This window comes from Pseudoclavibacter terrae (assembly GCF_008831075.1).
Classification (GTDB): domain Bacteria; phylum Actinomycetota; class Actinomycetes; order Actinomycetales; family Microbacteriaceae; genus Pseudoclavibacter; species Pseudoclavibacter terrae.
The window spans coordinates 448,046-563,388 of the sequence record NZ_WBJX01000002.1 but is presented as its reverse complement, the minus strand read 5'-3'; the positions used below and the strand labels follow the sequence as shown (position 1 = coordinate 563,388).

At 68.4% G+C, this 115,343-nt stretch carries 99 protein-coding genes and 1 tRNA gene (2 of these 100 running past the window's edge); 78 read left to right on the top strand and 22 right to left on the bottom strand.

Going from position 1 to position 115,343, the window contains the following annotated elements:
- The 6 genes from ruvA to F8O03_RS08815 form a co-directional block, all read left to right on the top strand.
- Nucleotides 1–454, top strand: partial view of a Holliday junction branch migration protein RuvA gene (gene ruvA, locus F8O03_RS08840; RefSeq protein ID WP_151423516.1) — the 3' portion only. The gene continues 170 nt to the left of window position 1, outside the view; the window shows 454 of its 624 coding nt (coding positions 171–624); its start codon lies beyond the left edge, outside the window; its stop codon occupies nucleotides 452–454.
- Nucleotides 451–1,485: a Holliday junction branch migration DNA helicase RuvB gene (ruvB, locus tag F8O03_RS08835; RefSeq protein WP_151423515.1), complete on the top strand. Its 1,035-nt coding sequence runs from the start codon at nucleotides 451–453 to the stop codon at nucleotides 1,483–1,485. Before ruvA ends, ruvB begins: the two co-directional genes overlap by 4 nt.
- A gap of 125 nt (nucleotides 1,486–1,610) precedes the next feature.
- Nucleotides 1,611–2,018, top strand: a complete 408-nt coding sequence (gene yajC / locus F8O03_RS08830) for a preprotein translocase subunit YajC (RefSeq protein WP_151423514.1) — start codon at nucleotides 1,611–1,613, stop codon at nucleotides 2,016–2,018.
- Nucleotides 2,019–2,076: 58 nt separating this feature from the next.
- Nucleotides 2,077–3,840: a protein translocase subunit SecD gene (gene secD / locus F8O03_RS08825; RefSeq protein ID WP_244296095.1), complete on the top strand. Its 1,764-nt coding sequence runs from the start codon at nucleotides 2,077–2,079 to the stop codon at nucleotides 3,838–3,840.
- Nucleotides 3,840–4,910: a protein translocase subunit SecF gene (gene secF, locus F8O03_RS08820; RefSeq protein ID WP_151423513.1), complete on the top strand. Its 1,071-nt coding sequence runs from the start codon at nucleotides 3,840–3,842 to the stop codon at nucleotides 4,908–4,910. The genes secD and secF overlap by 1 nt, the downstream gene beginning before the upstream one ends.
- Before the next feature lie 85 nt (nucleotides 4,911–4,995).
- Nucleotides 4,996–7,230, top strand: coding sequence for a RelA/SpoT family protein (locus F8O03_RS08815; protein ID WP_151423512.1), 2,235 nt, complete (start codon nucleotides 4,996–4,998; stop codon nucleotides 7,228–7,230).
- On the opposite strand, the gene F8O03_RS08810 is transcribed toward F8O03_RS08815, so the two are convergent.
- From F8O03_RS08810 to F8O03_RS08800, 3 genes are all read right to left on the bottom strand, one after another.
- Entirely contained in the window at nucleotides 7,217–7,756 is a 540-nt protein-coding gene (locus F8O03_RS08810) for a hypothetical protein (protein WP_151423511.1), read from the bottom strand. The genes F8O03_RS08815 and F8O03_RS08810 overlap by 14 nt on opposite strands.
- A gap of 71 nt (nucleotides 7,757–7,827) precedes the next feature.
- Nucleotides 7,828–9,060: a DUF349 domain-containing protein gene (locus F8O03_RS08805; protein WP_104253279.1), complete on the bottom strand. Its 1,233-nt coding sequence runs from the start codon at nucleotides 9,058–9,060 to the stop codon at nucleotides 7,828–7,830.
- A gap of 148 nt (nucleotides 9,061–9,208) precedes the next feature.
- Nucleotides 9,209–9,988: a peptidylprolyl isomerase gene (locus tag F8O03_RS08800; RefSeq protein ID WP_104253278.1), complete on the bottom strand. Its 780-nt coding sequence runs from the start codon at nucleotides 9,986–9,988 to the stop codon at nucleotides 9,209–9,211.
- Nucleotides 9,989–10,057: 69 nt separating this feature from the next.
- On the opposite strand from F8O03_RS08800, the gene F8O03_RS08795 reads away from it, so the two are divergent.
- The 11 genes from F8O03_RS08795 (at nucleotide 10,058) to aroB (ending at nucleotide 21,208) form a co-directional block, all read left to right on the top strand.
- Complete coding sequence (locus F8O03_RS08795; protein WP_104253277.1) at nucleotides 10,058–11,383, top strand: replication-associated recombination protein A; 1,326 nt, start codon at nucleotides 10,058–10,060, stop codon at nucleotides 11,381–11,383.
- Between the two features lie 198 nt (nucleotides 11,384–11,581).
- Entirely contained in the window at nucleotides 11,582–12,211 is a 630-nt protein-coding gene (rpsD, locus tag F8O03_RS08790; RefSeq protein ID WP_068484404.1) for a 30S ribosomal protein S4, read from the top strand.
- Nucleotides 12,212–12,383: 172 nt separating this feature from the next.
- Entirely contained in the window at nucleotides 12,384–12,797 is a 414-nt protein-coding gene (locus F8O03_RS08785) for a DUF948 domain-containing protein (protein ID WP_104253276.1), read from the top strand.
- A 38-nt stretch (nucleotides 12,798–12,835) separates the two neighbouring features.
- Nucleotides 12,836–13,030, top strand: coding sequence for a Na+ dependent nucleoside transporter N-terminal domain-containing protein (locus F8O03_RS08780; RefSeq protein WP_104253275.1), 195 nt, complete (start codon nucleotides 12,836–12,838; stop codon nucleotides 13,028–13,030).
- A gap of 74 nt (nucleotides 13,031–13,104) precedes the next feature.
- Nucleotides 13,105–15,774, top strand: a complete 2,670-nt coding sequence (gene alaS / locus F8O03_RS08775; protein ID WP_151423510.1) for an alanine--tRNA ligase — start codon at nucleotides 13,105–13,107, stop codon at nucleotides 15,772–15,774.
- Nucleotides 15,767–16,273: a Holliday junction resolvase RuvX gene (gene ruvX, locus F8O03_RS08770; RefSeq protein WP_151423509.1), complete on the top strand. Its 507-nt coding sequence runs from the start codon at nucleotides 15,767–15,769 to the stop codon at nucleotides 16,271–16,273. Before alaS ends, ruvX begins: the two co-directional genes overlap by 8 nt.
- Nucleotides 16,218–17,471 carry an endolytic transglycosylase MltG gene (mltG, locus tag F8O03_RS08765; protein WP_244296093.1) on the top strand — a complete coding sequence of 418 codons (1,254 nt, stop codon included), beginning with the start codon at nucleotides 16,218–16,220 and terminating at the stop codon, nucleotides 17,469–17,471. Before ruvX ends, mltG begins: the two co-directional genes overlap by 56 nt.
- Nucleotides 17,464–18,345: a shikimate dehydrogenase gene (locus F8O03_RS08760; RefSeq protein ID WP_151423507.1), complete on the top strand. Its 882-nt coding sequence runs from the start codon at nucleotides 17,464–17,466 to the stop codon at nucleotides 18,343–18,345. The genes mltG and F8O03_RS08760 overlap by 8 nt, the downstream gene beginning before the upstream one ends.
- Before the next feature lie 4 nt (nucleotides 18,346–18,349).
- A complete protein-coding gene (gene aroC, locus F8O03_RS08755) occupies nucleotides 18,350–19,621 on the top strand; it encodes a chorismate synthase (RefSeq protein ID WP_151423506.1) in 1,272 nt (423 codons plus the stop codon).
- Entirely contained in the window at nucleotides 19,618–20,133 is a 516-nt protein-coding gene (locus F8O03_RS08750; protein WP_151423505.1) for a shikimate kinase, read from the top strand. Before aroC ends, F8O03_RS08750 begins: the two co-directional genes overlap by 4 nt.
- Entirely contained in the window at nucleotides 20,126–21,208 is a 1,083-nt protein-coding gene (gene aroB / locus F8O03_RS08745) for a 3-dehydroquinate synthase (protein WP_151423504.1), read from the top strand. The genes F8O03_RS08750 and aroB overlap by 8 nt, the downstream gene beginning before the upstream one ends.
- Here aroB and F8O03_RS08740 read toward each other — a convergent pair.
- The gene (locus F8O03_RS08740; protein WP_151423503.1) at nucleotides 21,205–21,789 is read right to left on the bottom strand and encodes a dihydrofolate reductase family protein; all 585 of its coding nucleotides are present in this window, start codon (nucleotides 21,787–21,789) and stop codon (nucleotides 21,205–21,207) included. The two genes, aroB and F8O03_RS08740, sit on opposite strands and share 4 nt — an antisense overlap.
- A gap of 73 nt (nucleotides 21,790–21,862) precedes the next feature.
- Nucleotides 21,863–22,681, bottom strand: a complete 819-nt coding sequence (locus F8O03_RS08735; RefSeq protein ID WP_151423502.1) for a GNAT family N-acetyltransferase — start codon at nucleotides 22,679–22,681, stop codon at nucleotides 21,863–21,865.
- A 155-nt stretch (nucleotides 22,682–22,836) separates the two neighbouring features.
- On the opposite strand from F8O03_RS08735, the gene F8O03_RS08730 reads away from it, so the two are divergent.
- The 34 genes from F8O03_RS08730 to F8O03_RS08565 all read left to right on the top strand — a co-directional run bounded on the left by F8O03_RS08730 (nucleotide 22,837) and on the right by F8O03_RS08565 (nucleotide 60,520).
- Entirely contained in the window at nucleotides 22,837–23,706 is an 870-nt protein-coding gene (locus F8O03_RS08730; protein WP_167516525.1) for a Cof-type HAD-IIB family hydrolase, read from the top strand.
- Nucleotides 23,707–23,728: 22 nt separating this feature from the next.
- Nucleotides 23,729–24,196 (top strand): type II 3-dehydroquinate dehydratase, encoded by a 468-nt coding sequence (gene aroQ, locus F8O03_RS08725; protein WP_208851825.1) that lies wholly within the window; start codon nucleotides 23,729–23,731, stop codon nucleotides 24,194–24,196.
- A gap of 116 nt (nucleotides 24,197–24,312) precedes the next feature.
- On the top strand, nucleotides 24,313–24,876 hold the full coding sequence (efp, locus tag F8O03_RS08720) for an elongation factor P (RefSeq protein ID WP_104253263.1): 564 nt from the start codon (nucleotides 24,313–24,315) through the stop codon (nucleotides 24,874–24,876).
- Nucleotides 24,876–25,283, top strand: a complete 408-nt coding sequence (nusB, locus tag F8O03_RS08715) for a transcription antitermination factor NusB (RefSeq protein ID WP_151423499.1) — start codon at nucleotides 24,876–24,878, stop codon at nucleotides 25,281–25,283. The genes efp and nusB overlap by 1 nt, the downstream gene beginning before the upstream one ends.
- A gap of 109 nt (nucleotides 25,284–25,392) precedes the next feature.
- Nucleotides 25,393–25,956, top strand: a complete 564-nt coding sequence (pyrR, locus tag F8O03_RS08710) for a bifunctional pyr operon transcriptional regulator/uracil phosphoribosyltransferase PyrR (protein WP_104253262.1) — start codon at nucleotides 25,393–25,395, stop codon at nucleotides 25,954–25,956.
- Nucleotides 25,953–26,912 (top strand): aspartate carbamoyltransferase catalytic subunit, encoded by a 960-nt coding sequence (locus F8O03_RS08705; protein ID WP_151423498.1) that lies wholly within the window; start codon nucleotides 25,953–25,955, stop codon nucleotides 26,910–26,912. Before pyrR ends, F8O03_RS08705 begins: the two co-directional genes overlap by 4 nt.
- 29 nt (nucleotides 26,913–26,941) lie before the next feature.
- On the top strand, nucleotides 26,942–28,285 hold the full coding sequence (locus tag F8O03_RS08700) for a dihydroorotase (RefSeq protein WP_151423497.1): 1,344 nt from the start codon (nucleotides 26,942–26,944) through the stop codon (nucleotides 28,283–28,285).
- A complete protein-coding gene (locus F8O03_RS08695) occupies nucleotides 28,285–28,827 on the top strand; it encodes a PH-like domain-containing protein (protein ID WP_151423496.1) in 543 nt (180 codons plus the stop codon). Before F8O03_RS08700 ends, F8O03_RS08695 begins: the two co-directional genes overlap by 1 nt.
- Entirely contained in the window at nucleotides 28,824–29,996 is a 1,173-nt protein-coding gene (gene carA, locus F8O03_RS08690; RefSeq protein WP_151423495.1) for a glutamine-hydrolyzing carbamoyl-phosphate synthase small subunit, read from the top strand. The genes F8O03_RS08695 and carA overlap by 4 nt, the downstream gene beginning before the upstream one ends.
- A 2-nt stretch (nucleotides 29,997–29,998) precedes the next feature.
- Nucleotides 29,999–33,298, top strand: coding sequence for a carbamoyl-phosphate synthase large subunit (gene carB / locus F8O03_RS08685; protein ID WP_151423494.1), 3,300 nt, complete (start codon nucleotides 29,999–30,001; stop codon nucleotides 33,296–33,298).
- Nucleotides 33,299–34,189, top strand: a complete 891-nt coding sequence (gene pyrF, locus F8O03_RS08680) for an orotidine-5'-phosphate decarboxylase (RefSeq protein ID WP_244296091.1) — start codon at nucleotides 33,299–33,301, stop codon at nucleotides 34,187–34,189.
- A complete protein-coding gene (gene gmk, locus F8O03_RS08675; RefSeq protein ID WP_151423493.1) occupies nucleotides 34,186–35,085 on the top strand; it encodes a guanylate kinase in 900 nt (299 codons plus the stop codon). Before pyrF ends, gmk begins: the two co-directional genes overlap by 4 nt.
- Nucleotides 35,082–35,408, top strand: coding sequence for a DNA-directed RNA polymerase subunit omega (rpoZ, locus tag F8O03_RS08670; protein WP_068484449.1), 327 nt, complete (start codon nucleotides 35,082–35,084; stop codon nucleotides 35,406–35,408). Before gmk ends, rpoZ begins: the two co-directional genes overlap by 4 nt.
- A gap of 70 nt (nucleotides 35,409–35,478) precedes the next feature.
- The gene (gene coaBC / locus F8O03_RS08665; protein WP_151423644.1) at nucleotides 35,479–36,696 is read left to right on the top strand and encodes a bifunctional phosphopantothenoylcysteine decarboxylase/phosphopantothenate--cysteine ligase CoaBC; all 1,218 of its coding nucleotides are present in this window, start codon (nucleotides 35,479–35,481) and stop codon (nucleotides 36,694–36,696) included.
- A 54-nt stretch (nucleotides 36,697–36,750) separates the two neighbouring features.
- Nucleotides 36,751–37,944 (top strand): methionine adenosyltransferase, encoded by a 1,194-nt coding sequence (gene metK, locus F8O03_RS08660; protein WP_151423492.1) that lies wholly within the window; start codon nucleotides 36,751–36,753, stop codon nucleotides 37,942–37,944.
- Between the two features lie 14 nt (nucleotides 37,945–37,958).
- A complete protein-coding gene (locus tag F8O03_RS08655) occupies nucleotides 37,959–39,968 on the top strand; it encodes a primosomal protein N' family DNA-binding protein (RefSeq protein WP_151423491.1) in 2,010 nt (669 codons plus the stop codon).
- 47 nt (nucleotides 39,969–40,015) lie between these two features.
- Complete coding sequence (gene fmt, locus F8O03_RS08650) at nucleotides 40,016–40,945, top strand: methionyl-tRNA formyltransferase (protein ID WP_151423490.1); 930 nt, start codon at nucleotides 40,016–40,018, stop codon at nucleotides 40,943–40,945.
- Nucleotides 40,942–42,435, top strand: coding sequence for an RsmB/NOP family class I SAM-dependent RNA methyltransferase (locus F8O03_RS08645; protein ID WP_151423489.1), 1,494 nt, complete (start codon nucleotides 40,942–40,944; stop codon nucleotides 42,433–42,435). Before fmt ends, F8O03_RS08645 begins: the two co-directional genes overlap by 4 nt.
- A 9-nt stretch (nucleotides 42,436–42,444) precedes the next feature.
- On the top strand, nucleotides 42,445–43,110 hold the full coding sequence (rpe, locus tag F8O03_RS08640; protein WP_151423488.1) for a ribulose-phosphate 3-epimerase: 666 nt from the start codon (nucleotides 42,445–42,447) through the stop codon (nucleotides 43,108–43,110).
- A 24-nt stretch (nucleotides 43,111–43,134) separates the two neighbouring features.
- Nucleotides 43,135–43,398 (top strand): phosphoribosyl-ATP diphosphatase, encoded by a 264-nt coding sequence (locus F8O03_RS08635; RefSeq protein ID WP_068484501.1) that lies wholly within the window; start codon nucleotides 43,135–43,137, stop codon nucleotides 43,396–43,398.
- Nucleotides 43,399–43,540: 142 nt separating this feature from the next.
- On the top strand, nucleotides 43,541–44,380 hold the full coding sequence (hisG, locus tag F8O03_RS08630) for an ATP phosphoribosyltransferase (RefSeq protein WP_151423487.1): 840 nt from the start codon (nucleotides 43,541–43,543) through the stop codon (nucleotides 44,378–44,380).
- Nucleotides 44,381–44,385: 5 nt separating this feature from the next.
- Entirely contained in the window at nucleotides 44,386–45,189 is an 804-nt protein-coding gene (gene hisF, locus F8O03_RS08625; RefSeq protein ID WP_151423486.1) for an imidazole glycerol phosphate synthase subunit HisF, read from the top strand.
- Complete coding sequence (hisI, locus tag F8O03_RS08620) at nucleotides 45,186–45,575, top strand: phosphoribosyl-AMP cyclohydrolase (RefSeq protein ID WP_151423485.1); 390 nt, start codon at nucleotides 45,186–45,188, stop codon at nucleotides 45,573–45,575. Before hisF ends, hisI begins: the two co-directional genes overlap by 4 nt.
- Nucleotides 45,562–46,242 carry a Trp biosynthesis-associated membrane protein gene (locus F8O03_RS08615; protein WP_167516524.1) on the top strand — a complete coding sequence of 227 codons (681 nt, stop codon included), beginning with the start codon at nucleotides 45,562–45,564 and terminating at the stop codon, nucleotides 46,240–46,242. The genes hisI and F8O03_RS08615 overlap by 14 nt, the downstream gene beginning before the upstream one ends.
- A gap of 34 nt (nucleotides 46,243–46,276) precedes the next feature.
- Nucleotides 46,277–46,555 carry an HGxxPAAW family protein gene (locus F8O03_RS08610; protein ID WP_151423483.1) on the top strand — a complete coding sequence of 93 codons (279 nt, stop codon included), beginning with the start codon at nucleotides 46,277–46,279 and terminating at the stop codon, nucleotides 46,553–46,555.
- A gap of 1 nt (nucleotide 46,556) precedes the next feature.
- Nucleotides 46,557–47,330 (top strand): indole-3-glycerol phosphate synthase TrpC, encoded by a 774-nt coding sequence (gene trpC / locus F8O03_RS08605; RefSeq protein ID WP_151423482.1) that lies wholly within the window; start codon nucleotides 46,557–46,559, stop codon nucleotides 47,328–47,330.
- On the top strand, nucleotides 47,327–48,589 hold the full coding sequence (gene trpB / locus F8O03_RS08600) for a tryptophan synthase subunit beta (RefSeq protein WP_151423481.1): 1,263 nt from the start codon (nucleotides 47,327–47,329) through the stop codon (nucleotides 48,587–48,589). The genes trpC and trpB overlap by 4 nt, the downstream gene beginning before the upstream one ends.
- Nucleotides 48,586–49,407 carry a tryptophan synthase subunit alpha gene (gene trpA, locus F8O03_RS08595; RefSeq protein ID WP_151423480.1) on the top strand — a complete coding sequence of 274 codons (822 nt, stop codon included), beginning with the start codon at nucleotides 48,586–48,588 and terminating at the stop codon, nucleotides 49,405–49,407. The genes trpB and trpA overlap by 4 nt, the downstream gene beginning before the upstream one ends.
- Entirely contained in the window at nucleotides 49,404–50,462 is a 1,059-nt protein-coding gene (gene lgt / locus F8O03_RS08590) for a prolipoprotein diacylglyceryl transferase (protein WP_151423479.1), read from the top strand. Before trpA ends, lgt begins: the two co-directional genes overlap by 4 nt.
- A 187-nt stretch (nucleotides 50,463–50,649) precedes the next feature.
- The gene (gltB, locus tag F8O03_RS08585; RefSeq protein WP_208851824.1) at nucleotides 50,650–55,218 is read left to right on the top strand and encodes a glutamate synthase large subunit; all 4,569 of its coding nucleotides are present in this window, start codon (nucleotides 50,650–50,652) and stop codon (nucleotides 55,216–55,218) included.
- Entirely contained in the window at nucleotides 55,211–56,671 is a 1,461-nt protein-coding gene (locus F8O03_RS08580) for a glutamate synthase subunit beta (protein WP_104253241.1), read from the top strand. The genes gltB and F8O03_RS08580 overlap by 8 nt, the downstream gene beginning before the upstream one ends.
- Before the next feature lie 55 nt (nucleotides 56,672–56,726).
- Nucleotides 56,727–58,184: a pyruvate kinase gene (gene pyk, locus F8O03_RS08575; RefSeq protein WP_104253240.1), complete on the top strand. Its 1,458-nt coding sequence runs from the start codon at nucleotides 56,727–56,729 to the stop codon at nucleotides 58,182–58,184.
- Nucleotides 58,185–58,314: 130 nt separating this feature from the next.
- Complete coding sequence (locus F8O03_RS08570) at nucleotides 58,315–59,349, top strand: alpha/beta hydrolase (protein ID WP_341872791.1); 1,035 nt, start codon at nucleotides 58,315–58,317, stop codon at nucleotides 59,347–59,349.
- A gap of 67 nt (nucleotides 59,350–59,416) precedes the next feature.
- Nucleotides 59,417–60,520 (top strand): NADH:flavin oxidoreductase/NADH oxidase, encoded by a 1,104-nt coding sequence (locus F8O03_RS08565; protein ID WP_151423476.1) that lies wholly within the window; start codon nucleotides 59,417–59,419, stop codon nucleotides 60,518–60,520.
- A 46-nt stretch (nucleotides 60,521–60,566) separates the two neighbouring features.
- Here F8O03_RS08565 and F8O03_RS08560 read toward each other — a convergent pair whose 3' ends face one another.
- A complete protein-coding gene (locus F8O03_RS08560) occupies nucleotides 60,567–61,031 on the bottom strand; it encodes a MarR family winged helix-turn-helix transcriptional regulator (protein WP_151423475.1) in 465 nt (154 codons plus the stop codon).
- Between the two features lie 53 nt (nucleotides 61,032–61,084).
- Between F8O03_RS08560 and F8O03_RS08555 the strand changes: the two genes are divergently transcribed.
- Nucleotides 61,085–61,339, top strand: coding sequence for a hypothetical protein (locus F8O03_RS08555; protein ID WP_151423474.1), 255 nt, complete (start codon nucleotides 61,085–61,087; stop codon nucleotides 61,337–61,339).
- Here the strand turns inward: F8O03_RS08555 and F8O03_RS08550 are convergent.
- Both F8O03_RS08550 and F8O03_RS08545 read right to left on the bottom strand, forming a co-directional pair.
- Nucleotides 61,336–61,689: a DoxX family protein gene (locus F8O03_RS08550; RefSeq protein ID WP_151423473.1), complete on the bottom strand. Its 354-nt coding sequence runs from the start codon at nucleotides 61,687–61,689 to the stop codon at nucleotides 61,336–61,338. The genes F8O03_RS08555 and F8O03_RS08550 overlap by 4 nt on opposite strands.
- Before the next feature lie 2 nt (nucleotides 61,690–61,691).
- On the bottom strand, nucleotides 61,692–62,330 hold the full coding sequence (locus tag F8O03_RS08545) for a TetR/AcrR family transcriptional regulator (RefSeq protein ID WP_151423472.1): 639 nt from the start codon (nucleotides 62,328–62,330) through the stop codon (nucleotides 61,692–61,694).
- A gap of 27 nt (nucleotides 62,331–62,357) precedes the next feature.
- Here F8O03_RS08545 and F8O03_RS08540 point away from each other — a divergent pair, with 27 nt between their 5' ends.
- A complete protein-coding gene (locus tag F8O03_RS08540) occupies nucleotides 62,358–64,133 on the top strand; it encodes an HNH endonuclease signature motif containing protein (RefSeq protein ID WP_151423471.1) in 1,776 nt (591 codons plus the stop codon).
- Between the two features lie 47 nt (nucleotides 64,134–64,180).
- On the opposite strand, the gene F8O03_RS08535 is transcribed toward F8O03_RS08540, so the two are convergent.
- The 3 genes from F8O03_RS08535 to F8O03_RS08525 all read right to left on the bottom strand — a co-directional run bounded on the left by F8O03_RS08535 (nucleotide 64,181) and on the right by F8O03_RS08525 (nucleotide 72,660).
- A complete protein-coding gene (locus tag F8O03_RS08535) occupies nucleotides 64,181–65,167 on the bottom strand; it encodes a ChuX/HutX family heme-like substrate-binding protein (RefSeq protein ID WP_151423470.1) in 987 nt (328 codons plus the stop codon).
- A 153-nt stretch (nucleotides 65,168–65,320) separates the two neighbouring features.
- Complete coding sequence (locus F8O03_RS08530) at nucleotides 65,321–67,057, bottom strand: diflavin oxidoreductase (protein WP_151423469.1); 1,737 nt, start codon at nucleotides 67,055–67,057, stop codon at nucleotides 65,321–65,323.
- Nucleotides 67,054–72,660: a glutamate synthase-related protein gene (locus F8O03_RS08525; protein WP_244296088.1), complete on the bottom strand. Its 5,607-nt coding sequence runs from the start codon at nucleotides 72,658–72,660 to the stop codon at nucleotides 67,054–67,056. Before F8O03_RS08525 ends, F8O03_RS08530 begins: the two co-directional genes overlap by 4 nt.
- A 313-nt stretch (nucleotides 72,661–72,973) precedes the next feature.
- On the opposite strand from F8O03_RS08525, the gene F8O03_RS08520 reads away from it, so the two are divergent.
- Nucleotides 72,974–73,234 carry a hypothetical protein gene (locus tag F8O03_RS08520; RefSeq protein WP_151423468.1) on the top strand — a complete coding sequence of 87 codons (261 nt, stop codon included), beginning with the start codon at nucleotides 72,974–72,976 and terminating at the stop codon, nucleotides 73,232–73,234.
- A 77-nt stretch (nucleotides 73,235–73,311) separates the two neighbouring features.
- On the opposite strand, the gene F8O03_RS08515 is transcribed toward F8O03_RS08520, so the two are convergent.
- Nucleotides 73,312–73,397 (bottom strand) — tRNA-Leu (locus F8O03_RS08515).
- Between the two features lie 35 nt (nucleotides 73,398–73,432).
- Between F8O03_RS08515 and F8O03_RS08510 the strand changes: the two genes are divergently transcribed.
- Complete coding sequence (locus F8O03_RS08510; RefSeq protein WP_104241240.1) at nucleotides 73,433–74,035, top strand: ANTAR domain-containing response regulator; 603 nt, start codon at nucleotides 73,433–73,435, stop codon at nucleotides 74,033–74,035.
- Nucleotides 74,036–74,103: 68 nt separating this feature from the next.
- On the opposite strand, the gene F8O03_RS08505 is transcribed toward F8O03_RS08510, so the two are convergent.
- Complete coding sequence (locus F8O03_RS08505; protein ID WP_151423467.1) at nucleotides 74,104–74,553, bottom strand: PaaI family thioesterase; 450 nt, start codon at nucleotides 74,551–74,553, stop codon at nucleotides 74,104–74,106.
- 104 nt (nucleotides 74,554–74,657) lie between these two features.
- On the opposite strand from F8O03_RS08505, the gene polA reads away from it, so the two are divergent.
- The 6 genes from polA to rpsA all read left to right on the top strand — a co-directional run bounded on the left by polA (nucleotide 74,658) and on the right by rpsA (nucleotide 84,410).
- Entirely contained in the window at nucleotides 74,658–77,288 is a 2,631-nt protein-coding gene (gene polA, locus F8O03_RS08500; protein WP_151423642.1) for a DNA polymerase I, read from the top strand.
- Between the two features lie 74 nt (nucleotides 77,289–77,362).
- Nucleotides 77,363–79,060 carry a DUF885 domain-containing protein gene (locus tag F8O03_RS08495; protein WP_151423466.1) on the top strand — a complete coding sequence of 566 codons (1,698 nt, stop codon included), beginning with the start codon at nucleotides 77,363–77,365 and terminating at the stop codon, nucleotides 79,058–79,060.
- Nucleotides 79,061–79,191: 131 nt separating this feature from the next.
- The gene (locus F8O03_RS08490) at nucleotides 79,192–80,511 is read left to right on the top strand and encodes a sigma-54-dependent transcriptional regulator family protein (protein ID WP_151423465.1); all 1,320 of its coding nucleotides are present in this window, start codon (nucleotides 79,192–79,194) and stop codon (nucleotides 80,509–80,511) included.
- Between the two features lie 97 nt (nucleotides 80,512–80,608).
- Nucleotides 80,609–82,132 carry an acetaldehyde dehydrogenase ExaC gene (gene exaC, locus F8O03_RS08485; protein ID WP_151423464.1) on the top strand — a complete coding sequence of 508 codons (1,524 nt, stop codon included), beginning with the start codon at nucleotides 80,609–80,611 and terminating at the stop codon, nucleotides 82,130–82,132.
- Nucleotides 82,133–82,270: 138 nt separating this feature from the next.
- Nucleotides 82,271–82,732 carry a DUF779 domain-containing protein gene (locus tag F8O03_RS08480; protein WP_104252920.1) on the top strand — a complete coding sequence of 154 codons (462 nt, stop codon included), beginning with the start codon at nucleotides 82,271–82,273 and terminating at the stop codon, nucleotides 82,730–82,732.
- A 220-nt stretch (nucleotides 82,733–82,952) separates the two neighbouring features.
- Nucleotides 82,953–84,410, top strand: a complete 1,458-nt coding sequence (rpsA, locus tag F8O03_RS08475) for a 30S ribosomal protein S1 (protein ID WP_104252919.1) — start codon at nucleotides 82,953–82,955, stop codon at nucleotides 84,408–84,410.
- Between the two features lie 286 nt (nucleotides 84,411–84,696).
- On the opposite strand, the gene F8O03_RS08470 is transcribed toward rpsA, so the two are convergent.
- Nucleotides 84,697–85,341, bottom strand: a complete 645-nt coding sequence (locus tag F8O03_RS08470) for a DUF4126 domain-containing protein (protein ID WP_151423463.1) — start codon at nucleotides 85,339–85,341, stop codon at nucleotides 84,697–84,699.
- 153 nt (nucleotides 85,342–85,494) lie between these two features.
- On the opposite strand from F8O03_RS08470, the gene coaE reads away from it, so the two are divergent.
- The gene (gene coaE, locus F8O03_RS08465; protein ID WP_151423462.1) at nucleotides 85,495–86,130 is read left to right on the top strand and encodes a dephospho-CoA kinase; all 636 of its coding nucleotides are present in this window, start codon (nucleotides 85,495–85,497) and stop codon (nucleotides 86,128–86,130) included.
- A gap of 331 nt (nucleotides 86,131–86,461) precedes the next feature.
- Here the strand turns inward: coaE and F8O03_RS08460 are convergent, their stop codons facing one another.
- Entirely contained in the window at nucleotides 86,462–87,214 is a 753-nt protein-coding gene (locus F8O03_RS08460; protein WP_151423461.1) for an IMPACT family protein, read from the bottom strand.
- Nucleotides 87,215–87,359: 145 nt separating this feature from the next.
- Between F8O03_RS08460 and F8O03_RS08455 the strand changes: the two genes are divergently transcribed.
- The 11 genes from F8O03_RS08455 to F8O03_RS08405 all read left to right on the top strand — a co-directional run bounded on the left by F8O03_RS08455 (nucleotide 87,360) and on the right by F8O03_RS08405 (nucleotide 100,838).
- Nucleotides 87,360–87,896, top strand: coding sequence for a Dps family protein (locus F8O03_RS08455; protein WP_104252915.1), 537 nt, complete (start codon nucleotides 87,360–87,362; stop codon nucleotides 87,894–87,896).
- Nucleotides 87,897–87,987: 91 nt separating this feature from the next.
- Nucleotides 87,988–90,066 carry an excinuclease ABC subunit UvrB gene (uvrB, locus tag F8O03_RS08450; protein WP_151423460.1) on the top strand — a complete coding sequence of 693 codons (2,079 nt, stop codon included), beginning with the start codon at nucleotides 87,988–87,990 and terminating at the stop codon, nucleotides 90,064–90,066.
- Nucleotides 90,067–90,128: 62 nt separating this feature from the next.
- A complete protein-coding gene (uvrA, locus tag F8O03_RS08445) occupies nucleotides 90,129–93,002 on the top strand; it encodes an excinuclease ABC subunit UvrA (RefSeq protein WP_151423459.1) in 2,874 nt (957 codons plus the stop codon).
- A complete protein-coding gene (uvrC, locus tag F8O03_RS08440) occupies nucleotides 93,002–94,924 on the top strand; it encodes an excinuclease ABC subunit UvrC (protein ID WP_151423458.1) in 1,923 nt (640 codons plus the stop codon). The genes uvrA and uvrC overlap by 1 nt, the downstream gene beginning before the upstream one ends.
- 58 nt (nucleotides 94,925–94,982) lie before the next feature.
- Nucleotides 94,983–95,870, top strand: coding sequence for an RNase adapter RapZ (gene rapZ / locus F8O03_RS08435; RefSeq protein ID WP_068481863.1), 888 nt, complete (start codon nucleotides 94,983–94,985; stop codon nucleotides 95,868–95,870).
- A 71-nt stretch (nucleotides 95,871–95,941) separates the two neighbouring features.
- Entirely contained in the window at nucleotides 95,942–96,919 is a 978-nt protein-coding gene (gene whiA / locus F8O03_RS08430; RefSeq protein ID WP_068481866.1) for a DNA-binding protein WhiA, read from the top strand.
- 184 nt (nucleotides 96,920–97,103) lie between these two features.
- Complete coding sequence (gene gap, locus F8O03_RS08425; protein WP_244296085.1) at nucleotides 97,104–98,105, top strand: type I glyceraldehyde-3-phosphate dehydrogenase; 1,002 nt, start codon at nucleotides 97,104–97,106, stop codon at nucleotides 98,103–98,105.
- 31 nt (nucleotides 98,106–98,136) lie between these two features.
- A complete protein-coding gene (locus F8O03_RS08420) occupies nucleotides 98,137–99,348 on the top strand; it encodes a phosphoglycerate kinase (RefSeq protein WP_151423457.1) in 1,212 nt (403 codons plus the stop codon).
- Nucleotides 99,342–100,130 (top strand): triose-phosphate isomerase, encoded by a 789-nt coding sequence (tpiA, locus tag F8O03_RS08415; protein ID WP_151423456.1) that lies wholly within the window; start codon nucleotides 99,342–99,344, stop codon nucleotides 100,128–100,130. The genes F8O03_RS08420 and tpiA overlap by 7 nt, the downstream gene beginning before the upstream one ends.
- Before the next feature lie 81 nt (nucleotides 100,131–100,211).
- On the top strand, nucleotides 100,212–100,469 hold the full coding sequence (secG, locus tag F8O03_RS08410; protein ID WP_104241218.1) for a preprotein translocase subunit SecG: 258 nt from the start codon (nucleotides 100,212–100,214) through the stop codon (nucleotides 100,467–100,469).
- The gene (locus F8O03_RS08405; RefSeq protein ID WP_104252908.1) at nucleotides 100,470–100,838 is read left to right on the top strand and encodes an RNA polymerase-binding protein RbpA; all 369 of its coding nucleotides are present in this window, start codon (nucleotides 100,470–100,472) and stop codon (nucleotides 100,836–100,838) included.
- A 115-nt stretch (nucleotides 100,839–100,953) separates the two neighbouring features.
- Here the strand turns inward: F8O03_RS08405 and pgl are convergent, their stop codons facing one another.
- From pgl to tkt, 6 genes are all read right to left on the bottom strand, one after another.
- Nucleotides 100,954–101,709 (bottom strand): 6-phosphogluconolactonase, encoded by a 756-nt coding sequence (gene pgl / locus F8O03_RS08400; RefSeq protein ID WP_151423455.1) that lies wholly within the window; start codon nucleotides 101,707–101,709, stop codon nucleotides 100,954–100,956.
- Nucleotides 101,706–102,674: a glucose-6-phosphate dehydrogenase assembly protein OpcA gene (locus tag F8O03_RS08395; protein ID WP_151423454.1), complete on the bottom strand. Its 969-nt coding sequence runs from the start codon at nucleotides 102,672–102,674 to the stop codon at nucleotides 101,706–101,708. The genes pgl and F8O03_RS08395 overlap by 4 nt, the downstream gene beginning before the upstream one ends.
- Complete coding sequence (zwf, locus tag F8O03_RS08390; protein WP_104311910.1) at nucleotides 102,671–104,212, bottom strand: glucose-6-phosphate dehydrogenase; 1,542 nt, start codon at nucleotides 104,210–104,212, stop codon at nucleotides 102,671–102,673. Before zwf ends, F8O03_RS08395 begins: the two co-directional genes overlap by 4 nt.
- A gap of 108 nt (nucleotides 104,213–104,320) precedes the next feature.
- Nucleotides 104,321–105,907 carry a glucose-6-phosphate isomerase gene (locus F8O03_RS08385; protein WP_151423453.1) on the bottom strand — a complete coding sequence of 529 codons (1,587 nt, stop codon included), beginning with the start codon at nucleotides 105,905–105,907 and terminating at the stop codon, nucleotides 104,321–104,323.
- 10 nt (nucleotides 105,908–105,917) lie between these two features.
- Nucleotides 105,918–107,036 carry a transaldolase gene (tal, locus tag F8O03_RS08380; RefSeq protein WP_151423452.1) on the bottom strand — a complete coding sequence of 373 codons (1,119 nt, stop codon included), beginning with the start codon at nucleotides 107,034–107,036 and terminating at the stop codon, nucleotides 105,918–105,920.
- A gap of 55 nt (nucleotides 107,037–107,091) precedes the next feature.
- Nucleotides 107,092–109,182, bottom strand: a complete 2,091-nt coding sequence (gene tkt, locus F8O03_RS08375; protein ID WP_151423451.1) for a transketolase — start codon at nucleotides 109,180–109,182, stop codon at nucleotides 107,092–107,094.
- 244 nt (nucleotides 109,183–109,426) lie between these two features.
- On the opposite strand from tkt, the gene F8O03_RS08370 reads away from it, so the two are divergent.
- A complete protein-coding gene (locus F8O03_RS08370; protein ID WP_244296082.1) occupies nucleotides 109,427–110,329 on the top strand; it encodes a heme o synthase in 903 nt (300 codons plus the stop codon).
- 178 nt (nucleotides 110,330–110,507) lie between these two features.
- Here F8O03_RS08370 and F8O03_RS08365 read toward each other — a convergent pair whose 3' ends face one another.
- Entirely contained in the window at nucleotides 110,508–111,473 is a 966-nt protein-coding gene (locus tag F8O03_RS08365) for a COX15/CtaA family protein (RefSeq protein ID WP_244296080.1), read from the bottom strand.
- 260 nt (nucleotides 111,474–111,733) lie between these two features.
- On the opposite strand from F8O03_RS08365, the gene sufB reads away from it, so the two are divergent.
- The 4 genes in view from sufB to sufC are tightly spaced (at most 3 nt apart) and all read left to right on the top strand, a layout consistent with a single transcriptional unit that may run on beyond the window.
- Nucleotides 111,734–113,152, top strand: a complete 1,419-nt coding sequence (gene sufB, locus F8O03_RS08360) for a Fe-S cluster assembly protein SufB (protein WP_104252980.1) — start codon at nucleotides 111,734–111,736, stop codon at nucleotides 113,150–113,152.
- Entirely contained in the window at nucleotides 113,153–114,358 is a 1,206-nt protein-coding gene (sufD, locus tag F8O03_RS08355; protein WP_151423450.1) for a Fe-S cluster assembly protein SufD, read from the top strand. It begins immediately after the preceding gene.
- On the top strand, nucleotides 114,355–114,687 hold the full coding sequence (locus F8O03_RS08350) for a non-heme iron oxygenase ferredoxin subunit (RefSeq protein ID WP_151423449.1): 333 nt from the start codon (nucleotides 114,355–114,357) through the stop codon (nucleotides 114,685–114,687). The genes sufD and F8O03_RS08350 overlap by 4 nt, the downstream gene beginning before the upstream one ends.
- Before the next feature lie 3 nt (nucleotides 114,688–114,690).
- Nucleotides 114,691–115,343, top strand: partial view of a Fe-S cluster assembly ATPase SufC gene (gene sufC, locus F8O03_RS08345; protein ID WP_104252897.1) — the 5' portion only. It continues 112 nt past the right edge of the window; only the first 653 of its 765 coding nucleotides appear in the window; its start codon is at nucleotides 114,691–114,693; its stop codon lies beyond the right edge, outside the window.

Genomic DNA, 115,343 nt, shown 5'->3' with positions numbered 1-115,343 from the left:
GACCCTGTACGGCTTCCAGCGACCCGAGGAGCTCGAGATCTTCGAGCACCTCATCACGGTGACCGGCGTCGGACCGAAGTCGGCGCTCGGAGTGCTCGCGCACCTCGAGCCGGAGCAGGTCGCACGCGCCGTCGCCGAGGAGGACGTCAAAGCCTTCACCGCAGTGAGCGGCATCGGCCCCAAGACAGCCAAGCTCATCATCCTCTCCCTCGCCGGCAAGATCGCTCTCGCCCTCTCCCCGAGTCCTGCGGCTGGCGAGCCAGTCGGCCAGAACGGTTCCGCGGCACTGCGCCGCGACGTCGTCGAGGCGCTGCTCGGCCTCGGCTACGCGGAACGCCAGGCGGCTCCCGCGGTCGAAGACGCCGCGAAGGCGCTCGACGGCGAGGACCCTGACGTCGCAGCGCTGCTACGCGCGACACTGAAGCTCCTCGGACCCGCGGGGAGCCGCTCGTGACCGACGTCTCGCGCATCCCCGAGTCACCGGAATCGGAGGCGGAGATCGCCTTCGAGGGGGCGCTTCGTCCCGCGAACCTCGCCGAGTTCGTCGGCCAGGCGAAGGTTCGCCTGCAGCTCGAGCTCCTGCTCAAGGCAGCGGCCATGCAGAGCCGGACGCCCGACCACATCCTGCTGGCCGGCCCCCCGGGACTCGGAAAGACGACGCTCGCCCTCATCGTCGCGGAGGAAACGGGGCAGCCCATCCGCCTCACGAGCGGCCCGGCCCTCCAGCACGCTGGCGACCTCGCGGCCGTGCTCTCGAGCCTCGTGCCCGGCGAGCTGCTCTTCATCGACGAGATCCATCGGATGGCGCGCACCGCCGAGGAGATGCTGTACCTCGCGATGGAGGACTTCCGGATCGACATCATGGTCGGCAAGGGGGCCGGGGCGACCAGCGTGCCCCTCGAGCTCGCCCCGTTCACCGTCATCGGCGCCACCACCCGCGCCGGACTCCTGCCGAACCCGCTCCGAGACCGCTTCGGCTTCACCGCCCACCTCGAGTTCTACGAGGACGGGGAACTCGAGCGTGTCCTCGCGCGCGCCGCTCGGCTCCTCGATCTCCGGGTCGACGACGCGGCGCTCGCCGAGATCGCGACCCGCAGTCGGGGAACACCCCGAATCGCGAACCGTCTCCTGCGGAGAGTCCGCGACTACGCGCTGGTCCACGAGACCGATGCAGACGAGCAGGCCGTGCAGCACGCGCTGCTCGTCTACGACGTGGATGCGCTCGGCCTCGACAGGCTCGACCGGGCCGTCCTGCAGGCGCTCATCGATCGGTTCGCCGGGGGACCGGTCGGCGTCAGGTCCCTCGCCGTCTCCGTCGGCGAGGAAGCAGAAACGGTCGAGAGCGTCGTCGAGCCGTTCCTCGTCCGCACCGGACTCGTCACGCGAACGCAGCGGGGCCGCGTCGCCACGCAGCAGGCCTACGCGCACCTCGGCCGGGCGCTGCCAGGCGGCGCCGTGCCGCAAGGCCCCCGCCTCGATATCTAGCCCTCCCGCCAACCTTCGATCACTGGCTGAGCGACATCCGCACGACCGCGACGTACACTAGATGCGTTTGCCGTCGTTCCGGGCGTGCATAGTCGTAGTACGGACTGCCAGAAAGGCACCCACATATGGATCTCACGCTCCTCCTTCCCCTCGTCCTCCTCGGCGTCATGATCTTCTTCATGTGGCGCAGCAACAAGAAGAGGACCCAGCAGCAGCAGGAGATGCGCAGCAGCGCCGTCATCGGTGCGGACGTCATGACGCAGAGCGGCGTGTACGGCACCATCGTCGACATCGACGACGACAACAACATCACGACGATCGAGTCCGAGCCGGGCACGCGACTCCGCGTGCACTCGATGACGATCGCGAACATCCTCACCCCGTCCGTCCCGGACGACGCATCCGCGCTCTCCGTCGAGGAGACCGTGGAGGAGTTCCCCACCACCGAGCCCGAGCACCGCGACGCCGCGGACGCAGACCGTCGCGACGGCGACAACGGCTCCGAGTCCGGACCGAACACCAACAAGGCGTAGGCGACTCCCTCACCTCTCACGCACGGGCCTCGTCTTGAGGTCAGAAGGCAGAACTCTCTTGGCGAAGTCGACAACGTCATCGGCGCGTCGTGGTCGGGGTGCTGGCATCGTCCAGCGCGCCTGGCGCACGCTCACGTGGCTCCTGATCCTCATCCTTGCCCTCGTGGGCCTCAACTGGCTGGCCGTCGCCACACAGGGCGGCCAGTGGACCCCGCGCCTCGCGCTCGACCTCGAGGGCGGCACCCAGGTCGTGCTCGCCGCCCAGCTTCCAGAGGGGCAGGCCGACCCGTCATCTGAGCAGATGCAGCAGGCGGTCTCCATCATCCGCCAGCGCATCGACGCCTCCGGTGTCTCCGAGGCCGAGATCACCACGCAGGGCGGACGCAACATCGTCGTCTCCGTGCCCGGCGAGATGGACCAGCTCACCCGGGACCGCATCGAGAACTCGGCCAAGCTCGAGTTCCGCGCCGTGCTCGTCGCCGACCAGGCCGCGAACACCCAGGCCATCCCGGCAGACCAGCTGCCTGAAGAGCTGTCGACCACGCCCACCGCCGAGCCGACCGACGCAAGTGACCTCAACTGGGTCACCGAGCAGATGTACGTCGACTTCCTGCAGTTCAACTGCGCCGACCTCGCTCCGGCCGCCGACATCGACCCGACCCAGCCGCTCATCACGTGCGACGACACGGGCACGGAGAAGTACGTCCTCGGCCCCGTGGAGGTCACCGGAGAGCGGATCGCCGACGCCACGAGCGGTCTCACCACGACGAGCACGGGCGCGACCACGAACCAGTGGGCAGTCAACATCGAGTTCGACGCGCAGGGCACCCAGGAGTTCGCTGCGGTGACCGAGCGACTCGTCGGCCTCACGGAGAACCAGAACAGGTTCGCTGTGACGCTCGACAACCAGGTCATCGTCGCACCGACCACCAACGCCGCGATCACCGACGGCAAGCCGCAGATCTCCGGCAACTTCAACGAGGAGAGCGCGAAGGCCCTCGCCGACCAGCTGAAGTTCGGCGCGCTGCCGTTCAACTTCGTCGCGCAGTCGACCTCCACCATCTCGGCCACGCTGGGAAGCTCGCAGCTCGTGAACGGCCTCATCGCGGGCCTCATCGGACTCGCCGCCGTCGTGGTCTACTCGCTCTTCCAGTACCGGACGCTCGGGCTCGTCACCGTGGCATCGCTGGTCATCGCCGCGGCCTTGACCTACATCGTGGTCACCTACCTCTCCAACCAAGAGGGGTACCGGCTGTCACTCGCGGGTGTCGCGGGCCTCATCGTCGCCATCGGCATCACGGCGGACTCGTTCATCGTGTACTTCGAGCGAATCAAGGATGAGCTGAGAGACGGCAAGGGACTCGTCTCCGCCGTCGAAGGCGGATGGACGCGCGCGATCCGCACGATCCTCGCATCCGACGCCGTCAACTTCCTCGTCGCGATCGTCCTCCTGTTCGTCGCCGTCGGCAACGTGCGCGGCTTCGCGCTGACCCTCGGCATCACGACCATCATCGACATCATCGTCGTGACCCTCTTCACGCACCCGCTCATGCGACTCCTCGCACGGACGTCGTTCTTCGCAGACGGCCATCCGGCATCCGGCCTCGACCCGCGCTCGCTCGGAGCCGTCTACCGCGGTCGCGGGACGTTCCGCACCCCCGAGCAGAAGAAGCGCGGCGCGTCGCGTGAGGCGACGAAGCGCCAGACCCTCGCCGAGCGCAAGGCGGAAGCCGCCAAGAAGGGCGGAGTCGACGACCTCGTGAGCGCAGGAACGCCTGCGGCGGAGCAGACGTCGACGACAAGCAAGGGGGAGAAGGCCTGATGAGCAAGTTCCAGACGCTCGGCAACGACCTGTACACCGGTGAACGCTCGATCGACTTCGTCGGCAGGCGGAAGATCTGGTTCTCCATCGCGGGAATCGCCGTCCTCATCTCCATCCTCGTCCCGATCCTCCGGGGTGGCCTCGAACTCGGCATCGAGTTCACCGGCGGTTCGGAGTTCCTCGTCTCGCAGCCGGCGACCGACGAGCAGGAGCCCGCCATCGCCGCGGCGGCCGAGTTCACGCCCACGCCCGCCAAGGTCGCCGTCCTCGGCGACGGCGGCATCCGAGTCCAGACCGACTCCCTGTCCGAAGAGGCCAACACCGAGCTGCGCGCGCAGCTCGCTGAGGCCTACTCCGTTCCCGTCGAGGACGTCAACCTGTCGACGATCGGGCCATCCTGGGGCCAGGACATCACCAGGCAGATGGTGATCGGCCTCGCGGTCTTCGTCGCGATCGCCGCCATCCTCATGTCGCTGTACTTCCGCACCTGGAAGATGTCCATCGCGGCGCTCGTCGCCCTCGCCCACGACCTCGTCGTCACGGCGGGCGTCTACGCCATCACCGGCGTCGAAGTCACCCCGGCGGCCGTGATCGGCTTCCTCACCATCCTCGGCTACTCGCTGTACGACACCGTCGTGGTGTTCGACAAGATCCGCGAGAACGCCGAGGACTACAACGCGGAGTCCTCCCGGACCTTCGGCGAACTCGTCAACCTCGCGATCAACCAGACGCTGGTGCGCTCGATCAACACGTCGGTCGTCGCGCTCCTCCCGGTCGGCGGCATCCTCTTCATCGGCGCCTTCCTCATGGGAGCCGGCACGCTCCGCGACATCGCGCTCGCACTGTTCATCGGCATCTTCGTCGGGGCCCTCTCGACGATCTTCGTCGCCGGCCCGCTCTACGCGGCGCTCCGCTCGCGAGAGCCGGAGATCGCACGCACCGACAAGCGCATTCTGGCAGCGCGCGCTCGCACGCAGAAGGATGGCGGCGACGTGGAGGGCGACGCTCTCGACGACGACGCGGAGACCCCGGAGGCATCCGAGTCGGCGTCGAAGGCATCGGCGTCCTGACGACCGTCCGCACGGTGATAACTTGTCATCACCCTGGTCCGCGTATTCACGCAGGCCAGGGTGATGATGCATATGGAGGTGCTGCATGAGCGAAGTTTCCTCGCTGCGCTGGCGAATGCCGAGAATGTTCGCGAAGCAGCCTGTGCACGTTCTCGAGCCGATTCTCAAATCGCTCAGGAAGCACGACCCCCGCGCCAACACCGCGCTCGTGCAGCGCGCCTACGAGGTCGCGAAGGATGCGCACGAGGGGCAGTTCCGACGCAGCGGTGAGCCGTACATCACCCACCCGGTCGCGGTCGCCAAGATCCTCGCCGACCTCGGCATCGGCTCGATCACCGTGGCAGCGGCCCTCCTCCACGACACGGTCGAGGACACGGAGTACACGCTCGACGAGCTCCGCTCAGATTTTGGTGACGAGATCGCGATGCTCGTCGACGGCGTCACCAAGCTCGACAAGGTCAAATACGGCGACAACGCGCAGGCGGAGACCGTGCGGAAGATGGTCGTCGCGATGTCCAAGGACATCCGCGTCCTCGTGATCAAGCTGGCCGACCGTCTCCACAACGCCCGAACGTGGGGCTTCATGTCGCCGGAGAAGGCGAAGAGCAAGGCCAAGGAGACCCTGGAGATCTACGCCCCGCTCGCGCACCGGATGGGCATCCAGGCGATGAAGAACGAGCTCGAGGATCTCTCGTTCGCCGTCATCAACCCCAAGATCTACTCAGAGATCAAGAACCTCGTCGCTCACCGTCAGCCGGAGCGCGAGAAGTACGTCCAGCGCGTCATCGCCGAGGTGCAGTCCGACCTCCGCCAGCTGAAGATGCGCGGCGACGTCTACGGGCGCCCCAAGGAGCTCTACTCGATCTACCAGAAGATGATCGTCCGCGGGCGGGACTTCGACGAGATCTACGACCTCACCGCCATCCGGCTCATCGTCGACTCGGTCCGCGACTGCTACGGCGTCCTCGGAGCGATCCACGCAAGGTGGACCCCGATGCCCGGCAGGTTCAAGGACTACATCGCGACGCCCAAGTTCAACCTCTACCAGTCGCTGCACACGACGGTCATCGGGCCGGACGGCAAGCCGGTCGAGATCCAGATCCGCACCGTCGAGATGCACCGTCGCGCCGAGTTCGGTGTCGCGGCGCACTGGATGTACAAGCAGAACGCCCAGTCGGGCAAGCAGGACAAGGCCGATGAGACCCGGACCGAGATGGCCTGGCTCAAGCACCTCAGCGACTGGCAGCAGGAGACGACGGACCCGGGGGAGTTCCTCGACTCGCTGCGCTTCGACCTGGGCGCGAAGGAGGTCTACGTCTTCACTCCGCAGGGAAAGGTCATCGGTCTCAGCGCCGGAGCGACACCCGTGGACTTCGCGTACGCCATCCACACCGACGTCGGCCACCGGACGATGGGCGCGAAGGTCAACGGGCGGCTCCTCCCGCTCGACTCCAAGCTGCAGAACGGTGACGTCGTCGAGGTGTTCACCTCGAAGAACCCGGACGCGGGACCGAAGCAGGACTGGCTGACCTTCGTCGCCAGCGCCAGGGCGAAGAACAAGATCAGGCAGTGGTTCTCGAAGGAGCGCCGCGACGAGGCGATCGAGCAGGGCAAGGACTCCGTCGCGAAGGCACTGCGCAAAGCGGGGCTCCCGCTCAACAAGGACCACGTCCAGGAGGCGTTCTCGTCCGTCGCCTCCAACCTGCGCTACCTCGACGTGACCGCCCTCTACGCGGCGGTCGGCGATGGACACGTCTCCACGCAGTCCGTCATGGAGAAGCTGCAGGCCGCGCTCCGTCAGGAGCAGGATGTCCCGGCCGCCGACGAGGCGCCGCAGTTCACGCCAGGCACGACCATCCCCACGACGAGCGACTCCGGAGTGCTCGTGCGCGGCGCGCCCGACATCCTCGTCAAGGTCGCCAAGTGCTGCACTCCCGTTCCGGGTGATGAGATCCTCGGCTTCGTCACCCGCGGGCAGGGCGTCTCCGTGCACCGGGCCGACTGCAACAACGTGGCGAGCCTCCTCCGCGAGCCGGAGCGCATGATCGAAGTCCAGTGGGCGCCGAGCTCGTCGAGCGTGTTCCTCGTCAACATCCAGGTCGAGGCGCTCGACCGGTCTGGCCTGCTGAGCGACGTCACACGGGTGCTGAGCGAGCACCACGTCAACATCCTCTCGGCGACCGTGCACACCTCGAAGGCGCGCCTCGCGATCAGCAAGTTCTCCTTCCAGATGGGCGACACGACGCACCTGGACCGCGTGCTCAACGCGGTGCGTCGTATCGACGGCGTCTACGACGTGTACCGCGTCAAGACCCAGTAGCGGCCGTCGCCAACGTCGCACGCCTCCTCGCCAGGGCGGCGAACGGCCGACGCAGCGTGACGCGGGCCGCGAGCAGTTCGACGGGATCCAGGTCGAGCCGCCGCACGGCGACATCGATGGTCGCCTGCTCGGTTCCCGGGTCGTGCAGCAGGTCGAGCAGAGCCAGCCACGGCACGACGACGCGCACGCCGCCAACGAGCCGGACCGCCGCGTCCGGGGGCGCGGTGGACCGATAGCGCACGCCGACGAGATGCTGCTTGGGTGGACGCGCTCCGCGCTGCGTGGAGATGGTCAGCGCTGACGGTGCAGGTCCGCCTGTGTGCACCCAGACAGCTGAGGCCCCGCCCACGGCAGCGCTTCCCGTCACCAGCGGCACGACCGACGCCGCTCGGTGTGCCGGCGTGAGGCGGTCTGCCACGGACGCGTACGCGAGTGCGCAGTCGTGCCCGAAGCGCACGACGACGCCGTCGCGCAACATGACCTGCAGCTCTGCATCGGGCAGCAGACGAAGTGGGGCAGGATGCACTCTCGCATCCTGCCTCACATGGTGGCCGTATCGCCGGTCAGCTCGGTGAGCTGTGGACAGCGTTCGACGTTCTAGCTGCCGATGGCTCCGAGCCACACGCGGCGGGCTTCGAGCGCCTCCTCGGCTTCCTTCACGGCACGCGTGTCGCCGCGGGCCTCCGCGGCGGCACGCTCGGCCTCGAGCTTCTCGATCGCCTCGGTGAGCTGGCTGTGCATGCCCTGGCTCCGCGCCTGACGCTCCGGGTTGGACTTCTGCCAGTGGTCGTCGTCGAGCTTGCGGACGTGCTGCTCGATCGCGCGGAGACGGTCCTCCGTCGCCTTGAAGTTCTCGCGGGGGACACGACCGATCTCATCCCAGCGTCGCTGGATGTCGGCGAGCTTCTCGCGTGCCGCGCGACGGTCGGTGATCTGGAGGATCGGCGTGGCCTCCTCGAGCAGCGCGGCTTTCGCCTCGTAGTTCGCGGCGTACTCGACGTTCTCGGCCGCGTCGACCTCGCCCTTCGCCTGGAAGAGCACGTCTCCGGCCGCCTTGAACTGGTTCCACAGCGCATCGTCGTACTTGCGACCCGCGCGGCCAGCGGCCTTCCACTCGTCGAGCAGGCGGCGGTACTCGGCAACGCCGTCCGCGCCGCGAGGGGCGAGCGCCTCGGCGCGCTCGAGGATCTTCGTCTTCGCATCCCGCGCGGTCTTGTGGCTGGCATCCAGCTCGGCGAAGAAGGCACGACGCTCGCGCTCGAGCGTGCTCCTGGCACCACGGAAGCGCTTCCAGAGTGCATTGGCCTCTGCCTTGGGCAGACGCGGCCCATCCTGCTGGTGCGCCTTCCACTTCGTGAAGAGCTCGTCGATGCTCGCCGTCGTCTGCTTCCACTGGATGGAGGCTGGGGGCTGAGCGGCAAGGCGCTCAGCCTCGACGACGATCGCCTCGCGTTCCGCGAGAGCCCCGGCGATCTCCTCCTGCTGCGCTTCACGCTGCTGCTCGGTGAGCTCGCTGACCGTCCCACCGAGCGCCTCGAGGCGCGACCGGAGCGCCGCGAGGTCGCCGACGGCGTTCGCGTCGCTCAGCTGCGCGCTGAGGTGCTTGGCCGACTTCGCGATGTCGGAGGCCGGGGCGCCGTTCTTGACGCGCTGCTCGAGCAGCGAGACCTGACCCTCGAGGTCAGAGAACTTGCGGACGAAGTACGCGAGAGCCTCCTCAGCCGTGCCGTCCGGGTACTGGCCGACCTTGCGCTCAGTCCCTTCTTCGATCACGTACACGGTGCCGTCTTCTTCGACGCGGCCCCACGGGTTCTGGGGGAGTGCAGACATGGCGGGTATTCCCTCACGGTAGGCGTTTGCGCAGCTTGCGCGACTGACTCCCCATGCTAGGACACTGCGGACGCTTCGTTCACCAGCGCATGCCCAGTCTCCGGAGGCGGCGGGGAGCCCTGTCGCCGCGTCCGGGCGGTCCGACCCGCTACTCGAGGGTGAGCGACGTGATCACCGCAGGTGCGACGGGCGCACCATCGCCGCCCCCTGAAGCGGGGTCCACGCCAGCATCCACGATGCCCGAGATGAGCTGGTCGAGTCCGTCCGTGACCTGACCCATGACGGTGTACCCACCAGCCGCGTCACCGGGGAGGGTCGTGTCCTCGTAGACGATGAAGAACTGGCTCCCCATGCTCTCGGCGTTGCCGCCCTGGCGGGCCATGGCGATGGTGCCGGCCGGGTAGACCCCGTCCTCCGGTGCGTTCTCGATCGGGCCCCAGCTGTAGCCGGGCCCACCCGTCCCGCTGCCGGTCGGATCGCCGCACTGGAGCACGAAGAGCCCCTCGGTCGTGAGGCGGTGGCAGGACGTGTCGGTGAAGTAGTTCTCACCGCTGAGGGAGACCATGTTCGCGACCGCCTGGGGAGCCGCCGCACCGTCGAGCTCGATGCCGAGCGTGAGGTCGTCGTTGAAGGTCAGCTCGCCCGTCCAGGTACGCGCCTCGGCGATGGCGGGGTCCGGTACCTCTCCGGCGGGCGTGGCGGCGGGCGTCGAGGTCGCGTCCGCTGCGGGGGCCGGGGCACCGGGGCCACCCGTGAAGTAGAAGACCTGCAGGGCGCCGACGACAAGCGCGACGACGACGAGCGCGACGGTCCAGACGCGGTTGTCTCGACTCCGACGTCGGACACCCCGTTCGTGGACGGCGACGCGCGCCTCGTACTCGCGGGTACGCCGGCGCTGTTCACGCGTGTTCTTCTCCGAAGTTGCCACTGTGCCTCATTCGCTTGTCCTCAGCATGCCGTGCAGGCACCAGAGGGGAGTTTACTAACATCGGGCCTCATGACCGGTGACGCGCCAAGCCTGGCGGGGACAACCGCGCCCCTCGCGGTGCGGATGCGCCCGCGATCTCTCGACGAGGTCGTCGGCCAGCGGCACCTCCTGCGGCCGGGCTCGCCCCTCCGCGCGCTCGCATCCCCCGAGCAGGACGCACGAGCCGGCACCTCCGTGATCCTCTGGGGTCCGCCGGGAACGGGCAAGACGACACTCGCGCAGGCGATCGCGCACACCTCCGGCAAGCGGTTCACCCAGCTCTCCGCGATCTCGGCCGGCGTCAAGGACGTCCGCCAGGTGATGGATGAGGCGCTCACGCAACGCGACCTCTACGGCATCCAGTCGGTGCTGTTCCTCGACGAGATCCACCGGTTCACGAAGGCGCAGCAGGACGCGCTCCTGCCAGGCGTTGAGAACGGCTGGGTGACGCTCGTCGCAGCCACGACGGAGAATCCGTCGTTCTCGGTGATCAGCCCGCTGCTCTCCAGGAGCCTGCTGCTCACGCTGCAACCGCTCGACGAGGCGGATCTGATCGAGCTCATCGACCGCGCCGCAACCGACAAGCGAGGACTCTCCGGGGTCTTCGAGGTCGCAGACGACGCCAAACGGGCTATCGTCCAGTTCTCCTCCGGCGATGCGCGACGCGCGCTGACCACACTCGAGGCGGCGGCCGCCGCAGCGCAGGCCTCCGAGCAGACGACCATCGACGCCGAGCTCGTCGCGAGCGCCTCCGACCAGGCGCTCCTGCGCTACGACAGGGACGGCGACGAGCACTACGACGTCATCAGCGCGTTCATCAAATCCGTCAGAGGGAGCGACCCGGACGCTGCGCTCCACTACCTGGCGCGGATGATCGTCGCGGGGGAGGACCCGCGCTTCATCGCCCGGCGCCTCATCGTGCTGGCAAGCGAGGACATCGGACTCGCGGAACCGCGCGGACTCGAGATGGCAGTCGCCGCGGCGGATGCCGTGCAGCTCATCGGAATGCCAGAAGGGCGGATCCCGCTCGCCCAGGCCACGGTGTTCCTCGCCACGGCCCCGAAGTCCAACGCCGCCTACTCCGGCATCAACGCCGCCATCGCCGATGTCAAGGCGGGCGGCATCGGCCGCGTTCCCAAGCACCTTCGGGACGCGCACTACGCAGGAGCGAAGCGCCTCGGTCACGGCAAGGGGTACAAGTACCCGCACGACGACGCGCGCGGTGTCTCCGAGCAGCAGTACCTCCCCGACGAGCTGAGCCAGCGCGAGTACTACTCGCCCACCCGCTTCGGCGAGGAGCGCGAGATCGCTGCCAGGCTCGAGAAGCTCCGCGCCATCACCAAGCCGGGTACCTGACGGCACGCCGCACTGTGCTAGTCTTTCTCGGTCTACGTCCCGGGACCGCGTGCGGCTGCGCGTCCGAGAGTAAGGCGTGCAGTCTGTAGCCGACGCACGCGCGACACTGCTCAAGTTTGACGCCGGGGCATGGCCTTGGCGGAGAGCAACTTCATTTCTGCGCGCTCACGCGCGCCAAACTTCGCTCGAAAGGCAATTGTGTCCAAGACCTCACGTTCACGCAGCAAGGTGCGCCTCAGCCGCGCACTCGGCATCGCACTCACTCCGAAGGCAGAGCGCGCGCTCGAGAAGCGCCCGTACGCACCGGGCGAGCACGGCCGCACGCGTCGCAAAACCGACAGCGACTACGCCGTCCGTCTGCGCGAGAAGCAGCGCCTGCGCGCCCAGTACGGGCTCCGCGAGAAGCAGCTTCGCATCGTCTTCGAAGAGTCGCGTCGCGCGGCAGGCCTGACGGGTGAGAACCTCGTCGAGCTGCTCGAGATGCGCCTCGACGCGCTCGTCCTGCGTTCGGGCTTCGCCCGCACGACGGCTCAGGCTCGTCAGCTCGTGGTGCACCGCCACATCCTCGTCGACGGCAAGCTCGTCGACCGCCCCAGCTTCCGCGTGAAGCCGGGACAGCTCATCCAGGTCAAGCAGCGCTCGGAGGCCCTCGAGGTCTTCCAGGTCGCCGCAGCCGGTGGCCACGCGGACGTCCTCCCGAAGCTCCCCGCGTACCTCGATGTCGACCTCGCAACGCTCCAGGCGCGCCTCGTGCGTCGCCCGAAGCGCGTCGAGGTCCCGGTGACGTGTGAAGTCCAGCTCGTCGTCGAGTACTACGCTGCTCGCTAGCCAAGCTGGCGCTCCGGTTCGCCGGAACTGGCAGTTCGGGGCGACCCGAGCCGCCGGAGCCAACTAACATAGGGGCGGGTCATCGCGAGATGACCCGCCCTTTTGTCTGTCCTGCGGCGCTGCGGCGCTCGTCTACCCGCGCGGCGACGCGCCGCGCTCACTAAGGAGCACCATGTCTGGTGGCGACATCGCCGGCCTCATCGCGGCCGGAGTCTTCCTCATCCTCGTCCTTCTGCTCGCGGTGCCGCTGCTCAAGCTCGGGGGAGTGCTCGACGAGGTGCGCAGCGGCATCCGCGAATCCGTCGATGCGATCACGCCGACGCTCGCCGAGACGCAGGTCACCGTCCTCGAGGCCAACAAGCAGCTCGCGAAGATCGACAGCATCACGACGCACGTCTCCGAGACGACAAGCAACGTGTCCAGCCTCGTCGCGCTCACGGCGGCGACGGTCGGTGGCCCGCTCATCAAGCTCGCCGGCTTCTCCGCAGCGGTCCGCGCTGGCATCTCGAGCCTCAAGAGCGACGGACCAGCGACGGTCAAGTCCGCCTCGAAGCCGAAGAAGCCGAAGCCGCGCGCAACACGCTGACCCGCCAGACACCCGCTCACCACGTTCCAGGAGATCTCATGCGCACAGCGCTCAGCATCATCGGCGGCATCGCCGCAGGCTTCGCCCTCGCCCACCTCGTCAACTCGACCCCCGCAGGCCGCAGGTTCTTCTCCGGCGTGAACGAGCGCGTCGACGAGTTCACCGAAGCCGTGGCGGAGGGCTACCGCGCCCGCACGCAGGACCTCACCGCGGCCATCGCCGACATCAAGTAGCGCGACACCCCACCCACCGTCCGGGGGACCTCGTCGCCCGTCGCCAGTCGCCACAGAAAGAGCCACACAGCACGATGCAAACCGCCGAGATCCGTCGCCGCTACCTCGACTTCTTCGAGAAGCGGGGGCACACCGCAGTCCCCTCAGCGCCCCTGGTGAGCGACGACCCGACGATCATGTTCACGATCGCCGGCATGGTTCCGTTCATCCCGTACTTCACGGGAGTCGTCCCAGCGCCGTTCGACCGCGCGGTGAGCGTGCAGAAGTGCATCAGGACCAACGACATCGAGGAGGTCGGCAAGACCCCCCGGCACGGCACGTTCTTCCAGATGTGCGGGAACTTCTCGTTCGGCGACTACTTCAAGCAGGGTGCGATCGAGTTCGCGTGGGAGCTGCTGACCACGCCCGAGAGTGCGGGTGGGCTCGGATTCAGGCCGGAAGACCTGTGGATCACGGTCTACGAGAAGGACGACGTCGCACGCGGCATCTGGCGCGAGGTCACGGGGTTCCCCGATGCACGCATCCAGGGCCTCGGCATGAAGGACAACTTCTGGTCGGCGGGCGGCCCAGGCAGCCCCGCCGGGCCGTGCTCTGAGATCTTCTTCGACCGTGGCCCGCAGTACGGAGCCGACGGCGGACCGGCGACCGATGATGATCGCTACGTCGAGATCTGGAACCTCGTGTTCATGCAGTACGAGCGCGGCGAGGGCACGACCAAAGACGACTACGAGATCGTCGCCGACCTCCCGAAGCAGAACATCGACACGGGCATGGGGCTCGAGCGCATCGCCTTCATCAAGCAGGGCGTCGACAACATGTACGAGATCGACCAGGTGCGCCCGGTCCTCGACAAGGCTGCCGAGATCTCGGGCAAGGCCTACGGCGCCTCCCACGAGGACGACGTGCGCATGCGCGTCGTAGCCGACCACGTGCGCTCGTCGCTCATGCTCATGGCCGACCGGGTCGAGCCGGGCAACGAGGGACGCGGGTACATCCTGCGACGCCTCCTGCGCCGTGTCGTCCGAGCCATGCGCCTCCTCGGGTTCGAAGGCGCGAGCCTCCCGCAGCTCCTGCCCGCTTCGAAGGAAGCGATGAAGGACGCCTACCCGGAGCTGGTGGACGAGTTCCCGCGCATCGCTCGTCTCGCCTACGCCGAGGAAGAGACCTTCCTCCGCACGCTCGCAGCTGGCACGGCCATCCTCGAGACCGCGGTGACCGAGACCCGTGCAAGCGGCGTGCAGCACCTCTCGGGAGAGACCGCGTTCAAGCTGCACGACACGTTCGGCTTCCCCATCGACCTCACCGTGGAGATCGCCGAGGAGGCGGGCGTCAGCGTCAACCGCGAGGCGTTCGAGCGGCTGATGAGCGAGCAGCGCACGCGTGCGAAGGCGGATGCGAAGTCCAAGCGCTCCGCCCTGGCCGACGTCTCCGTGTACAGCGAGTTCCGTTCCCTCGGCGAGACCGCCTTCGTCGGGTACACCGACCTGGCCCATGAGAGCGAGGTGCTCGGCCTCATCGTCGACGGGCATCCGGCTGCGAGCGCGAGCGCTGGTCAGCAGGTCGAGCTCATCCTCGCGAGCACCGCGCTCTACGCGGAATCGGGCGGACAGGAAGCCGATTCAGGCCAGATCACCTCAGCAGCTCGGGGGTTGGTGGCTGACGTCGTCGACGTCCAGCGACCGATCGCCGGTCTCGTGAGCCACACCGTCTCCATCGCCTCGGGTGAAGTGGCCGTCGGCGACCGCGTCGAGACGATCGTCGATGCCGGGTACCGCCGGAGCGCTAACCAGGCGCACACGGCGACGCACCTCCTCCACGCCGCGCTCCGCGACGTGCTCGGACCTGATGCGCACCAGTCCGGGTCATACAACAAGGCCGGCTACCTGCGCCTCGACTTCTCCTGGAGTCAGGCGCTCACGAACGACACGAAGGCCGAGCTCGAGGGCATCGTGAACGACGCGATCCGGGCGAACCACGTCGTCACGACGCGCGAGATGGACCTCGACGAGGCGAAATCGCTCGGCGCTCGAGCGCTGTTCGGTGAGAAGTACGGCAGCCGGGTGCGGATGGTCGACATCGGCGGCCCGTGGTCGCGCGAGCTGTGCGGTGGCACGCACGTCGGCAGCTCCTCGGAGATCGGGATCGTCAACCTCGTGGGGGAATCCTCAGTGGGTTCGAGCAACCGACGCATCGAGTCGCTCGTGGGTCGAGACGCCTTCGCCGACTTCGCCGTCGAGCGCGCCATCGTCTCGCAGCTGACGAGCAGCCTCAAGGCGCCGCGCGAGCAGCTGGCTGACCGCGTGCAGGATCTCGCGACCAGCCTCAAGACGGCGCAGAAGCGCATCGCGGAGCTCGAGGCCGCCGAGGCCATGCAGCGGGTGCCAGCGATCGCCGCCGAGGCGAGCAGCGCTGGCAGGGTCGTCCTCGTCGCGAAGCACCTCGGCGAGGTGCGCAGCGCGGACGAGCTCCGGTCCCTGGCGCTCGCCGTGCGCGAGCAGCTGGGCGACCGCCCGGCCGTCGTCGCACTCGGCGCCGCATCGAACGGCAAGCCGATCGTCTTGGTCGCCACCAACCCGGCCGCCCGCGACGCAGGTGCCGCGGCCGGCGCCCTCGTCCGCATCGCCGCGCCCATCCTCGGGGGCGGCGGTGGAGGGAAGCCGGACGTCGCCCAGGGCGGCGGCACGGACGTCGATCGCCTCGACGACGCGCTCGCCGCGATCCGCACTGAACTCGCGAATGGCTGACATCCGCCCAGGCACTCGCCTCGGCGTCGACGTGGGCAAGGCCCGCGTCGGTGTCAGCAGGAGCGACCCGCACGGAATGCTCGCGACGCCGCTTGAGACGGTGCCGCGGGATGGTGCCAAGGGCGACGCGCACGCCAGGCGGATCGCGGAGCTCGTCGTCGAGTACGACGCCATCGAGATCATCGTGGGTCTCCCGCTCTCGCTCTCAGGCGCCGAGACCGCATCGACCGCGGACGCGAGGGGCGTGGCCGAGCAGATCGCCGCCCACTCCCCGGTTCCACTCAGGTTGGTGGACGAGCGTCTGACGACGGTCAGCGCGAGCCGACAGCTTCGCGACGTGGGCCGGAAGGCCTCCAGATCTCGGAACATCATCGACCAGGTGGCGGCAGTCGTCATCTTGCAGACCTCGCTCGACGCGGAGCGCCAATCCGGACGTGCGCCGGGTGAGCTCCTCTCCCGAAAGGATCAGGACTCTGACGGACAACCAGCCCCCAGGTAGCCAAGAAGGTCGCAAGCGATTCACCCCGGACGATCCGTTCGGTGACCTCTTCTCCGACGAGACCGCGAAGCAGGCGGACGCAGGCGACGGCAGTCCGCGGAGGTCCGGCGGGAACCGCAGGCGCCAGTCCGCCGCGGCCAGGCAGGGCAAGCGCAGCCTGATCGTCATCCTCGTGCTCGTCGTGGTCGTGGCCGTGAGCGCGGCCGTCGTCTGGTTCGGCTTCGGTTCGCAGCTGCGCAGCCTGTTCGGGGGTGGTGCGTCCTCGGCCGACTTCGAAGGCAGCGGGAACGGCACGGAGATGGCGTTCACCATCGAGTCAGGCGATACCGGCACCTCCATCGGCGAGCGACTCGCAGAGGTCGGCATCGTGAAGTCCCCCGGCGCCTTCGTGGACGAGGTGCTCGCGCAGCCCGAGGATCCCGTCTTCATTCCGGGCAGCTACGGCATGCAGGAGGAGATGAGCGCCGAAGCAGCGCTCGCCTCGCTGCTCGACCCCGCGAACCGCCAGGAGTCGACTGTCGTGATTCCGGAGGGCACGGCGCTCCAGGACGTCTACGCGCTCATCGAGGGTGGCGTCGGCATTCCCGTCGCCGATCTCGAGGCAGCGGCGATCCCAGCCAACTTCGGGCTCCCCGCAGAGGCGACGACGCTCGAGGGGTTCCTGTTCCCGGCGACCTACAGCTTCGACCCCGGCGTCGACGCGAACACGGTGCTGAAGACGCTTGTCGACCGCATGTTCCAGTCACTCGACGAGCACGGCGTCGCGCCAGAGGCACGCTGGGACACGATCCGTCTGGCCTCCCTCATCCAGAAGGAAGCGGGTCTCCGCGAGGACTACTACAAGGTCTCCCGGGTGTTCCTCAACAGGCTCGACATGGGCATGCTCCTGCAGTCAGACGCGACCGTTGCCTACGGCACCGGCAACACGCACCGAGTCTCGACGAGCGACGCGGAACGCGCCGACGCGGCGAACATCTACAACACCTACGTGCATCCTGGGATGGTCGCGGGTCCGATCTCGAACCCGGGCGACATCGCCATCGACGCGGCCGTGAACCCCGCAGACGGGCCATGGGTGTACTTCGTGACCTGGAACCTCGACACAGGGGAGACGATCTTCTCCGAGACGTTCGAGGAGCACGAGGTCGCGGTCGCCAAGTGGCTCGCATGGATGGAAGATCACCCCGAGTATGGCTGAGACAGGCGAGGCCTCGCCGGGGACCAGGCTCGCGGTCCTCGGCTCGCCGATCGGCCATTCGAAGTCGCCGGCGATCCATGCCGCGGCGTACAGGGAGCTCGGGCTCGACTGGCGCTACGAGCGGTTCGACGTTCCGGAAGGCGAGCTCGCCGACTTCATGTCGACGCGCGGACCGGGGTGGCGTGGGTTCTCCATCACGATGCCCCTCAAGCAGGAGGCGCACGAATTCGCGTCCTGGCTCGCCCCGGCTGCCGTCGAGATCGGGGCCGTCAACACGCTCGTCTTCGACGATCCGGACGCGGGCGGCGCCGCTCGTGGGTGGAACACGGATGTGCTCGGGTTCGTCGCAGCGCTGAACGGTGCGGGTGTGCAGGCTGCGCCGAGGGTCCGCCTGCTCGGGGCCGGGGGCACGGCGGCGGCTGTCGTCGCAGCGCTGCCATCGCTCGGCACGTCTGAGCTTCTTGTCGTCGTCCGCGCTCCTGAGCGCGCGCGGGAGCTGGCTGCGCTGGCGTCGTCACTCGGGGTGGGCGTGGACGTGCTGACGTTCGCCCAGTTCGACGCCCTGCCTGTCGAGTCCAAGCACGCCGAGCTCGTCGTCAATACCGTCCCGGGTGACCAGGACCACCTCCTGGTCGACGAGGCCTGGGTCGACGGAGCTGTCCTCTTCGACGTGCTCTACGACCCGTGGCCGACGAATCTCGCGTCGCGCTGGCTGTCTGCCGGCGGACGGGTGGTCTCCGGACTCGAGCTCCTGCTCGAGCAGGCGCTCGTGCAAGTGCGCCTCTTCACCGGACGCGGGGTGTCCGAACCGCTGCCGCGAGAGGCCGACGTGCGGGCCGCGATGCGGAGCGCCGCGCTGCGCGTGTCAGAATAGTCCAATGCTTCGATGGCTCACGGCCGGGGAATCCCACGGCCCAGAACTCCTTGCGATCCTTGAGGGACTCCCAGCAGGTGTCCCGCTGTCCCTCGACGATCTCCGCACCGACCTCGCGCGGCGAAAGCTCGGCCACGGCCGGGGCGCGCGGATGAAGTTCGAGCAGGACGAGCTGACGCTCTCCGCGGGCGTGCGCCACGGCGTCACGATGGGGTCGCCCATCGGCATCCGCATCGGCAACACGGAGTGGCCCAAGTGGGTCGAGGTCATGAGCCCGGAGCCCGTCGATCCCGCCGTGTTCGACACCGGCAGGGGTGCGAAGCTCACGCGTCCGCGCCCCGGACACGCCGATCTCATCGGCATGCAGAAGCACGGCTTCGACGACGCCCGCCCCGTCCTCGAGCGCGCGAGCGCCCGTGAGACAGCGGCGCGCGTCGCGCTCGGCGCGATCGCGAAGCGCTTCCTGGCCGAGCTGGGGATCACGACGCTCAGTCACACGCTGGCCATCGGCACGGTTCGTGTCCCGGACGACGCGCCGCTGCCTGCCTACGCCGACCTTGCGGCGATCGACGCCGATCCGGTCCGAGTCTTCGACGCGGAGACGTCGGCGGCGGCCGTTGCGCTCATCGACGAGGTCCGCAAGAGCGGCGACACGCTCGGCGGGGTCACGGAGGTCCTCGTGTGGGGACTGCCGCCCGGCATCGGCTCTTACGTGCAGTGGGACCGTCGACTCGACGCGCGCCTCGCGAAGGCGCTCATGAGCGTGCAGGCCATCAAGGGTGTCGAGGTCGGCGACGGGTTCGAGACGACTCGCCGTCCGGGGACCGCTGCGCACGACCCGCTGTACGTCAGGGACGGCTCCATCGTGCGCTCGAGCGACCGCGCCGGCGGCATCGAGGGCGGCATGGCCACGGGCACGGTCCTGCGCGTGCGAGCGGGCATGAAGCCGATCGCGACCGTCCCGAAGGCGCTGCACACCGTGGATGTCGCGACCGGTCAGGACGCGGCGGCGCACCACCAGCGCTCCGACGTGTGCGCGGTCCCGGCCTCCGGCGTCGTCGTCGAGGCCATGGTGGCCCTCACCATCGCGGACTCGATCCTGGAGAAGTTCGGCGGGGACTCGGTGGCGGAGACGAAGCGGAACATCGAGAGCTACCTCGAGAGCATCCCACCGCTGCTGCGGACGTCCCACGTGTCGGTCTCCGAGTCCGAGCTGCAGGCCGGTCCCGTCGACGAGACGCCGATGGGGGACTCGCTGAGCGAGTGGCGCGTATGAGCGTCGTCCTCATCGGCCCGCCTGCGGCCGGCAAGTCGAGGGCCGGGCGCCGGCTCGCGAAGGTGCTCGGAGCGAGCTACGCGGACACCGACAAGGTGATCGTGGCGCGCCACGGGGCGATTCCCGACATCTTCGCCGCACACGGGGAGCTCGAGTTCAGGCGACTCGAGCGCGACGTGATCGCGGAGCACCTCGAGACGACCGAGGTCCTCTCGCTCGGGGGCGGGGCGGTCATGGATGTCGAGACGCAGGCGCGGCTCGAGGGCCACACGGTCGTGCTGCTGACCGCATCCCCCGCTGCCATCACGGAGCGCATCACCGGCAACTCGAAGCGACCGCTCATCACGGGCATCGAGAGCTGGACACAGATCTACGAAGCCCGCCGCGAGACGTACGAGCGTCTCGCGGACGTGAGCTTCGACACCTCATTCCGGCCCATGGTCCGCGTCGTCGAAGACATCGCGGAGTGGCTGGAGCAGAACTCCAAGGAAGGACCAAGCGACGTTGCCTGAGATCATCGAGGTTCCCGGCGCCCACGGCGACATCATCATCGGCGGCGGCCAGTTCCGCGACGCGGCCACCGTGGTTCCGGCGCTGCTCGGCGAGGGCGTCGCCAAGGTCCTGATCGTGCACGCCCCTCACCTGGCGAACGTGGCGGAACGAGTCCGCGAGCAGCTGGTCGGCGAGTACACCCAGGTGCTGATCGCCGAGATCCCGGATGCGGAGGGAGCGAAGCGCATCGAGGTGGCCGCGTTCTGCTGGCAGATCCTCGGCCAGGCGGATTTCACGAGGTCGGACGCCGTCATCACGATCGGCGGAGGCGCGACGAGCGACATCGGCGGCTTCATCGCGGCGACGTGGCTGCGTGGCGTCAAGGTCGTCCACATGCCGACGACGGTGCTCGCGATGGTCGACGCGGCGATCGGCGGCAAGACGGGGCTGAACACGAACGAGGGCAAGAACCTCGTCGGATCGTTCCACCCTCCTGCTGGCGTCGTCATCGATCCGGAGATCCTCGACAGCCTGCCGCGAAACGAGCTGCTGGCCGGCTTCGCCGAGGTCGTCAAGGCCGGCTTCATCGCGGAGCCCGAGATCCTCGACATCATCGAGCGCGACCCGGAGCGGGCAACCGACCCGACGACCGAGGAGTTCCTTCGGGTGCTCGAGCTCGCGATCCGCGTCAAGGCACGGGTCGTCGGGGAGGACTTCACCGAGCAGGGGCTGCGGGAGATCCTCAACTACGGACACACGCTCGGGCATGCCATCGAGAACGCGGAGCGCTACCAGTGGCGCCACGGAGCCGCCATCTCCATCGGAATGGTGTTCGTCGCCGAGCTGGCGAGGCTCTCCGGGCGCCTGGACGACGCGACCGCGGACCGCCACACGGCGATCCTCGAGCTGCTCGGCCTCCCCACGAGCTATCCGGCCGGCCGCTGGAAGACGTTGCTCGCCACGATGCGCCGCGACAAGAAGGCGCGGGGTGCCATGCTTCGGTTCGTCGTCCTCGATGGCCTCGGGCGTCCGACGATCATGCGCGCGCCGGATGAGAGCCTGCTCTTCGCCGCGTATCAGGAGATCGCCAGCTAGGCGCTCTGCCGTTCGTCGCGCCGGACATACTCGTCGATCGTCACGCCCGATTCGAAGCGCTGCGTCGCCCTCAGCGTGAAGGCCTGCGGCGAGTATCCGGCGTGGCCGAAGAGCGGAACGCCGGCACCGAAGGCGACCGGATTCCGCTTCAGGACGAGGCGGTCGATCTCGCCGCGGAGTGAGCCTGCGAGCTCGCCCCCGCCGCAGAGCCAGATCGGCAGCCCGTCCTCGCCTTTGAGCCGTCGGACGGCGTCGACGGGGTCGCTCGTGAGCGTCACGTCGTCAGCGACGCGGCGGTCGCCGCGGCTCGCGACGACCTGACGCAGATGCGGGTACGGGCTCTCGATGCCAGCGTCGAGAGCTGGCCGCAGGGTGTTCCAGCCCATGATGACGGTGTCGAACGTCGTGCCTGGGGCCCGCATCCCGAGCGCATCGAGCACGTGCGCGGGGAGCGCGTCGGCGTAGTCCGCGAGCAGGGTGGCCATGTGGTCGCCCTCCATCGGGAACGCGTCGAAGCCTCCGCTCGGGTCGGCGATGAATCCGTCGATGCTCGTCGCGACGTAGTACACGAGCTCTCGCATGAGCTGCCCCTCTCTGCCTCACTTGTTCGAGGACCCTACGTCGCCGCCCTGGGTCGCCGCTCCCGGGTGGCGCTCAGCAGCAGCTCGTCCGTTCTGGACCCTCCAGGTATCGGAACGCCCCGAGCCTGCGGTACCCCAGCCGTTCGAAGAGCCGAAGCGAGGCGTCGTTGCCGTCGACGACCATGGCCAGGCAGGACGATGCGCCGAGCGCGAGGGCTTCGTGCTGGGCACGCTCGAGAAGCAGACGGGCGTAGCCGCGTCCCCTGCTCGCCCGATCCGTGACCAGGCAGTCGACGACCCCGAGGCCGTCGACCACCGAGAGCCGCGCGGTCGCCGCGAGTGAGCGGTCGACGCTCACGCTGAGGAAGCTCGGCGTGCCCTGGCTCAGGATGCGCGGGGCGAGTCGCCGGTCGCTCGGCAGGCGGCGGCCGTTCCAGGCCAGCCAGGCGTCGAGCCAGTCTGACGGCGGCTGCGGGCCGGATACGGAGACGAACGCGGACGGATGTGCGGCGGGGAGCGGCTGACCACGACCGTCAGTGGGGCCGAGCGAACGCGCGAGGACCCCGCCAGAGAGCGAGGTCACGTAGCCGAACGCCCGCAGCGCCGCCACCTCGTCCACGTCGCTCGAGTCGGTCGTGAGGAAACGGCTGGGGAGGCCGCGCACGCGGTACGCTTCCTCGACGGCGCCGACCGACGACTGCAGGTCCTCCACCGCGCCGAGCATCCACACGCTGTTCGCGCGCCTCGTGAACCCCTCAGAGAAGCCGAGGAGCCAACCGCCGAGTCGTCGCTCGTCGAGGGCGGGCCAGCTGCCCCGCAACGCTCTGGCCGCGCGATCGAGCGATGGCGGGGAGGCCCGCTCGCTGGCCGCGGTGGCAGGGTCAGCAGGCATGCTCAGAGGCTAGGCGGTCACGGTCGGATCCGCCAGGCTCCCGTGACCGTCGGCGTGCTGGCATCGTCTAGCCTGGTGCACGGCCCAGCTGCCGCCTCATCGTCTCCACGGAGCACCGCAGGCATCGGCCGCACGCATCCAGCAGAAGGACACAGTTGACCAGGCGCATCGTCTTCCTCGACATCGACGGCACCCTCATCGACGAGCAGGAGCGCATCCAGCCGTCGACGGTCGAGGCCGTCAGCCGCGCGAGGGCCGCAGGTCACCTGGTCTTCATCTGCACGGGCCGCTCGCGCGCGGAGATCTATCCCCAGATCCTCGACATCGGCTTCGACGGCATCGTCAGCGCAGGCGGCAGCTTCGTGTGGTTCGGCGGCGAGACGCGCGTCTCGCGCACGATGTCGCTCGCCGACGTCACGTTCGCCATCGACGTCTTCACCCGGTCCGGGATCGACTTCTACGTGCAGAGCGACTCGGCGGTCATCGCGAGTCCCGGCTTCCGCGCGCACCTCCGCAGGCTGCTCGCCGTCGATCTCGCCGACTCCGACCGGGTCGAGGCCGACGGGGCCCTGCAGTTCGAGACGTTCTTCGAAGAGGGGGGCGAGCTGCTTCGCGGCGACATCGGCAAGATGTGCTTCCTGAGTGCGGAGACGCCCATCGACGAGATCCGCGAGACCTTCGCTGGACGTTTCGACGTCATCAACGCCACTGTCCCTGTTCTCGGGCCCCACAGCGGCGAGCTCCTGCAGCTCGGCGTCAACAAGGGGAGCGCCATCCTCGAGGTGTGCCATCTGATGGGGCTCGAGCGCGCGGACACGATCGGCATCGGCGACAGCATCAACGATGTCGAGATGCTCCAGCTCACGGGAGTCGGCGTCGCCATGGGCAACGCACCGGATGCCATCAAGGCCCACGCGGACCAGGTGACGACCGGCGTGGACGACAACGGGGTCTGGAACGCGTTCGTGCGCAACGAGCTCATCTCGGCGGACGAGTCGGTCGTCCCGACGGCGGCCTTCGCCTGACCCCGTCGATAGACTGACTCGCATGCGCATCCTCGTCCTCGGCGGCCCCAATCTCGATCGACTCGGCACCCGCGAGCCGGAGACGTACGGCACGCAGACGCTCGCCGACATCGTCGACCTCCTCCGCACCACCGCGGGCAGCGGCGTCGAGATCGACGCTCGCCAGTCCAACTTCGAGGGGCAGCTGGTCGAGTGGCTGCACGACGCGGCGGATGCGCGCACCCCGGTCATCCTGAACCCGGCCGCGCTCACCCACTACTCCATCGCCCTCCGAGACGCGGTCTCGATCGTCACCGAGACGGGGACCCCGGTCATCGAGGTGCACCTCTCGAATCCCCACGCGCGCGAGCCGTTCCGGCACACGAGCGTCATCTCGGCGGTCGCGACGGGCGTCATCGCCGGGCTCGGAGCCGGCTCGTACCTGGCAGCGCTCGAGGGCATCCGCGCCCTGAGCGAGCCGAACCGGCACTCCCGCGACACCCTGCACTAGACTTCTGCGGGGCCGCTGGGGCGCAAGCCTCGCGCCGACAGCTCGCGCGTACCTCACTCAGGTGCCGAAAACTGAAGAATCCCGCTCTTCCGCGGGATGGACACGGAGAAACTTCCATGGCAACTACGGCAGACATCAAGAACGGCGTCGTGCTCCTCATCGACGGCCAGCTCTGGCAGGTCATCGACTTCCAGCACGTCAAGCCGGGCAAGGGTGGCGCCTTCGTGCGCACCAAGCTCAAGCAGGTCGTCAGCGGCAAGACGGTCGACCGCACGTTCAACGCCGGCGCCAAGATCGAGACCGCGACGGTCGACCGCCGCGACTTCCAGTACCTCTACCGCGACGGCGACGGCTACGTCTTCATGGACCAGAGCGACTACGACCAGATCACGCTCGACGAGAAGATCGTCGGCGACGCCGCCAAGTACATGCTCGAACAGCAGAGCGTGCAGATCGCGTTGAACGAGGGCGAGCCCCTCTACATCGAGCTCCCGCCGTCGGTTGTCCTCGAGATCACGTACACCGAGCCGGGCCTGCAGGGTGACCGCTCCAATGCCGGCACCAAGCCAGCCACCGTCGAGACGGGTGCGGAGATCCAGGTCCCGCTGTTCCTCAACGCCGGCACCAAGGTCAAGATCGACACCCGCACGGGCGACTACCTGGGCCGCGTCAACGACTAGTGAGCGCCCGCACGAAGGCGCGCAAGCGCGCCATGGACATCCTGTTCGCCTCCGACGTCCGCGGGACCCCGATCCCCGAGCTTCTCGGCCAGGAGGCGGAGCGGGCTGCGGATGAGCCCGACCGCGCGGCGAGCTGGCGGTACGCGAGGGAGATCGTGCTCGGCGTGATCGAGCACGCAGATGAGATCGACGGCTACATCGTCGAGACCGCTCGCGACTGGACGCTGGAGCGCATGCCAGCGCTCGACCGCTCGATCCTGCGCGTCGCGATCTGGGAGCTCAAGTACAACGACGAGATCCCCGCCGCCGTGGCGATCACCGAGGCCGTGACCGCCGCCGGTGAGTACTCGACGGATGCGTCGGGCAAGTTCATCCACGGCGTGCTCGGCCGCATCAGCGAGCAGTAGCCGATGCTAGGCTGGGGGCCTGAGCCGAGACCGCCATTGGCGAGACGGCCCGGCCCCCAGTTCCAGACATCCTTTAACACCGTCCAGTGAGGCGGGGAAGGAGGTCGACGTGCCCCAGCGAACAGTGCTGAATCACGACGACGTTCAACGAGCCCTCGTGCGCATCGCGCACCAGATCCTCGAGCAGAACCGCGGGTCGAAGGACCTGCTCCTGCTCGGCATCCCGAGCCGAGGAGTTCCCCTCGCGAAGCGCCTCGCCAGCCTCATCGCTGGCTTCGAGGCCTCGAACGGGACGCACGTCGACGCCGCGGAGATCGCTGGCGCCCTCGACGTGACCATGTACCGCGACGATCTCCGTCGAGGACCGGCGCGCGTCTCGCAGCCCACGCACATCCCCGTCGGGGGCATCGACGGCAAGACTGTGGTGCTCGTCGACGACGTGCTCTTCTCCGGCCGCACGGTGCGGGCCGCGCTCGACGCGCTAAGCGACACCGGTCGCCCTCGTGCCGTGCAGCTCGCGGTGCTGGTCGACCGCGGTCACCGCGAGCTGCCCATCCGCGCCGACTACGTCGGCAAGAACCTGCCCTCCGCCCGCAGCGAGCGCATCGGCGTCGAGCTCACCGAGCTCGACGGCGGCGACCGCGTCGTCATCACGGACGGGGGGCGCGCATGAAGCACCTGCTCTCCACCAAGGGCATGACCCGCGAGGACGCGATCATGCTGCTCGACGTCGCCGAGGACATGTCGGATGTCGGCGACCGCGAGGTGAAGAAGCTGCCAGCCCTGCGTGGCATCACCGTCGTGAACCTGTTCTACGAGGATTCCACGCGCACCCGCATCTCGTTCGAAGCCGCGGAGAAGCGACTCTCCGCCGACGTCATCAACTTCGGTGCCAAGGGATCGAGCGTCTCCAAAGGCGAGTCGCTCAAGGACACGGCCCAGACGCTCAAGGCCATCGGCGCTGATGCCGTCGTCATCAGGCACCCCTCGAGCGGCGCGCCGCAGCTCCTCGCCGAGCGCGACTGGATCGACGCCCCCATCCTGAACGCCGGCGACGGCATGCACGAGCATCCCACCCAGGCGCTCCTCGACGCGTTCACGCTGCGACGACGCGTCCACGGGCGTGCCGCGGCCCGGGGCAAGGGGCTCGACGGCTGCCACATCGTCATCGTCGGCGACATCCTGCACTCGCGAGTGGCCAGGTCGAACGTGTGGCTCCTCACGACGCTCGGCGCCGAGGTCACGCTCGTCGGCCCGCCGACACTCGTCCCCGTGCGCACGGAGTCCTGGCCCGCGACGATCACGAGCGACCTCGACGCCGCGCTCGCCACGCACCCGACCGCGGTCATGCTGCTCCGCATCCAGGCGGAGCGGATGCACGACGCGTTCTTCCCGAACACGCGCGAGTACGCCAAGAACTGGGGGCTGGGCGAGACCCGGTTCCGCGGCCTCCCCGAGGCTACGATGGTCATGCATCCCGGGCCCATGAACCGCGGTCTGGAGATCTCCTCCATCGCCGCCGACTCGCCGCAGTCGACGGTCCTCGAGCAGGTCGCGAACGGCGTCGCCGTCCGCATGGCCGCGCTCTACGTGCTCTGCTCCGGCGAGCGAGACGGGAGCGGCTCGTGAACCAGGGCCAAGGAAACGAGAAAGGCACCATGACCACGCTGTATCGAGGCGCCAAGCTGCTCGGCGCCGACCCCGTCGACGTGCTCGTCGCCGGAACCACGATCGCCGAAGTCGCGCCGGCCGGATCCGTCTCCGCCGACGGCGTGGAACGCGTCATCGATGTCGAGGGCCTCGTGCTCCTGCCTGGCCTCGTCGACCTGCACACGCACCTGCGCGAGCCCGGCTTCGAGTCGAGCGAGACGGTGCTGACCGGCACCCGCGCCGCGGCGTTCGGCGGGTACACGACGGTCTTCGCCATGGCGAACACCTCGCCGGTGCAGGACACCGCAGGTGTCGTGGAAGCGGTGGCCGCGCTCGGTCGCGCCGCCGGATACGCCGATGTCCGGCCCATCGGGGCCGTGACGGTCGGACTGGAGGGCGAGCAGCTCTCCGAGATCGGCGCGATGGCGCAGTCGAACGCGGGCGTCCGCGTGTTCTCCGACGACGGCAAGTGCGTCTTCGATCCGCTCATCATGCGTCGAGCTCTCGAGTACGTAAAGGCCTTCGGCGGCGTCGTTGCCCAGCACGCCCAGGACCCTCGCCTCACGGCAGGCGCCCAGATGAATGAAGGGGCGCTCTCGGCCGAGCTCGGCCTCGGCGGGTGGCCTGCTGTGGCCGAGTCCTCGATCATCGCCCGCGATGCGCTGCTCGCCGACCACGTCTCCTCACGCCTGCACGTCTGCCACGTCTCCACCCGAGAGGGTGTGGATGTGGTGCGCTGGGCCAAGTCACGCGGCATCGACGTGACCGCTGAGGTGACACCCCACCACCTCCTCCTCACCGAGGAGCTCGTGCGCGGCTACGACGCCCGGTTCAAGGTCAACCCGCCGCTTCGGACCCAGGACGACGTGCTCGCGGTGCGAGAAGCGCTGGCCGACGGCACGATCGACATCGTCGCCACCGACCACGCGCCGCACCCCGTCGACGCCAAGGAGACCGAGTGGGACCAGGCCGCGATGGGCATGGTCGGCCTCGAGTCCGCCCTGCGCGTCGTGCAGCACACCATGGTCGACACCGGCGAGCTGAGCTGGGGTGACGTGGCGCGGATCATGTCGGAGACGCCCGCTCGCATCGGGGGCGACTCCGCATCCGGACGCCCCGTCGCGGCCGGCGAGCTCGCCAACCTCGTCTTCTACGACCCAGCCCCGACGGCCGACTTCACGACGGCAGCGCTCGGCGGGAAGAGCATCAACTCGCCATTCCTCGGCATGCCCCTGCCCGGTCGGGTCGTGCACACGGTCTATCGCGGAACCAGGACGCTCGACGACGGCGTGCTCCTCTCGGCCGAAGGTGCGGCCGCCGCCGCACGAGCGCGCGAGCAGGAACTCGCCTGATGGACGACCGCGTACTCCCCGCCGCCCTCACGATCGTCGCATTCCTCGTCATCGTCGCGCTCATGTGGCTCGGCTGGCGGCGCCGGACACGCGCCCAGGCCGGCATCGCCACGCCCCTGAGCCCCCCGCAGTCGACCGAGCAGCCGCTCGGGCACTGGCACGACGTGCACTACGTGTCCACGAGCCGCACGGGTGACACCCTCGACCGCATCGTCGTCCCGCCGCTCGGATTCCGGGGGAGGGCAGAGGTGACCGTGCTCCGGGAAGGACCCGTCGTGCGCATCGCCGGCGAACGAGCCTTCTTCATCCCCGCGGCAGACATCGAGGCCACCATCGACGGCACCGTCACGATCGACCGCGTCGTCGAGAACGGCGGACTCACGATCATCCGGTGGCTCCTGCCCGCCGACGACACGGCGAACGACCGCGTGAGCGTCGAGACCTCCCTCCGAGTTGTCGACGCGACCGCGCGAGAACAGCTCAAGACCGCGCTGCACTCGCTGCAGCGAACGCCAGCCCCCACGACCGAGGAGTCCTCATGACGCCACCAATTCCCGCCGTGCTCGTCCTGGAGGACGGGACGCGATACGAGGGCGACGCCTACGGCGCCGTCGGCGAGACGCTTGGCGAAGTCGTGTTCTCGACCGGCATGACCGGGTACCAGGAGACCCTGACGGACCCGAGCTACGCAGGTCAGATCGTCGTCCAGACCGCCCCGCACATCGGCAACACCGGGGTCAACGCCCAGGACATGGAGTCGCGGCAGATCTGGGTCGACGGCTACGTCGTCCGCGACCCCTCCCGCGTCGTCTCGAACTGGCGCTCCGAGGACACGCTCGAGAACGCCCTCACCGAGACCAGCATCGTCGGCATCGCCGGCGTCGACACCCGTGCGCTCACCCGACGCATCCGCAGCGAGGGCTCGATGCGCGGCGGCATCTTCTCCGGCGAGGCGGCCTCGGCCGACGAGACCACGCTGCTCGAGAAGGTGCGTGCGCAGCCGAGCATGGCGGGCCGCAACCTCAGCGACCGCGTCTCGACACCGGAGCCCATCATGCACCCGTCGACGGCCGACGAGCGGATCGGCTCCGTCGCCATCATCGACCTGGGCATCAAGACGGCCACCATCAAGGCGCTGGCCGAGCGCGGCTTCGACGTGCACGTGCTGCCGCACGCCACGACCATCGACCAGCTGCGCGAGCTCGCGCCGACGGCCGTCTTCTACTCCAACGGGCCGGGCGACCCTGCGTCCAGCGACGCGCACGTGGAGCTGCTGCAGAACGTCCTCCGCGACGGCACGCCGTTCTTCGGCATCTGCTTCGGCAACCAGCTGCTCGGCCGCGCCCTCGGCTTCGACACGTACAAGCTGCCCTTCGGCCACCGCGGCATCAACCAGCCGGTCGTCGACACCTTCTCTGGCCGCATCGAGATCACCGCCCAGAATCACGGCTTCGCCGTCCAGGCGCCACTCGACGGCCCCGTCGAGACGCCGGCGGGCTTCGGCCGTGCGCAGGTCAGCCACATCGGCCTCAACGACCAGGTCGTCGAAGGCCTCCGCTGCCTCGACATCCCGGCGTTCAGCGTGCAGTTCCACCCGGAGGCCGCGGCGGGCCCACACGACTCCGCCCCGCTCTTCGACCAGTTCAGGCAGATGGTGCGCGAGCACCTCGCCTCCCCATCCACCCCCACCAACGGCCAGGAGAACGCGTAAGCATGCCAAAGCGCACAGATATCTCGAGCGTCCTCGTCATCGGCTCGGGACCCATCGTCATCGGCCAGGCGGCCGAGTTCGACTACTCGGGCACGCAGGCCTGCCGCGTGCTCCGCGAGGAGGGCGTGCGCGTCATCCTCGTGAACTCGAACCCCGCGACGATCATGACCGACCCGGACTTCGCCGACGCCACGTACGTCGAGCCGATCACCCCGGACATCATCGAGTCGATCATCATCAAGGAGCGCCCTGACGCGATCCTCCCCACCCTCGGCGGGCAGACGGCGCTCAACGCCGCCATCGCGCTCCATGAGGAGGGCATCCTCGAGCGCCACGGCGTCGAGCTCATCGGCGCGAAGGTCGACGCGATCCGCCGCGGCGAGGACCGCCAGATCTTCAAGGACCTCGTGATCGAGGCCGGCGCCGAAGTCGCCCGCTCCCACATCGCGACGAGCGTCGAGCAGGCGATCGGCTTCGCCGAGGACCTCGGCTACCCACTCGTCGTCCGCCCCTCGTTCACGATGGGCGGCCTCGGCTCCGGCTTCGCCTACAACGAAGAGGACCTGATCCGCTTCGTCGCCGACGGCGTGCAGTCGAGCCCCACCGGAGAGGTGCTCCTCGAGGAGTCGATCCTCGGCTGGAAGGAGTACGAGCTCGAGCTCATGCGCGACACCGCCGACAACACGGTCGTGGTCTGCTCGATCGAGAACGTCGACCCCGTCGGCGTCCACACCGGTGACTCCATCACGGTCGCCCCCGCGCTCACGCTGACCGACCGCGAGTACCAGCGCCTCCGCGACATCGGCATCGCGATCATCCGCCTCGTGGGCGTCGACACCGGTGGATGCAACATCCAGTTCGCCATCGACCCCTCGAACGGTCGCATCATCGTCATCGAGATGAACCCTCGCGTGTCCCGCTCGTCGGCGCTGGCATCCAAGGCGACAGGCTTCCCGATCGCGAAGATCGCGGCGAAGCTCGCCATCGGCTACCGCCTCGACGAGATCCCCAACGACATCACGAAGGTGACGCCCGCGAGCTTCGAGCCGACGCTCGACTACGTCGTCGTCAAGGTGCCCCGCTTCAACTTCGAGAAGTTCCCGGCCGCCGACACGACGCTGACGACCACCATGAAGTCGGTCGGCGAGGCCATGGCGATCGGCCGCAACTTCTCGACCGCGCTGCAGAAGGCGCTGCGCTCGCTCGAGAAGCGGGGATCGTCGTTCACGTGGGCCGCAGACGAGGTCTCCGTCGAGGAGCTCCTCGAGACGATCAAGATCCCGACCGACGGGCGCATCGTCAACGTGCAGCGCGCGCTCTGGAAGGGTGCGACGCCGGAGCAGATCTTCGAGTCGACCGCCATCGACCCCTGGTTCATCGACCAGATCGTGCTCATCAACGAGGTCGCGGCCGAGATCAGCTCAGCAGACGTCGTCGACGCCCGCCTGCTCCGGCACGCGAAGCGCCACGGCTTCTCCGATGCCCAGATCGCGGAGCTCCGCGGGAGCCGCGAGGACGAGATCCGCGCGATCCGCCACAACTTCGGAGTCCGCCCGGTCTTCAAGACCGTCGACACGTGCGCCGGCGAGTTCCCCGCCTTCACGCCGTACCACTACTCGAGCTACGACCAGGAGTCCGAGGTCACGCCGAGCGACCGCCGCAAGGTGATCATCCTCGGCTCGGGCCCGAACCGCATCGGCCAGGGCATCGAGTTCGACTACTCGTGCGTGCACGCGTCGTTCGCGCTCTCGGACGCTGGCTTCGAGACCATCATGATCAACTGCAACCCGGAGACGGTCTCCACGGACTACGACACGAGCGACCGCCTCTACTTCGAGCCGCTCACGCTCGAGGACGTCCTCGAGATCGTCGAGGTCGAGCGCGGTGCAGGCGAGCTGCTCGGCGTCGTCGTCCAGCTCGGCGGCCAGACAGCGCTGGGACTCGCGAAGGGGCTCGAGGCAGCCGGCGTCCCGATCCTCGGCACGAGCCCGGCAGCGATCGACCTCGCCGAGGAGCGCGGACTCTTCTCCGGCGTCCTCGACCGCGCCGGCCTGATCTCGCCGGAGAACGGCACCGCAACCGACCTCGACGGCGCCCTCGATGTCGCAACGGGCATCGGCTACCCCGTGCTCGTGCGCCCCAGCTTCGTGCTCGGCGGACGCGGTATGGAGATCGTCTACGACGCAGAGCAGATGCAGGACTACTTCTCGCGCATCGAGGGCCAGGCGATCGTCGGGCCCGCACATCCGCTGCTGGTCGATCGATTCCTCGACGAGGCAACGGAGATCGACGTCGACGCCCTGTTCGACGGCGACGAGCTCTACATCGGCGGCATCATGGAGCACATCGAGGAAGCCGGCATCCACTCCGGCGACTCGGCGTGCACGCTGCCTCCCGTCACCCTCTCGAGCGCTGTCCTCGACAACGTCCGCGACGCGACCCTCGCCATCGCCCAGGGCGTCGGCGTCCGTGGCCTGCTCAACGTGCAGTTCGCGCTGTCTGGCGGGAAGCTGTACGTGCTCGAGGCCAACCCGCGCGCCTCCCGCACGGTGCCCTTCGTCTCGAAGGCCCTCGGAACGCAGCTCGCGAAGGCTGCCGCCCGTGTCATGACGGGTGTCTCGATCGCCGAGCTGAAGACCGAGGGACTCCTCCGCGACCAGGACGGCACGCACCAGCCGGCTTCGAGCCCCGTCGCCGTGAAGGAAGCGGTGCTTCCCTTCAAGCGCTTCCGCACGAAGGACGGACGCATCGTCGACTCGCTGCTCTCGCCGGAGATGCGCTCCACCGGCGAGGTCATGGGCATCGACACCGACTTCCCGACCGCATTCGCCAAGAGCCAGCTCGCGGCCTACGGCGGCCTGCCGAAGTCGGGCACCGTGTTCGTCTCGGTCTCCGACCGCGACAAGCGCGCGATCGTCCTTCCCGTCGCCAAGTTCGTCGAGCTCGGGTTCTCGATCGCGGCCACCGAGGGCACAGCAGCCGTCCTCGCGCGCCACGGCATCACCGCCAAGGTCGTCGGGAAGTTCACGCCGGATTCGCCCGACGGCACCACACCCGGCCAGGACCGCAATATCGTGGACATGATCCACGGGGGAGAGGTCGACATGGTCATCAACACCCCATCCGGCCGCGCGTCACGGGCCGACGGCTACGAGATCCGCACGGCGGCAGTCTCGGCTGACCTGCCCATCTTCACGACGATCTCGGAGCTGTCCGCAGCTGTCGGTTCCCTCTCCGCGCTGCGAAGCGGATTCACGGTGACGAGCCTGCAGGAGTACAACACCCAGAGGGGGGACAGCTAGTTGACTGAGGCGTTCGCGACGCGTGCTGGAGTGGGCGGGTTCGGAACCCGACTCCAGCACGCCGTGGAGAACCGGGGCAGGCTGTGCATCGGCATCGATCCGCACGAGTTCCTGCTCGACGCGTGGGGACTGCCGAACACCGCGGCGGGTGCCAGGGAGTTCGGGCTCCGCGTCGTCGAGGCAGCTGGGGAGCGCGTCGGCGTCGTCAAGCCGCAGATCGCCTTCTACGAGCGCTTCGGCTCCAGCGGATTCGCGGCGCTCGAGTCTGTGCTCGGCGCCGCACGGGAGGCGGGCCTGCTCGTGATCGCGGACGTCAAGCGCGGTGACGTGGGCACGACCCTCGAGGCCTACGCCAAGGCGTGGCTCGAGGAGGGCTCACCGCTCGAAGCGGACGCGATGACCGTGAACCCCTATCAGGGCTTCGACTCGCTCGCCTCGGCGCTCGAGCTCGCCGACCGCCTCGGCAAGGGCCTCTTCGTGCTCGCGGCCACCTCGAACCCGGAATCCACCTCGATCCAGACGGCCAGACGGGACCGCGGCTCCCAGCTGGGCGAGACCGTCGCCGGCGGCATCGCGAAGCGCGCGGCCGCCTGGAATGCCGACCACGCGGATGGCGCGCTCGGCTCGGTCGGCGTCGTCCTCGGCGGCACGGTCGACTTCGACCTCCTCGGCGTCGACCTCACGGGACTCGGCGCCGCACCCCGGACCCCGATCCTCGCCCCAGGCTTCGGCCACCAGGGAGCCGAGTTCGCGCGCATCAGGGAGATGTTCGGCGCGGCAGCGGAGTCCGTCATCGTCAACGTGTCACGCAGCGTCCTGGCCGCCGGGCAGGACGGCATCGCCGACGCCATCGACCAGCAAGCCGCGGAGCTGGAGGACGCTCTCTCATGACCCAGGTCCCACCTCCCGTCGATCGCGTCGCCGCATCACGCGCGGCTGTCCTCGCGCGCCAGGCTCGCGCCGAGGTCAAACGCGCCCTGGCGAACGGAACCCGCTCGCCGATCTCCGTGCTCGACGCGAGCCAGTCCGCCGAGCACGCCGCCGAGCACTCCCTCCGCGTGACGCAGTTCCTGCTCAGCATCCCGCACATCGGCGCCACGAAGCAGGCGCGCATCCTCGAAGAGCTCGCGATCTCACCCTCCAAGCGCCTCGGCGGCCTCGGCCGCAATCAGCGCATCCGCCTCCGCTCGTTCCTGGAGGAGCGGCTCGGCGCCCAGACCGGCGAGAGCCGTCTCGTCGTGCTGGCCGGCCCCACAGCCGTCGGCAAGGGCACCGTCGCGAACTACATCCGAGAGCACTACCCGGAAGTCGAGCTCTCGGTCTCCGCCACGACTCGTGCCCCACGTCCCGGTGAAGTCGACGGCATCAACTACCACTTCACCGACGACGATGGCTTCGACCGGCTGGTCGCCGACGAGCAGCTCCTCGAGTACGCCACCGTGCACAACGCCTTCAGATACGGCACTCCGCGCGGACCCATCGACGACGCCATCTCCTCCGGACGCTCGGTCCTCCTCGAAATCGACATTCAAGGCGCCAGACAGGTCCGATCACGCATGCCAGAGGCTAGACTGGTATTTTTGTTGCCTCCGAGCTGGGACGAGCTCGTGCGGCGCCTCGTCGGGCGTGGCACGGAATCGGCCGAAGAACAGGCTCGGCGCCTCGAAACCGCGAAGGTCGAACTCGCCGCCCAGGACGAGTTCGATGCACTGGTCGTCAACGACTCCGTGCCTGAGGCTGCGGCACGCGTAGTCGAACATCTGGGACTGAACAAGGAGCACGCATGATTGAGAAGCCAAAGGGCATCATCGACCCGCCCATGGACGAGCTGCTGCAGCGAGTCGACAACAAGTACCAGCTGGTCATCTTCGCATCGCGTCGCGCGCGTCAGATCAACGACTACTACTCCGATCTGCACGACGGAGCGATCTACCAGAATGTCGGCCCGCTGATCGACTCCTCGATCGACGACAAGCCCCTGTCGATCGCTCTGCACGAGATCAACGAGCAGAAGATCGTCATGGTCGAGGCACGCCCGCTCGAGACCCCTGACGACGTCATCGTGTTCGATGACGAGATCAACTTCGAAGACGACGCCCCTCAGGCATAGCACGACCGTGAGCGAGACCGCCGGCGCGCATCCGGCTGACCACGAGACCGACGCGTCCGACGGCCAGCCGATGCGCGTCGTCGTCGGTGTCACCGGGGGCATCGCCGCGTACAAGGCCGTTCAGGTCATCCGCGACCTCGTCCTCCTCGGTCACCACGTCGACGTCGTCCCCACGGAGTCCGCGCTGCGGTTCGTGGGGCGTCCGACCTTCGAAGCCATCTCTCGCAATCCCGTGCTGACGGACGTCTTCGACGACGTGGCCGAGGTGCGGCACGTCGCGCTGGGTCAGCAGGCCGACGTCATCGCGGTGGTCCCGGCCACCGCGAACTCCATGGCGAAGATCGCCGCGGGGCTCTCCGACGACCTCCTCGGCACGACCATCCTCGCGTCGACGGCTCCGCTCATCGTCGCCCCGGCCATGCACACCGAGATGTGGCTCAACCAGGCGACGCAGGCCAACGCCGCGCGGCTGGATGCACGCGGCGTTGTCCTCGTGGGACCTGCGGAGGGGCAGCTGACGGGCAGCGACTCGGGCCCCGGACGCCTCGCCGAGCCCAGCGAGATCGTCGCGACGATCCTGAGCGCCGGTCGCGGCGAGCGACGCCGCCGCAGGGACGCCGAACTCGCCAGCGATCTACGAGGCAGGCGGGTCCTCATCACCGCCGGAGGCACGCGCGAGCCACTGGACCCTGTCCGGTTCATCGGCAACCGATCGAGCGGGCGGCAGGGCTTCGCGCTCGCCGAGCGCGCGCTTGCCCGTGGCGCGGAGGTCACGCTCGTTGCGGCCAACGCCGAGGTCCGTCCGCCAGAGGGCGTCAAGCTCGTGACGGTCTCGAGCGCCCAGCAGCTCGCGCAGGCCTGCGCCGAGATCGCCCCGCGACACGACGTCATCATCATGGCCGCCGCAGTTGCCGACTACCGTCCGGTCACCGTGGCGGAGGGCAAGATCAAGAAAGAGCAGGCTGGCGAGGAGCTGACGCTCACGTTCACCCGCAATCCCGACATCCTGCAGGATCTCTCAGCTGCCCGCGGCAGCGAGCAGGTCATCATCGGCTTCGCCGCGGAGACCGAGACCGACGACTCCGCACTGCTCGAGCTCGGTCGCGCGAAGATCGCTCGCAAGGGGTGCGACTACCTCGTCGTGAACCGGGTCGGCTGGAACCTCGGGTTCCAGTCGGACGAGAACTCGATCTTCGTGCTCTCAGCGTCCGGCGACGTTGTCTCGCGTCACACTGGCGACAAAGTGTCGGTGGCCGATGTCATCCTGGATCTGCTCGTCAACGTCTAGCCGTACCGGCCGGTCCAAACCGTCCAGCCGCAACTTCACCGCAAGGGGTTCTTCTTGTCTACGCTTCGCCTGTTCACCTCGGAGTCGGTCACCGAGGGCCACCCTGACAAGATCTGCGACCAGATCTCCGACCGCATCCTCGACGACCTCCTCGCGCAGGACCCGGCCTCTCGGGTCGCGGTGGAGACGCTCGTCACGACCGGCCAGGTGCACGTGGCGGGGGAGGTCACGACCAACGCGTACTCCGATATCGCGGGCATCGTCAGGCGCACGATCAGCGAAATCGGCTACACGTCAAGCGACGTCGGCTTCGACGGCTCCTCGTGCGGCGTCTCGATCTCCGTCGGCGAGCAGTCGCCGGAGATCGGCGAGGGCGTCACGACCTCGCTGGAGCACCGCTCTGAGAGCTCTGAGGACGCGATCGCCAAGCAGGGCGCCGGCGACCAGGGCATCATGTTCGGCTACGCGACCCGGGAGACGGACGCGCTCATGCCGCTTCCCATCCACCTCGCGCATCAGCTCGCCCAGCAGCTCGCCGCGGTTCGGAAGTCCGGCGAGGTCGCCTATCTGCGGCCAGACGGCAAGACCCAGGTCACGGTCGGCTACGAGGGGAGCGTGCCGCGTTCCATCGAGACCGTCGTCCTCTCGACTCAGCACGACCCGGGCCTCGAGCAGGCACAGATCCGGGAGGACGTCATCGCGCACGTCGTTCGGCCCGTTCTGGAGCGGAACGGCTTCGCCGGGTCCGAGCCCACCTTCCTCGTGAACCCGTCGGGCAGCTTCATCGACGGAGGCCCCCGCGCCGACGCAGGTCTCACGGGGCGCAAGATCATCGTCGACACCTACGGCGGCATGGCCAGACACGGCGGTGGGGCGTTCAGCGGCAAGGACCCGTCGAAGGTCGACCGCTCTGCCGCCTACGCCATGCGGTGGGTCGCGAAGAACGCTGTCGCGGCCGGGCTCGCGGATCGACTCGAGGTTCAGATCGCCTACGCGATCGGCAAGGCTGAGCCCGTCGGGCTGTACGTCGAGACGTTCGGCACCGGCGCCGTCGGCGACGACAAGATCATCGCGGCGATCCTGGACACCTTCGACCTCCGCCCCGGTGCGCTCGTCGAGGACCTCGATCTCCGTCGCCCCATCTACGCACAGACCTCGGCGTACGGACACTTCGGACGCGAGCTGGCCGACTTCACGTGGGAGCGCACCGACCGGGCCGAGGAGCTCCGCCAAGCGGCAGGCCTCTGATCAGCCAGCTCACCATGAACGACGACCTCCCGCGGGTCGCGCGAGTCGTCGTCGCCTCGCCTCTCCCGCAGCTCGACAGGGAACTCGAGTACGAGATCCCCGTCGAGCTGCGCGAGCGGATCGGCGTCGGGATGCGCGTCGCGGTGCCCCTCCGCACCTCGAACCGCCAGCTGCAGGGCTTCGTGGTCGCCCTCGAGCAGGCGGCCGAGTACGGGGGGAAGCTCGCCTCGATCACCGAGCTCGTCTCGACCGCACGCGTGCTCACTCCCGAGATCGCTGGGCTCGCACGAGCGGTTGCGGACCGGCAGGCGGGATGCGCGGCCGATGTCCTGCGTCTGGCGATCCCGGCCAGGTCCGTGCGCGTCGAGCAGCGGTGGCTGGAGGTGCAGGCGACTGGCGACGACGCCGGGAACCAATCCGCCCCTGCAGTCGCCTCTGTGCTCGACGACCCGGAGGCGACGCTCGTGCCCATGTACGGCCCGGACGCGGCGGCCCTCCTCGCGAGGGGTTCGGCAGCGAGGCTCGCGATCGATGCCCCCGTCGGCGTCGACGCTGGCGTGCCCCGCTCGCTCCTCGCTCTCTCGGCCGCGGCCGCCGCGAGGGTCCGGGCGGGGGAGTCCGTCATCCTCGCCGTCCCGGACTACCGAGACGTCGAGCTCGCGCTGAAGGCCCTCGGGCGGTTCCTCGAGACGCCCCGCATCCGCCGCCTCGACACGCGGGCCAAGCCCGCCGAGCGGTACGCCGCCTTCCTCTCCTGCCTCGACGACACCCCAGGCGTCGTCGTCGGGACGCGAAGCGTCATCTACGCCCCCGCGTCGCATCTCGGCGCAGTGCTCGTGTGGGACGACGGCGACGAGAGCTTCACCGAGCAGCTCGCCCCGTACGCGAGCACGCGGGATGTGGCCCTGCTGCGCGCAGAACGGGAGTCGCTCACGCTCGTGTTCGCCGCGCACACACCGAGCCTGGAGGTCGCGCGTCTCGTCGGCATGCACTGGCTCACGCCCGTGCCGCTGGTTCGCCCTGAAGCCCCGAAGATCATCTCGGGGAGTCAGGCGCTCGCCGAGGAGACCCCAGCCGCGCACGCCCGCATCCCAGCCCTCGCCTGGCAGGAGGCAAGACGCGCCCTCGAGCACGGGCCCGTACTGCTCCAGGTCGTCAGGGCCGGCTACATCCCGAGCCTCAGCTGTGCCAGGTGCCGCACGCCAGCTCGTTGCAGCGTCTGCGGCGGGGCACTCGAGTTCGCGCGCCCGTCCGCGCCACCGTCGTGCCGGGTGTGCGACGCCCTCCACCCCGAGTGGCAGTGCCCTGAGTGCGGCGACAAGCGCCTTCGCAACACCTCACTCGGAGCCGAGCGGACCGCGGAGGAGCTCGGTCGTGCGTTCCCAGGCACCCGCGTGGTCGTGGCGGACGGCGCTTCGGAAACGGTGTCCATCGACGACCGCCCGTGCCTCGTCGTGGCAACACGGGGAGCCGAGCCCGTGCCCACCTCCGGGTACGCCGGGATCGTGCTGCTCGACACGGAGCGCTCCCTCGCGCAGGAGCGACTCGACGCGGGCGTGGATGCACTCCGCGGCTGGTCGAACGCCGCCGCGCTGGCGCACCCGAGCGCCAAGGTGGTCATCGTCGGAGGCGAGACGCCGGCGGCGCACGCCCTCCGCACCTGGCAGCAGCCCGAGTACGCGACTCGTGAGCTCTCCGAGCGCCGCGAGCTCCACTTCCCGCCCGCTGTGCGCGTCGTCGCGCTGACGGGAACTGACGAGGAGGTCCGTCGGGCGCTCTCGACCATCGAGGCGGTGCCGGAGCTCCAGCCGGGCGCCGCGCTGCAGGTCCTCGGGCCGACGCCGCAGGAGGCCGGGAGCAGGGTCGTGATCAAGTTCGGCTACGCGCTGGGCACGCCGCTCGCGAGGGCGCTCAAGAGCGAGCTCGTGCGTTCCGCCACCAGCAGGCGCCCGCGGGTCGCCGGCCGAGGCGGCGGCCACGCCTCGACCCTGCGCGTACGATTTGACCCGCCGGGGATCTTCTGACCCTCGTCCCAGCTCCACGTTCCACCCAACCTCGAGAGGCACCAGCTATGCGGCTCGTCTTCGCCGGCACACCCATCACCGCCGTCCCCAGCCTCGATGCGCTGGTCGACGACGGCCACGAGATCGTGGCTGTGCTGACGCGCGACGACGCCAAGGTCGGCCGGTCCAGGGCGCTGACGCCGTCCCCGGTGGCTGCCCGCGCCCATGAGCTCGGGCTGCACGTCATCAAGAGCAACCGGATGACGCCTGAGGTGACGGCAGAGCTCACGGCGCTCGGTGCCGAGCTCGGGGTCATCGTGGCCTACGGCGCCCTCATCGACGCCGCGACCCTGACGGCGCCGTCGCTCGGCTGGGTCAACCTGCATTTCTCGCTCCTCCCAGACCTCCGTGGCGCCGCCCCGGCCCAGCGCGCCGTGATGCGAGGCGACACCACCACCGGCATGACCATCTTCCAGCTCACCGCCGGACTCGACGAGGGGCCCGTCTTCGCTGTGCAGCGGTCCCCGATCGCTGAGGACGAGACCGCTGGCGAGCTCCTCGAGCGTCTCGCGGGGGAGGGCGCGGAGTTCCTCGCCGAGACCGTCCGCGCCATCGGCTCCGGAACGCTGAGCGCCGAGCCGCAGACTGGCGAGGCGACCTTCGCGCCGAAGCTCGGCAAGCACGACTCGGCCATCGACTGGGCGGCTCCCCTCGACGTCGTCGACGCCCACATTCGCGGAGTCACCCCAGAGCCAGGGGCGGTGGCCCAGGTCGACGGACAACCGCTGCGCATCCTGCGCGTCGCGCGCCCGGGTGGGAAGACCGACGCACCCGCCCTCAGCCCCGGCCAGCTCTGTGCGGTCGGCAGGGAGGTGTTCGTGGGCACGGGAACCAGCCCGCTCCAGCTGCTCTCCGTGCAACCGGCAGGAAAGAAGCCCATGCCTGCCAGAGACTGGCTTCGCGGTCGCCGCGACGCAGCGACGCTGGTGCTCGCATGAGCCCCGCAGGAGCGGGCGGCCGCGGTGGCAGCCCCTACCAGGGACGGCGACGACCGGATCAGCCCCCGGCCGGGCGCGGAGTGACGCGCTCACGCCAGGTGGCCTTCGAGGTGCTGAGGGCGGTCGACGAGGACGACGCCTACGCGAACCTGCTGCTTCCGCATCGCATCTCGGCGGCACGGCTCTCGCCGTCCGACGCGGGGCTCGCCACCGAGCTGACCTACGGCACGCTCCGACGCCGCGGCACCTACGACGCCATCATCGCAGAGGCGTCGGGTCGCGACATCCGCGACATCGACCCACCCCTCCTCGACGTGCTGCGCCTCGGAGCCCACCAGCTGCTCAGCATGCGCACACCGAGCCACGCGGCGGTCAACGAATCCGTCGAGCAGGCGGCACGCATCGCGTCCCGCGGCGCCTCAGGCTTCGTGAACGCGATCCTGCGCAAGATCTCCCGCACGGAGCTCGCCGACTGGCTCGACCAGGTCTCCGAGGGCCTGACCGACGAGCGGGCCCTCGCCGTCCGACACTCCCACCCGGACTGGATCGTGCGCGCGCTCCGCGACGCCCTCACCGCGGAGCATCGCGGCGACGAACTCCCGGCGAGCCTCGCCGCCAACAACGAGTCGCCTGCGGTCAGCATCGTGTCCCTGCCCGGGTTCGACACGCCGGATGAACTCGTCGCGTCCAATCCCGACCTCCTGGTCTCGGGTCGCATCTCACCGCGCGGCCTGACCCTCGCGTCGGGCGACCCCTCATGGGTGCCGCAGGTCAAGGCCGGGCGCGCCCGCGTGCAGGACGAGGGCTCGCAGCTCGTCACGCTCGCGCTGCTCGAGGCCGAACCCGTGCGGCCAGGAGAGCTGTGGCTCGACATGTGCGCGGGACCCGGCGGCAAGGCCGCCCTGCTCGCCGCCAGCGCCACCGAGCTGCAGGCGAAGCTGACAGCCAACGAGCTCGTGCCGGCGCGCGCCGGACTCGTGCGCGCCGCCCTCGCACCGCTCGCGGCCCCCGTCACCGTCACGAACGAGGACGGCCGCTCATTCGCCGACTCGCACCCGGGCACGTTCGACCGTGTCCTGCTCGACGCGCCCTGCACGGGCCTCGGCGCGCTGCGTCGCCGACCGGAGGCGCGATGGCGCAAGCAGAGCAGCGACGTGGCCGAGCTCGTCCAGCTGCAGGAGGAGCTCCTCGAGGCGGCACTCGCCGCCGTCAAGCCGGGCGGGATCGTGGCCTACGTCACCTGTTCGCCGCACCAGGCGGAGACGACAGCCGTCGTCCGCCGGGCAGTTCGGATCTCGGGCGCGGAGGTGCTGGACGCGGCCGCCATCGCGACTCGCGCGTCGAGCACTCCCGACCTCGATCTCGGCGCCCGCCCACTCGGCGACGGCACGCTCGTGCAGCTGTGGCCGCACCGCCACGGCACCGACGCGATGTTCCTCGCGCTGCTGCGTCGGGCGCCTGCCGCGAACCCCGAGAAGCAGACCCCGTAGGATCGGCCCGTGAACGCGCGCATCAACCCCAGCATCCTGGCCGCCGACTTCGCGAACTTCGAGCGTGATCTCAACCGGATCTCCACCGCCGACGCGGCGCACGTCGATGTCATGGACAACCACTTCGTCCCGAACCTCACGTTCGGGCAGCCGATGGTCGAGCGCCTGCAGGAGATCACACCGGTCCCGCTCGATCTGCACCTCATGATCGAGGACCCCGACCACTGGGCACCGCAGTTCGCCGAGATGGGGGTCTTCTCGGTGACGTTCCACGCGGAGGCCGCGACGAGCCCGGTGACGCTCGCGAGGAAGCTCAGGGAGCGAGGGGCGCGCGCTGGGATCGCCATCAACCCGGCAACCCCGTTGAGCGCCGTCGAGGAGATCCTTCCCCATTTCGACCAGCTGCTCATCATGACCGTCGAACCAGGCTTCGGCGGGCAGTCCTTCATGGCGGACATGATGCCCAAGCTCGCGAAGGCCGACGCGCTCCGGCGCTCACACGGCCTCGAGACCTGGCTGCAGGTCGACGGCGGGATCTCCCTCGACACCATCGAGCTCGCAGCGGCGAACGGGGCAGACACGTTCGTCGCAGGATCGGCGGTCTTCCGAGGCGACCCCGGCGAGCAGATCGCCGCGCTCCGCGCCGCGGCGACGGCGGCTCCGCACGCGCACTGACCGGCAAGCGACTACGCTGTGCCTGTGAAATCCTTCGACACGCTGTTCGCAGAACTCTCCGAGAAAATCAGCTCCCGCCCCGAGGGTTCCGGGACGGTCCGAGAGTTCGACGCCGGCGTTCATACGATCGGGAAGAAGATCGTGGAGGAGGCCGCCGAGGTCTGGATGGCCGCGGAGTACGAGAGCGACGAGGAGACAGCCGAGGAGATCTCGCAGCTGCTCTACCATCTGCAGGTCCTCATGCTGGCCAAGGGCCTCACGCTCGACGACGTCTACAGCAAGCTCTAGGCAGCAGGACCCGGCCAGCACTCCAACCCGCGTGCACGAGCCAGCGCAGCACGCGCGCGGCCGAGACGGCGCCCCAGGTGCACACCCGGCGCCGCGAATCCACCCCCGACGCACACTTCCCAGAACCAAGGACGTTCCCACAATGCTTCGCATCGCCGTGCCAAACAAGGGCATGCTCGCCGAGACGGCCAATGAAATGCTCCAGGAGGCCGGATACCGCGGCCGCGGTGACAGCCGAGAGCTCGTCGCCATCGACCCCATCAACGACGTCGAGTTCTTCTACCTGCGCCCGCGCGACATCGCGACGTACGTGGGGTCCGGTGTCCTCGATGCCGGCATCACCGGCCGCGACTTCCTGCTGAACACCGAGTCGGCCGCCAAGGAGGTCCGGGCGCTCGACTTCGGCGACTCGACCTTCCGCTTCGCGGGGCCCGCGGGGGAGTTCACGGACGTGAACCAGCTGCAGGGCAAGCGCGTCGCCACGAGCTACACGGGTCTTCTCGGCTCCTGGTTCGCTCGGGCCGGCATCGAAGCCGAGCTCGTGCCGTTGGAGGGCGCCGTGGAGTCGGCCATCCGCCTGGGCGTCGCCGATGCCGTGGCCGACGTCGTGTCGACCGGTGGGACGCTGCGCAAGGCCGGCCTCGAGGTCTTCGGCCCCGTGATCCTCGAGTCGACCGCAGTGCTCATCTCGACGCCCGAGAAGGAGCACGCGGCGAGGCGCGTCCTGGGCCGCCTGGACGGCGTGCTCGTCGCCCGCCGCTACGCGATCATGGACTACGACATCGAGTCCTCGAAGCTCGACGCGGCCCTTGCCATCACGCCCGGCTTCCAGTCGCCGACGATCTCACCCCTGCGCGACTCCGACTGGGTGGCCGTGCGCTCGATGGTGCCGCAGAACGAGCTCAACCAGGTCATGGACCGGCTTCAGGACGCCGGCGCCAAGGCCATCATCGTGACGGCCCTGCAAGCCGTCCGGATGTGATCTCGATGACCGCCTCATCCTCCCCGCGGACGTCGCCCGGCCTGGCGACGCGTGTCATCCCGTGTCTGGACGTCGCAGCGGGGCGCGTGGTGAAAGGGGTGAACTTCCTCGACCTCCAGGACGCCGGTGATCCGGTCGAGCTCGCGGCCCGCTACGCAGAACAGGGCGCGGATGAGCTCACGTTCCTCGACGTCACGGCGTCGACGGAGGGGCGGGGCACAACCTACGACCTCGTCACCCGTACCGCTGAGCAGGTCTTCATCCCCCTCACCGTCGGGGGTGGTGTGCGCAGCGTCGAGGATGTGCGCGTCCTGCTGGCGTGCGGCGCTGACAAGGTGGGTGTCAACTCGGCAGCCATCGCCCGCCCCGCGCTCCTCGACGAGATCTCGTCGACCTTCGGCAACCAGGTGCTCGTGCTGTCGCTTGACGTGAAACGCTCCGCGTCGACCGCGTCCGGATTCGTCGTGACGTCGCACGGAGGCCGCACGGACACAGGTATCGACGCGCTGTCCTGGGCCAGCGAGGCCATCGAACGCGGCGCGGGTGAGCTCCTCGTCAACTCGATGGACGCCGACGGCACCAAGGCCGGTTTCGATCTGGAGCTCACCAGGCTCGTCCGTGAGCTCTCTTCCGTCCCGGTCATCGCCTCAGGCGGTGCCGGTGCGCTCGAGCATTTCGCGCCCGCCGTAGAGGCGGGCGCCGACGCGGTTCTCGCGGCGAGCGTCTTCCACCACAGGCAGTTCACGATCGACGAGGTCAAGGACTCCCTCGCCGAGGCCGGGGTCACCGTGAGGAGGAGCGTCCGTTGAACGCCGCCACCTTCCCAGTGCCGTCCGAGCAGCTTGACCAGATCGTGGCCAGGACCGCCTTCGATGACCGCGGTCTCGTCCCCGTCATCGTCACGCAGCACGACACCCGCGAGGTGCTCATGCTCGCCTACATGAACGAGGAGTCGCTCCGCATGACGCTCACGGAGGGCCGGGTCGTGTACTGGTCCCGTTCGCGCTCCGAGCTGTGGCGCAAGGGCGACACCTCCGGCAACACGCAGCGGCTCGTGAGCTTCGCACTCGATTGCGATGCCGACACGATCCTCATCCGCGTCGACCAGCACGGTCCCGCCTGCCACACCGGCACGCGGACGTGCTTCGACGGCGACCAGCTGGCCCTGGACTTCGAAGCTCATGAGCACGCCTGACGCGGCTGGAAAGCGGAACAAGCGCACAGCGCTGATGACGATCGTCGTCGGCGCGGGGCTGGCGATCCTCGCATGGTCGCAGGTGTGGTTCTCCTTCGACCTCGCCCTCGGCCCGGAGAGCTACAGCGGTGAGGTCCGCGGAGACGTCGCAGCTCCCGCCGTGATGGCACTCGCGCTCGCCGCACTCGCGGTCCTCGCCGCGCTGGCGCTGGCCGGCGTCGTCTTCCGCTACGTTCTCGGCGGCTTGCTGACCCTCGTCGGCGCCGTCCTCGTGCTGCAGTCGTTCGTCGCGGTCGGGAACCCGGCCCCGGCGATCGCGCCGGAGGTGACGGCGGCGTCCGGTCTGGCGGGCGAGCAGACGATCGCGGATGCTGTCGCGGCCGGCACGGTGACGGTCACGTTCTGGCCATGGCTCGCGGTTGTCGCGGGAGCGATCCTCATGCTCGCGGGCCTGTTCGCCATCACCACGGCTCGCAGATGGCCGACCGGAGGACGCCGCTTCACGACGACGTCGCTTGAGCCGGTGGATGCGGCTGCAGGCGACGACGAGCCAGACGCGGCGCCGCCTGCCGCGCCGACCGACAGCGACCGGCGGGTCGAGCAGTGGGATGCGCTCAGCCACGGGGACGACCCCACCGACACCGGCGGCACACGAGCATCCAGCTAGACTTATGCAAGCGCACGTGACAAGGAGCACCCTCATGACTGAAATGTCCGCGAAGACGTCCCACGAACCCACGAGCATCGCCGAAGCCGAAGAGGTGCAGGAAGCTCCGCTGCAGGAGCCGCACGAGAGCCACGGGCACTCGGTCGCCGCCTGGACCGGCGTGCTCATCATGCTCGCGGGCTTCACCGTCGGCACCCTCGGCATCTGGTTCGATCAGGCCATCCTGACCTGGGTCGGCGTCGCCGCCGTCGCCGTCGGAGCCGTCGCCTGGCCCGTGCTCGCGCGCCTCGGCTTCGGGCCGAAGGCCCACTAGCTTGCTCGAGTCGCTCTACCACGGCGCACTCGAGGACGCCGCAGAACGGCGCGAGCGGACGCCGGCGCGAGCTCTCGAAGCACGAATCGCCGATGTTGCGCCAGCGCTCGACGCCTACGCGGCGTTGGCACGCTCCGAGCGCGTGAACATCATCGCCGAGGTCAAGCGCGCGAGCCCATCCCGCGGCCGTCTGGCGGACATCCCGGACCCGGCCGTCCTCGCCGCCTCCTACGAGCGCGGGGGAGCAGCCGCCATCTCGGTGCTCACCGAGCAGCGCAAGTTCCTCGGCTCGCTCGACGACCTCCGAGCCGTGCGCGACACGGTGGCCGTTCCGGTGCTGCGCAAGGAGTTCATCGCCGAGGAGTACCAGCTGCTCGAGGCTCGCGCCTGCGGTGCCGACCTCGCGCTCCTCATCGTCGCCGGCCTCGACCAGTCGACGTTGGTGCGACTCGCGGAGTTCACCGAGCAGCTCGGCATGACGGCGCTCGTGGAAGCGCACTCGAAGGACGAGCTGCTGCGTGGCCTCGATGCCGGCGCTCGCATCCTGGGCGTCAACGCGCGCAACCTGGCGACGTTCGAGCTGCACCCCGAGCTCTTCGGAGAGCTCGCCCCCCTGTACCCGAGTGACGTGGTGAAGGTCGCCGAATCGGCCGTCCTGGAGCCAGCGCACGTTCGCCGCTACCGCGATGCGGGCGCGGACGCAGTCCTCATCGGGGAGGCGCTCGTCACGGGCGGCGACCCCGAAACTACTTTGGAGACCTTCCACCTCGCATGAGCACTCAGCCCCCAAGCACGTCGTCGCTTCGCGACGCCTCAGGCCCCTACTTCGGCGAGTTCGGCGGGAGGTTCGTCCCCGAGAGCCTCATGGCCGCTCTCGACGAGCTCTCGACCGCGTGGGAGGCGGCGAAAGCTGACGACGAGTTCTGGGCCGAGCTCTCCCGACTGCACCGCGACTACTCGGGGCGCCCGTCGATCATCACCGAGGCGCCACGGTTCGCGGCGCACGCCGGCGGAGCGCGCATCATCCTGAAGCGCGAGGACCTCAACCACACGGGCTCGCACAAGATCAACAACGTGCTCGGTCAGGCGCTCCTGACGAAGCGCATCGGCAAGACTCGGGTCATCGCCGAGACCGGTGCCGGCCAGCACGGCGTCGCGACCGCGACGGCGGCCGCGCTCTTCGGGCTCGACTGCACGATCTACATGGGGGCCGTCGACACGGCCCGTCAGGCCCTCAACGTGGCCCGGATGCGCCTGCTCGGCGCCGAGGTCGTCGCCGTCGAGGCGGGCTCCGCCACGCTCAAGGACGCGATCAACGACGCCATGCGCGACTGGGTGGCGTCCGTGGACACCACGAACTACCTCTTCGGGACCGCCGCGGGGCCGCATCCGTTCCCCGCGCTCGTGCGCGACCTGCAGGCAGTGATCGGCGAGGAAGCTCGCAAGCAGGTCATCGACCTGACGGGGTCGCTGCCGGACGCCGTCGTGGCCTGTGTCGGCGGCGGCTCGAATGCCATCGGCATCTTCAGCGCCTTCCTCGACGACGAGAGCGTCGCCCTGTACGGCTACGAGGCGGCAGGTGATGGCGTTGACACGCCCCGCCACGCGGCCACGATCGGCGGCGGACGACCCGGGGTGCTCCACGGCGCGCGCACGCTGCTGCTGCAGGACACGGACGGCCAGACGGTCGAGTCGCATTCGATCTCGGCCGGCCTCGACTACCCCGGAGTTGGACCCGAGCACGCCTACCTCTCGTCCATCGGGCGCGCACGCTACCTTCCGGTGACCGACGCCGCGGCCATGGAGGCCTTCCGGCTCCTCGCTCGCACCGAGGGCATCATCCCGGCGATCGAGTCGAGCCACGCGCTCGCCGGAGCGCTCGAGCTCGGCAAGGAACTCGGTCCCGATGCCACGATCCTGGTGTCGCTCTCCGGGCGCGGCGACAAGGACATGGAGACGGCCGCCGAGTACTTCGGTCTCGGAGACCCGGACCGCACCGAGGGCCTCGACGCATCAGAAGGACAGGGCAAATGACCTCAGCACCCTCCGCACTCGAGAGCGTCATCGACGCCGCGAACCGGGAACGCAGGGGCGCGCTCGTCGCCTACCTGCCTGTCGGGTTCCCCGACTTCGAGACCTCCGTCGCGGCGGCCATTGCCGTCGTGAAGGCTGGGGCGGACGTGCTGGAGCTCGGCATGCCGTACTCCGACCCCGTCATGGACGGCCCCGTCATCCAGGCCGCGGCCGTGCAGGCGCTCGAGGGCGGTTTCCGCACCGAGCACGTGTTCGAGGCCATCAGGCGGATCCGAGCCGAGGTCGACGCACCCATCGTCGTCATGACCTACTGGAACCTCGTCATGCAGTACGGCGTCGACGCATTCGCGCGCGACCTCGCAGCTGCCGGGGGCAACGGGCTCATCACCCCGGACCTCGTGCCAGACGAGGGCGCCGAGTGGATCGCGGCGGCCAAGAGCCATGACCTCGACCGGGTCTTCCTCGCGGCACCCAGCTCGAGCGACACCCGCCTCGACCTCGTCATCGGCTCCAGCAGGGGCTTCGTCTACACGGTCTCGACGATGGGCATCACCGGCGCCCGTGCCGATGTCGACCAGGCTGCGCGGACGCTCGCGGATCGACTGCACGCGCACGGCTGCACTCGAGCCTGCGTCGGGCTCGGCATCTCCACAGCGGAGCAGGTGCGCGAAGTCCTCGAATACGCGGAAGGCGCCATCGTCGGCTCCGCCCTCGTCAAGGCCCTCGCGGCCGGAGGCGTCGAGGCGGTCGCGGAGACCGCGGCCCAGCTCGCGCGCGGCACGGCCCTCGAGGCCACGACTTCGAAGGAACACGCATGATGCCACTGACCGGAATCCCCAGCCCGCCTCTCGACTGGGCGAGCTTCGAGATCGGCCCCCTGACGGTGCACCTCTATGCGCTCTTCATCGTCGCCGGCATGGTGCTCGCCGTGCTGTGGACCGACCGGCGCCTGACCGCTCGTGGTGGCGAGAAGTGGATCACGGTCGACTTCGCCATCTGGGCCGTCCTGCTCGGTCTGCTCGGCGCCCGCCTCTACCACGTCTTCACGCACCCGGCCGACTACTTCTTCGAAGGCGCGAACTTCTGGCGCATCTTCTTCATCTGGGAGGGCGGCAACGCCATCATCGGCTCCCTGATCGGGGGCGCGATCGGCATCTTCATCGCGAGCCGCATGACGGGCATCCGGATGCTCGCGTTCTCGGACGCGCTCATCCCCGGCCTGCTGCTCGCGCAGGCGGTGGGACGCCTCGGAAACTACTTCAACCACGAGCTCTACGGGTGGCCCACCGACCTGCCATGGGGCCTGCAGATCGAGGCGAGCAACCCGGCGTTCCCCGTCGGCCTGCCTGAAGGCACGCTCTTCCACCCCACGTTCCTCTACGAGATGCTGTGGAACCTCGCCGGCATCGCGATCATCGTGCTCCTCGAGCGCATGTTCCGGTGGCGCACCGGCAAGACCCTCGCCTCCTACCTCATCTGTTATGGCACGGGTCGCATCTGGATCGAGTCGATCCGCGTCGACTACTCAGAGGTCATCCTCGGCATGCGCTCGAATGTCTTCGGCGCCCTGTGCCTCGTCATCGTCGGCATCGCCCTGTTCGTCGTCGTCTCCCGTCTCCCGGCCTCGCAGCTGAGCGACAGCGTCTATCTGCCCGGTCGCGACCCGGAGTCGGAAGCGGCGAAGGCCGCCGAGGCAGATGAGCTGGACGAGGAGGAGACGGGCGAGATCGACGAGGACGAAACGGACGCAGACGAAACCTCCGCGCAATCTGAGGTTCACGACGAGGAAACTTCCGAAGCCAAGCCTAACTCGGCCGATGGCGAAGAAACTCCTGATGAGCGCAAGGAAGCATCTGACTCGTCGAGGGTGTGACTGCTCGGACACGACCCTCCCCGGGCGCCTGGCGTCGCACGCGAAACACAGAAGTAACACAGCGGTCGTACTCTGCTGAATGGACCGACGGACGCCTGTAGGCACCCGCCCCCACGGGCTCCGTCAACATCAGTCTTCTGTCGAGTCCGCCAAGCGACCCATGGCACCACCGACGAGGGGACGAGTTATGACCTCCGCCGCCTTTCCAACGAATGGCTACCCAGAAGCAGCTGGCCTCTATGACCCTGCGAATGAGCGCGACGCCTGCGGGCTCGCGATGGTCGCCACCCTGCGAGGCACGCCGGGTCACGACATCATCGATCACGCGCTCGACGCGCTCCGCCACATGGAGCACCGCGGCGCGGTCGGCTCGGACGCCGGAACGGGTGACGGCGCCGGCATCCTGACCCAGATCCCCGACGAGTTCTTCCGCGCGGTGAGCGGATTCGAGCTTCCGGCCGAGGGACGCTACGCGGTTGGCAACGCCTACCTCCCGGTCGACGCAGACGAGCGCGCTCGCGTCAAGGCCGGAATCGTCAAGCTCGCGGCGGAGGAGGACCTCCGGGTCATCGGCTGGCGCGAGGTCCCCGTGCAGCCGGATGAGCTCGGCAAGCTCGCGCGCGCCGCGATGCCGGTCATCGAACAGCTCTACGTGCGCAGCGAGCGCCAGAACTTCCGCGGCAACCCGCGCAAGGGCGCGTCCCTCGACCGTCAGTGCTACCGCCTGCGCAAGCGCGCCGAGCACTCGCTCGGGGTCTACTTCATGTCGCTCTCGTGCCGCATGATCACCTACAAGGGCATGGTGACGACGCTCCAGCTGGAGCCGTTCTTCCCCGACCTCGGCGACGAGCGCTTCGCGTCCAAGCTCGCGATCGTCCACTCTCGCTACTCGACCAACACGTTCCCGTCGTGGCAGCTCGCGCAGCCCATGCGCATGATGGCCCACAACGGCGAGATCAACACCGTGCGCGGCAACCGTAACTGGATGCGGGCCCGCCAGTCGCAGCTTCGGTCCGAGATCCTCGGTGACGTCTCCGACCTCTTCCCGATCGTGACCGAGGGCGCGAGCGACTCCGCATCCTTCGACGAGGTGCTCGAGCTGCTCACGCTCTCGGGCCGCTCCCTCTCGCACGCTGTGCACATGATGGTGCCCGCCGCGTGGGAGACCGCTGAGGACCTGAGCGCCGAGGTTCGCGACTTCTACGAGTACCACTCGCTCATCATGGAGCCGTGGGACGGCCCCGCCGCCATGGCCTTCACCGACGGCCGCTACGTGTGCGCGACCCTCGACCGCAACGGCCTCCGCCCTGGCCGCTTCGTCCAGACCGCCGACGGGCTCATCGTCCTCGGCTCAGAGGTCGGCGTCGCCAGCCTCGACCCCGCCACCGTCATCCGCAAGGGGCGCCTGCGTCCCGGCCAGGTGCTCCTCGTGGACACCGAGGTCGGCCGTCTCATCGAGGACGACGAGGTCAAGCACGACCTCGCAGAGCTCCAGCCGTGGGGCGACTGGCTCGACGAGGGACGCATCAACCTCGCAGAGCTGCCGGAGCGCGAGCACGTGACGCACACCCCCGCGTCCGTCGAGCGCCGCCAGCGCACGTTCGGGTACACGGAGGAGGAGCTTCGCATCCTGCTCGCCCCCATGGCGAAGAACGGCGCTGAGCCGATCGGTGCCATGGGAACGGACACGCCCATCGCGATCCTCACCGACCGACCACGCCTCGTCTTCGACTACTTCACGCAGAACTTCGCGCAGGTCACCAACCCGCCGCTGGATGCGATCCGCGAGGAGGTCGTGACGAGCCTCACGACGAGCATCGGCCCGCAGGAGAACCTCCTGAGCGCAGGTCCCGAGCACGCGCGCCAGGTCGTCCTCGACTTCCCGGTCATCGACAACGACCAGCTCGCGAAGATCCAGCACATCGAGCAGCGCCCAGGCATCGACGCGGCCGAGACGCTTCGCGGCTGCTACCGCGTCGACGACGGCGTCGAGGGCCTGCGGAAGCGGCTCGAGGAGCTGTGCGAGGAAGCAGATCGCGCCATCGACGCCGGCGCGGGCTTCCTCGTGCTCTCCGACCGTGACTCGAACCGCGACTACGCCCCCATCCCGTCGCTGCTCATGACGAGCGCCGTGCACCACCACCTGATCCGGACCGAACGCCGCATGCGCGTCGGCCTCGTCATCGAGGCGGGCGACGTGCGTGAGGTGCACCACGTCGCCGTCCTGCTCGGCTACGGCGCGTCCGCCGTCAACCCGTACCTCGCCATGGAGTCCTGCGAGGACATGGTCCGCCAGGGCAAGCTCACGGGAGTCACCGAGGAGAAGGCGGTCGCGAACCTCATCAAGGCGCTCGGCAAGGGCGTGCTCAAGATCATGTCGAAGATGGGCATCTCGGCAGTCGCCTCGTACGCGGGCGCGCAGTGCTTCGAGGCCGTCGGCCTCTCGAACGAGCTCGTCAGCGAGTACTTCACGGGCACGGCATCGAAGATCTCCGGCATGGGCCTCGAGGGCATCGCGCGCGAGAACGAGCTGCGTCACCGCCACGCGTACCCCGCCCAGGCCGCGCCGGCCTCGCACCGCCCGCTCGACATCGGCGGCGAGTACCAGTGGCGGCGCGAGGGGCCGCCCCACCTCTTCAACCCGAACACGATCTTCCGCCTCCAGCACTCCACTCGCGAGGGTCGCTACGACATCTTCAAGGAGTACACGAAGCTCGTCGACGACCAGGCGGCCGAGACGATGACGCTCCGCGGGCTGTTCAAGCTCAAGGTCGGCGAGCGTCCGCCCGTCCCGATCGACGAGGTCGAGCCAGCCTCTGAGATCCTCAGGCGGTTCCAGACCGGAGCGATGAGCTACGGCTCCATCTCGAAGGAAGCGCACGAGACGCTCGCGATCGCGATGAACCGCATCGGCGGCAAGTCGAACACGGGCGAGGGCGGCGAGGACGTCGAGCGTCTGCTCGACCCGGAGCGCCGCAGCGCCATCAAGCAGGTCGCCTCCGGACGCTTCGGCGTCACGAGCATGTACCTGACGCACGCCGACGACATCCAGATCAAGCTTGCGCAGGGCGCCAAGCCGGGCGAGGGCGGGCAGCTGCCCCCGACGAAGGTCTACCCGTGGGTGGCGCGCACACGTCACGCGACGCCAGGCGTCGGGCTCATCTCGCCGCCCCCGCACCACGACATCTACTCGATCGAAGACCTCAAGCAGCTGATCTTCGACCTCAAGAGGGCCAACCCGTCGGCGCGCATCCACGTGAAGCTCGTGAGCGAGAACGGCATCGGGGCAGTGGCCGCCGGGGTGACGAAGGCGCTTGCCGACGTGGTCCTCGTCTCCGGCCACGACGGCGGAACCGGTGCCTCACCGCTCAACTCGCTCAAGCACGCGGGAACGCCCTGGGAGCTCGGCCTCGCCGAGACCCAGCAGACGCTCATGCTCAACGGCCTCCGCGATCGAGTGGTCGTGCAGGTGGACGGACAGCTCAAGACCGGCCGCGACGTCATCGTCGGCGCGCTGCTCGGCGCCGAGGAGTTCGGCTTCGCGACAGCCGCGCTCGTCGTCTCCGGCTGCATCATGATGCGCGTCTGCCACCTCGACACGTGCCCGGTCGGCGTCGCGACTCAGAACCCTGAGCTGCGAGCGCGCTACACGGGACAGGCGGACCACGTCGTCAACTTCTTCGAGTTCGTCGCGCAGGAGGTTCGCGAGTACCTCGCGGAGCTCGGCGTCCGGTCGCTCGACGAGATCATCGGCAAGCGCGAGCTGCTCGAGGTCGACGACGCCATGCACCACTGGAAGACCGAGGGCCTCGATCTCTCCCGTGTCCTCACGGGCCACGAGTTCGGCGACGCACCCACGCGCAGCCTCGTCACGCAGGAGCACGAACTCGACCAGCACTTCGACCAGAAGCTCCTCGAGCTCGCCGAGCAGGCACTCGAGAACGGCGAATCGGTCAAGGTGTCGATGGACGTCATCAACACCGACCGCGCCGTCGGCACGATGCTCGGCCACCACGTGACGCGCGGGCACGGCGAACACGGACTCCCGGCCGGGACGATCGACATAGAGCTGCGGGGGACCGCCGGACAGTCGCTCGGTGCGTTCCTGCCGAACGGCATCCGCATCCGCCTCGTCGGCGACTCGAACGACTACGTCGGCAAGGGCCTCAGCGGTGGGGAGATCATCTTGCGCCCTGACGAGCGCGCGCCGTTCAAGTCCCACGAGAACGTCATCGCCGGCAACGTCATCGGCTACGGCGCGACAAGCGGCACGATGTTCCTCAGCGGCGTCGTCGGCGAGCGCTTCCTCGTGCGCAACTCCGGTGCGACGGCCGTCGCGGAAGCCGTGGGCGACCACGCGCTCGAGTACATGACGGGGGGCCTCGCCGTGATCCTCGGCGAGACCGGCAAGAACTTCGGCGCTGGCATGTCGGGCGGTATCGCCTACGTGCACAAGCTCGACCCGAAGCTCGTCAACCCCGACATGCTCTCGACGGGTGAGCTCGGTCTCACGACGCTCACGAGCGCCGACGCGGACATCCTCCGCGACATCCTCGAACGGCATGCGGCGGAGACCGACTCGCAGCTGGCCCGCGAGATGCTCGACGACTTCGACGCGGTGTCGAAGGAGTTCACGAAGGTGCTCCCTCGCGACTACGCGAAGGTCACCGAGATCCGCAACGCCGCCATCGAACGCGGTGGCGACCCCGACGACAGCACGACCTGGCACGAGATTCTGGAGGCGACCCGTGGCTGACCCGAGAGGATTCCTCACCAACCGCGAGCGGGAGCTCCCGACTCGCCGTCCCGTGCCGGTGCGCATCATGGACTTCAGCGAGGTCTACGACCCGCAGGAGCCCACCCAGCTGCGCCGGCAGGCGGGGCGCTGCATGGACTGCGGCGTTCCGTTCTGCCACCAGGGCTGCCCCCTCGGCAACATCATCCCGGAATGGAACGACCTGACATTCCGCGGCGACATGGCCGGAGCGAGCGAGCGACTGCACGCCACGAACAACTTCCCCGAATTCACGGGCCGCCTGTGCCCGGCTCCGTGCGAGTCGTCGTGCGTGCTCGGCATCAACCAGCCGGCCGTGACGATCAAGCGCGTCGAGCAGTCGATCGCAGACACCGCGTTCGCCGAGGGCAACGTGCGCCCGCACCCGCCCGAGCGCCTCACGGGCAAGACGGTCGCGGTCGTCGGCTCCGGCCCAGCCGGCCTCGCCGCCGCCCAGCAGCTGACGCGCGCGGGCCACACCGTCGCCGTCTTCGAGCGCGACGACCGCATCGGCGGACTCCTGCGCTACGGCATCCCGGACTTCAAGATGGAGAAGTCCGTCCTCGACGCCCGCCTCTCGCAGATGCGCGCGGAGGGCACTCGGTTCCGCACCGGCATCGAGATCGGCCGAGACATCACGTGGGACAACCTGCGCCAGCGCTACGACGCCGTCGTGGTCTGCACGGGCGCCATGGTCCCGCGCGACCTCCCCGTGCCCGGGCGTGAGCTCAAGGGCGTCCACTACGCGATGGACTTCCTCACGCAGTCGAACCGCGTGGTCGCGGGTGACGACCTCGCCTCGCAGATCCACGCGGAGGACAAGCACGTCATCGTCATCGGCGGTGGTGACACGGGAGCCGACTGCATCGGCACGTCGCACCGCCAGGGCGCCGCCTCGGTCACGAACCTCGCCATCGGCAAGGAGCCACCGACGGAGCGCCCGGCGCACCAGCCCTGGCCGACGACGCCGACGCTGTTCGAGGTCTCCACCTCGCACGAGGAGGGCGGCGAGCGAGCGTTCCAGGCATCGACGGTCGAGTTCATCGGCGACGAGTCCGGACGCGTGCGCGCGATCCGCCTCGCGGAGACCGAGTTCCGCGCGGATGGCTCGCGCGGCCCGAAGGCGGGAACCGAGCGGGAACTGCCCGCCGATCTCGTGCTGCTCGCCATGGGCTTCACGGGGCCGGAGCGGCACACGATCGAGCCGCAGCTCCAGCTTCCGTTCACCTCGCGCGGTGCCCTCGACCGCACCGCCGAGTACGAGACGGAGCTGCCCGGCGTCTTCGTCGCAGGCGACGCGGGACGAGGGCAGTCGCTCATCGTCTGGGCCATCGCAGAGGGACGTGCGGCGGCGGCCTCCGTCGACCGGTATCTTGAACAGTCGACGGAACTTCCCGAGCCGATCCTCGCCACCGAGCGCGCGATCTCGCTCTGAATCCGCCACCACGCGCCGCAAGGCGCACCTCAGTCTCGACGAACCGGAGATATGCATGAGCCGTAGAGCGAAGATCGTCGCCACCCTCGGACCAGCCGTCAACACCCCTGAAGGGATCCGCGCCCTCATCGCCGCTGGCGTCAACGTCACGCGCTTCAACCTCAGCCACGGTGACCACACCGTGCACACCGACAACTACAAGCTCGTCCGGGATGCGGCCGAGGAGCTCGGTGTTCCCGTCGCGATCCTCGTCGACCTGCAGGGCCCGAAGATCCGTCTCGAGAAGTTCGAGGACGGCCCGCACGATCTCGCGGTCGGCGACATCTTCAAGATCACCTCCAAGGACGTGCCAGGCACGAAGGAGCTCGTGGGCACGACTTACAAGGGCCTGCCCACCGATGTGAAGCCGGGCGACCCGCTGCTCATCGACGACGGCAAGGTGCTCGTGCGCGTCGTGGAGACCGACGGGGTGACCGTCACGACCCGCGTCGAGGTGCCTGGCAAGGTCTCGAACAACAAGGGCATCAACCTGCCGGGCGTCGCCGTGAACGTGCCAGCCCTGTCCGAGAAGGACGAGGACGACCTGCGCTGGGGTCTGCGCATCGGCGCCGACATCATCGCGCTCTCCTTCGTGCGCTCGGCCGAGGACATCAACCGCGTGCACGCGATCATGGACGAGGAGGGCATCCGCCTTCCCGTGATCGCGAAGATCGAGAAGCCGCAGGCCGTCGAGAACCTCAACGAGATCGTCGACGCGTTCGACGGCATCATGGTCGCCCGCGGCGACCTCGGCGTGGAGCTTCCCCTCGAGCAGGTCCCGATCGTGCAGAAGAACGCGATCCAGCAGGCCCGCCGCTGGGCGAAGCCCGTCATCGTCGCGACGCAGATGCTCGAGACGATGATCGAGAACCCGCGCCCCACCCGCGCGGAGGCCTCCGACTGCGCGAACGCCGTCCTCGACGGCGCTGACGCGCTCATGCTGTCCGGTGAGACGAGCGTCGGCGCGTTCCCGATCGAGGCGGTGCGCACCATGGCGCGCATCATCGAGTCGACCGAGACGCACGGCCTCGACCGCATCCCGCCGCTGGGCACGAAGCCCTTCACGCAGGGCGGCGCGATCACTCTCGCCGCATCCGAGGTCGGCGAGTTCCTCAAGGCGAAGTACTACTGCGTGTTCACGGAGTCCGGTGACTCCGTGCGCCGCATGGCTCGCCTGCGCACCGAGATCCCCGTGCTCGGATTCACGCCAAGCCCGCACATCGCGCGCCGCATGAACCTCTACTGGGGCGTCACGGCAGCGATCGTCGACCGCGTCACCCACACGGACGAGATGATCGGGCAGGTCGACAAGTACCTCATCGAGAACGGCCTCGCCCAGGCGGGCGACGTCGTCGTGGTCGTGGCCGGTATGCCGCCGGGACGTGCGGGCACCACCAACGACCTCCGCGTGCACCGCGTGGGCGTCGACGACGACCGCGTCGTCCCCGCGTACGAGGGCAAGCACACCCGCTGACCCCAGCGAGATGCGGAGAGGCCGGACAGCACCGAGGTGCTGTCCGGCCTCTTGCCGTCCCCGCCCATCCCCGCGGTGGCCCGGGCGAGTATCGTTTCACCATGCCGAAGTCAGACACGGGGAGCGCGACGTGAGTCCAGTGCAGGGCCCCACCCATTTGGACGACACTGCGTCGCTCGACGCTGCAACGGCGTGGCGTCCCGACATCCTCGGTGCCGGATTCTCCGCGCTCGACCTGCCCCTCAAGCCCGACCAGGAGGGCGAGGTGCTCGCGACCCTCGTCCGCGGCCCGAGAGCGGACCCGTTCGCGCGAGGTGCCGCGCGAGGTGCCGACGTCCTGTACGTGCATGGCTGGTCGGACTACTTCTTCCAGAAGCACCACGCCCACTACTGGGCAGGCGAGGGAGCACGATTCTTCGCACTCGATCTTCGCAAGTACGGGAGAAGCCTCCGAGACCATCAGACACCGGGATTCGTCACCGACCTCGCCACCTACGACGAGGAGCTCGACCGCGCGCTCGAGATCATGGGCCATGGGCCAGGTGGACACCGTCGAGGACGTCACCCGCTCGTCCTGATCGGCCACTCCACGGGTGGCCTCACGCTGAGCCTCTGGGCCGACCGGCACCCTGGCCGCGCGAATGCGCTCATCCTGAACAGCCCGTGGCTGGAGCTGCAGACGCGCGCCGCGGTGCGCACGGCGCTGACGCCGCTCATGACCCTCGCCGCCCAGCTGCGGCCCACGGACACCTTCAACAACGTCGACTTCGGCTTCTACACACGGGCGGTCAAGAAGGAGCTCGGCGGCGAGTGGGAGTTCGACGACCGCTGGCGCCCGACGCCGAGCTTCACGGTCCGCGCTGGCTGGCTCAACGCGATCCTCGCGGGCCACTCCGCCGTGGCGGTCGGTCTCGACATCAAGGCACCGGTCCTGACGCTGCTGTCGGCCCGCAGCACCCTGTCGCCGATCTGGCACGACGCGATGCGCAGGACAGACTCGGTGCTTCGCGTCGATGACATCGCCAGACGCTCGCTCAACCTCGGCGAGACCGTGACGGTCCGACGCCTGGACGGTGCGCTGCACGACGTGCTGCTGTCGGCGCCGGACGTGCGCGCCAAGGCCTTCGAGTCGATGACCAGGTGGGTCAAGGGGTACCTGAGCTGACCCGCGCCGGGAACATCCGCGGCGCACTCCCGGTTGGACTGCGTGTACCCCGAGCCGAAAGGTCAGCATGAGCCGTCTCCTGTCACCGATCACCCTCCCGAGCGTCGCAGGCGACGGCCTGCCGCTGCGCAACGCCACGTTCCTCGCTCCCATGTGCCAGTACTCCGTCACCGAACGGGACGGCGTGCCGACCTCCTGGCAGCTGGTGCACCTCGGCGCGCGGGCCAGCGGAGGCTTCGGGCTGGTCTGGACGGAGGCAACCGCGATCGTCCCAGAGGGACGCATCTCCCCAGAGGACGCGGGCATCTGGAGCGACGAGCATACGGAGGCATGGCGCCCGATCGTGGAGTTCATCCACGCGCAGGGCGCGGCGGCCGGCATCCAGCTCGCGCACGCCGGAGGGAAGGCGTCCACGTATCCTGCACTGCCCGATACGCAGCGCGGCCGGGTCCCAGCGGATGAAGGCGGGTGGACGGCGGAGGCGCCATCGAGCAACGAGGCGCTCGGCCTGACCCCGCCAGAAGCCCTCACCATGGAGCAGATCAGCGGACTCGTGAGCGCCTGGGGCGTCGCTGCGCGGCGAGCGGACGCGGCCGGCTTCGACGCGCTGCAGATCCACGCGGCGCACGGCTACCTGCTGCACGAATTTCTCTCACCGCGCTCGAACGAGCGAGACGACGAGTACGGCGGCTCCTTCGAGAACCGCATCCGCTTCGCTCTCGAGGTCGTGCGCGAGGTGCGACGCAACTGGCCTGCCGAGAAGCCGCTCGCGATCCGCTTCTCGGGCGAGGACTGGATCGAAGGCGGTTGGACCATCGACGAGACCGTCGAGCTCGCGAAGCGCGTGCACGAACTCGGCGTCACCGTCTTCGACCTGTCGAGTGGCGGCATCGGCGCGTTCACGGGGCCGGTCGGCCCGGGGTACCAGGTGACGCTCGCACGCGCCGTGCGCGAGGCGCTGCCGCGCGAGGGCACGTTCGTGACGGCAGTCGGCCAGATCACGGATGCACGCCACGCTGAGGCGATCCTCGTGGCCGGTGACGCCGATGGCATCACGATCGGCCGTGCGGCACTCGCCAACCCGAACTGGCCGGTCCATGCCGCGGTCGAGCTGGGGGACGGGCAGGAAGCGTTCGTCGCTCCCCAGTACTGGCGCGCGAGCATGGCCTAGCAGCTGGGACGGGCCGGCAGCTCGGGTTCAGGCCCGCAGGCGGGCGTCAGCGCTCCTGGGGATGGCCTGCGCCCCGGTCGCTCCGAGCGGACGTGGAGTCGGCCAGCAGCTGCGTGAGCGTGTCCTTGAGCGACTCGAGTTCGGGGATGCTCCAGCCGAGCTCGGCAACGACCTTGACTGGGACTTCTTCCGCCTTCAGCCTGAGCGCGCGCCCCGCGTCCGTGAGTCGGATCTCGACAGCGCGCTCATCCGCTGGCCGCCGGTTTCGCGTGATGAGGCCCGATGCTTCGAGTCGCTTCACGAGCGGGCTCAGGGTCGCCGGTTCGAGGTGCAGCGCTCTCGCCAGTTGACCGAGGGTCTGCCCGTCGTCCTCCCAGAGGCCCAGCATCACGAGGTACTGGGGGTGAGTGAGGCCGAGGGGCTCGAGGATCGGGCGGTACAGCGAGATGACGCTCCTGCTCGCAGCAGCGAGGGCGAAGCAGAGTTGCTTGTCGAGGGCGAGGAGGTCCACGCGTCCAGACTAGCCGAGGCGACAAGCCTACGAATAGTTAGTACACTAACAACATGCCGAGCGACAGACTCCCGAACCCCTACAAGGGCCAACCGGGCTGGTGGAACCGAATCAACCAGGCACTCTTCCCATTCATGGGCCCCGCCCAGGTGGGGACCGGGGGAGTCGCACGTACCGACCCCGTGCGCGCACCATCCGCCTGCCGCGACTGCGGACACCCGTATTCGGAGCATCAGGTGCGCCGTGGCGTCGGAGGGAACCAGCCGAGCAGCATCCTCTGCCCGGCGAAGCGTTCCACGGACAGCTAGAGCGAGACGACCAGCACCACGAGAGCGAGAGCGAGCAGCCCCAGGCAGTTGAGCCAGAACGCCAGGCCGAGAAAGCGCGCTCGCAGGTGCGCGACCGCGGCGCACACGAAGTACGCGACGACGCCCACGTTCGCCGCGAGAGCCACGCCCGGAACCCAGAGGCCCGCGACGAGGCCGGTCGCGGCAGTCAGCTTGATGACGATGAGCGTCCACCACCAGTCACGCGGGAAGCGCACCCCGTCAAGGCAATCTCGGATGAACCCGGGCGGCTTGAGCGACATCACAGCATCGGCGGCGAGGACGACAGCCAACACGATCGTTGGCCACCACGGGTCGGGGAGAAGTGTCATCATCACTCCGTGCAGGTGCAGATCGCGGCGAACGCGCGGTGGAGATCCGCGGCAAGATCCGCGGGGTCGGAGGCGCGGCGGGCTGAGGCCGTGAAGAGCAGGCCGACGTAGGCGAAGTACAGCGCGCCGGCTTTCTGGGCGGCTTCCGAGCGCGGCGTGCAGCCTCGCTCCGTGATCACGGAGCGGAACTCCTCGGTGAGTCGCGCAGCGAGCTCGGAGAAGAGACTCGAGGAGTGACCGCCGGAGACGAGGATCGACGCATAGACGCGGGCGAGGTCGTCATTCCGCATGAAGACGGCGACAAACGGGGCGGCCAGAGCCACCAGGCGGTCTGAACAGGTGCCTGTGCCCGGGGAGCGATATTCGACACCAGAGAGCCGCCTTGGTCGAGTCGTCACCGATTCGACGTTGCCACCCGCTGCATCACGATTGTGCTCGGCTTCGATGAGACGATCGAAGACTCGCACGAGCAGCGTCTTCTTGTCGCCCACCGAGATGACGGTGCCGGTGCTCACGCCCGCGGACTTGGCGATACCGCGGATGCTCGCTCCAGCGAACCCTTCCTCCTGGAAGATCTGCTCGGCAGCGTCGAGCACGCGAGTCTGAGTGTGCGTCTTGATCTCCGCGCGTGTGCTCGTCATAGGTGAAGCCTACAGTGAACGGGTTCAGTGAACACGTTCACTGTGCTCGGAGAGTGCGTGTCATGTCGAATCGCTCCACACCTGGGGTTCTCTTGTCGCTCGTTCGGTAGAGAAACTAGTTTCGATATTTGTCCACAATCCCTGGTCAAGAGCTGGTTCTTGACCCGGTCCAGTGCTAGGCTGGTGGTGATCTTGGGGGAGGTTATCGTGGCATCGGAGTCGGAGCAGGAGGCGCGTCGTCAGTCGTCAGTGGAGACGGCGGTGGTTGATGCGCTGCTCGAGGCGCGGTGTCAGCTGGCGGGTCTTCCGGATGGGGAGGTCGTGGTCGCTTTGCGGGAGTTGGCGGCTCGTCGGCGGGTGTTGGATGCGGCGTTGGTGGAGGTCGCTGGCGAGTTGCTGCGGCGGGAGGATGAGTCGCCGCGGGCGGAGTCGGTGGCGCGGAAGTCGGGGTTCCGGAACCTGACCGCGATGGTGGAGCAGGTGCTCGCCGTGCGGCCGTTCGAGGCGTCGACGCTGGTGCGGGTGGCGGCGGCGACGCGGGAGCGGATGAGCGTCACGGGGGAGACGATCCCGGCGAGGTATCCGGCCGTGTCTCGGGCGGTGGGGTCGGCGGTCATGTCGATCGCGCAGGCGTCCGCGATCACGAAGGGCCTGGATCACACCGGGAACCGCGTGGACGTCGACGAGGTGGCGCGGGCCGAGGTGGAGCTGGTCGCGTCAGCGTGCGGGGTGAACCCGGAGGACGAGCAGCCGGCGGTACCGAAGGTGCTGGAGGTGCAGGCGGCGACGTGGGTGTCGTATTTGGACCCGGATGGTGACGAGCCGCGGGCCGACAAGATCGCGGAGGAACGCGGGCTGTGGATCTCTCGCCGCAGCGACGGCGCGGTCGCCGGGAAGTTCGTGGCGACGCCCGAGCAGGGCGAGCAGCTGCTGTCGGTGTTCGACGCGCTGCTCTCACCCCGACGGAGAGTGGAGTTCCCGGCCGCGTCCGAGTGCGGGGAACCCCTCGCCCCGGCACTCGGCGCCCACGGATTCCCTTCGGCCGCCGACAGCGGCGGTGGAAGCCACGCGCTCGGCGACGGCGTCGGCTGCGGCCTCGGCGATGGCAACGGTGGCAGCTTCGGCCAGGGTGAGCGCGACGACGTCGAGGTTCAGTTAGTGGACCCGCGCTCCATCGAGCAGCAGCGCATCGACGCGCTCACGATGGTCGTGCGCGCCTACGCCGAATCCCCCGACGCGCCCCGCACCGGCGGGGAAGCGCCCACCGTCATCATCGTGACCACCACGGCCGGCATCGCCGGAACCGCGACCCGACCCGACGACGTCCCGCACCTGGAGCGCACCGGCGAACCAGTCCCGCCGAGCGTCGCCGCGCAACTGCTGTGCGACGGATTCATCCGCGTCGCGACCCGCAGCAGCACCGGGGAGATCCTCGACCTCGGCCGCAAACAACGACTCTTCACCACCGCCCAACGACGAGCCATCGCCGTCCGAGACCGGCAATGCCGAGCACCCGGCTGCAGCGCACCCGTGCGCTGGTGCGAAGTGCACCACGCCACGCCCTGGAGCGAAGGCGGACCCACCGACGCGAAACACGGCATCCTGCTGTGCTCCTTCCACCACCACGAAGTCCACCGCGGACGGCTCGCCCTCACCCAAAGCAGCAACGGACGCTGGCACGTCGTCCCCGCCCTCGGACACCACGCCCCACGACGAACCACCCGCCGCCGCGCCTACACCACCAACGCCACCGCCACCGCCACCGCCCAAGCCGCCCGCCCACAGATCAACCGAAGACCCTAAACAAGCGAGGCCCTGAAACCACAAGCAGCGGAGCCGGCAGCCGTGCCTCACGCGGCAGGCAGCGACTCCAAGATCTGCTCCCAGGCGCGGTGGGTGCCGGTGCCGACGATCCCGAGCTGCGTCAGCACGACCACGCACTCCGATCGCGCGTCGTACACCTCCAGCGTGGACGTGGGACCATGCGGACCCCAGGACGTCACCAGCAGGCACGACCGAACGGCGGCGAGGTCGAGCTCCACGACCCCGTGGCCGAGCGAGACGACCAGCAGCGTCCCAACACGCTCCACAAGGTGCACCCGGCCGGCGCTCAACTGCAGCACCGCACTCGACGGCACACCGACGCACACCGGCAGCCCCACAGAACTCAAGTGCTCGAACACCGCCGCGACCAACGTCGCATCCACACGTCGACTGCTCCCAACGCGGCCAGCGCCCCGAACTTCACGAACCGCGCCCGCACCACGACCGGTCAACGCCGCATGACGATCACGGGCACCCTCACCGAACACCGCATCGAGCTGAGCCAGCTGGTCTCCCTCACGCCAGCCGACAGCCCCCAACGACGACAGCCGGACGTTCGCAAGCTGCACGTCACTCGGGCCGCGCGAACGACCGAGACCGAAGAGAAGCTCCGCGTCTTCCTCGGAATGCACGATCACACGGTGCACGAGGTCACCGTCACGGGAGAAGACAGAGAGGCTCGGCAGCGCACCCGCGCCCGCACCCGCACCCGCACCCGACCTCACTCCCGCCCCCGGACGCGACCCGGTCGGCACCTCATCCTGCGCGACGACGGCCGCCCCCAGGAGCGACGGACGGAGCCGCAGCGTGATCCACGCCGACGGCTGCATCAGGGCACCCCCGCAGGCACTCGGCAGGTCGTAGCTGCCGATCTGATGCACCCTGCACGCCTCGTTGCGTGTCGTCGCCGTGGCCGTGCCAAGGGCGACGAGCCCGCAGGCCAGCACCTCCGGCGTCAGCGCCACCTTCCGGAGCATCGTGTGCGGGGACGCGAGCAGTCGGTCCAGGGTCACAGCTCCGTGCTCGCCGACCTGCTCGGCGCGCCCGCCAGCAGCCCGTCCCCTGGCGACGCCACCGGGTCCACGCTGCCGGCGACGCGCACACGAGCAGTTCCCACGCGCCCCGCAGGCGTCACCCTGGCCCGCGGCGTCCTCCGGCAGCATCGGTCAGTACACGTCCCTCACGTAGCGCTTCTGGCGCTTCAGGGTGCCGACGTACTCGGCCGCCCCCTCTGCCGTCACACCCCGCTCACGAGCCACGACAGCATGCAGGGCATCGTCGACATCCCGAGCCATACGCGAAGCGTCACCGCACACGTAGAAGTGGCCGCCCTCCTCGAGCCAGGCGTACAGCTCCGCGCTGTGCTCGAGCATCCTCGTCTGCACGTACACCTTCTCCGCCTGGTCGCGCGAGAACGCGAGGTCGAGGCGGTCGAGGACACCCCGCTCGCTGAGCCCGGTCAGCTCGTCTTCGTAGATGAAGTCGCTCTCGCGATGCTGGTCGCCGAAGAAGAGCCAGTTGCGGCCAGCCGCGCCTCGAGCCTCACGCTCGTGCAGGAACCCGCGGAACGGTGCGATGCCGGTTCCCGGCCCGACCATGATCATCGGCGCGTCGTCGTCCGCGGGAACCCGGAAGGCGGCGTTCGGCTGCAGGAACAGGTGCACCGGGTCGGCGTCGCCGACACGATCGGCGAGGAACGTGGAGCAGACACCGCCGTACCGGCGGGCCTCGTTCTCGTAGCGGACCGACGCCACCGTGAGGTGGATGCGGTCGGGGCTCGCGAGTGGGCTCGACGAGATAGAGTACGCCCGGTGCTGCATCGGGCGCAGCAGCGCCGCGAACCCGTCCGCATCGAAGGCGACCCCCTGCGCGGCCTTGAGGACGTCGAGCGTGTCCTTCCCCCACAGCCAGCTGTCGAGCTGCGCCTTGTCGCCGCGCTGCACGAGCTCGGCGACGGCGCCGCTCGGCTCGCGCGCGGAGAGCTCCGCCAGCAGGTCCTTGGACGGCGCCGTGATGTCGAGCTCACGTTCGAACGCCGTGCGCAGGCTGGACCCGTTCTCGAGCGCCTCGTCTCCCGAGAACCCGAGGTGTCCGAGCAGCTCGTCGACGAGCGCCGGCTCGTTGACCGGGACGACAGCGAGGGCGTCGCCCGCCGCATACGTGATGCCGCTGTCGCCGAGATCGAACTCGTAGTGGCGGATCTCCTTCGAACTCCGAGGCCCGGAGAGCACGCGGTTCACCGCGAGACGCGACGGGTACGGCGTCTTCTTGTTCCAGGGGGAGCGCACCCGAGCGGGGGCGGCCGCGGCGGCGGGAGCCGGGGCTGCCGTGTTCGGCTGCAGCGCAGCGAAGTGCTCGACGACCTCGGCGATCCACGCGGCGGCGGTGTCCTCGTAGTCGACGTCGCAGTCGACGCGCTGCACCACCCGCGTGGCCCCGAGCTGCTCGAGGCGGGTGTCGATGAGCTTGCCTGCCTGGCAGTAGTCGTCGTAGCTGCTGTCGCCGAGCGCCAGCACCGCGAACTTCGCAGACTCGAGGCGCGGCGCACCGTCGGCGGAGAGCTCCTCCCAGAACAGCTCCGCGTTGTCCGGCATCTCGCCCTCGCCGTACGTGGAGGTGACGACGACGATGTTGCGTTCGCCACCGAGTGCCTCGGGCGACACCGAATCGAGCGGGGCGAGCGTCGCGGCGAGACCCGCGCCTCGGGCGGCGGCCGCAAGGTCCTCGGCCACGAACTCGCAGTTGCCGGTCTGCGTGCCGATCAGGATCTCCAGGGTGAGCGTCGCCGCCTGCACCTCCTTGTCGGCGGTTGGGATCGCGGCCAGACCCGCCATGAATCCGGAGAGCCAGGCCTGCTGCTCCCTCGTGAACGGGGCGTCGACCGGAATGAACGGCGCGCTCATACCAGACCCCCGGCGGTCGCCGCGAGGCCCGCCAACGCGGCCGATGGCTGCTGGCGCTTCTCCGTGACGACGAGGTCACGGGCGATATCGACCAGTGCTGCGGTCGCCAGGATCTCGTCGGTGCCCACCGACTCGAGGAGGCGGCGGTTCTTCACGTTCTGATGCATGATCCATCCCGTCGTTCCTGGCGCGTCGATGCTGCGTACGTTGCGCAGACGGAGTGCGTCCTTGTAGTCCTCGAGGCGCTTGGCGGCGATGAGGGCTGCCAGCGCAGTGTCCTCGAAGCGCTCGAGTTCCCCGCGCAGGTACTTGTTGACGCGCTGCATGACGAAGAAGTCCTCGGTGAGGATCAGCTTCCGCGCAGCATCCACCACCCGAGGGTCGTCTGGTCCGCTCGCATCCGGAACGCGCGTGAGCGCAATGCCCTGCGAGATGTTCAACACGGCGTAGGAGGCGAGCAGAGCGAACCGGTCGTCGCGGTCCGCTTCGGAACCACTCGGCGTGCGCCCGCCGATGACCGGGTGAGCGCCTCGGTAGGCCTCCTTGAAGAGGCGGATGCGCTGGGTCGCGATCGACGTCGAGAGCTCGTCGAGGAGCTCCTTGCGCCCCTTGGCCGCGAGGATCTCGTCTGCGTCCTGGTAGAGGAGCAGCGCGCGCGGCATGCCGCAGAAGAACCTGCTGCGCTCCGCCTCCCAGTCGCTGAGGATCCGCTCGGCGAGCGGAGACCCGGTCGCGTCGACGTGCCACTGCAGCAGGAGCTTGACGGCTGCCTCGTGGAAGTCCCCGTGGCTCGTGTCGGTGATGGGGAACACCAGCAGCGAATCGGCGCTCACGTTGTCGCGCGTCGCCCCGTCCGCGTCGTACTGGTAGACGAAGCCGCCGCTCATCCCGTTGCCGAGGCCCTTGCCGGCGCTCCCGAGGTTGAGCACTGCTCCGTTGGTCATGTACTCGCACCCGAAGTCGCCGATGCCCTCGACGACCGCCGTGGCCCCCGAGTTGCGCACCGCGAAGCGGTCACCCGCCTCGCCTTGCACGAACGTGCGTCCGCCGGTCGCGCCGAAGAGGGCGAAGTTGCCGATGAGCACGTTCTCGCCGGGCTGCGAGCCCCCTCCACCGGGGGAGAGGATGACGATGGTGCCACCGCCCTGGCTCTTGCCGACGCCGTCATTCGCGGTTCCGGTGTGCACGAGGCGCATGCCGTCGTTGCTGAACGCGCCGTACGACTGGCCCGCCGACCCCTGGGTCGTGACGGTCACGCTGCCGTCGACGAGGGAGCGCCTGCCGCGCTCGTCCTCGACGACCGAGGGAAGACCTGCAACGGTCTCGGCGTCGAGCTCGTAGTTGAGCATCCGCTCGATGTCGATGGACAGCTGCCCACCGACGGACTTGAAGCGGTTGCCCATCTCGACGCCTTCGATCCGGACCTCGGGCTCAGCCCGCTCGACGAGCGCGGCCCGGATCTGTTCGACGAGCGAGTCGTCGATGCTGTAGTCCTTCTCGAGGTAGATGGGGTCGGCGACGATCTTCTCCGGCACCTTCGCGAGCATGTCGCGCACGTCGAGGTCGCCGACACTCGCGGGGTGTGCGAGGAGCTGCAGCAGGTCGCCGCGACCACGCGCCTCGCCGAGGGAGCGGAGGCCGAGGGAGGCGAGGATCTCGCGCACCTCGTGGGAGATGTTGAGCAGGTACTGCGCGAGCGCGCGCGGGTCGCCGTCGAACACCTCCGGGTTCGTCGTCAGCCCGGCCGGGCACTTGATGTTGCAGTTCTTGGCCATGACGCAGCCGAGCATCATGAGCGCCGTCGTGCCGAACTCGAAGCTGTCCCCGCCGAGGAGCGCCGAGGTCACGACGTCGCTCGCCATCTGGTGGGCGCCCGAGCAGCGCAGCACGACCTTTTGCCGGAGTCCGTTCGCGAGGAGCGCCTGGTGCACCTCGGCGACGCCGATCTCGGCCGAGCGGCCCGCGTACTTGAGGCTCGTGACGGCCGCAGCCCCCGTGCCGCCAGTGTTGCCTGCGACGTTGATGACGTCGGCACCCGCCTTCGCGACGCCCACGGCGATCGTGCCGATGCCCTCCGACGAGACGAGTTTGACGACGACGCGAACTCTCGCCGCCTTGCAGTCGTGGATGAGCTGGGCGAGGTCCTCGATCGAGTACGTGTCGTGGTGCGGGGGCGGGGAGACGAGCTCGACGCCAGGGGTTCCGCCTCGGGCGGCGGCGATGTCGACCGTGACCTTGGGGGCGGGCAGCTGCCCGCCCTCGCCGGGCTTCGCGCCCTGGCCGATCTTGATCTCGAGCTCTTGCAGCATCGGGTCGGCGAGGTAGCCGGCCCAGATGCCGAAGCGACCGGAGGCGAACTGCTTGATGCGGGAGCCGCGGATCGTGTTGTAGCGGGTGATGTGCTCGCCGCCCTCACCGCAGTTCGACATGCCACCGACCATGTTCGTGCCGTGCGCGACCGACTCGTGGGCCGTCGCGACGAGCGCCCCGTGGCTCATGGCGCCGGAGGCGAGCGTGCGCGCGATCTCATGCGCAGGTTGCACGTCGTCGAGCGAGATGCTGTCCGGGGCCGTCCTCAGCAGGCTCAGGACGCTGGAGGTTCCGGGCGCCACCTGGACCTCGAGCCCCGCATCCGTCGCCGTGGTCTCGATGATGGCCTCGCCATCCAGTGCGGTGAGCACCTGAGCGAGTGCGTCGTAGCGTGCGGCTTCGCCGTCGAGGGGACCCGTCAACGTGAGCCGGTAGAGCTCGTTCTCGACGCGTTCGATCTCGAGTCCGCGCACTCGAACGTCGCTGTTGCCGTCGAGCGAGAACCGGCTCAGCTCGCGCGCGAACTCTGAGGGCGTCGACGCGAGGCGGACGTCGGCGGGCAGGGAGAGCACGTCGCGCAGCGCGGAAGGCCGGCGCGTGCGCTCCTGAATCGTGTTGGTGACGAAGTCGCGGTAGCCGGGGGTGATCTCGAACGCGTCGATCTGCTCGGGCGTGAGCGCCCCGTACCCGCTGTACGTGTAGGCCTTGTCGTCGAGCCCGAAGGCGTCGCCGAGCTGGCCGAGCGTGAGGAGGCGCAGGGAGTCGTGGCCGGGATGCGGCTCGGCGGCGGCCTCGCTCGGTTCCTTCGCCGCGGCCGCGCCTGGCGACTCGAGGACACGAGGCTCCTCCGTCATGTCGATGAATCCGCGCACCGCCGTGGTCCCGAAGGAATGGCCTGCACCTTCCTGGCGCTCCTTGAAGAGGCCGAGGAGCGGGATCTGCTTCTCGTCCGCGACGGCGACGGCCCGCTCGTGCCACTCGGCGACCGCGAGGGCGATGCGCTCGAAGCGCACCCCGCCGACGGGTGCCGCGAGGTGCGGGAAGTAGTCGGCGAGCACGGGGTCCTTCGTGTCGAGGTAGTTGGGCTCGAAGAACTCGCCGCCGATGTAGCTCTCGACCGTGCACAGGCCGACGCGACCCATCGTCTTCATGAGCGATTTCTCCGCCGCCTTCGCGAAGCGCGCGACCGCGAGGTCCGTCTCCGTGATCGTGTCGACGGATGCGGCACCGCTCGGGTAGCGCTCCTCCGCGCGCAGGCGCACGCAGAGCGGGTAGACGGCGGCCGCGCCGAAGCCCAGGGCCGACGCGATGTGGTGCGAGGAGGGCAGCTGCCCGGACTCGGCGATGAGCGAGACCCGGAGCCTCAGTCCCTCTCGGATCAGCCGCTGGTTGACGGCCGCGATGACCAGGATGAGCGGGATGGCCGCCGCATCCCTGGACACGTTGCGATCCGTGAGGACGGCGATGCCGCCCTGCGTCCGCGCGAACTCGGTCACGGCGTCGCAGACGCCTTCGACCGCGTCGCGCAGCGATGCGGCGTTCGCCGCGGCGTCGCCCTGCACTGGCGTGTAGAGGATCTCGAAGCGCTCGAGCGGTGCGAGGCGCTGCTCTCGGAGCGCGACCATGTTGAGGTGGCTGAGGATGGGCGAGGGCACGACGATCTGCCTCGTGCGGTTGCCGCCGTCCGGCTTCGCTCCAAGGGCCACGCGAAGCGTCATCCCGTCGGCTTCGCGGATGCTGTCGAGCGGCGGGTTGGTCACCTGCGCGAATCGCTGCGAGAAGTACTTCGCGAGGCCTCCCTCCTGGTCGGAGAGCGCGTTGATGGCGTTGCCGTAGCCCATGGCCGAGATGCGCTCGGTGCCGTTCGCGAGCATCGGGTCCATCATGAACTTGAAGCTCTCCTGGTTGAGCGAGTACGCGACGTACCTGCCTGCAGGGGAGAGGTCGCCGTCGTAGCCGAGCGTGGTGCTGCCTCGGGTGATCTCGGGGAGCTCGATGTCCTCGATGTTGACTCTGGCCGCTTCGAGCTCCGCGCTGTAGTCGCGGCGCACGGCGAGCTGCTCGAGTGCCTCTCTCGTGCGGAAGCTGCGTCCCTGACGGTGGTCGAAGTACAGCATCCCGCCAGCTTCGATGCGGCCGCGGCGGATGATCGTGCCCGGGGCGAACTGGATCTGTCCCGCCTCGGAGCTCACGACGAGGTAGTCGTCCGTCTCGACGGTGCGCAGCGGCCGCAGGCCCAGCCGGTCGAGTCGGGTGCCGATGATGTCGCCGTTGCTGAAGACGAGGGCGGCCGGACCGTCGTTCTTCTCCTCGTACAGGGAGAAGAACTCGAGCATGTCGCGCACCTCGGGGGTCAGCGTGCGGTCGTTCTCCCACGCGGGCGGCATGGTCGAGACGACCGCCTCCACGAGCTCGAGGCCGTCGTCGAAGACGCGGCTCTGGAGGGTCTGGTCGAACCGGCTGCTGTCCGACTGGCCGGGCGGATGCACGATGACGCGTCCGCGGGCGGTCGCGAGGGCGTTCTCGGAGAGGCGGTTCTTGCGGTCGGTGTTGAGCTCGCCGTTGTGGGCGAGCATGCGGAACGGCTGCGCCATGCTCGGGTGCGGTTCCGTGTTGGTCGAGAAGCGCGTGTGGAAGAACAGCGTCCGCACCGACTGGCGTTCGTCGAGCAGGTCGGTGAAGTAGGGGATGACCTCGTTCGAATTGAGGCGCCCCTTGAGGGTCTGCGTGCGCGCGCTCAGCGAGAGGGGGTACAGGCCCTGGAGCGAGGGGTCCGCGTATGCGATCCCCTCGATGTCGAGGAGCGCGGTGTTGGCTGCTGCGTCCATCTCAGCGCGGCTCCATCCCTCCGCGGCCTCGAACACCCACTGCACGATGGGCAGCTGGTAGTGGGCCGCGGCCGGGCGCGCGACGGTGGGGTCGACGGGAACGTCGCGCACGAGCACGGGCTCGATGCCGTTCGCCCGCAACGTGCTCGAGATGAGCTCGTGCGCGGCCTCGAGCTGTGCTGCATCGCTCGGCATGAAGAAGTTGCCGACCCCGAAGAGCCCGGCCGTGAGCTGTCGTCCGACGAGCGCGCTGAAGAACTCCACCGACAGGTCGACGTTGACGCCCGCCCCGTCCCCGACACCCTCAGCGGACATGCCCCCGCGGTGCGGTATCGCGCAGAGCGCCTCGTTGCCGAGCCGGATGACGTCGTGGTGCTGGACGCCGTCCTTGCGCGTGATGAAGCCGACGCCACAGTCGCTCTTCTCGAGCTCGGGACGGTACAGACCGGTGATTTTTTGCGACACGAAGATGCCTCCAGGGGACAGCAGCGAGGGGAAAGGCGACGCGAACACTGCAACGTTGGAGGTTTCGTCTGCGGGAGTCGGCACTTGGTGCGGTGCGAGCTTCCCAGCGGCAAAGCGGTATACGTACGGTAAGGGGTGCCTAAGCCTGATGCAAGGCCACGCGCCGTGCGCGCGCACGATCACTGCGCCTGGGGGTACCCGGGCATGCGTGGGCGGCTCGGGCAGGCACCTTCGTCTCGGCCTTCACGCAACTCGTCCCCGGTTGAGAGATCGTGGCGGCCGAGAGGGTCGCAGCGGCTGAGATGATGGACGCATGAGCGAAGTCAAGACATACATGCGCACTGCCTCCGCCGAGGCTGATGCTGGCGAAGAGGCCCTCACGGAGGTCGTCGACAAGCTGGTGCAGCGCCTCGTCGAGGCAGGGGCCTCCGAGGGCATCACGATCCCTCAGAGCGAGGTCGAGGTCGACGTGCTGGTCGACGAGACGCTGAACCTCTGGGACGCGACCGCGACCTGGTCGGGAACCGGTGAAAGCTCCTCGGGAGCTGAGGAGACGCCCACGACGCTCGAGTAGCGCCGAGCACGGAGACCAAGAACGAGACAAGCCCCGGTTCGGCCAGTGATCAACTGGCACAACCGGGGCTTCCCGTCTGGTGCCGGCTGTGGGATTCGAACCCACACGCCCTCTCGGACAGAGCATTTTGAGTGCACCGCGTCTGCCATTCCGCCAAGCCGGCGCAACACCACGGACACAGTATCGTAAGCTCACTACGTGACTGAACAGGAAACCTCTCAAGCCCCGCGACGTGTTGTCGTCGCCGAAGACGAGTCGCTCATCCGGCTCGACATCGTGGAGATCCTTCGCGACAACGGCTTCGACGTTGTCGGAGAGGCCGGCGACGGGGAGACCGCGGTCGCCCTCGCGAAGGAGCTTCGCCCCGACCTCGTCATCATGGACGTGAAGATGCCGCAGCTCGATGGCATCTCCGCCGCCGAGCAGCTGTCGAAGGACAGCATCGCGCCGGTCGTGCTCCTCACTGCGTTCAGCCAGAAGGAACTGGTCGAGCGCGCGACTGAGGCGGGGGCCCTCGCGTACGTCGTGAAGCCGTTCACGCAGAACGATCTGCTCCCCGCGATCGAGATCGCGCTCGCGCGCCACGCGCAGCTCATCGCCCTCGAGGCCGAGATCTCCGACCTGAACGAGCGGTTCGAGACCCGCAAGCAGGTGGACCGCGCGAAGGGCCTCCTCACGCAGAAGATGGGTCTGAGCGAGCCTGAGGCGTTCCGCTGGATCCAGAAGGCGTCGATGGACCGCCGTCTCACGATGCAGGAGGTCGCGCAGGCGGTCATCCAGCAGCTCTCGGCCAAGAAGTAGCCGAGCCCCGATCAGCAGAAGCCCTCACCGCGCTGTCGCGGTGAGGGTTTCTTCGTCTGTGCGTGGGACTACTTCGCGGTTCGGATGAGGTTGGTGATCCGGATCGTGGAGCAGCGCTTGCCTGCCTCGTCGGTGACGACGATCTCGTGCACCGTCATGGAACCGCCGAGGTGGATGGCCGTGCACACGCCCGTGACCCAGCCGCTGACCGCGGATCCGGTGTGGGTGGCGTTGATGTCGATGCCGACCGCGAAGCGGCCGGGGCCGGCGTGCACGTTGGCGGCCATGGAGCCGAGGGATTCGCCGAGCACGCAGTAGGCACCGCCGTGCAGCAGGCCGATGGGCTGCGTGTTCCCCTCGACCGGCATGACGGCCACGGAGCGCTCGGGGCTCAGCTCGACGCACAGGATGCCCATGCGCTCGGCGAGAGCGCCGAAGCCCCGGCCGTAGGTCACGTCGTGCTGGTCGGGGATGGCGAGCCCGTTGACCGTCGTCGGGGGCGTTTCCAGGTGACTCATCACGCTTCCTCCTCGAAGAACGCCCCACAACACGCGCGCATCGGCGCAGTGTCTGGGGCGGCAAGTAGGCTGACCGTGTGTCAGCGCAAAATCAGCCTACCCTCATGGTCATCGACGGCCACTCGCTTGCCTTCAGAGCGTTCTTCGCCCTGCCGGTCGACAGCTTCGTGAACTCGGAGGGGCAGCACACGAACGCCATCCACGGCTTCGTCTCGATGCTCCTCAACCTGCTGCAGAACGAGAATCCGAGCCACATCGCCGTGGCCTTCGACATCTCGCGCAGCTCCTTCCGCACCCGCGAGTACCCCGAGTACAAGGCGGGCCGCGATGCGACCCCCGTCGAATTCAAGGGGCAGATCCCGCTGCTTCGCGACGCCCTCCACGCGATGGGCATCAAGACCGTCGTGAAGGAGGACTTCGAGGCGGATGACATCCTCGCGACCCTCGCACGCCAGGGGCGCGAGCAGGGGTTCAAGGTGCTTGTCGTCTCGGGCGACCGTGACTCCATCCAGCTCGTCACCGACGATGTCACGCTGCTCTACCCGTCGACGCAGGGTGTGACGAAGCTGACCCGCTACGACCCGGCGAAAGTCGAGGAGCGCTACAGCGTGCGCCCGGAGCAGTACCCGGACGTGGCGGCCCTCGTGGGGGAGAAGAGCGACAACCTCCCCGGCGTGCCCAAGGTCGGCGAGAAGACCGCGGCCAAGTGGCTCGCGCAGTACGGCTCCCTCCAGGGCATCCTCGACCATGCCGACGAGATCGGCGGCAAGGTCGGCGAGTCCTTCCGCGAGCACCGCGAGAACGCGGTCCGCAACCGCAAGCTCAACCGCCTCGTCGATGACGTCGAGCTGCCGGTCGCACCGGATCAGCTCACGCGCGGGTCGATCGACGCGGATGCCGTCCGCGAGATCTTCACGAAGCTGCAGTTCCGCACCCTGCAGGACCGGGTCCTGAAGCTCGCCGACGAAGCCGGTAACGACATCGCGCCCGCCGAGGCCGTCGCCGCGCCCGTTCGACCGGAGCTGCTCGACGAGGAGCTCGAGCAGTGGCTCGAGAAGGCCGTCGCCGCGACGCCAGAGGGCCTCGGCCTCGCGGTCTCGCACAACGCCGAGGGTGGCATCATCGCCATCGGCGTGTCGACGGCCGCCGAGGCGACCGAGCTCCGGTGGATCCCGGAGCGCGTCGACTACGCGCCCCTCGAGGCGTGGCTCGCGAGCGATGCTCCGAAGCTCATGTTCGACGCGAAGCCCCAGCTGAAGGCGCTCACCGTCGCCGGCCTCGCGGTCGGTGGCCAGGTCAAGGACGGGCAGCTCGCCGCGTGGCTGTACCGCCCCCAGAACGCCCCTAAGCGCCTCGCCGAGCTCGTGCAGATGCGACTCGACGAGCAGCTCCCAGAGGGCGACCCGAACCAGCTGCAGATCGGCGACGAGTCGTCGCTCGTCGCGAGCGACGCCTGGTACACGCAGCGCGCGACGACTGCCGCCCTCGGCATGCTCGAGCCAGGCACGCTCGACGTCTTCACGTCCATCGAGACGCCGCTGCTCGCCACGCTCTCGAGCATGGAGCTGCAGGGCGTCGCCATCGACCGCGACTTCCTGCAGGGCCTCGCCGACGACCTGACCGAGCGCATCCGCACCTACGAGCAGGAGGCGTTCGACGCCATCGGCGGCGCCGAGATCAACCTCGGGTCCCCGAAGCAGCTGCAAGTCGTGCTCTTCGAGACGCTCGAGATGCCGAAGACCCGGAAGACGAAGACGGGCTTCTCGACGGATGCGGAGTCGCTCGCCGACCTCGAGCGCAACAGCCCGCATCCCTTCCTCGGTGCGCTTCGCAAGCATCGCGACTCCGTGAAGCTGCGACAGATCATGGAGTCGCTGCTCAAGTCCATCGACGAGAGCTCGCGCATCCACACGAGCTACCACCAGATCGGCTCGGCCACGGGCCGCCTGTCGTCGAACGACCCGAACCTGCAGAACATCCCGATTCGGTCCGACGAGGGTCGCCGCATCCGCCGCGCGTTTGTGCACGGACCCGAGTTCGAGTCGCTCCTCACCGCCGACTACTCGCAGATCGAGATGCGCATCATGGCGCACCTGTCGGGCGACGCCGCACTCATCGAGGCGTTCAACGCGGGGGAGGACCTCCACCGCTTCGTCGGCTCGCGCGTGTTCGGCGTCGACCCGGCCGACGTGACGCCGCCGATGCGCTCGAAGGTCAAGGCGATGTCCTACGGCCTCGCCTACGGCCTGTCCGCGTTCGGGCTCTCGAAGCAGCTGCAGATCGACGTCGCCGAAGCGAAGAAGCTCATGATCGACTACTTCGAGCGCTTCGGGAAGGTCCGCGACTACCTGCGCAACGTCGTCCTGCAGGCCAAGGAGGACGGGTACACGGAGACCATCTTCGGGCGCAGGCGCCCGTTCCCCGACCTGCACTCGACGAACCGCATCGCTCGGGAGAACGCCGAGCGCCAGGCGCTCAACTCTCCGATCCAGGGGTCGGCGGCCGACATCATCAAGCGCGCCATGAACTCCATCGAGGACCGCATCCGCGCGGAGAACCTCTCCTCGCGCATGCTCCTGCAGGTGCACGACGAGCTCGTGTTCGAGGTCGCCGCCGGCGAGGGGGAAGCCATGGAGGCGCTCGTCCGCGACGAGATGGCCGCAGCTGCGGACCTCACCGTGCCACTCGAAGTGCAGATCGGTCGCGGCCCCAACTGGGACGAGGCCGCGCACTAGCCTGCGCCGCTGTCCGCCCCGACCCGGCCCAGCTGTTGAGCGGGGATCCAGAGGGGCGAGCATAGGCTTGCGTGATGACGACTTCCGCTCTTCCCACCCAGAACACCAGTCAGCCACGACCGCAGACGGACATCGACCGGCTCGCGGAGGCCTGGGTCGCTACCGAGATCAACCTCTCGCCCGAGCTGCGCGTGGAGCTCGGCGCCGAGGGCGACAAGTCCGAGTATGGCGACTACTCGTCTGCTGCTGCACCCCGCAAGCGCGCCGCGATCGTCGAGGTGCTCGCGAAGCTGGACACGCTCACGGAGACCGACGAGGTCGACCGTGTGACGGCGCTCGAGCTGCGACGCAGCCTCGGGCTCGAAGTGGAGATGATCGACGCCAAGCTCCACCTGCGGGCGCTGTCGAACATCGCCTCTCCGGCGCAGGACATCCGCATGGTGTTCGACCTCATGCCGCGAGAGACGCCGAGTGACTTCGAGGACATCGCGCGGCGCCTCGAGAACCTCCCGGCGGCGGTCGAGGGCTACACGGAGCGCCTCGGCGCCGGCATCATGGCCGGTGTCGTGCCCGCGAAGCGGCAGGTGCGCGAAGTCGCCGTGCAGACGGGCGAGTACGCGGCCCCAGGGAACTTCTTCGAGCAGCTCGCTGAGTCGTCGCCCGCGACCGGTGAGCTCTCGCAGGGTCTCCGTCAGCAGCTGCAGCGGGGCGCTGAACTCGCGTCGGCCGCCTACGCCGCGTTCACGACGTTCCTCGACGACGAGCTGCTGCCCGCGGCGAGCGAGACCGACGCCGTCGGGCGCGAGCACTACGCACTCGCCTCCCGCGGCTTCCTCGGTGCCGCCGTCGACTTGGACGAGACCTACGAGTGGGGCCTCGCTGAGCTCGCGCGGATGAAGGCCGAGCAGGAGGCGATCGCGAACGAGATCCTCCCGGGCGCATCCGTCGCAGAAGCCATCGCGCACCTCGAGCTCGATCCCACCCGCAAGCTGCACGGCAAGCCAGCCCTCAAGGCCTGGATGCAGGAGACCAGCGACCGCGCCGTCGCCGAGCTCGCCGAGAGCCACTTCGACATCCCGGAGCCGATGCGCCGACTCGAGTGCATGATCGCGCCAACAGAAGAGGGTGGGATCTACTACACGGGCCCATCGGAGGACTTCTCACGTCCCGGGCGCATGTGGTGGTCGGTCACACCGGGCGTCACCGAATTCGACACCTGGCGCGAGCTCACGACCGTCTACCACGAAGGCGTCCCCGGTCACCATCTGCAGATTGCGCGCGCGACCCTGAACCGAGACCAGCTCAACACCTGGCGACGCAACAACTGGACCTCGGGGCACGGCGAGGGGTGGGCGCTCTACGCGGAACGCCTCATGGAGCAGCTCGGCTACCTCGACGAGCCAGCCGACCGGCTCGGCATGCTCGACGGGCAGCGGATGCGCGCCGCACGCGTCGTCCTCGACATCGGTGTCCACCTCGGCAAGACGGTCCCAGAGGGCGACAAGGTGTGGGACTACGAGTACGCGCTCGACTTCATGCGTCAGCACGTGAACATGCCGGACGGCTTCGTGAAGTTCGAGGTGAACCGCTACTTCGGCTGGCCAGGCCAGGCGCCCGCCTACAAGATCGGCCAGCGCATCTGGGAGGAGCTGCGCGCGGACGCCGAGCAGCGCGGCGGGGACGAGTTCGATCTCAAGGCCTGGCACTCGCGGGCACTCGACCTGGGTGGCCTCGGCCTCGACACCCTCCGCGAGGTGCTCAGCACGGACTGACCCGGCCGCCCCCGCTTGTCCGTCCCTGACGGCCAGCGCTCGAGCTGGGCATCACCCAGGCGGCTTCGCCTAGGCTCGCGGCAGCGAATGCATCGACGCATTCGCTGCCGCGAATCCGAGGAGGCTGCGAGGTGCACCCGCAGAGTGGCGAGAGCGTCCGCCCCGATCAGGCAGCCGCCGCATCCGCCCATTCCCTGATCGACGCTGACGGCGGACGAAGCGGAGGCGTCGATCTCCGCTCGGCGGTCGCCGGCCTCCGCAGCGTCGTCCGCGAATCCTGGATCCGTTCGCTGCAGCTGCTCGGAAGTCCCGCGAATGCGAGGGCCCGAGACCTGGATGCGTTCGAGCCGCTCGCGGCCGCGCGCGAACGCAGCCCCCTCCAGCACGTGCTTCCCGTCCTCGACCGCCTGCTCGTCGAGCCTGCGAAGGACACCGGGCTCATCGTCGCCATCACCAACGAGCAGGGACGTCTCCTGTGGGTGCGCGGGGACAGCGACACGCTTCGCCGCGCGGAGCACATGGACTTCGTGGCGGGCGCCGACTGGTCCGAGGGGGCCGTCGGCACGAGCGCCCCCGGCACGGCCCTCGCGTCCGGCCGCGGAGTGCAGATCGTGGGCGCCGAGCATTTCGCCCCCGCTGTGCAGCTCCTCAGCTGCACCGCGGTCCCCATCCGCGATCCTCTCACCGGCCTCGCCGTCGGAGCCGTCGACCTGACGGGCGATGAACGGGCGGTCGGGCCGCATTCCCTCGCGCTCATGCGCGCGGCCGTGGCCGCAGCCGAAGCAGAGATGCGGGTCGCCGCCCTGCTGGCCGGCGCCGCGACTCGCACCGGCGGCCCATCCCTCCCGACGGCGCCGACGAACGGCGCTGCTGCTGCGAAGGTCAGCGCGCTCGGCGCCCATCGCGCTCGACTCACAGCATCGGGCATCCCGCCGCTCGAGCTCAGCGGCCGACACGGAGAGATCCTGACGCTCCTCGCCGCGCGCCCGTCCGGGCTCAGCGCGGGGGAGCTTGCGCTTCGGCTCTACGGTGAGACGGCGAAGGAGGTCACGCTCAGGGCAGAGCTCGCGAGGCTCAGGCCGCTCCTCGCCGAACGCGGCCTCGATCTCGTGCCGCGCCCGTACCGAGTCGCAGAGGGGCTCACGAGCGATGCCGCCGAAGTCCTGCGCCTCCTCGCAGCGGGCGACGTCAGGGCGGCGGTGCGGATGTACCCCGGGGAGCTCCTGCCCGCCTCCGATGCGCCAGGCATCCGTGAACTGCGTGCCGAGATCTCGGCAACGCTCCGGGACCAGGTCCTCAGCACGGCGGACACGCCGACGCTGCTCGCCTACCTCGAGCTGCCCGAGGTCGCCCACGACTCCGACGCCTTCCGCACCGCCCTCGGCGTGCTCCCGCCTCGCTCGCCAGCCCGGTCCAGGTACGTCGCTCGAATCGAATCGCTCGAGTCCTGACGCGTCCCCGGCGCGCGGCGCCTGGGCCCTGCAACCCGATTGCAACGTTCCCCCTCCTAGTCTTCCGAGGAAGAGTTCCCCGGACAAAGGAGTCCCCATGACCGTCTACGCCAAGCCAGGAACCGACGGGTCCCTCGTCACGTTCAAACCGCGTTACGAGCACTACATCGGCGGCCAGTGGGTGCCGCCGGTGAAGGGCGAGTACTTCGAGAACATCACCCCGGTGACCGGCCAGCCCTTCACCGAGGTCGCCCGCGGAACGGCCGAGGACATCGAGGCCGCCCTGGACGCGGCGCACGCGGCAGCCCCAGCGTGGGGAAAGACGAGCCCAGCCGAGCGGGCCATCATCCTGAACAAGATCGCCGACCGCATCGAGGAGAACCTCGAGTACATCGCCGTCACCGAGACCTGGGACAACGGCAAGCCCATCCGCGAGTGCCTCGCCGCCGACATCCCGCTCGCGATCGACCACTTCCGCTACTTCGCCGGCGCCATCAGAGCGCAGGAGGGAACGCTCAGCCAGCTCGACGACAACACGACGTCGTACCACTTCCACGAACCACTCGGCGTCGTCGGCCAGATCATCCCGTGGAACTTCCCGATCCTCATGGCCGTGTGGAAGCTCGCGCCAGCACTCGCAGCAGGCAACGCGATCGTGCTGAAGCCCGCCGAGCAGACGCCCACGTCGATCCTCGTGCTCTTCGAGCTCATCGGCGACCTGCTCCCGCCCGGCGTCGTGAACATCGTGAACGGCTTCGGCGCAGAGGCCGGGAAGCCGCTCGCCTCGAACTCCCGCATCCGCAAGATCGCGTTCACGGGCGAGACGACGACCGGGCGCCTCATCATGCAGTACGCCTCACAGAACATCATCCCCGTGACGCTCGAGCTCGGCGGCAAGAGCCCGAACATCTTCTTCGAGGACATCGCGTTGCGCGACGACGCCTACTACGACAAGGCGCAAGAAGGCTTCACGCTCTTCGCCCTCAACCAAGGCGAGGTCTGCACCTGCCCGTCCCGCGCCCTCATCCAGGACTCGATCTACGACCGCTTCCTGGAGGACGTGACGGAGCGCACCCGCAAGATCGTGCAGGGCAACCCGCTCGACACCGACACGCAGGTCGGTGCGCAGGCCTCGAACGACCAGCTCGAGAAGATCCTCAGCTACCTCGAGATCGGACGCCAGGAGGGAGCAAAGGTCCGCATCGGCGGTGCACGCGCGGAACTCGATGGCGACCTCGCGGGCGGCTACTACGTGCAGCCGACCATCTTCGAGGGCCAGAACAGCATGCGAATCTTCCAGGAGGAGATCTTCGGTCCGGTCGTCGCGGTCACGAAGTTCTCCGACTACGACGATGCGATCTCGATCGCCAACGACACCCTCTACGGTCTCGGCGCCGGCGTCTGGTCGCGCATGGGCAACACCGCGTACCGCGCCGGCCGCGACATCCAGGCCGGCCGAGTCTGGGTCAACCAGTACCACGCGTACCCGGCGCACTCCGCGTTCGGTGGCTACAAGTCCTCCGGCATCGGCCGCGAGAACCACCTCATGATGCTCGACCACTACCAGCAGACGAAGAACCTCCTCGTGAGCTACAGCGAGGACAAGCTGGGCTTCTTCTGATCCACGTTCCCGCCCGGCGTCCGAGCACTCACCGAGTCCTCGGGCGCCGGGCGTACGCTCACCGCACACGCGACACCGAGCCGCGCGTGTGACCGCACATCACGGCCGGACACATCGACAGAACGAGCGGGTGAGGACATGCAGAGTGAAGTTCGAGGCGACGTCGACGCACTGTCCGGGGGCGGCGCGCTGGCCTCGACCCCGACCATCGAGGGCGAGACCTTCTCTCGGGTCTCCTTCACGCCGGCAGCCGTGCAGATGATCTCAGCGCTCGGACGGCGCCACGGCCCGCTCATGTTCCATCAGTCCGGAGGCTGCTGCGACGGTTCCTCACCCATGTGCTACCCGGCCGGCGACTTCCTCACCGGCGACGCCGACGTCCTCCTCGGCACGACCGACATCCCCGACGCGGGACGAGTGGAGTTCTGGATGTCGCGCGAGCAGTTCGCGTACTGGCGCCACACCCGCCTCACCGTGGACATCGTCACGGGGCGGGGATCCGGCTTCTCGCTCGAGGCTCCGGAAGGCAAGCGGTTCCTGATCCGGTCGCAGCTCATGAACCCTGACGGCACGGACGCGGATTCGCTCGCCGTGTCCTGATCCGTGGGCGGACGACCCACCTTCCCGGACCGACTCGCCGCAAATGCCGGGGAACTCGCCGTGCGCGACACTTGCCCTCGCTTGACTTCCCCGACTAGGCTGACAGAGCACTTTTCTGTGTGCACGTATCCGCATTCCCGGATGAGCACCATTGTCCTCGACATCTTGCCGAGAGCAGCACATCCGGGCCGACTTATAGCCCACCTGGAGCATTACCTACATGACCACCACCACGACCGAAAAGGCAACCAAGCAGGTCGCCATCAACGACATCGGATCTGCTGAGGACTTTCTTGCCGCGGTCGAAGAGACGCTGAAGTTCTTCAACGACGGGGACCTCATCGAGGGCACCGTCGTTCGCATCGACCGCGACGAGGTCCTCCTCGACGTCGGTTACAAGACCGAGGGCGTCATCCCCTCGCGCGAGCTTTCGATCAAGCACGACGTCGACCCCACCGAGGTCGTTCAGGTCGGCGACACCGTTGAGGCCCTCGTCCTCCAGAAGGAGGACAAGGAAGGCCGTCTGATCCTGTCCAAGAAGCGCGCACAGTACGAGCGCGCCTGGGGCGACGTGGAGAAGATCAAGGAAGAAGACGGCGTCGTCACCGGCACCGTCATCGAGGTCGTCAAGGGCGGTCTCATCGTCGACATCGGCCTCCGCGGCTTCCTCCCGGCCTCGCTCATCGAGCTCCGCCGTGTGCGCGACCTCACGCCGTACCTCGGTCAGGAACTCGAGGCCAAGGTGCTCGAGCTCGACAAGAACCGCAACAACGTCGTGCTGTCGCGCCGCGCGCTCCTCGAGCAGACGCAGTCCGAGACCCGCTCGAACTTCCTCAACAACCTCCAGAAGGGCCAGGTCCGCAAGGGTGTGGTCTCCTCGATCGTCAACTTCGGTGCGTTCGTCGACCTGGGTGGCGTTGACGGCCTCGTGCACGTCTCCGAGCTCAGCTGGAAGCACATCGAGCACGCCTCTGAGGTCGTCGAGGTTGGCCAGGAGGTCACCGTCGAGATCCTCGAGGTCGACCTCGACCGCGAGCGTGTCTCGCTCTCGCTGAAGGCAACGCAGGAAGACCCGTGGCAGGTGCTGGCACGCACGCACGCCATCGGTCAGATCGCACCGGGCAAGGTCACGAAGCTCGTTCCGTTCGGTGCGTTCGTTCGCGTCGCAGACGGCATCGAGGGCCTCGTGCACATCTCGGAGCTGTCCAGCGGCCACGTCGAGCTCGCCGAGCAGGTCGTGTCGGTCGGCCAGGAGCTGTTCGTCAAGATCATCGACATCGACCTCGACCGTCGCCGCATCTCGCTCTCGCTCAAGCAGGCGAACGATGGCGTCGACCCCGAGGGCACCGAGTTCGACGCGGCGCTCTACGGCATGGTCTCCGAGTACGACGCTGAGGGCAACTACACGTACCCCGAGGGCTTCGACCCAGAGACCAACGAGTGGAAGGAAGGCTTCGACGCACAGCGCGAGGCTTGGGAGCAGGAGTACGCTCTCGCCCAGACTCGCTGGGAAGCGCACAAGAAGCAGGTCGCATCCGCAGCCGAGATCGAGCAGAACGTCAGCGCCGTCGCGCCGTCGAGCTCCTCGAACTCGTTCGCGAGCGAAGCAGCTGGCGCAGGAACGCTTGCCGACGACGAGTCGCTTGCCGCCCTCCGCGAGAAGCTCGCAGGGAACTAGTTCCCAGCAGCAGCAGTGCATCCGAAGGCCGGTCCCAGTTCTGGGGCCGGCCTTCGGCCGTTGCGGCTTGGGCTGTTGCAGCTTGGGCTGTTGCGGGGAGGAGCCGCGCGGGCGGGCGTGTGTGTCAGCCGGTCGGGCCGCGCGTCGCATCCACACGGCAGGCGCGAGGGGACCGACGTCGGGACCCTGCTCCACTGCGCTTCCCGCGCGGATGTCGGGGCAGACGCAACGCCCGGCCGCTGAGAAGCGGCCGGGCGTCGTCGCGTCCGAGCGGGGCTCGTTCCGGTCAGGCGCTGTAGCCCGGGGCGGGCGGGACCGGGGGAGCCGCCGACCCCGACCTGGCGGCGCGGGCGTCGCGCACGCGCTTGAAGCTGCGGAACAGCAGCCAGGCGAGCACACCGAGCATTGCGAGCATGACCAGCACGAACAGCGGCACGAGAATCGCGGAGAAGAGCAGTCCCACGCTGATGGCGTCTTCGCCGACGCTCAGGATCGGGGCGGCTGCGCCAGCCGTCACGACGTTCGCGGCGGCACGGGTGCTGCTCTTGGTGAGGTGGGTCAGCAGAGCGATGCCGATCCCGATGACCACTGGCACCCACGCGTTGCTCGTGAAGAAGCTGGCCGGGTCCTGGATGGCTGCGGTCGAGCTGGCGGTGCCAGCCCCGAAGACGATGCCGCCTGAGGTCGGGCGGATGACCGTCTGGATCCAGTCGTTCACGTGGTCGAGCGCGGGGACCTTGTCGGCGACGAGCTCGAGCACGAGCAGTACGCCGACGATGATGAGCACCCAGTCGTTGCTGAGCCAGGCCCAGCCTGCCGGCAGCGCGATGAGGTCGGTGAAGCGGGCGAGGAGCCCGATCCCGAGCAGTGGGATGAACGCGTTGAGGCCGCTCGCCGTCGCGAGCCCCAGGCCGGTCAGAATTTCAAGCATGTGTCTCGTGCCTCCTGCGTCCCAGTCTGGCACGCGATCACCCGGAGGCGGGTCGTCCCGGGATGCCGGGGGCGCTCTCGGCCGGGGCGCAGTAGCGTTGGCCACACGACGCTGCCCGTCGGAGGGCATGCGCAGACGAGAGGACGGCACATCATGGTCACCATCGCGCTGACCGGGGGGATCGGATCCGGCAAGACGACCATCGCCAATCGACTCGCCGAGCTCGGCGGCGTGATCCTCGATGCCGACGTGTTCGCGCGCGAGGCCGTCGCGGTCGGCTCTCCAGCGCTTCGACAGATCGCCGCGCGCTTCGGACAGCAGGTGCTCCTGGCGGACGGCTCGCTGGACCGTCCCGCAATCGGCGCGCTGGTCTTCGGCGACGAAGAGGCGCGCCGAGCGCTCAACGACATCGTGCACCCGGAGGTGCGTCGCCTCACGGGGGAGAGGCTCGAGGAAGTGCTCGCCGACGACCCGGCGGCCCTCGTCGTGCACGTCATCCCGTTGCTCGTCGAATCAACGAGCAACTACGACTACGAGGAGATCTGGGTTGCGGATGCGCCGGCCCGCACCCGAGAGGAGCGCCTCGTCGAGGGCCGCGGGATGACGAGGGAGGACGCGCAGGCACGAATCGCATCGCAGGCGAGCGACGACGAGCGGCGTCGGATCGCCGACGTGCTCATCGACACAAGCGCTCCGCTCGACGAGACGCTCGATCAGGTCGATGCCGAGTGGCGCCGGCTCGCGGCCGCGGGCCTGCGTGCACCGGAGACGCAGACCTACGGGGTCTGACCGACACGCGCGCATCTCGTCCCGAGCGCTTCACCTCGTCGTCTCCCCCCCCTCGAGAGCTCGAGATCCCTGCACGCAGCGGCACGGGGTGCGCCAGCGAGGCGATCGCTTCGAAGCTGACGCCCCCGACTTCTTCTCGACCAACTGCGGTCCGGCGATCGCGGTGTTCCGATCCCCGGGCGACGATGCAGCGCGAATGGCCGCGCTGGACGAAGACCGGTCGGCACTCGCCGAGCCTCCCCTGCTGGACGGTCAGATGGACTGGGAGCACCCAACGGTCACGGCTTCCCGGAGGTGACTCGTGCACTGGCGATCGACGGACGCCGCCCGGTCATCGCGGCGACGAGCGCCCCGAACGCCCTGCGGCAAGATCGACCCACTCAGTGCCGAGAGGGACGAGCGCGCCCCGGCCGGCGGTGACAGCCGCCACCTCGGCAGCCAGCAGCCCCCGCGCGCCAGGGGAGTCGGGAATGGCCAGGCTCAACATCGCTGTGGCTCCCGCGTAGTCGGTTCCGGTCACGAGCGTGCCGCGGGCGCGGAGCTCGTTCTCCCACTGGCCCGCGGTGGCGTGCGGCGCTTCGAGTCCGAAGACCGCCCGTGCCTCGCGAGTCGCGAGTCGCGCGAGTCGCAGGGTCGCCGAGACGGACTCCGAGTAGGCGCGCACGAGGCCGCCTGCGCCGAGCAGGACGCCGCCGAAGTAACGGGTGACCACGGCGACGACGTCACTGAGGTCGGCCGAGGACGGGACGCCCCGCTCGCGCTCGTGCAGCACGAGTGCCTCGAGCATGGGGGTCCCAGCTGTCCCACCAGGTTCGCCGTCGTCGTTCGAGCGCTGGACAGCTCGTCCGGCACCGAGCACAAACGCGCTGCAGTGATGGCGCGCCAGCCGATGTGCCGCCCGCCGATCGGAGATGACCGCCCTCGCCTCCGCTTCGCTCTCGACACGCTGGAGACGGCAGATGAACCGGGAGCGGCGGATCTCGATCTCGTTGTCGAGTGGGCCCAGGTCAGCGAGAACGCCGTAGCTCGGCGCCGAGTCAGCATGCCCGTTCGACGGGTTGCCCCCTGACTGTCCGGCGCGCATCCCTTCAGTCTACGGCGACCCCTTCGTCCACCCGGCGGCCCTCAGACCAAACGTTCAGACCTGACTGACAAGGTTGGTCTTCCCCCGCACCGAACGGGACTCATCGACCGGGAGCAGCGACGTGCGCTCCCAAGAGAGGACTGAGATGACCACAACAGCCTCAAGCCAGCACACCGAGAACGGCGAGTACACCGTACCCGGACTCTCGCTCGACAAGGGCCACGAGATCGGCGAACTCCTCCAGCTTCGCCTCCACGCTCTCAACGACCTCCACCTCACGCTGAAGCACGCGCACTGGAACGTCATCGGGCGCGACTTCATCAGCGTTCACGAGATGCTCGACCCCCAGATCGAGCTCGTCCGCGGGTACGCCGACGAGGTCGCGGAGCGCATGGCGACCCTGGGCGTCCCGCCGAACGGACTGCCGGGTGCGCTCGTCGAAGCTCGCACCTGGGGTGACTACGAGGTGTTCCGCGCAGGCACGCGCCAGCATCTCGAGGCCCTCGATCACGTCTACGTCGGCGTCATCACCGACCACCGCGAGGCCATCAAGCGCCTCGACGACCTCGACCTCGTGACGCAGGACCTGGTCATCGGCCAGGTGTCCGAGCTCGAGAAGTTCCAGTGGTTCATCCGCGCGCACCTCGAGAACACGCAGGGCGTGCTCTCGAGCGAGGACTAGTCCGCGCCGGTTGCACTTCGGGGCCCCCATGATCGCGCAGAGCGCATCACGGGGGCCCCGAAATGTCGCAGCCGCCACGTACACTTGTTCTATGCAAGCAACACGCAGCGTCCGTCCCTTCGAAGTCGTCAGCGAGTACACGCCGAGTGGCGACCAGCCGAAGGCCATCGACGAGCTTGCGAGTCGCATCAACGCCGGCGAACCGGATGTCGTCCTGCTCGGCGCCACGGGAACCGGAAAATCGGCCACGACCGCGTGGCTCATCGAGAAGCTGCAGCGTCCGGCCCTGGTGCTTGCGCACAACAAGACCCTGGCGGCGCAGCTCGCGACGGAGTTCCGCGAACTCATGCCGAACAACGCCGTCGAGTACTTCGTCTCCTACTACGACTACTACCAGCCAGAGGCGTACGTCCCGCAGACCGACACCTTCATCGAGAAGGACAGCTCGGTCAACGAGGAGGTCGAGCGACTGCGGCACTCCACGACGAACTCGCTCCTGAGTCGCCGCGACGTCATCGTCGTCTCCACGGTCTCCTGCATCTACGGCCTCGGGAAGCCGGAGGAGTACTTCAACTCGATGCTCGCGCTCCACGTCGGAGACCGCATCCCTCGCCAGGAGCTGCTCCGCCGCTTCGTGACGATGCAGTACCAGCGCAACGATGTCGCCTTCCAGCGTGGCACCTTCCGAGTCCGGGGAGACACGATCGAGATCATCCCCGTCTACGAGGAGCTCGCGATCCGTATCGAGATGTTCGGCGACGAGATCGAGGCGCTCACGGCCCTCAACCCGCTGACGGGTGACGTCGTGCGCTCCATGGACTCCGTGAGCGTGTTCCCGGGCTCGCACTACGTCGCGGGGGCGGATGCGATGCAGCGGGCCATGGGACAGATCCGCGACGAACTCGACGATCGCCTCGGCGTCTTCGAGCGCGAGCAGAAGCTGCTCGAGGCCCAGCGGCTCCGCATGCGAACCTCCTTCGACCTCGAGATGATGGAGCAGATCGGCTTCTGCTCCGGCATCGAGAACTACTCGAGGCACATGGACGGTCGCGCGCCCGGCGAGGCACCGCACTGCCTCATCGACTACTTCCCGGACGACTTCATCACCGTCATCGACGAATCGCACGTGACCGTGCCGCAGATCGGCGCGATGTACGAGGGCGACGCCTCGCGGAAGCGCACGCTCGTCGACCACGGATTCCGCCTCCCGAGTGCCCTCGACAATCGACCGCTTCGCTGGGACGAATTCAGCGACCGCGTCGGCCAGACCGTGTACCTCTCGGCGACCCCGGGCAAGTACGAGCTCGCACAGGCAGACGGCTTCGTCGAGCAGATCATCCGCCCGACGGGCCTCGTCGACCCGCAGATCGTCGTGAAGCCGTCAAAGGGCCAGATCGACGACCTGCTCGAGGAGATCCGGGTCCGCGCCGACCGCGACGAGCGAGTCCTCGTCACGACCCTCACCAAGAAGATGGCAGAGGAGCTCACCGACTTCCTCGGCGAGAACGGCGTCCGCGTCCGCTACCTGCACGCCGACGTCGACACCCTGCGCCGGGTGGAACTCCTCTCAGAGCTGCGTGCCGGACTCTACGATGTGCTCGTCGGCATCAACCTCCTCCGCGAGGGCCTCGACCTGCCAGAGGTGTCGCTCGTCGCGATCCTCGACGCCGACAAGGAGGGGTTCCTGCGCTCGAGCACGTCCCTCATCCAGACGATCGGGCGCGCCGCTCGAAACGTGACGGGCGAGGTGCACATGTATGCCGACCGCATCACCGACAGCATGGCGCAGGCCATCGAGGAAACGGATCGGCGACGCGACCGCCAGCTCGCCTACAACAAAGAGCACGGCATCGACCCGACCCCGCTGCGCAAGAAGATCGCAGACATCACGGAGTCGCTCATGCGCGAGGGGCAGGACACCGAGAACCTCCTCGCATCTCGCGGCAAAGGCGACAACAAGCGGCAGACGACACCTAAACTCAAGCGCGAGGGTCTCGCCGCATCCGGCGCACTCGAGCTCGAGAACATGATCTCGGACCTCAACGCGCAGATGCTCGACGCGGCCAGCGAACTCAAGTTCGAGCTCGCCGCCCGCCTCCGCGACGAGCTCTCGGCGCTGAAGCAAGACCTCCGGACTATGGAACGAGCCGGGCACGTCACCAAGGGGTGACCGCGGCCGCGCGCCTCTGACGGGCGCACAGCATCCACACGAATAGAGAACCTGAAAGAGCTATGGCCGTCCTTCCTCCCTCCTCGCAGCTGCGCGTCCAAGGCGCCCGCGTCCACAACCTCAAGAACGTCGACCTCGAGATCCCACGCGACAGCCTGGTCGTCTTCACGGGCCTCTCCGGGTCGGGGAAGTCGTCGCTCGCCTTCGACACCATCTTCGCGGAGGGCCAGCGACGCTACGTCGAGTCGCTCTCCGCCTACGCGCGGCAGTTCCTCGGCCAGGTCGACCGACCCGACGTCGACTTCATCGAGGGCCTGAGCCCTGCGGTCTCCATCGACCAGAAGTCGACGAACCGGAACCCGCGATCGACGGTCGGCACGATCACGGAGATCTACGACTACCTCCGCCTGCTGTGGGCGCGCATCGGCGTGCCGCACTGCCCCGTCTGCGGGGAGGTCATCCAGCGGCAGACCGTGCAGCAGATCGCCGACCACCTCATGGAACTCGAGGAGGGCACCAGGTACCAGGTGCTCGCGCCCGTCGTGCAGCAGAAGAAGGGCGAGTTCGTCGACCTCTTCCAGTCGCTCTCCGGTCAGGGCTACGCGAGGGCGATGGTGGACGGCGAGCGAGTGCAGCTCACCGACCCGCCCAAGCTGAAGAAGTCGTTCAAGCACGACATCTCGGTCATCGTCGACCGCCTCGTCGCCGCCGACGACGTGCTCGGCCGCCTGACCGACTCGCTCGAGACGGCGCTCCGCCTTGCGGACGGCCTCGTGCAGATCAACTTCGTGGACGCGGAGGGTGACGACGCGTGGACCACGTTCTCCGAGCAGCTCTCCTGCCCCAACAACCACCCCATCGCGCTCACCGAGATCGAGCCGAGGACCTTCTCCTTCAACGCTCCGTTCGGCGCCTGCCAGACCTGCGACGGCCTCGGCACGCGCATGTCCGTCGACCGCGAGCTGCTCGTCGGCGACCCGCTCGACTCGATCGCGGACGGCGTCATCCTGCCGTGGAGCTCTCAGGGCAAGAGCCTCTACCAGTACTACGAGCGACTCCTCCTCGGGCTCTCCGAGCAGATCCAGTTCAAGCTCACGACTCCGTGGAAGAAGCTCCCGGAGGAGGTCCGCGAGGCCATCCTCGAGGGGCGCGAGTACGAGGTCAAGGTCAAGTACCGCAACCGGTTCGGCCGGCAGATGACCTACAGCTCCGGCTTCGAGGGCGTCATGCCGTACATCGAGCGCCAGTACGCCGAGGCGGAGACCGACGCGACGCGCGCGCGCTGGGCCCAGTACCTGCGCGAGATCCCCTGCTCGGCCTGCAACGGGGCGCGCCTGCGCCCCGAGGTGCTCGCCGTCAAGGTCCACGGCCGTTCGATCGCCGACGCGACGACGCTGAGCCTCGCCGACTGCCTCGACTTCATGAACACGGTCGAGCTCACCGACCGTGAGGCGAAGATCGCCGCCCAGGTCCTCCGAGAGATCCGCGCCCGCCTCGACTTCCTCATCGAGGTCGGGCTCAGCTACCTCGACCTCGCTCGTGCCGCCGGCACCCTCTCCGGCGGCGAGGCGCAGCGCATCCGCCTCGCGACGCAGATCGGGTCCGGCCTGACGGGCGTGCTCTACGTCCTCGACGAGCCGTCCATCGGGCTCCACCAGCGCGACAACCGACGGCTCATCGAGACCCTCATCAAGCTGCGCGACCTCGGGAACACGCTCATCGTCGTCGAGCACGACGAGGACACCATCCGCACCTCTGACTGGATCGTGGATATCGGGCCAGGAGCCGGCGAGCACGGGGGAGAGGTCGTGCACAGCGGCTCCGTCGCCGACCTCGAGAAGAACACCAGGTCGATCACGGGCGACTACCTCTCGGGGCGCATGGGCATCGAGACGCCCAAGAAGCGTCGGAAGTACGACAAGAAGCGAGAGCTCACCGTCGTCGGCGCCAGGGCCAACAACCTGAAGAACGTGCAGGTGAGCTTCCCCCTCGGCATCCTCACCGCGGTCACGGGTGTCAGCGGGTCCGGGAAGTCGTCGCTCGTGAACGACATCCTGTACCGCGTGCTCGCGAGCAAGCTCAACGGAGCACGCGCCGTCGCCGGCAAGCACACGCGCATCACCGGTGTCGACCAGCTCGACAAGGTCATCCACGTCGACCAGAACCCCATCGGCCGGACTCCCCGCTCGAACCCGGCCACGTACACGGGCGTCTTCGACCGCATCCGCACGCTCTTCGCCGAGACGAGCGAAGCGAAGGCGCGCGGCTACCTGCCTGGTCGCTTCAGCTTCAACGTCAAGGGCGGCCGCTGCGAGGCGTGCTCCGGAGACGGGACGCTGAAGATCGAGATGAACTTCCTCCCGGACGTCTACGTCCTCTGCGAGGTGTGCGGAGGATCGCGCTACAACCGCGAGACCCTGAGCGTGCACTACAAGGGCAAGAACATCGCCGAGGTCCTGCAGATGCCGATTGCCGAGGCCGCGGACTTCTTCGAGCCCATCACTGCCATCCACCGCTACCTCTCCACGCTCGTCGACGTCGGTCTTGGGTACGTGCGCCTCGGGCAGTCGGCCACGACGCTCTCCGGCGGCGAGGCGCAGCGCGTCAAGCTCGCAACCGAGCTCCAGCGCCGCTCCAACGGACGGAGCGTCTACGTGCTCGACGAGCCCACCACCGGCCTCCACTTCGAGGACGTCCGCAAGCTCCTGAAGGTGCTGGGCGGACTCGTCGACAAGGGCAACACCGTCATCGTGATCGAGCACAACCTCGACGTCATCAAGTCCGCGGACTGGCTCATCGACATGGGCCCCGAGGGTGGCTCAGGTGGCGGCACCGTCGTCGGCGTCGGCACTCCCGAGAAGGTCGCCGGCATCGCGGAGAGCCACACGGGCCAGTACCTCAAGGAGATCTTCGACCGGGAGGCAGCTGGCCGCTGATGGCGAACGTCCTGCCATACCGTCCCGCGACGGGCGACATCCCCACGGCCCCCGGGGTCTACAGGTTCCTCGGGGACAACGACCGCGTGCTCTACGTCGGGAAGGCCAAGAACCTCCGCGCGCGCCTGAGCAACTACTTCGCGCCGCTCGAGCGGTTGCACGAACGCACGCGGCACATGGTGACGACAGCCACTCGAGTCGAGTGGACCGTCGTGCGCACCGAGACCGAGGCCCTGCAGCTCGAGTACACCTGGATCCAGGAGTTCTCGCCGCCCTTCAACGTCAAGTTCAAGGACGACAAGAGCTACCCGTTCATGGCGGTCACGCTCGGCGACGAGGCGCCGCGCGTCCTCGTCACCCGCAACCCGAAGATCCGCGGCGCCAGGTACTTCGGTCCGTACCCCAAGGTCTGGGCGGTCAACGAGACCATCGACCTCATGGTCAAGGCGTTCCCGATCCGAACCTGCAACGACTCGAACTACAAGCGCGCCATGCAGAGCGGGCGCCCGTGCTTCCCGGGCCAGATCGGCCGGTGCGGAGGGCCATGCAGCGGACGCGTGACGATCGCGGAGCACCGCGTGATCGTGAACGAGTTCGTGCGGTTCATGGAGAGCTACGACCGCAGCCTGCTGACGACGCTGCAGGAGGAGATGAAGCTCGCCGCCAGCGAGATGCGCTTCGAGGACGCAGCCAGGCTGCGCGACCGCATCGGAGCGCTCGAGAACGTCCTGGAGAAGAGCGCGGTCGTCCTGCCGGACAACGTCGACCTCGACCTCTTCGGCATCGCGGAGGACGAGCTGAGCGCATCCGTGCAGCAGTTCACGGTTCGCGGCGGGCGCATACGCGGTGTTCGCAACTGGGTGCTCGACAAGGAGCTCGACACCGACCTCGGGACGATCATCGACCAGACCATGCAGCGCGTCTACGGCAAGGACGGGCTCTTCCCGCCAGGTGAGATCATCGTGCCGGCGCTCCCCGACGACTCCGAGGCGCTGACCGAATGGCTCGAGGCGACCAGGCAGGCCAAGGTGAACCTGCGAACGGCCCAACGGGGCCCGAAATCGGAGCTCCTCAAGACCGCCACGATCAACGCCATGGGATCGCTCGCGCAGTACAAGCTCAAACGCAGCAGCGACTACGTCGCACGATCGGATGCGCTCACCGAGCTGCAGAACGCGCTGGGCCTGGCGGAGGCGCCGCTGCGCATCGAGTGCTACGACATCTCGCATCTGCAGGGCACCGGCATCGTCGGATCCATGGTCGTCTTCGAGGACGGCCTGGCGAGGAAGTCGCACTACCGGCGCTTCAACATCGCCTCGTCGACGGACGACACGGACTCCATCCGGCAGGTGCTCGCCCGGCGCCTCGCCTACCTGCGCGACGACGCGACGCCGGCTGACATCGTCGAAGACACGGCACTCTCCGCGGATCCCATCAAGGCGTCGACGCAGGAGTCCACGCGGGCCAAGTTCGCCTACCGACCGCAGCTGCTGCTCATCGACGGCGGAGTGCCGCAGGTCAACGCGGCGCAACGTGCGCTCGAGGAATCCGGGGTGCGCGGCATCGCCGTCGTCGGCATCGCCAAGCGGCTCGAGGAGCTCTGGCTGCCCGACGACGACTTCCCGGTCATCCTCCCTCGAGGGTCCGAAGCGCTCTTCCTGGTGCAGCGTCTCCGAGACGAGGCGCACCGCTTCGCGATCCGCCATCAGCGCACGAAGCGCAAGGCCGACATCGGCACGGTCCTCGCGGACATCCCGGGTCTCGGGCCGACGCGCGTCGCCGCCCTCCTCAAGAAGTTCGGCTCGGTCAAAAGACTTCGAGCGGCCACCGTCGACGAGCTCACGAGCGTGCAGGGAGTCGGAGAGGCCACCGCGACCGCGATTACCGAGCGATTCGCGCGAGAGCAATCAGCGGAAGCGTGAGAGACGTCCGCTTCGGCTATGTAGGCTGGTGTTTTAGTCCACGGGAGGTGACCTGCGCATGAGTTCGGCGGAGATCGACGGCGAAGGACGCCAGCACATCATGATCGTCACCGGCATGTCCGGTGCAGGGCGGTCAACGGCGTGCAAGGCGTTCGAGGACCTCGACTGGTTCGTGGTCGACAATCTGCCCCCGCAGATGATCAGGCCCCTCATCGAGGTCGCAGGCAAGGCGCGAGACTCGCTCCCGAAGCTCGCCGTCTCTGTCGACGTACGCGGCGGCCACCTCCTCGAGGAGTTCACCGCGCTCGTCGGAGGGCTCAGGGAGACGCACGAGGTCGACGTGCTCTTCCTCGATGCGACCGACGGAACGCTCGTGCGCCGGTTCGAGGCGGTCCGGCGCCCGCATCCCCTGCAGGGCAACGGAACGATTCTCGACGGCATCGCACGCGAACGCAGCCGCCTTCAGGAGATCCGCGAGGCGAGCGACATCGTCATCGACACCTCGGAGCTCAACGGTCACCAGCTGGTGACCCGCATCGTCAAGCGCTTCGGCGAAGCCGACCAGAACAAGGTCGCCGTAACGGTGCAGAGCTTCGGGTTCAAGTACGGCATCCCCACGGACGCCGATCTCGTCGTCGACATGCGCTTCCTGCCGAACCCCTTCTGGGAGCCGGAACTCCGCGCCTTCAACGGCCGGGACAAGCGTGTCTCCGACTACGTCTTCGACCAAGAAGGTGCAGACGAGTTCCTGACCCACTACATTGAGATGCTTGACCCCGTGCTGCGGGGTTACGAACGTGAGAACAAGCGGCACGTGACGCTCGCCGTCGGATGCACCGGTGGCAAGCACCGCTCGGTCGCCATGACCGAGCGCATCGCGAGCCTGCTGCGCGAACGTGATGACACGATCATCAGCGTGCGGCACCGCGATCTCGGTCGCGAGTGACTCTCGTTCCATCTCGCATTCGCGACGACGCTTCGTCGCGCCCACTCACTCTGATCCATGGAGGTACCCCGGTGACGCTCACCGCCGATGTCAAGCACGAGCTTCTGCGCACGCGCGCAGCCACAACCCAAGCTCGTGCTGCCGAGGTCGCGTCGCTCCTGAGGTTCGCGGGTGGCCTGCAGCTCATCTCGGGGCGAATCGCTGTCGAAGCGCAGCTCGACTCCGAGATGCTCGCCCGACGGCTCGGCCGAGAGCTCCTCGAGCTGTACGGCGTGCGAGCGAAGATCTCCATCGTCGCCGGCTCCGGTGCCAGGCCGGGAGAGAGCTACCTGCTTCGAGTCCTCGAGAACGGTGAGACGCTCGCCAGGCAGACGGGACTCATGGATGCGCGACGACGCACCGTGCGCGGGCTCCCGAACCGGCTCACCACCGGCAGCCAGGACGACCTGACTGCCGTCTGGCGCGGCGCGTTCCTCGCGGCCGGATCCCTGACCGATCCGGGCAGGTCGGCGTCCCTCGACATCATCACCCCGAACTCCGAGACCGCGATGGCGCTCGTCGGCGCCGCCGGACGGCTCGGCGTCTCGTCCAAGGCCCGCGAGGTCCGTGGCGTGCACCGCGTCGTCATCCGCGACGGTGATGCGATCAGCGCGATGCTGACCGTCATCGGAGCCCACGCGACCGTCGAGAGCTGGGAGAGCCTCCGGCAGCGCCGCGAGACGCGGGCGACCGCCAACCGGCTCGTGAACTTCGACGACGCGAACCTGCGGCGCTCCGCTCAGGCTGCGGTGACGGCCTGCACGCGCGTCGAGCGGGCGCTCGAGATCCTCGGCGAGGGAGCTCCGGACCACCTCAAGTACGCGGGGCAGCTGCGTCTCGCGCATCGTGAGGCGTCCCTGGACGAGCTGGGGCGCTACGCGGATCCGCCCATGACGAAGGACGCCGTCGCCGGCCGCATCCGTCGCCTCCTCGCATTGGCGGACAAGCAGGCATCGGACCGGGGCATCCCCGGCACGGAGTCCAACCTGCCCGTGCTCGACGAGCTCTGATCACCGCGCCGAACCGCTCTGCCCGTTTGGTCACCTCCGCGCCCGCCCATGGGACTAGGCTGACGATGTTGAACGGGCCTGTCCAGCAGACCGTTCCCACGATTTCGGTGCGATGGTGCACCCGGCCGCTTGTGGCCACACAGTCCTGTCAAATCGGAGAAACAACAGGAAAAAGGAGCATCACGTGACGAAAATCGCCATCAACGGTTTCGGACGCATCGGACGCAGCTACGCACGCGCACTGCTGCAGGATGACAACACCCTCGAGCTCGTTGCAATCAACGACCTCACCGACAACAAGACCCTTGCACACCTCCTCAAGTACGACTCCACGGGTGGCAAGCTCAAGAACGACATCTCGTTCGACGACGACGCCATCTACGTCGACGGCAAGAAGATCACGGCCACGGCCGAGCGCGACCCCGCCAACCTGCCCTGGGCAGAGCTCGGCGTCGAGATCGTCATCGAGAGCACGGGGCACTTCACCGACCCCGACAAGGCTCGCGCGCACATCGCTGCTGGCGCCAAGAAGGTCATCCTCTCGGCTCCCGCTTCCGGACCGGCCCCGACGTTCGTCTTCGGCGTGAACCACACCGAGTACGACCCCGAGAATGACGACGTCATCTCGAACGCGTCGTGCACGACGAACTGCCTCGCGCCGCTCGTGAAGGTCTTCAACGACAAGTTCGGCATCGAGTCGGGTCTCATGACCACGGTCCACGCCTACACGTCCGACCAGAACCTGCAGGACGGCCCCCACAAGGACCTCCGTCGTGCACGTGCGGCCGCGCTGAGCATCATCCCGACGTCCACAGGTGCTGCGAAGGCCATCGGCCTCGTCATCCCTGAGCTCGCGGGCAAACTCGACGGCTTCGCACTCCGCGTGCCCACCGAGACCGGCTCGATCACCGACCTCACCGTCGTCTCCAAGACGCCTGTGACCGTCGAGGAAGTCAACGCCGCGTACAAGGAAGCCGCCGAGGGCGAGTTCAAGGGCCTCCTCATGTACAACGAGGAGGACATCGTCTCGCGCGACATCGTCGGAGAGAACCACTCCTCGATCTTCGACGCGCCGCTGACCAAGGTCATCGGCAACCAGGTGAAGCTGTCGTCCTGGTACGACAACGAGTGGGGCTACACGGTTCGCCTCGTCGACCTCACCGAGTACGTCGCGAGCAAGCTCTAACCACTTCGGCAACAGAGGAAGGATCGCCAACATGGCGCTTCGCACAATCGAGAGCCTTGGCTCCCTCACGGGAAAGAAGGTCATCGTCCGCTGCGACCTGAACGTGCCGCTGAAGGAGGGCGTGATCACCGACGATGGTCGGATTCGCGCCTCCCTCGGCACGCTCCGCCTCCTCCTCGACCAGGGTGCGCAGGTCATCGTGATCTCGCACCTTGGTCGGCCCAAGGGGGCACCTGAACCGCAGTACTCGCTTGCTCCGGCCGCCTCCCGGCTGGGTGAGCTCCTCGAGATCGATGCCCCTCTTGCGGCTGACACGGTGGGTGAGGACGCACAGCGCCTCGTCGGCGGTCTCGAAGACGGCCAGCTGGTCGTCCTCGAGAACCTTCGCTTCAACCCGGGTGAGACGAGCAAGGACGACGCCGAGCGTCGAGCCTTCGCCGAGCAGCTCGCGAGCTTCGCGGACGCATTCGTCTCGGACGGCTTCGGAGTCGTGCACCGCAAGCAGGCTTCGGTGTACGACCTGCCCCAGCTCGTGCCGAGCGCTGCGGGACTTCTCGTGGCGAACGAGCTCGAGGTGCTCGAGCGTCTGACGTCGGCCGTCGAACGGCCGTATTCGGTTGTGCTCGGTGGTTCGAAGGTGTCCGACAAGCTCGGAGTCATCGAGCATCTCCTGCCGAGGGTCGACTCGATCCTCATCGGCGGGGGGATGCTGTTCACGTTCCTCGCGGCCCAGGGCCACAAGGTCGGCTCCTCGCTCTTGGAGTCGGACCAGCTGGACACCGTTCGCGGGTACCTGGCGGATGCAGAGCAGCGTGGAGTCTCCATCGTGCTGCCGAGCGATGTCGTCGTCGCCGCGTCGTTCTCGGCTCACGCCGAGCACGAGGTCGTTCCCGCTGACGGCATCGAGGACAGCAGGTTCGGAGCGTCAGGAATCGGACTCGACATCGGGCCCGAGACGGCCAAGGCGTTCGCCTCGGTCATCCGCGACTCGAAGACCGTGTTCTGGAACGGGCCCATGGGCGTGTTCGAGTTCGCCGCGTTCGCGGAGGGGACGCGTTCCGTCGCAGACGCGCTGACCGACGTCGACGGCCTCTCGGTTGTCGGTGGCGGCGACTCCGCAGCAGCCGTGCGCACGCTCGGCTTCGCGGATGACAGATTTGGCCACATCTCTACTGGTGGCGGTGCCAGCCTCGAGTTCCTCGAAGGCAAGCAGCTGCCCGGATTGCAGGTTCTCGGATGGTAACGACTCGCACCCCGCTCATGGCGGGCAACTGGAAGATGAACCTGGACCACCTCCAGGCCATCGCGTTCACGCAGAAGCTCGCGTGGGCGCTCAAGGACGCGAAGCACGACTTCGACGACGTCGAGGTGGCGATCTTCCCTCCCTACACCGATCTGCGGAGCGTGCAGACGCTCGTGGACGCCGACAAGCTCTCGCTGAGCTACGGCGCCCAGGACGTCTCCGCCCACGACTCGGGCGCGTACACGGGTGAGATCTCCGGCGCATTCCTGAGCGCTCTCGCCTGCAGGTACGTCATCCTCGGTCACTCCGAGCGGCGCACGCTGCACGCGGAGACCGATGAGGTCGTGGGCAGCAAGGTGAAGGCCGCGCTCAAGCACGGCCTTGTGCCAGTCATCTGCGTCGGCGAGACGTCGGAAGACCTCGAGAAGTTCGGCGCAAGCGCCGTCCCCGTCGCTCAGCTGAAGGCTGCGCTCGAGGGCGTCGAAGGCACCCCGGACCTCGTTGTCGCCTACGAGCCGGTCTGGGCTATCGGCTCAGGACAGGCCGCGACCCCCGAGCAGGCGCAGACCGTCGCCAAGGCGCTCCGCGATGCACTCGAGGAGCTTCTGGGCGAATCGGTGGCCGCGGCGACGCGCATCCTCTACGGCGGTTCCGTGAAGTCGGACAACATCGCGGGCTTCATGCGCGAGCCCGACGTCGACGGTGCACTCATCGGCGGCGCGAGCCTGAAGGTCGACGAGTTCAGCGCCATCGCGCGGTTCCGTCAGCACGTCGGTTCCTAGTCGTAAACCGCAACCATCTATACTCGGACGTGGCCTGTTCACTCAGGCCACGTCCGAGTCCGTTCATCTGAGAGGGATTCCGTGGATATTCTCCTCGTCATCCTGCAGGTCGTGTTGGCCATCACCAGCGTCCTGCTGATCCTGTTCATCCTGTTGCACCGCGGACGAGGCGGCGGACTCTCCGACATGTTCGGAGGGGGCATGGGGTCGAACCTCGGCGCCTCCGGTGTCGCCGAGAAGAACCTGAACCGCATCACGGTCACCCTTGCGGTCATCTGGCTGCTCGCCATCGTCGCCATGGGGATCATCACCCGTATCCAGACGGTCGTGGTGAGCTAGGTGGCACAGGGGGGCTCAGCGATCCGAGGGTCGCGTGTCGGTGCCGGACCCATGGGGGAGATGGACCACGGAGTGCACGCTGCGCGCGTGTCGATCTCCTACTGGGATGCGCTCGGCAATGAGACCGTGAGGCACTACTCTGCGGAGATCGCAGAGGACGACATCCCCGAGCTCATCGACTGCCCGATCTCCGGCCTTCCGGCTGGCCGCGACAGGGACAACCCGCCCGCGGCGACGAAGGTCGCGCCGTACAAGACGCACCTCGCGTACGTCAAGGAACGACGGACGAACGAGGAAGCGGAACGACTCCTCGACGAGGCGCTCTCGAAGCTGCGCGAGCGTCGCGGGAAGACGACCACCAAGAGCTGACGCGCCCGCGGCCCGGAGAGGCCGGTGGGGCCGGTGGGGCAAGCACGGTGCAACATGGCTCCGGCCGAGAGTGTTCCTCTCGGCCGGAGCCATCGTCGTCTCGTTCGAGCTGGCGTCAGCCGAGGGCTTCTGCAGCGCCTGCATCGAGCAGCAGGAGCGTTTCGAGGCGGCCGGTCGCAGCGCCGAGGGGCGATTCCTCAGCCGTGACGCCCTCTGTGGAGGCCAATCGCACCGCCGCCGCCTTCTCGGCACCCGTGACGACCGCCCAGACGCGAGCCGCCTCGCGAATGGCGGGCAATGTGAGCGTCACCCGCTCAGGTGGGGGCTTCGGCGAGTCGCGGATGCTCTCGACGAGCGCAGCCGCGGTTTCGAGCCCTGGCGTGCCTGGGAACAGGGAGGCGGTGTGACCGTCGCCTCCCGCGCCGAGGAGCACGAGATCCAGGGACGGGATACCTCCCGGTACTCCATCGGCTGGAGGAACGAGCGCGCGCAGCTCAGCCTCGTAGGCGACGGCAGCATCATCGAGCGTCTCACCGCTGTCGCTCGCGAGCGTCGCGTGCAGCCGCGCCTGCTCGAAGCCGGCCGCGCCTTTCAGCGCATCTGCGACGGCGACGACATTACGGTCGTCGTGACCCGTCGGGACGAAGCGCTCATCGGCGAACCACACATGCACGCGTGTCCAGTCGAGCCCGGCGCGCGCCATCTCGACGACGAAGGCGGGGAGCACTTTCGTCGCGACGGATCCACCGCTCACCGCGACATGCAGCTCTGCCGTGGTCGAGGCGACGAGCTCGACGAACCGGCGTGCAGCGTCGTCTGCAACCGCTGCGACGGACGGCTCGACGTGGCGGACCCGTGACGCCTGCGTCATTCGCTTCCCTCGCCGGTCTCCTCAGCCACGTGAGCACGTGCCTCCGCTGCGGCGGCGGCAGCAAGCACCTCTCCGAACACCCGGTCGGGTCCAAGGGAGCGCAGCTCTTCGGCAAGCACGTCGGGGAGGTCTCGAACCGGCATCGGGATCTTCTGCTCCGGCTGGCCTGGCTGTGTCAGCACGACCGCCGAGTCGCTCACACGCTCGAACGTGACGACGCCGCTCGGACGGGTGAGCTTGATCGCGCGCAGCTGCGCGCGTCCGAGTTCCCGGTCCGTCGCCTGCGCGACGTGAACGGGAACCTGCAGTGCGAGCTGCAACCACGCCGCCATGAGGAGCGTCGAGGTCTGCGAGGGGCGGCCGAGGACCTCCACCTCCTGGATGGGCTCGTACGGGGGCTGATCCAGGACGGCCGCGATCTGCGCGCGCCAGCTGGTCAGTCTCGTCCATGCGAGGTCGCTGTCGCCGTCACAGAACCCCGCCGCGAGCTTCGCCACGGTTTCCTCACCGTTCGGCGAGCTCCCGGAGTCGACGATGCGGAGCTGTGCGATGCGGCCGAGCGACGACGCGCTCGGTGCGCCGAGGGCCGAGTCGGGCCACCAGGCCACCACGGGAGCATCGGGCAGGAGGAGGGCCTGGACCAGGGTCTCAGGGTCGTCAGAGGCGGGCCCGGAGACGTGGAGGACGATGACCTCGCTCGCTCCGGCGTCACCGCCGACCCTGATCTCCGCGTCCATGTTCGAGACCTTCGCGTCACGATCGACGACGTGGATCACGATGACGCGCATCGGATGCTCACCGGATGCCGAGTTCGCGGCTGCGATCGCAGCCTCGCCTCGCCGCTCACCCGTCGAGATGACGAGCGTGAGCACGCGCCCGAGCGCGACTGCTCCGCCCTCCTCTCGCATGGAGACGAGTCGCTTCGAGACGGCCGAGGTCGTCGTGTTGCCGAGTTCGATGATCACGGGCGCCTCCAGGTGCGGCCATCGCGGGCGAGCAGGGCCGTGGCCGAGGCCGGGCCCCAGCTGCCGGGTTTGTAGAGTTCGGGTTGTCCCTGCGTGGCCCAGTACTCCTCGACGGGATCGAGGATCTTCCAGGAGAGCTCGACCTCCTCGTGGCGGGGGAACAGGGGAGGGTCGCCGAGCAGCACGTCGAGGATGAGGCGCTCGTAGGCCTCTGGGCTCGACTCGGTGAATGCGTGCCCGTAGCCGAAGTCCATGGTCACGTCCCGCACGTGCATGCCGGAGCCGGGGATCTTCGAGCCGAAGCGGATCGTGACGCCCTCATCGGGTTGGACCCGGATGACCAGCGCGTTCGGACCGAGCGAGGTGCGCTGGGCTTCGTCGAAGAGGTACAGGGGGCCCTGCTTGAACGTGACGGCGATCTCGGTCACGCGACGACCGAGCCGTTTGCCTGTGCGCAGGTAGAACGGCACGCCGGCCCAGCGGCGGGAGTCGAGCTCGACTCGGAGCGCCGCGTAGGTCTCGGTGGTGGACTTGGGGTTCATGCCGTCCTCTTCGAGGAAGCCACGCACGAATTCGCCGCCCTGCCAGCCTGAGCCGTACTGGCCGCGAGCCGACGCGAGCGACAGGTCGTGGGGGAGGCGAACGGCCGCGAGGGCCTTCTCCTTCTCCTGGCGGAGGTCCTTCGCGTTGAACGAGAGGGGTTCCTCCATGGCAGTGAGGGCGAGCAGCTGCAGGAGGTGGTTCTGGATGACGTCGCGTGCGGCGCCGACGCCGTCGTAGTAGCCGGCGCGGCCGGATACGCCGATGTCCTCGGCCATCGTGATCTGGACGTGGTCGACCGTGTTGGCGTTCCACAGCGGCTCGAACATGGAGTTCGCGAAGCGCAGCGCGAGGATGTTCTGCACCGTCTCCTTGCCGAGGTAGTGGTCGATGCGGAAGATCGCGTCGCTCGCGAAGACCGACTCGACGATGCTGTTCAGCTCTCGCGCCGAGGCCAGGTCATGGCCGAACGGCTTCTCGATGATGACGCGCCGCCACGAATCCTGACGTTCCTCGGCGAGCCCGGATCGGCGCAGCTGAGTTGTCACCTCGGGGAAGGAACGCGGCGGGATCGAGAGGTAAAAGGCGTGATTGCCCCGCGTGCCCTGTTCGTTGTCGAGCTCGTCGAGGACGACCTTGAGGGAGTCGAACGAGGCGTCGTTGTCGAACTCGCCGGAGACGAAGCGGATGCCCTTGGCGAGCTGCGTCCAGACGTCCTCGTTGAAGGGCGTCCTCGCGTGCTGTTCGACGTTCTCCTTCACGAACGCCCGGAACTCGTCGTCGGACCACGGACGGCGAGCGAACCCGACGAGACCGAACGACGGGGAGAGCAGACCGCGGTTGGCGAGGTCGTAGACCGCCGGGAGCAGCTTCTTCCTGGAGAGGTCTCCCGTGACTCCGAAGATGACGAGGCTTGACGGTCCCGCAATGCGGCGCAGGCGCCCATCGTCGATGGACCTGAGGGGGTTGTTGTCCGCGCTGATGTCGACTGGCGTCACAGCGTCGCCTCCTTGTTTTCTAGGCACGGGGTTGCGTGCTCCCGTGTGTGTCCTGCAGACACGAGCGCGGGGATGCGATGGTGCTCGCATCCCCGCCTCGCTGGTCGGTCAGCGCGAGATGGCGCCGAGGAGTGCGTCGAGTCCGCTGCCGGATTCGCCGAGGTCGATGCGCAGCACCGGCTGCCCGTGCGACTCGAGCACGGAGGCATCACCGGCAGCCTGCGCCGAGATGAGCGTGCCGAAGGTGAAGGGACGCTCAGGGATCTCGAGGTCGTTCTTCTCGCCGGATGTGATCTGCAGGAATGCGCCGACCTTCGGGCCGCCCTTGTGGAACTGCCCGGTGGAGTGCAGGAAGCGCGGCCCCCACCCGAAGGTGACGGGTCGTCCTGAGCGCTTCGCGAGCTCGTCACGAAGAGCTTCGAGTGCACTGAAGCGGTTCCGGTCGACGTAGGCCTGCACCGAGAGGTAGCCGTCCGCTGGGATGAGCGCCACGAGGGCGTCGATGGCGCCTCCGAGCGTGCTCTGGCCGGCGACGACGGTCTCGCTGCCGCGCACCTCGACGCCCTCCGAGACGAAGGCGGCCGGCGTTGGCTCCGGCGTCGCCTCCAGGAGTCCGCGTGCGGCGACCTTTGCCGACTCGACGTCGGGCTGGTCGTACGGGTTGATGCCGATGACGGCGCCCGCGACAGCGACGGCGGTCTCCCAGAGCACGAACTGGCCCCCGAGCGAACCGGAGACGGTGATGTCGTCGCCCCCTGCCGGGGTCGCCTCGGCGTCAGCTGCCACGCGGACGAGCTGCAGGTCAGCCGGGCGCGCGTCGATCTCCGGAGCACCGGGGGTGAGGACGACGGGCAGGATGCCGAGGTCGTCTTTTCCGGTCGACTCGGCGATGAGCTGCTCGACCCAGTCGCCGAAGCCGACGATGGATGTGCCGTCGTCGACGATGCCAAGGAATCGCTTGGCGGCGATCGCGGCGCCGAGGACGAGGGCAGGGTTGCTCTCGTCGTCGATGGCCACGGCCGTCGCGGCCACGCCGGCGTCATCGAGGAGGCCGGCGATATCGACGCCGGCCAGTCCGGATGGCACGAGCCCGAACGCGGTCAGCGCAGAGAAGCGCCCTCCGACGTGCGGGTCGGCCAGGAACACGCGGTAGCCAGCAGCCCGAGAGGCTTCCTCCATGGGGGAGCCGGGATCGGTGACGATGACGACTCGGCTGGCCGGGTCGATGCCGGCCGCTTCGAACGCGCTCACGAATGCTCGGCGCTGCGAGTCGGTCTCGACCGTGGAACCGGACTTGGACGACACGACGATCGCCGTGCGCTCGAGGTCCTCTTCGACTGCCGCACGAACCTGTGCGGGGTCGGTGGAGTCGAGCACGACGAGCTCGACGCCCGCGGTGCGCGTGATGACCTCGGGGGCCAGGGATGATCCGCCCATCCCGCAGAGCACGAATCGCGTGATGCCGGCCGACGCGAACTCGTCCCGGAGCGCGACGATGCCGTCGACGAGTTCACGCGAGATCTCGTGCGCGCGCGTCCAGCCGAGTCGGATTGCCGATTCGGCTTCGGCCTCCGGACCCCAGAGCGTGGCGTCCTGCGCGAAGAGGCGCGAGGCGAATCGCTCGGCGACGAGCTCGCCGACCTTCGCGGCTGCCGCTGCGTTCGCGGCACCTGCGGCGCTGACCTTGATGCTCATGGCGATTCCCCTAGGCCTTCGCCGCGGCAGCCTTGAGCTGCGAGTCGACGGTTTCCTTGAGCTCCTGCCAGGAGACGATGAACTTGTCGACGCCTTCGGTCTCCAGCTGCTCCGTGACCTCGACGTAGCTCACGCCGAGCGCCTCGAGTTCGTCCAGCGTCGTGTTGGCGGCGTGGGCGGTTCCCGCGATGGTGTTGCCGGTGATGACCCCGTGATCGGCGACGGCTTCGAGCGTCTTCTCCGGCATCGTGTTGACCGTGTTGGGCGCGACGAGCTCGGTCACGTAGAGCGTGTCGGGCAGTGCTGGGTCCTTGACGCCTGTCGAGGCCCAGAGCGGGCGCTGCACGTGCGCGCCTTCGGCGAGCAGCAGCTTCGCGCGCTCGCTCGAGAACTCCTCTTCGAAGGCCGCGTAGGCGAGGCGGGCGTTCGCGAGAGCTGCACGGCTCTTGAGTGCGGTCGCCTCGTCGCTGCCCGCGGCCACGAGTCGCTTGTCGATCTCGGCGTCGACGCGCGAGACGAAGAAGGAAGCGACGGAACGGATCGTCGACAGGTCGTGCCCACGTTCCCTGGCCTGCTCGAGTCCGGACAGGTACGCGTTCACGACCTCGCGGTAGCGGCTGAGGCTGAAGATCAGCGTGACGTTGACGCTGATGCCGGAAGCGATGGCCTCCGTGATGGCGGGAAGGCCTTCGACGGTCGCCGGGATCTTGATCATGGCGTTCTTGCGGTCGACGGTGGCCCAGAGGCGCTTGGCCTCCTCGATCGTCGCTGCGGTGTCGCGGGCGAGCTCGGGGGAGACCTCGATCGAGACGCGCCCGTCGAGTCCGTCGGTGGCCTCGTAGATCGGCAGGAAGAGGTCGCACGCGGAGCGGACGTCGTCGGTGGTGATCTCGAAGATCGCCTCGTCGATGCTCGCGCCGCTGGCCTGCAGCGTGGCGACCTGCGCGTCGTACGCGTTGCCCTTGCTGAGGGCGCCGGCGAAGATCGTCGGGTTCGTCGTGACGCCGACGATGCCGCGCTCGGCGATGAGGCGCTCGAGCGCGCCCGACTCGAGGCTTGAGCGCGAGAGGTCGTCGAGCCAGATGCTGACGCCGGCTTCGGCGAGTGCTGCTGTGGGTGTTGAAGTCATTGGTGGTGTTCCTTCGCGTAGCTGGTGAGGAAGAGCTGGGGCACGCCCGGGAGCGCTACTGGGCGAGCGACTCGAGCGCCGCGTCGACGACGGCCTCTGCCGTGATGCCGTACGCCTTGTAGAGCTCTGGCTGGTCTGCGGATGCGCCGAACGTCTCGATCGAGATGCTGCGGCCCTTCGGTCCCACGAACTGGAGCCATGGCAGTGCGAGCCCTGCTTCGATGCTCACGCGAGCTTCGACGGCAGCCGGGAGGACGTGCTCCCGGTAGGCCGCGTCCTGCTCGGCGAACCACTCGAAGCTCGGGACGGACACGACGCGCGTTGGGTGTCCCTGCTCCTGGAGCGTCTCGCGTGCCTCGAGGGCGTACTGGACCTCGGACCCGGTGGCGAGCACGATGACCTCTGGCGTGCCACCGGAGGCTTCCGCGAGGACGTAGGCGCCACGCTTCGTTCCGGCGGCTGAGCCGAATTCCTGCTCGTTGGCGTCTCCGGATCCGCGTGCGATGACGGGGAGATCCTGCCGCGAGAGGATGAGGCCGGTCGGACCGCCTCGGCGGCTCACGACCTCGAGCCAGGCCGCCGCGGTCTCCGGTCCGTCTGCCGGGCGGACGACTGCGAGGTTCGGGATCGCGCGGAGCGCCGTGAGGGACTCAACCGGCTGGTGCGTCGGGCCGTCGCCGCCGAGGGCGATGGAGTCGTGCGTCCAGACGAAGATCGACGGGATGTTCATGAGCGCGGCGAGGCGAACCGAGGGACGCATGTAGTCGCTGAACATGAGGAACGTGCCGCCGAACGCGCGAGTCTTGCCGTGCAGCGTGATGCCGTTGAGGATCGCGCCCATGGCGTGCTCGCGGATGCCGAAGTGCAGCACCCGCCCGTAGGGGTTGCCGGTCCAGCTCGACGTCGAGAACTGCGAGGGGATGAAGGACGCAGCGCCGTTGATGGTCGTGTTGTTGGAGCCGGCGAGGTCGGCGGATCCGCCCCAGAGCTCGGGGAGCTGGGCGGCGAGCGCGTTGATGGCCTCACCCGACGCCTTGCGGGTGGAGACCTTGGCCACGCCCGCGAAGTCCGGCAGTGCGTCGGCGATGCCCTCGGGCAGCTCGTCTGCCTCGAGTCGTTCGAGCAGCTCGGCACGCTCGGGGTTCGCGCTCTTCCAGGCGTCGAAGCTCTGCTGCCACTCGGCGCGCACGGGGGCGACCCGGTCGGCGAGTCCTCGCGTGTAGGCGAGCACGTCGTCGGCGACCTCGAAGCTCTGCTTCGGGTCGAATCCGACGAGGCTCTTGACCGCCTCGAGCTCGGTCTCGCCGAGTGCCGAGCCGTGGATGCCGCCCGTGTTCTGCTTGGTCGGGCTCGGCCAGCCGATGATGGTCTTGAGGACGATGATCGACGGGCGTCCGGTCTCGGCCTGGGCCTCGAGCGTCGCGTCGTGCAGTGCGGCGAGGTCTTCGTGGTATTGCTCGCCAGCCGTCCAGTCGACCGTCTGGACATGCCAGCCGTAGGCCTCGTAGCGCTTGGCGACGTCTTCCGTGAAGGCGATGTCGGTGTCGTCCTCGATGGAGATCTGGTTGGCGTCGTAGAAGACGATGAGGTTGCCGAGCTCCTGGTGGCCCGCAAGCGAGGAGGCCTCGCTCGTCACGCCCTCCTGCAGGTCGCCGTCGCTGGCGATGACGTAGACACGGTGGTCGAACGGGCTCTCCCCGGGGGCGGCCTCAGGGTCGAAGAGTCCGCGTTCGAAGCGCTGCGCGTAGGCGAAGCCCACTGCGGAGGCGAGCCCCTGGCCGAGTGGACCCGTCGTCATCTCGACGTGATCGGTGTGTCCGAACTCGGGGTGTCCCGGCGTCTTCGAGCCGAGCTGGCGCAGCTGCTTGAGGTCGTCGAGCTCGAGACCGAAGCCGCCCAGGTAGAGCTGGCAGTACTGGGTCAGCGAGGAGTGTCCCGCCGAGAGGATGAAGCGGTCGCGACCGATCCAGTGCGGGTCCTTCGGGTCGACCCGCATCACGTGCTGGTAGAGCAGCGTCGCGAGGGGGGCGAGGCTCATCGCCGTGCCAGGGTGCCCACCCTTCGCCTTCTCAACTGCATCCGCCGCCAAGATCCTTGCTGTGTCGACTGCACGTCGATCGAGCTCAGACCACTCAAAATTCGTCACACTGCGTCCCGTCGTCGTTGGGAAAGGGCCGCCTCACAGCCTATCGCCACGTCGGGTCCGCGCGGGGGGAACGCCGTCCAGTTCTCGATCATGTTTCTCCGTGCGACGGGCGTCACGGTCGGCGGTGGCGGCTGTGACGTGCTGGCGCGCCCGGAGATTGGGAGCCGTTCTCGGCGAGACCGGATAGAATTGCCAGGAGATTTCGAGCGAAGAGGACTTGGTGGCTTTGTCTGTCGATGAACTAGTGGCTGTCGCACCCCCGCAGCGAGCGTCTTTGGGGCGGAAGGCGAAGGCCTACGTGGCGCTGACGAAGCCCCGCATCATCGAGCTCCTCCTCATCACGACGGTGCCGACGATGTTCCTCGCAGAAGGCGGCGTGCCGAACCTCTGGCTCGTCCTCGGCGTCGTGCTCGGCGGAGCGATGTCAGCAGGCAGCGCGAACGCCTTCAACTGCTACATCGACCGCGACATCGACCGCCTGATGAAGCGCACGGCGAAGCGCCCGCTCGTGACGGGGGAGCTGACGGATCGCGAGGCGCTCGTCTTCGCGTTCGCCCTCGGCATCCTGTCGACGGTCGTGCTGTGGCTCGTCGCCAACCCGCTGACCGCGGCGCTCTCCGTCGGCGCCATCCTGCTGTACGTGGTCTTCTACACGATCGTGCTCAAGCGCCGCACCGAGCAGAACATCATCTGGGGCGGCGTCGCGGGCTGCATGCCCGTCCTCATCGGCTGGGCAGGCGTCACGAACTCGCTCGACTGGGCGCCGTTCGTGCTGTTCGCCATCATCTTCCTCTGGACCCCCGCCCACTACTGGCCGCTCTCGGTCAAGTACCGCGACGACTACGCGAAGGCGAGCGTCCCGATGCTGTCGGTCACCGAGGGGGAGCTGTCGGTCTCGCTGCAGACCGTGCTCTACGCCTGGGCCACCGTCATCTGCTCGCTCCTGCTCGTCCCGGTCGCGGGCATGGGCTGGCTGTACACGTCGGTCGCGGCGCTCTCGGGCGCATGGTTCCTCTACGAGGCGCACGTGCTGTACTACCGCACCATCACGGGCAAGGGTGGAAAGCCGATGAAGGTCTTCCACCTCTCCATCACCTATCTCACGCTGGTCTTCGTGGCCGTCGGCATCGACCCGCTGATCTCCTAGCACGGCGCTAGCCGCCCCTGTGATCGGCCCGGCGGAGCAAGCCTCCCGCCCGGGCCGATTTCTCTGCTCCCGGTTCTCACCGAGCTGCGGCCCAGGGCGGACCCGCGAACGAATGAGAAGCCCCGGCGAGACACGGTCTCGCCGGGGCTTCTGCGGTCGGCTCGGAGCCGGCGCGAGGTCAGGCGCGTTGCGGGCGTCCCTCGCGGCGGATGGTCGCCACCGCGGTCGTCGCGACGGCGATGGTCGTGACCGCGAGCACCATGTGCACGATCACGAGAGTGATCGGGAGGCCGGTGCGTGCCTGCCAGATGCCGACCGCCGCCTGGGCGACGATGAGCGCGAGCAGGCCGAGCGAGACCCTGCGCGTCGCCGGGAACCTCCGTACCGCGGCCAGAACGGCGAATGCGAGAGAGCACGCCAGCAGGATGTACGCGGGCCAGGAGTGGACGTGCTGCATGACGACCGGGTCGAGCCCGTTCCTCGAAGCCGCCGAGTCTCCCGCGTGCGGGCCGGACCCTGTGGTGAGTGCACCGACGAACACCGTCACCCACACCCACACGTTGACGACGACGGCGAGCGTCAGCACGAGACCCGCCCGGCTGACGTCGAGTCGCGTTCCGGACTCTGGCACCGGCTCGCCGCGTCGAACACGGAAGAGCAGGACGGCGGCGATCGCGACGATGAGGCCGGAGATGAGGAAGTGGAGTCCGACGATGTCCGGGTTGAGGCCGGTGAGCACGGTGATGCCGCCGACGATCGCCTGGACGATGATCAGCACGCCGATCGAGAAGGCTGGAACGGCGAGACGCATCCCGCGCGGGCGCACTCTGAGAACCGCCAGGAACAGCAGGAGGGCGATGACGCACAGGATGAACGTCAGCAGACGGTTCCCGAACTCGATGACGCCGTGGATGCCCATCTCGGGCGTGTTGATGAGCGATTCGTCCGTGCAGTACGGCCAGGTGGGGCAGCCGAGACCGGAACCTGTGAGTCGGACGAGCCCACCCGTGCCGACGATGGCGATGTTCGCGATCAGGCTCGCCCACGCCAGGAACCGCGTGTAGCGCGTGATGCCGGTTGGCATCACTCGCGCACGGAGGGCGTCCGCTCGTGGGGGACGGACGGGAGCGACTTGCGCGGTCACGAGTTCCTTTCAGACGCCTGGCTTGTCTGGCGTAGGATAGAAGGTGTTGTCTTCGCTCGGGACGTGTGCCCGAATCGCGGCGCAGGGAACAATGGAGGCCCTTCGCGGGTTCCATTCTACGAGAGGTAGACGCACGCCGTCTCCCGAGCGACCGCGGGCCCACCGGCCGAAGACCCACGTGCGAGACGAACGCCGGCGAGAAGCCGGACACGCGGCAGCACGTGCACAACGACTTCAGAGATGAGAGAGACGAGGCAGACATGTCAGATGTCCTGATCGATCGCCCAGAACTCGAGGGCCTCGGCCGCTACGAGTTCGGCTGGGCAGACTCCGACGTTGCGGGATCGTCCGCGAAGCGAGGCATCAGCGATGCCGTCGTCGCCGACATCTCGCGCCTGAAAGACGAGCCGGAGTGGATGCTCAAGACGCGTCTCAAGGGCTACAAGATGTTCGAGCGGAAGCCGATGCCGAACTGGGGTGCAGACCTCTCCGGTATCGACTTCGACAACATCAAGTACTTCGTCCGGTCGACGGAGAAGCAGGCCCAGACGTGGGAAGACCTGCCCGACGACATCAAGAGCACGTACGAGAAGCTCGGCATCCCCGATGCAGAGCGCCAGCGCCTGGTCGCCGGCGTTGCGGCCCAGTACGAGTCCGAGGTCGTCTACCACCAGATCAACGAGGAGCTCGAGAAGCAGGGTGTCATCTTCATGGACACCGACACGGCTCTCCGTGAGCACCCCGAGTTCTTCGAGGAGTACTTCGGCACCGTCATCCCCTCGGGTGACAACAAGTTCGCCGCCCTGAACACGGCCGTCTGGTCGGGCGGCTCGTTCGTCTACGTGCCGAAGGGCGTGCACGTCGAGATCCCGCTGCAGGCCTACTTCCGCATCAACACGGAGAACATGGGTCAGTTCGAGCGAACGCTGATCATCGCGGACGAGGGCAGCTACGTCCACTACATCGAGGGCTGCACGGCTCCCATCTACAAGTCCGACTCCCTGCACTCCGCGGTTGTCGAGATCATCGTGAAGAAGAACGCACGCGTGCGCTACACGACGATCCAGAACTGGTCGAACAACGTCTACAACCTCGTCACGAAGCGCGCGATCGCCGAAGAGGGCGCGACGATGGAGTGGGTCGACGGCAACATCGGCTCCAAGGTCACCATGAAGTACCCGTCGATCTACCTCGTCGGCGAGCACGCCAAGGGCGAGACCATGTCGGTCGCCTTCGCGGGTCCCGGCCAGCACCAGGACGCCGGCGCCAAGATGATCCACATGGCTCCGTACACGCAGTCGTCGATCACGTCGAAGTCCATCGCGAGAGGTGGGGGACGAGCCGGCTACCGAGGCGAGGTCCGCATCGATGCCAAGGCTCACCACTCCTCGAACAGCGTCGTCTGCGACGCGCTGCTCGTCGATACGCAGTCCCGCTCTGACACGTACCCCGCGATCGACATCCGGGTCGACGATGTGCAGCTCGGCCACGAGGCGACCGTCACGAAGGTGTCCGAAGAGCAGCTCTTCTACCTCATGAGCCGCGGACTCCCCGAGACCGAGGCCATGGCCATGATCGTTCGCGGATTCATCGAGCCCATCGCTCGCGAGCTGCCGATGGAGTACGCGCTGGAACTCAACAAGCTCATCGAGATGAGCATGGAAGGATCGGTCGGCTAGATGACGACGCAGGTGACGAGCGAGCAGATCAACCCGCTCGGTCTCAACAAGCACAGCCACGGGCCCGGCTCCGAGGTACCGGTGCAGACGAGGTCGGAGCGCTTCACCTCCTTCGACTTCGCCGACTTCGCGCCGCTCAGCGGCCGCGAGGTCGAGTGGAAGTACACCCCCGTCGCGAAGCTCGACGCGCTCATCAACGGCACGCTCACCGGAAACCGCTCCGAACTCGAGTTCTCGGAGACCGAGGGCGTCTCGGTGAGCTGGATCCCGCGCTCGGACGCGCGCATCGGTTCCGCAGGGAAGCCGGAGGACCGCGCCTCCGCCAACGCCTGGACGAACTTCGGCGAGGCGCTCCTCGTCGAGGTCTCGGGCGAAGACGACAAGCAGTTCGTCCTCGACCGCAAGGGCTTCGGGGACGCCGCACTCGCCGCCCATGTCGTGATCGACATCAAGCCGCACGCCAGGGGCCTCATCATCCTCCGCCACACGGGCGAGGCGACGGTCGCCGAGAACGTCGAGATCCTCGTGGGCGACGGCGCGAACGTCACGGTCGTCTCCATGCAGGAATGGGAGGACTCCGCGCAGCACCTCTCGACGCACTTCCTGTCCGTCGGGCGCGACGCGTTCATCAAGCACATCGTGGTCTCGCTCGGCGGTGGCATCGTGCGGCTCAACCCGACGCTCCAGCTCAACGCGCAGGGCGCGGATGGCGAGCTCTACGGGCTCTACTACTCCGACGCCGGCCAGCACCTCGAGCACCAGGTCTTCGTCGACCACAATGCGCCGCACACGCGCAGTCGCGTCAACTACAAGGGGGCGCTGCAGGGTGAGGGCGCGCGTGCCGTCTGGATCGGTGACGTGCTCATCCGCCGCAACGCACCAGGCACCGACTCCTACGAGCAGAACCGCAACCTCGTCCTCTCGGAGGGGACGCGCGCCGACTCGGTCCCGAACCTCGAGATCGAGACCGGCGACATCGAAGGCGCGGGGCACGCATCTGCGACCGGTCGCTTCGATGACGAGCAGCTCTTCTACCTGATGAGCCGTGGCATCTCCGAGGCCATGAGCCGTCGCCTCGTGGTGCACGGCTTCCTCAACGAGATCGTCCAGCAGATCGGCAACGAGGAGATCGCAACCCACCTTCGGGACGCGCTCGAACGCGAGCTCAACGAGGGCGCAAGTCCTCTGCTCGTCGCAGAGCGATGACCTCGGTGCGTCTCTGCGCGGCAGACGACGTGAAGGTCGAGGCGCCGCAGCGCTTCGAGATCGAGGGGCAGGCCATCTGCGTCGTCCGGGACTCGGCCGGTGAGCTCTTCGCTCTCGGGGACCGATGCTCGCACGGAGACATCTCGCTTGCCGAGGGCTTCGTGGAGGACGACTCGATCGAATGCTGGGCGCATGGCTCCCAGTTCTCGCTCAGAACCGGGTGGCCACGCACCCTCCCCGCCTACGAACCAGTGCCCGTGTACCGCATCCAGGTGCAAGCGGGCGACATCTACATCGACCCCACTCCAATCTTCGAGGAGAAGAGCTAGCACATGTCCACGCTGCAGATATCCGACCTCCACGTCACGGTCGAGACCGACCAGGGCACCAAGGAAATCCTCCGCGGTGTCGACCTGACGATCAACCAGGGCGAGATCCACGCCATCATGGGCCCGAACGGCTCAGGCAAGTCGACGCTCGCGTACACGATCGCGGGCCACCCCAAGTACGAGGTGACGAGCGGCTCGATCACGCTCGACGGCGAGGACGTCCTCGAGATGTCCGTCGACGAGCGGGCGAAGGCCGGCCTGTTCCTCGCCATGCAGTACCCCGTCGAGATCCCCGGCGTGACGGTGGCGAACTTCCTGCGCACCGCGAAGACCGCCGTCTCCGGCGAGGCACCGCCCCTGCGCCCGTGGCTCAAGGAGGTCAAGTCCTCCATGTCCGCACTGCGCATGGACCCGGTCTTCTCCGAGCGCAACGTCAACGAGGGCTTCTCCGGTGGCGAGAAGAAGCGCAACGAGATCCTCCAGCTCGAGCTCCTCAAGCCGAAGTTCGCCGTCCTCGACGAGACCGACTCGGGCCTCGACGTGGATGCGCTCCGCATCGTGTCCGAGGGCGTCAACCGCGTCAAGGAGAACACCGGCCTCGGTGTCCTGCTCATCACGCACTACACGCGCATCCTGCGGTACATCAAGCCCGACTT

Coding starts and splice junctions, on each gene's coding strand:
- F8O03_RS08760 (WP_151423507.1), top strand. CDS start 17,464: ATGGCTGAGACAGGCGAGGCCTCGCCGGGGACCAGGCTCGCGGTCCTC.
- F8O03_RS08705 (WP_151423498.1), top strand. CDS start 25,953: ATGAAGCACCTGCTCTCCACCAAGGGCATGACCCGCGAGGACGCGATC.
- F8O03_RS08795 (WP_104253277.1), top strand. CDS start 10,058: ATGACCGGTGACGCGCCAAGCCTGGCGGGGACAACCGCGCCCCTCGCG.
- F8O03_RS08350 (WP_151423449.1), top strand. CDS start 114,355: ATGACCTCGGTGCGTCTCTGCGCGGCAGACGACGTGAAGGTCGAGGCG.
- F8O03_RS08645 (WP_151423489.1), top strand. CDS start 40,942: ATGAGCCCCGCAGGAGCGGGCGGCCGCGGTGGCAGCCCCTACCAGGGA.
- F8O03_RS08700 (WP_151423497.1), top strand. CDS start 26,942: ATGACCACGCTGTATCGAGGCGCCAAGCTGCTCGGCGCCGACCCCGTC.
- trpB (WP_151423481.1), top strand. CDS start 47,327: ATGAGCACTCAGCCCCCAAGCACGTCGTCGCTTCGCGACGCCTCAGGC.
- F8O03_RS08455 (WP_104252915.1), top strand. CDS start 87,360: ATGACCACAACAGCCTCAAGCCAGCACACCGAGAACGGCGAGTACACC.
- aroQ (WP_208851825.1), top strand. CDS start 23,729: ATGCGCATCCTCGTCCTCGGCGGCCCCAATCTCGATCGACTCGGCACC.
- F8O03_RS08385 (WP_151423453.1), bottom strand. CDS start 105,907: ATGAGCATCAAGGTCAGCGCCGCAGGTGCCGCGAACGCAGCGGCAGCC.
- rpoZ (WP_068484449.1), top strand. CDS start 35,082: ATGATTGAGAAGCCAAAGGGCATCATCGACCCGCCCATGGACGAGCTG.
- F8O03_RS08655 (WP_151423491.1), top strand. CDS start 37,959: ATGAACGACGACCTCCCGCGGGTCGCGCGAGTCGTCGTCGCCTCGCCT.
- F8O03_RS08505 (WP_151423467.1), bottom strand. CDS start 74,553: ATGAGTCACCTGGAAACGCCCCCGACGACGGTCAACGGGCTCGCCATC.
- hisG (WP_151423487.1), top strand. CDS start 43,541: ATGCTTCGCATCGCCGTGCCAAACAAGGGCATGCTCGCCGAGACGGCC.
- sufD (WP_151423450.1), top strand. CDS start 113,153: ATGACGACGCAGGTGACGAGCGAGCAGATCAACCCGCTCGGTCTCAAC.
- uvrC (WP_151423458.1), top strand. CDS start 93,002: ATGGCGAACGTCCTGCCATACCGTCCCGCGACGGGCGACATCCCCACG.
- F8O03_RS08520 (WP_151423468.1), top strand. CDS start 72,974: ATGAGCGAAGTCAAGACATACATGCGCACTGCCTCCGCCGAGGCTGAT.
- F8O03_RS08780 (WP_104253275.1), top strand. CDS start 12,836: ATGCGCACAGCGCTCAGCATCATCGGCGGCATCGCCGCAGGCTTCGCC.
- ruvX (WP_151423509.1), top strand. CDS start 15,767: ATGGCTGACATCCGCCCAGGCACTCGCCTCGGCGTCGACGTGGGCAAG.
- F8O03_RS08815 (WP_151423512.1), top strand. CDS start 4,996: ATGAGCGAAGTTTCCTCGCTGCGCTGGCGAATGCCGAGAATGTTCGCG.
- coaBC (WP_151423644.1), top strand. CDS start 35,479: ATGCGCGTCGTCGTCGGTGTCACCGGGGGCATCGCCGCGTACAAGGCC.
- F8O03_RS08610 (WP_151423483.1), top strand. CDS start 46,277: ATGACTGAAATGTCCGCGAAGACGTCCCACGAACCCACGAGCATCGCC.
- F8O03_RS08615 (WP_167516524.1), top strand. CDS start 45,562: ATGAGCACGCCTGACGCGGCTGGAAAGCGGAACAAGCGCACAGCGCTG.
- carB (WP_151423494.1), top strand. CDS start 29,999: ATGCCAAAGCGCACAGATATCTCGAGCGTCCTCGTCATCGGCTCGGGA.
- rapZ (WP_068481863.1), top strand. CDS start 94,983: ATGAGTTCGGCGGAGATCGACGGCGAAGGACGCCAGCACATCATGATC.
- fmt (WP_151423490.1), top strand. CDS start 40,016: ATGCGGCTCGTCTTCGCCGGCACACCCATCACCGCCGTCCCCAGCCTC.
- F8O03_RS08555 (WP_151423474.1), top strand. CDS start 61,085: ATGCCGAGCGACAGACTCCCGAACCCCTACAAGGGCCAACCGGGCTGG.
- pyk (WP_104253240.1), top strand. CDS start 56,727: ATGAGCCGTAGAGCGAAGATCGTCGCCACCCTCGGACCAGCCGTCAAC.
- F8O03_RS08735 (WP_151423502.1), bottom strand. CDS start 22,681: ATGCCTGCTGACCCTGCCACCGCGGCCAGCGAGCGGGCCTCCCCGCCA.
- pgl (WP_151423455.1), bottom strand. CDS start 101,709: ATGACGCAGGCGTCACGGGTCCGCCACGTCGAGCCGTCCGTCGCAGCG.
- rpsA (WP_104252919.1), top strand. CDS start 82,953: ATGACCACCACCACGACCGAAAAGGCAACCAAGCAGGTCGCCATCAAC.
- tpiA (WP_151423456.1), top strand. CDS start 99,342: ATGGTAACGACTCGCACCCCGCTCATGGCGGGCAACTGGAAGATGAAC.
- alaS (WP_151423510.1), top strand. CDS start 13,105: ATGCAAACCGCCGAGATCCGTCGCCGCTACCTCGACTTCTTCGAGAAG.
- F8O03_RS08495 (WP_151423466.1), top strand. CDS start 77,363: ATGACGACTTCCGCTCTTCCCACCCAGAACACCAGTCAGCCACGACCG.
- gmk (WP_151423493.1), top strand. CDS start 34,186: ATGACCCAGGTCCCACCTCCCGTCGATCGCGTCGCCGCATCACGCGCG.
- F8O03_RS08695 (WP_151423496.1), top strand. CDS start 28,285: ATGGACGACCGCGTACTCCCCGCCGCCCTCACGATCGTCGCATTCCTC.
- F8O03_RS08460 (WP_151423461.1), bottom strand. CDS start 87,214: ATGCGCGCCGGACAGTCAGGGGGCAACCCGTCGAACGGGCATGCTGAC.
- F8O03_RS08740 (WP_151423503.1), bottom strand. CDS start 21,789: ATGCGAGAGCTCGTGTACTACGTCGCGACGAGCATCGACGGATTCATC.
- F8O03_RS08805 (WP_104253279.1), bottom strand. CDS start 9,060: ATGTCTGCACTCCCCCAGAACCCGTGGGGCCGCGTCGAAGAAGACGGC.
- gltB (WP_208851824.1), top strand. CDS start 50,650: ATGACCTCCGCCGCCTTTCCAACGAATGGCTACCCAGAAGCAGCTGGC.
- yajC (WP_151423514.1), top strand. CDS start 1,611: ATGGATCTCACGCTCCTCCTTCCCCTCGTCCTCCTCGGCGTCATGATC.
- hisF (WP_151423486.1), top strand. CDS start 44,386: ATGACCGCCTCATCCTCCCCGCGGACGTCGCCCGGCCTGGCGACGCGT.
- F8O03_RS08785 (WP_104253276.1), top strand. CDS start 12,384: ATGTCTGGTGGCGACATCGCCGGCCTCATCGCGGCCGGAGTCTTCCTC.
- tal (WP_151423452.1), bottom strand. CDS start 107,036: ATGACTTCAACACCCACAGCAGCACTCGCCGAAGCCGGCGTCAGCATC.
- uvrB (WP_151423460.1), top strand. CDS start 87,988: ATGCAAGCAACACGCAGCGTCCGTCCCTTCGAAGTCGTCAGCGAGTAC.
- secF (WP_151423513.1), top strand. CDS start 3,840: ATGAGCAAGTTCCAGACGCTCGGCAACGACCTGTACACCGGTGAACGC.
- uvrA (WP_151423459.1), top strand. CDS start 90,129: ATGGCCGTCCTTCCTCCCTCCTCGCAGCTGCGCGTCCAAGGCGCCCGC.
- exaC (WP_151423464.1), top strand. CDS start 80,609: ATGACCGTCTACGCCAAGCCAGGAACCGACGGGTCCCTCGTCACGTTC.
- F8O03_RS08750 (WP_151423505.1), top strand. CDS start 19,618: ATGAGCGTCGTCCTCATCGGCCCGCCTGCGGCCGGCAAGTCGAGGGCC.
- coaE (WP_151423462.1), top strand. CDS start 85,495: ATGGTCACCATCGCGCTGACCGGGGGGATCGGATCCGGCAAGACGACC.
- sufB (WP_104252980.1), top strand. CDS start 111,734: ATGTCAGATGTCCTGATCGATCGCCCAGAACTCGAGGGCCTCGGCCGC.
- F8O03_RS08545 (WP_151423472.1), bottom strand. CDS start 62,330: ATGACGAGCACACGCGCGGAGATCAAGACGCACACTCAGACTCGCGTG.
- aroC (WP_151423506.1), top strand. CDS start 18,350: ATGCTTCGATGGCTCACGGCCGGGGAATCCCACGGCCCAGAACTCCTT.
- lgt (WP_151423479.1), top strand. CDS start 49,404: ATGATGCCACTGACCGGAATCCCCAGCCCGCCTCTCGACTGGGCGAGC.
- F8O03_RS08530 (WP_151423469.1), bottom strand. CDS start 67,057: ATGAGCGCGCCGTTCATTCCGGTCGACGCCCCGTTCACGAGGGAGCAG.
- polA (WP_151423642.1), top strand. CDS start 74,658: ATGGTCATCGACGGCCACTCGCTTGCCTTCAGAGCGTTCTTCGCCCTG.
- F8O03_RS08565 (WP_151423476.1), top strand. CDS start 59,417: ATGAGCCGTCTCCTGTCACCGATCACCCTCCCGAGCGTCGCAGGCGAC.
- F8O03_RS08480 (WP_104252920.1), top strand. CDS start 82,271: ATGCAGAGTGAAGTTCGAGGCGACGTCGACGCACTGTCCGGGGGCGGC.
- F8O03_RS08470 (WP_151423463.1), bottom strand. CDS start 85,341: ATGCTTGAAATTCTGACCGGCCTGGGGCTCGCGACGGCGAGCGGCCTC.
- carA (WP_151423495.1), top strand. CDS start 28,824: ATGACGCCACCAATTCCCGCCGTGCTCGTCCTGGAGGACGGGACGCGA.
- F8O03_RS08550 (WP_151423473.1), bottom strand. CDS start 61,689: ATGACACTTCTCCCCGACCCGTGGTGGCCAACGATCGTGTTGGCTGTC.
- trpA (WP_151423480.1), top strand. CDS start 48,586: ATGACCTCAGCACCCTCCGCACTCGAGAGCGTCATCGACGCCGCGAAC.
- F8O03_RS08420 (WP_151423457.1), top strand. CDS start 98,137: ATGGCGCTTCGCACAATCGAGAGCCTTGGCTCCCTCACGGGAAAGAAG.
- efp (WP_104253263.1), top strand. CDS start 24,313: ATGGCAACTACGGCAGACATCAAGAACGGCGTCGTGCTCCTCATCGAC.